Annotated in this window: 102 protein-coding genes and 6 pseudogenes (1 of these 108 cut by a window edge); 47 read left to right on the top strand and 61 right to left on the bottom strand. The window is 58.3% G+C overall.

Going from position 1 to position 114,223, the window contains the following annotated elements:
* The 4 genes from ACRYA2_RS14515 to ACRYA2_RS14500 all read left to right on the top strand — a co-directional run.
* Window positions 1–798, top strand: partial view of a pyridoxal phosphate-dependent aminotransferase gene (locus ACRYA2_RS14515; protein WP_433629439.1) — the 3' portion only. Its footprint begins 318 nt before the window's first position; 798 of the gene's 1,116 nt are visible here — the last part of the coding sequence; its start codon lies beyond the left edge, outside the window; the stop codon is at window positions 796–798.
* Window position 799: 1 nt separating this feature from the next.
* On the top strand, window positions 800–1,795 hold the full coding sequence (locus ACRYA2_RS14510; protein ID WP_433629436.1) for a Gfo/Idh/MocA family protein: 996 nt from the start codon (window positions 800–802) through the stop codon (window positions 1,793–1,795).
* A 235-nt stretch (window positions 1,796–2,030) separates the two neighbouring features.
* The gene (locus ACRYA2_RS14505) at window positions 2,031–2,807 is read left to right on the top strand and encodes an IclR family transcriptional regulator (protein ID WP_433629433.1); all 777 of its coding nucleotides are present in this window, start codon (window positions 2,031–2,033) and stop codon (window positions 2,805–2,807) included.
* Window positions 2,808–3,416: 609 nt separating this feature from the next.
* Window positions 3,417–4,829, top strand: coding sequence for a hypothetical protein (locus tag ACRYA2_RS14500; protein ID WP_433629430.1), 1,413 nt, complete (start codon window positions 3,417–3,419; stop codon window positions 4,827–4,829).
* Between the two features lie 315 nt (window positions 4,830–5,144).
* Here the strand turns inward: ACRYA2_RS14500 and ACRYA2_RS14495 are convergent, their stop codons facing one another.
* Both ACRYA2_RS14495 and ACRYA2_RS14490 read right to left on the bottom strand, forming a co-directional pair.
* Window positions 5,145–6,416: an RNA-guided endonuclease InsQ/TnpB family protein gene (locus tag ACRYA2_RS14495; protein ID WP_433629428.1), complete on the bottom strand. Its 1,272-nt coding sequence runs from the start codon at window positions 6,414–6,416 to the stop codon at window positions 5,145–5,147.
* Between the two features lie 232 nt (window positions 6,417–6,648).
* A complete protein-coding gene (locus ACRYA2_RS14490) occupies window positions 6,649–7,992 on the bottom strand; it encodes a TIGR00341 family protein (RefSeq protein WP_433629426.1) in 1,344 nt (447 codons plus the stop codon).
* 464 nt (window positions 7,993–8,456) lie between these two features.
* Here ACRYA2_RS14490 and ACRYA2_RS14485 point away from each other — a divergent pair, with 464 nt between their 5' ends.
* Both ACRYA2_RS14485 and ACRYA2_RS14480 read left to right on the top strand, forming a co-directional pair.
* On the top strand, window positions 8,457–9,314 hold the full coding sequence (locus tag ACRYA2_RS14485; RefSeq protein ID WP_433629424.1) for a universal stress protein: 858 nt from the start codon (window positions 8,457–8,459) through the stop codon (window positions 9,312–9,314).
* 242 nt (window positions 9,315–9,556) lie between these two features.
* Window positions 9,557–10,069, top strand: a complete 513-nt coding sequence (locus ACRYA2_RS14480) for a DUF2267 domain-containing protein (protein ID WP_433629422.1) — start codon at window positions 9,557–9,559, stop codon at window positions 10,067–10,069.
* Window positions 10,070–10,178: 109 nt separating this feature from the next.
* Here ACRYA2_RS14480 and ACRYA2_RS14475 read toward each other — a convergent pair whose 3' ends face one another.
* Entirely contained in the window at window positions 10,179–11,234 is a 1,056-nt protein-coding gene (locus tag ACRYA2_RS14475) for a sodium:phosphate symporter (protein WP_433629419.1), read from the bottom strand.
* A gap of 57 nt (window positions 11,235–11,291) precedes the next feature.
* Entirely contained in the window at window positions 11,292–11,477 is a 186-nt protein-coding gene (locus tag ACRYA2_RS14470; RefSeq protein WP_433629416.1) for a BRCT domain-containing protein, read from the bottom strand.
* Between the two features lie 338 nt (window positions 11,478–11,815).
* Here ACRYA2_RS14470 and ACRYA2_RS14465 point away from each other — a divergent pair, with 338 nt between their 5' ends.
* Complete coding sequence (locus ACRYA2_RS14465) at window positions 11,816–12,454, top strand: class I SAM-dependent methyltransferase (RefSeq protein ID WP_433629414.1); 639 nt, start codon at window positions 11,816–11,818, stop codon at window positions 12,452–12,454.
* Between the two features lie 130 nt (window positions 12,455–12,584).
* Here ACRYA2_RS14465 and ACRYA2_RS14460 read toward each other — a convergent pair whose 3' ends face one another.
* The 3 genes from ACRYA2_RS14460 to ACRYA2_RS14450 form a co-directional block, all read right to left on the bottom strand.
* Window positions 12,585–12,884: a hypothetical protein gene (locus tag ACRYA2_RS14460; protein ID WP_433629412.1), complete on the bottom strand. Its 300-nt coding sequence runs from the start codon at window positions 12,882–12,884 to the stop codon at window positions 12,585–12,587.
* Window positions 12,885–13,034: 150 nt separating this feature from the next.
* Window positions 13,035–13,799: a proteasome assembly chaperone family protein gene (locus ACRYA2_RS14455; protein WP_433629410.1), complete on the bottom strand. Its 765-nt coding sequence runs from the start codon at window positions 13,797–13,799 to the stop codon at window positions 13,035–13,037.
* Window positions 13,800–13,886: 87 nt separating this feature from the next.
* Window positions 13,887–14,555 (bottom strand): class I SAM-dependent methyltransferase, encoded by a 669-nt coding sequence (locus ACRYA2_RS14450; RefSeq protein ID WP_433629407.1) that lies wholly within the window; start codon window positions 14,553–14,555, stop codon window positions 13,887–13,889.
* Window positions 14,556–14,786: 231 nt separating this feature from the next.
* On the opposite strand from ACRYA2_RS14450, the gene ACRYA2_RS14445 reads away from it, so the two are divergent.
* The 3 genes from ACRYA2_RS14445 (at window position 14,787) to ACRYA2_RS14435 (ending at window position 17,549) form a co-directional block, all read left to right on the top strand.
* Window positions 14,787–15,260: a DUF7992 family protein gene (locus ACRYA2_RS14445; protein WP_433629404.1), complete on the top strand. Its 474-nt coding sequence runs from the start codon at window positions 14,787–14,789 to the stop codon at window positions 15,258–15,260.
* A gap of 55 nt (window positions 15,261–15,315) precedes the next feature.
* Entirely contained in the window at window positions 15,316–16,188 is an 873-nt protein-coding gene (locus ACRYA2_RS14440) for a universal stress protein (RefSeq protein WP_433629401.1), read from the top strand.
* A gap of 128 nt (window positions 16,189–16,316) precedes the next feature.
* Window positions 16,317–17,549 (top strand): CBS domain-containing protein, encoded by a 1,233-nt coding sequence (locus ACRYA2_RS14435; RefSeq protein WP_433629398.1) that lies wholly within the window; start codon window positions 16,317–16,319, stop codon window positions 17,547–17,549.
* 272 nt (window positions 17,550–17,821) lie between these two features.
* On the opposite strand, the gene ACRYA2_RS14430 is transcribed toward ACRYA2_RS14435, so the two are convergent.
* Window positions 17,822–18,754, bottom strand: a complete 933-nt coding sequence (locus ACRYA2_RS14430; RefSeq protein WP_433629395.1) for a radical SAM protein — start codon at window positions 18,752–18,754, stop codon at window positions 17,822–17,824.
* Window positions 18,755–18,915: 161 nt separating this feature from the next.
* Here ACRYA2_RS14430 and ACRYA2_RS14425 point away from each other — a divergent pair, with 161 nt between their 5' ends.
* The 3 genes from ACRYA2_RS14425 to ACRYA2_RS14415 all read left to right on the top strand — a co-directional run bounded on the left by ACRYA2_RS14425 (window position 18,916) and on the right by ACRYA2_RS14415 (window position 21,867).
* Window positions 18,916–19,344 carry a hypothetical protein gene (locus ACRYA2_RS14425; protein ID WP_433629393.1) on the top strand — a complete coding sequence of 143 codons (429 nt, stop codon included), beginning with the start codon at window positions 18,916–18,918 and terminating at the stop codon, window positions 19,342–19,344.
* 260 nt (window positions 19,345–19,604) lie between these two features.
* The gene (locus ACRYA2_RS14420; RefSeq protein WP_433629390.1) at window positions 19,605–21,200 is read left to right on the top strand and encodes a multicopper oxidase family protein; all 1,596 of its coding nucleotides are present in this window, start codon (window positions 19,605–19,607) and stop codon (window positions 21,198–21,200) included.
* Between the two features lie 127 nt (window positions 21,201–21,327).
* Complete coding sequence (locus tag ACRYA2_RS14415) at window positions 21,328–21,867, top strand: VIT1/CCC1 transporter family protein (RefSeq protein ID WP_433629388.1); 540 nt, start codon at window positions 21,328–21,330, stop codon at window positions 21,865–21,867.
* 65 nt (window positions 21,868–21,932) lie between these two features.
* Here ACRYA2_RS14415 and ACRYA2_RS14410 read toward each other — a convergent pair whose 3' ends face one another.
* A complete protein-coding gene (locus ACRYA2_RS14410; protein WP_433629385.1) occupies window positions 21,933–22,475 on the bottom strand; it encodes a universal stress protein in 543 nt (180 codons plus the stop codon).
* A 189-nt stretch (window positions 22,476–22,664) separates the two neighbouring features.
* Between ACRYA2_RS14410 and ACRYA2_RS14405 the strand changes: the two genes are divergently transcribed.
* Window positions 22,665–22,877, top strand: a complete 213-nt coding sequence (locus tag ACRYA2_RS14405; RefSeq protein ID WP_433629382.1) for a universal stress protein — start codon at window positions 22,665–22,667, stop codon at window positions 22,875–22,877.
* Window positions 22,878–23,019: 142 nt separating this feature from the next.
* Here the strand turns inward: ACRYA2_RS14405 and ACRYA2_RS14400 are convergent.
* From ACRYA2_RS14400 to ACRYA2_RS14390, 3 genes and pseudogenes are all read right to left on the bottom strand, one after another.
* Window positions 23,020–24,761: pseudogene (locus ACRYA2_RS14400) on the bottom strand (adenosylcobalamin-dependent ribonucleoside-diphosphate reductase).
* A gap of 73 nt (window positions 24,762–24,834) precedes the next feature.
* On the bottom strand, window positions 24,835–24,984 hold the full coding sequence (locus tag ACRYA2_RS14395) for a DUF7557 family protein (protein WP_433629380.1): 150 nt from the start codon (window positions 24,982–24,984) through the stop codon (window positions 24,835–24,837).
* A 22-nt stretch (window positions 24,985–25,006) separates the two neighbouring features.
* Window positions 25,007–25,429 (bottom strand): CBS domain-containing protein, encoded by a 423-nt coding sequence (locus ACRYA2_RS14390; protein ID WP_433629377.1) that lies wholly within the window; start codon window positions 25,427–25,429, stop codon window positions 25,007–25,009.
* Between the two features lie 240 nt (window positions 25,430–25,669).
* Here ACRYA2_RS14390 and ACRYA2_RS14385 point away from each other — a divergent pair, with 240 nt between their 5' ends.
* A complete protein-coding gene (locus ACRYA2_RS14385; RefSeq protein ID WP_433629374.1) occupies window positions 25,670–26,326 on the top strand; it encodes a phosphoribosyltransferase in 657 nt (218 codons plus the stop codon).
* A 46-nt stretch (window positions 26,327–26,372) separates the two neighbouring features.
* Here ACRYA2_RS14385 and ACRYA2_RS14380 read toward each other — a convergent pair whose 3' ends face one another.
* Window positions 26,373–26,519: a hypothetical protein gene (locus ACRYA2_RS14380; protein WP_433629371.1), complete on the bottom strand. Its 147-nt coding sequence runs from the start codon at window positions 26,517–26,519 to the stop codon at window positions 26,373–26,375.
* Between the two features lie 205 nt (window positions 26,520–26,724).
* Between ACRYA2_RS14380 and ACRYA2_RS14375 the strand changes: the two genes are divergently transcribed.
* A complete protein-coding gene (locus ACRYA2_RS14375; RefSeq protein WP_433629368.1) occupies window positions 26,725–27,144 on the top strand; it encodes a CBS domain-containing protein in 420 nt (139 codons plus the stop codon).
* A gap of 336 nt (window positions 27,145–27,480) precedes the next feature.
* Here the strand turns inward: ACRYA2_RS14375 and ACRYA2_RS14370 are convergent, their stop codons facing one another.
* The 3 genes from ACRYA2_RS14370 to ACRYA2_RS14360 form a co-directional block, all read right to left on the bottom strand.
* Complete coding sequence (locus ACRYA2_RS14370; RefSeq protein WP_433629365.1) at window positions 27,481–27,807, bottom strand: MTH1187 family thiamine-binding protein; 327 nt, start codon at window positions 27,805–27,807, stop codon at window positions 27,481–27,483.
* A gap of 251 nt (window positions 27,808–28,058) precedes the next feature.
* Window positions 28,059–29,276 carry a CBS domain-containing protein gene (locus ACRYA2_RS14365; protein WP_433629363.1) on the bottom strand — a complete coding sequence of 406 codons (1,218 nt, stop codon included), beginning with the start codon at window positions 29,274–29,276 and terminating at the stop codon, window positions 28,059–28,061.
* 225 nt (window positions 29,277–29,501) lie between these two features.
* Window positions 29,502–29,921, bottom strand: coding sequence for a universal stress protein (locus tag ACRYA2_RS14360; protein WP_433629360.1), 420 nt, complete (start codon window positions 29,919–29,921; stop codon window positions 29,502–29,504).
* A 189-nt stretch (window positions 29,922–30,110) separates the two neighbouring features.
* Between ACRYA2_RS14360 and ACRYA2_RS14355 the strand changes: the two genes are divergently transcribed.
* Window positions 30,111–30,752 carry a dienelactone hydrolase family protein gene (locus tag ACRYA2_RS14355; RefSeq protein ID WP_433629357.1) on the top strand — a complete coding sequence of 214 codons (642 nt, stop codon included), beginning with the start codon at window positions 30,111–30,113 and terminating at the stop codon, window positions 30,750–30,752.
* A 106-nt stretch (window positions 30,753–30,858) separates the two neighbouring features.
* On the opposite strand, the gene ACRYA2_RS14350 is transcribed toward ACRYA2_RS14355, so the two are convergent.
* From ACRYA2_RS14350 to ACRYA2_RS14335, 4 genes are all read right to left on the bottom strand, one after another.
* Complete coding sequence (locus ACRYA2_RS14350; protein WP_433629354.1) at window positions 30,859–31,038, bottom strand: hypothetical protein; 180 nt, start codon at window positions 31,036–31,038, stop codon at window positions 30,859–30,861.
* Window positions 31,039–31,116: 78 nt separating this feature from the next.
* Window positions 31,117–32,055 carry a hypothetical protein gene (locus tag ACRYA2_RS14345; protein WP_433629352.1) on the bottom strand — a complete coding sequence of 313 codons (939 nt, stop codon included), beginning with the start codon at window positions 32,053–32,055 and terminating at the stop codon, window positions 31,117–31,119.
* 309 nt (window positions 32,056–32,364) lie between these two features.
* The gene (gene ppsA / locus ACRYA2_RS14340; protein ID WP_433629349.1) at window positions 32,365–34,632 is read right to left on the bottom strand and encodes a phosphoenolpyruvate synthase; all 2,268 of its coding nucleotides are present in this window, start codon (window positions 34,630–34,632) and stop codon (window positions 32,365–32,367) included.
* Between the two features lie 482 nt (window positions 34,633–35,114).
* Window positions 35,115–35,702, bottom strand: a complete 588-nt coding sequence (locus ACRYA2_RS14335; protein WP_433629347.1) for a zinc ribbon domain-containing protein — start codon at window positions 35,700–35,702, stop codon at window positions 35,115–35,117.
* A 3-nt stretch (window positions 35,703–35,705) separates the two neighbouring features.
* On the opposite strand from ACRYA2_RS14335, the gene ACRYA2_RS14330 reads away from it, so the two are divergent.
* The gene (locus tag ACRYA2_RS14330; protein WP_433629344.1) at window positions 35,706–37,271 is read left to right on the top strand and encodes an ABC1 kinase family protein; all 1,566 of its coding nucleotides are present in this window, start codon (window positions 35,706–35,708) and stop codon (window positions 37,269–37,271) included.
* 170 nt (window positions 37,272–37,441) lie between these two features.
* On the opposite strand, the gene ACRYA2_RS14325 is transcribed toward ACRYA2_RS14330, so the two are convergent.
* The 7 genes and pseudogenes from ACRYA2_RS14325 to ACRYA2_RS14300 form a co-directional block, all read right to left on the bottom strand.
* Entirely contained in the window at window positions 37,442–38,458 is a 1,017-nt protein-coding gene (locus ACRYA2_RS14325; protein ID WP_433629341.1) for an AI-2E family transporter, read from the bottom strand.
* Window positions 38,459–38,555: 97 nt separating this feature from the next.
* Window positions 38,556–38,657: pseudogene (locus tag ACRYA2_RS26645) on the bottom strand (helix-turn-helix domain-containing protein); the annotation flags it as partial.
* A 74-nt stretch (window positions 38,658–38,731) separates the two neighbouring features.
* Window positions 38,732–39,970 (bottom strand): RNA-guided endonuclease InsQ/TnpB family protein, encoded by a 1,239-nt coding sequence (locus tag ACRYA2_RS14320; protein ID WP_433629338.1) that lies wholly within the window; start codon window positions 39,968–39,970, stop codon window positions 38,732–38,734.
* Between the two features lie 4 nt (window positions 39,971–39,974).
* Window positions 39,975–40,379, bottom strand: coding sequence for an IS200/IS605 family transposase (tnpA, locus tag ACRYA2_RS14315; protein ID WP_433629336.1), 405 nt, complete (start codon window positions 40,377–40,379; stop codon window positions 39,975–39,977).
* Window positions 40,380–40,550: 171 nt separating this feature from the next.
* Window positions 40,551–43,271, bottom strand: a complete 2,721-nt coding sequence (locus ACRYA2_RS14310) for a cation-translocating P-type ATPase (protein WP_433629333.1) — start codon at window positions 43,269–43,271, stop codon at window positions 40,551–40,553.
* Between the two features lie 163 nt (window positions 43,272–43,434).
* Window positions 43,435–44,319: a universal stress protein gene (locus ACRYA2_RS14305; RefSeq protein WP_433629330.1), complete on the bottom strand. Its 885-nt coding sequence runs from the start codon at window positions 44,317–44,319 to the stop codon at window positions 43,435–43,437.
* 163 nt (window positions 44,320–44,482) lie between these two features.
* Window positions 44,483–45,316, bottom strand: coding sequence for a ZIP family metal transporter (locus ACRYA2_RS14300; RefSeq protein ID WP_433629327.1), 834 nt, complete (start codon window positions 45,314–45,316; stop codon window positions 44,483–44,485).
* Between the two features lie 164 nt (window positions 45,317–45,480).
* Here ACRYA2_RS14300 and ACRYA2_RS14295 point away from each other — a divergent pair, with 164 nt between their 5' ends.
* Entirely contained in the window at window positions 45,481–46,353 is an 873-nt protein-coding gene (locus ACRYA2_RS14295; protein WP_433629324.1) for a CPBP family intramembrane glutamic endopeptidase, read from the top strand.
* A gap of 307 nt (window positions 46,354–46,660) precedes the next feature.
* On the opposite strand, the gene ACRYA2_RS14290 is transcribed toward ACRYA2_RS14295, so the two are convergent.
* The 11 genes from ACRYA2_RS14290 to ACRYA2_RS14240 all read right to left on the bottom strand — a co-directional run bounded on the left by ACRYA2_RS14290 (window position 46,661) and on the right by ACRYA2_RS14240 (window position 59,079).
* Window positions 46,661–47,920 carry an RNA-guided endonuclease InsQ/TnpB family protein gene (locus ACRYA2_RS14290; RefSeq protein ID WP_433629321.1) on the bottom strand — a complete coding sequence of 420 codons (1,260 nt, stop codon included), beginning with the start codon at window positions 47,918–47,920 and terminating at the stop codon, window positions 46,661–46,663.
* Between the two features lie 340 nt (window positions 47,921–48,260).
* Window positions 48,261–48,962, bottom strand: a complete 702-nt coding sequence (locus ACRYA2_RS14285; protein WP_433629316.1) for an ABC transporter permease — start codon at window positions 48,960–48,962, stop codon at window positions 48,261–48,263.
* A gap of 1 nt (window position 48,963) precedes the next feature.
* On the bottom strand, window positions 48,964–49,920 hold the full coding sequence (locus tag ACRYA2_RS14280; protein WP_433629314.1) for an ABC transporter ATP-binding protein: 957 nt from the start codon (window positions 49,918–49,920) through the stop codon (window positions 48,964–48,966).
* Window positions 49,917–50,726, bottom strand: coding sequence for an ABC transporter permease (locus ACRYA2_RS14275; RefSeq protein WP_433629311.1), 810 nt, complete (start codon window positions 50,724–50,726; stop codon window positions 49,917–49,919). The genes ACRYA2_RS14280 and ACRYA2_RS14275 overlap by 4 nt, the downstream gene beginning before the upstream one ends.
* Before the next feature lie 4 nt (window positions 50,727–50,730).
* A complete protein-coding gene (locus ACRYA2_RS14270; RefSeq protein WP_433629309.1) occupies window positions 50,731–51,690 on the bottom strand; it encodes a glycine betaine ABC transporter substrate-binding protein in 960 nt (319 codons plus the stop codon).
* A 73-nt stretch (window positions 51,691–51,763) separates the two neighbouring features.
* Window positions 51,764–52,210, bottom strand: coding sequence for a universal stress protein (locus ACRYA2_RS14265; RefSeq protein WP_433629306.1), 447 nt, complete (start codon window positions 52,208–52,210; stop codon window positions 51,764–51,766).
* Between the two features lie 59 nt (window positions 52,211–52,269).
* Entirely contained in the window at window positions 52,270–52,968 is a 699-nt protein-coding gene (locus ACRYA2_RS14260; RefSeq protein WP_433629305.1) for a helix-turn-helix domain-containing protein, read from the bottom strand.
* A 25-nt stretch (window positions 52,969–52,993) separates the two neighbouring features.
* On the bottom strand, window positions 52,994–54,331 hold the full coding sequence (locus ACRYA2_RS14255; protein ID WP_433629302.1) for an MmgE/PrpD family protein: 1,338 nt from the start codon (window positions 54,329–54,331) through the stop codon (window positions 52,994–52,996).
* 56 nt (window positions 54,332–54,387) lie between these two features.
* The gene (locus ACRYA2_RS14250; RefSeq protein WP_433629300.1) at window positions 54,388–55,212 is read right to left on the bottom strand and encodes an amidohydrolase family protein; all 825 of its coding nucleotides are present in this window, start codon (window positions 55,210–55,212) and stop codon (window positions 54,388–54,390) included.
* 83 nt (window positions 55,213–55,295) lie between these two features.
* Window positions 55,296–56,159, bottom strand: coding sequence for a DUF6282 family protein (locus tag ACRYA2_RS14245; protein WP_433629297.1), 864 nt, complete (start codon window positions 56,157–56,159; stop codon window positions 55,296–55,298).
* Between the two features lie 55 nt (window positions 56,160–56,214).
* Window positions 56,215–59,079, bottom strand: coding sequence for an FAD-binding and (Fe-S)-binding domain-containing protein (locus ACRYA2_RS14240; protein WP_433629294.1), 2,865 nt, complete (start codon window positions 59,077–59,079; stop codon window positions 56,215–56,217).
* A 24-nt stretch (window positions 59,080–59,103) separates the two neighbouring features.
* Between ACRYA2_RS14240 and ACRYA2_RS14235 the strand changes: the two genes are divergently transcribed.
* The 3 genes and pseudogenes from ACRYA2_RS14235 (at window position 59,104) to ACRYA2_RS14225 (ending at window position 62,835) form a co-directional block, all read left to right on the top strand.
* Entirely contained in the window at window positions 59,104–59,967 is an 864-nt protein-coding gene (locus ACRYA2_RS14235) for a carbon-nitrogen hydrolase family protein (RefSeq protein WP_433629291.1), read from the top strand.
* 459 nt (window positions 59,968–60,426) lie between these two features.
* Complete coding sequence (locus tag ACRYA2_RS14230) at window positions 60,427–61,395, top strand: nucleoside hydrolase (RefSeq protein WP_433629288.1); 969 nt, start codon at window positions 60,427–60,429, stop codon at window positions 61,393–61,395.
* A 168-nt stretch (window positions 61,396–61,563) separates the two neighbouring features.
* Window positions 61,564–62,835 (top strand): annotated as a pseudogene (locus ACRYA2_RS14225) (RNA-guided endonuclease InsQ/TnpB family protein).
* A gap of 223 nt (window positions 62,836–63,058) precedes the next feature.
* Here the strand turns inward: ACRYA2_RS14225 and ACRYA2_RS14220 are convergent.
* Window positions 63,059–64,393: an RNA-guided endonuclease InsQ/TnpB family protein gene (locus ACRYA2_RS14220; protein WP_433629286.1), complete on the bottom strand. Its 1,335-nt coding sequence runs from the start codon at window positions 64,391–64,393 to the stop codon at window positions 63,059–63,061.
* 154 nt (window positions 64,394–64,547) lie between these two features.
* Between ACRYA2_RS14220 and ACRYA2_RS14215 the strand changes: the two genes are divergently transcribed.
* Window positions 64,548–64,751, top strand: a complete 204-nt coding sequence (locus ACRYA2_RS14215) for a hypothetical protein (RefSeq protein ID WP_433629283.1) — start codon at window positions 64,548–64,550, stop codon at window positions 64,749–64,751.
* 479 nt (window positions 64,752–65,230) lie between these two features.
* Here the strand turns inward: ACRYA2_RS14215 and ACRYA2_RS14210 are convergent, their stop codons facing one another.
* Window positions 65,231–66,079, bottom strand: a complete 849-nt coding sequence (locus tag ACRYA2_RS14210) for a succinylglutamate desuccinylase/aspartoacylase family protein (protein WP_433629280.1) — start codon at window positions 66,077–66,079, stop codon at window positions 65,231–65,233.
* 640 nt (window positions 66,080–66,719) lie between these two features.
* Here ACRYA2_RS14210 and ACRYA2_RS14205 point away from each other — a divergent pair.
* On the top strand, window positions 66,720–67,385 hold the full coding sequence (locus ACRYA2_RS14205) for a helix-turn-helix domain-containing protein (protein ID WP_433629277.1): 666 nt from the start codon (window positions 66,720–66,722) through the stop codon (window positions 67,383–67,385).
* Between the two features lie 85 nt (window positions 67,386–67,470).
* Here the strand turns inward: ACRYA2_RS14205 and ACRYA2_RS14200 are convergent, their stop codons facing one another.
* A complete protein-coding gene (locus ACRYA2_RS14200; protein WP_433629275.1) occupies window positions 67,471–67,671 on the bottom strand; it encodes a DUF7835 family putative zinc beta-ribbon protein in 201 nt (66 codons plus the stop codon).
* 206 nt (window positions 67,672–67,877) lie between these two features.
* Here ACRYA2_RS14200 and ACRYA2_RS14195 point away from each other — a divergent pair.
* Window positions 67,878–68,147, top strand: a pseudogene (locus ACRYA2_RS14195) (SprT-like domain-containing protein); the annotation flags it as partial.
* Window positions 68,148–68,593: 446 nt separating this feature from the next.
* Here the strand turns inward: ACRYA2_RS14195 and ACRYA2_RS14190 are convergent.
* Window positions 68,594–68,914 (bottom strand): 2Fe-2S iron-sulfur cluster-binding protein, encoded by a 321-nt coding sequence (locus tag ACRYA2_RS14190; protein WP_433629273.1) that lies wholly within the window; start codon window positions 68,912–68,914, stop codon window positions 68,594–68,596.
* Window positions 68,915–70,318: a selenium-binding protein SBP56-related protein gene (locus ACRYA2_RS14185; protein WP_433629270.1), complete on the bottom strand. Its 1,404-nt coding sequence runs from the start codon at window positions 70,316–70,318 to the stop codon at window positions 68,915–68,917.
* Window positions 70,319–70,383: 65 nt separating this feature from the next.
* Between ACRYA2_RS14185 and ACRYA2_RS14180 the strand changes: the two genes are divergently transcribed.
* Both ACRYA2_RS14180 and ACRYA2_RS14175 read left to right on the top strand, forming a co-directional pair.
* On the top strand, window positions 70,384–70,521 hold the full coding sequence (locus tag ACRYA2_RS14180; protein WP_433629268.1) for a hypothetical protein: 138 nt from the start codon (window positions 70,384–70,386) through the stop codon (window positions 70,519–70,521).
* Window positions 70,522–70,860: 339 nt separating this feature from the next.
* A complete protein-coding gene (locus ACRYA2_RS14175) occupies window positions 70,861–71,379 on the top strand; it encodes an Lrp/AsnC family transcriptional regulator (RefSeq protein ID WP_433629266.1) in 519 nt (172 codons plus the stop codon).
* Between the two features lie 434 nt (window positions 71,380–71,813).
* On the opposite strand, the gene ACRYA2_RS14170 is transcribed toward ACRYA2_RS14175, so the two are convergent.
* The 3 genes from ACRYA2_RS14170 to ACRYA2_RS14160 all read right to left on the bottom strand — a co-directional run bounded on the left by ACRYA2_RS14170 (window position 71,814) and on the right by ACRYA2_RS14160 (window position 75,307).
* A complete protein-coding gene (locus tag ACRYA2_RS14170) occupies window positions 71,814–73,055 on the bottom strand; it encodes an MFS transporter (protein WP_433629264.1) in 1,242 nt (413 codons plus the stop codon).
* A gap of 174 nt (window positions 73,056–73,229) precedes the next feature.
* A complete protein-coding gene (locus tag ACRYA2_RS14165) occupies window positions 73,230–73,394 on the bottom strand; it encodes a hypothetical protein (protein ID WP_433629695.1) in 165 nt (54 codons plus the stop codon).
* Between the two features lie 128 nt (window positions 73,395–73,522).
* A complete protein-coding gene (locus tag ACRYA2_RS14160; RefSeq protein WP_433629261.1) occupies window positions 73,523–75,307 on the bottom strand; it encodes a bifunctional metallophosphatase/5'-nucleotidase in 1,785 nt (594 codons plus the stop codon).
* A 285-nt stretch (window positions 75,308–75,592) separates the two neighbouring features.
* Here ACRYA2_RS14160 and ACRYA2_RS14155 point away from each other — a divergent pair, with 285 nt between their 5' ends.
* The 4 genes from ACRYA2_RS14155 to ACRYA2_RS14140 all read left to right on the top strand — a co-directional run bounded on the left by ACRYA2_RS14155 (window position 75,593) and on the right by ACRYA2_RS14140 (window position 80,788).
* Window positions 75,593–76,378 carry a sulfite exporter TauE/SafE family protein gene (locus ACRYA2_RS14155; protein ID WP_433629258.1) on the top strand — a complete coding sequence of 262 codons (786 nt, stop codon included), beginning with the start codon at window positions 75,593–75,595 and terminating at the stop codon, window positions 76,376–76,378.
* A gap of 18 nt (window positions 76,379–76,396) precedes the next feature.
* Window positions 76,397–77,446, top strand: a complete 1,050-nt coding sequence (locus ACRYA2_RS14150; RefSeq protein ID WP_433629255.1) for an NAD(P)/FAD-dependent oxidoreductase — start codon at window positions 76,397–76,399, stop codon at window positions 77,444–77,446.
* 265 nt (window positions 77,447–77,711) lie between these two features.
* Window positions 77,712–78,170: an SHOCT domain-containing protein gene (locus ACRYA2_RS14145; RefSeq protein WP_433629252.1), complete on the top strand. Its 459-nt coding sequence runs from the start codon at window positions 77,712–77,714 to the stop codon at window positions 78,168–78,170.
* A 338-nt stretch (window positions 78,171–78,508) separates the two neighbouring features.
* Window positions 78,509–80,788, top strand: a complete 2,280-nt coding sequence (locus tag ACRYA2_RS14140; protein WP_433629249.1) for a copper-translocating P-type ATPase — start codon at window positions 78,509–78,511, stop codon at window positions 80,786–80,788.
* 420 nt (window positions 80,789–81,208) lie between these two features.
* On the opposite strand, the gene ACRYA2_RS14135 is transcribed toward ACRYA2_RS14140, so the two are convergent.
* Window positions 81,209–81,589, bottom strand: coding sequence for an SHOCT domain-containing protein (locus ACRYA2_RS14135; protein ID WP_433629247.1), 381 nt, complete (start codon window positions 81,587–81,589; stop codon window positions 81,209–81,211).
* Between the two features lie 186 nt (window positions 81,590–81,775).
* Between ACRYA2_RS14135 and ACRYA2_RS14130 the strand changes: the two genes are divergently transcribed.
* Complete coding sequence (locus ACRYA2_RS14130; RefSeq protein WP_433629692.1) at window positions 81,776–82,177, top strand: DUF302 domain-containing protein; 402 nt, start codon at window positions 81,776–81,778, stop codon at window positions 82,175–82,177.
* Window positions 82,178–82,526: 349 nt separating this feature from the next.
* On the opposite strand, the gene ACRYA2_RS14125 is transcribed toward ACRYA2_RS14130, so the two are convergent.
* Window positions 82,527–83,084, bottom strand: coding sequence for an FAD-dependent oxidoreductase (locus tag ACRYA2_RS14125; RefSeq protein ID WP_433629244.1), 558 nt, complete (start codon window positions 83,082–83,084; stop codon window positions 82,527–82,529).
* Between the two features lie 249 nt (window positions 83,085–83,333).
* On the opposite strand from ACRYA2_RS14125, the gene ACRYA2_RS14120 reads away from it, so the two are divergent.
* Both ACRYA2_RS14120 and ACRYA2_RS14115 read left to right on the top strand, forming a co-directional pair.
* The gene (locus ACRYA2_RS14120; protein ID WP_433629242.1) at window positions 83,334–84,395 is read left to right on the top strand and encodes a succinylglutamate desuccinylase/aspartoacylase family protein; all 1,062 of its coding nucleotides are present in this window, start codon (window positions 83,334–83,336) and stop codon (window positions 84,393–84,395) included.
* Window positions 84,396–84,867: 472 nt separating this feature from the next.
* The gene (locus ACRYA2_RS14115; protein WP_433629239.1) at window positions 84,868–85,665 is read left to right on the top strand and encodes a DUF4396 domain-containing protein; all 798 of its coding nucleotides are present in this window, start codon (window positions 84,868–84,870) and stop codon (window positions 85,663–85,665) included.
* 370 nt (window positions 85,666–86,035) lie between these two features.
* Here ACRYA2_RS14115 and ACRYA2_RS14110 read toward each other — a convergent pair whose 3' ends face one another.
* From ACRYA2_RS14110 to ACRYA2_RS14100, 3 genes and pseudogenes are all read right to left on the bottom strand, one after another.
* Complete coding sequence (locus ACRYA2_RS14110; RefSeq protein ID WP_433629236.1) at window positions 86,036–86,497, bottom strand: NuoI/complex I 23 kDa subunit family protein; 462 nt, start codon at window positions 86,495–86,497, stop codon at window positions 86,036–86,038.
* A gap of 668 nt (window positions 86,498–87,165) precedes the next feature.
* Window positions 87,166–88,470 (bottom strand): RNA-guided endonuclease InsQ/TnpB family protein, encoded by a 1,305-nt coding sequence (locus ACRYA2_RS14105; protein WP_433629234.1) that lies wholly within the window; start codon window positions 88,468–88,470, stop codon window positions 87,166–87,168.
* Between the two features lie 142 nt (window positions 88,471–88,612).
* Window positions 88,613–89,053 (bottom strand): annotated as a pseudogene (locus tag ACRYA2_RS14100) (transposase); the annotation flags it as partial.
* Window positions 89,054–90,071: 1,018 nt separating this feature from the next.
* On the opposite strand from ACRYA2_RS14100, the gene ACRYA2_RS14095 reads away from it, so the two are divergent.
* On the top strand, window positions 90,072–91,400 hold the full coding sequence (locus tag ACRYA2_RS14095; protein WP_433629231.1) for a permease: 1,329 nt from the start codon (window positions 90,072–90,074) through the stop codon (window positions 91,398–91,400).
* Between the two features lie 381 nt (window positions 91,401–91,781).
* Here ACRYA2_RS14095 and ACRYA2_RS14090 read toward each other — a convergent pair whose 3' ends face one another.
* A complete protein-coding gene (locus ACRYA2_RS14090) occupies window positions 91,782–92,822 on the bottom strand; it encodes an NAD-dependent epimerase/dehydratase family protein (protein ID WP_433629228.1) in 1,041 nt (346 codons plus the stop codon).
* 181 nt (window positions 92,823–93,003) lie between these two features.
* Window positions 93,004–93,693, bottom strand: coding sequence for an SOS response-associated peptidase (locus ACRYA2_RS14085; RefSeq protein WP_433629225.1), 690 nt, complete (start codon window positions 93,691–93,693; stop codon window positions 93,004–93,006).
* Window positions 93,694–93,763: 70 nt separating this feature from the next.
* On the opposite strand from ACRYA2_RS14085, the gene ACRYA2_RS14080 reads away from it, so the two are divergent.
* The gene (locus ACRYA2_RS14080) at window positions 93,764–94,009 is read left to right on the top strand and encodes a helix-turn-helix domain-containing protein (RefSeq protein ID WP_433629222.1); all 246 of its coding nucleotides are present in this window, start codon (window positions 93,764–93,766) and stop codon (window positions 94,007–94,009) included.
* Between the two features lie 93 nt (window positions 94,010–94,102).
* On the opposite strand, the gene ACRYA2_RS14075 is transcribed toward ACRYA2_RS14080, so the two are convergent.
* Window positions 94,103–94,435: a DUF7344 domain-containing protein gene (locus tag ACRYA2_RS14075; protein ID WP_433629220.1), complete on the bottom strand. Its 333-nt coding sequence runs from the start codon at window positions 94,433–94,435 to the stop codon at window positions 94,103–94,105.
* Window positions 94,436–94,800: 365 nt separating this feature from the next.
* Here ACRYA2_RS14075 and ACRYA2_RS14070 point away from each other — a divergent pair.
* The 3 genes and pseudogenes from ACRYA2_RS14070 (at window position 94,801) to ACRYA2_RS14060 (ending at window position 98,139) form a co-directional block, all read left to right on the top strand.
* Window positions 94,801–95,969 (top strand): annotated as a pseudogene (locus ACRYA2_RS14070) (RNA-guided endonuclease InsQ/TnpB family protein).
* A 34-nt stretch (window positions 95,970–96,003) separates the two neighbouring features.
* Complete coding sequence (locus ACRYA2_RS14065) at window positions 96,004–97,317, top strand: NAD(P)/FAD-dependent oxidoreductase (RefSeq protein WP_433629218.1); 1,314 nt, start codon at window positions 96,004–96,006, stop codon at window positions 97,315–97,317.
* A 432-nt stretch (window positions 97,318–97,749) separates the two neighbouring features.
* Window positions 97,750–98,139 carry a hypothetical protein gene (locus tag ACRYA2_RS14060; RefSeq protein WP_433629215.1) on the top strand — a complete coding sequence of 130 codons (390 nt, stop codon included), beginning with the start codon at window positions 97,750–97,752 and terminating at the stop codon, window positions 98,137–98,139.
* Between the two features lie 610 nt (window positions 98,140–98,749).
* On the opposite strand, the gene ACRYA2_RS14055 is transcribed toward ACRYA2_RS14060, so the two are convergent.
* Window positions 98,750–99,589 (bottom strand): helix-turn-helix transcriptional regulator, encoded by an 840-nt coding sequence (locus ACRYA2_RS14055; protein ID WP_433629213.1) that lies wholly within the window; start codon window positions 99,587–99,589, stop codon window positions 98,750–98,752.
* Window positions 99,590–99,696: 107 nt separating this feature from the next.
* Here ACRYA2_RS14055 and ACRYA2_RS14050 point away from each other — a divergent pair, with 107 nt between their 5' ends.
* A complete protein-coding gene (locus ACRYA2_RS14050; RefSeq protein WP_433629210.1) occupies window positions 99,697–101,505 on the top strand; it encodes an FAD-binding protein in 1,809 nt (602 codons plus the stop codon).
* Window positions 101,506–101,723: 218 nt separating this feature from the next.
* Here ACRYA2_RS14050 and ACRYA2_RS14045 read toward each other — a convergent pair whose 3' ends face one another.
* Window positions 101,724–102,779: a class I SAM-dependent methyltransferase gene (locus tag ACRYA2_RS14045; protein ID WP_433629208.1), complete on the bottom strand. Its 1,056-nt coding sequence runs from the start codon at window positions 102,777–102,779 to the stop codon at window positions 101,724–101,726.
* A gap of 300 nt (window positions 102,780–103,079) precedes the next feature.
* Window positions 103,080–103,901, bottom strand: a complete 822-nt coding sequence (locus tag ACRYA2_RS14040; protein ID WP_433629205.1) for a helix-turn-helix transcriptional regulator — start codon at window positions 103,899–103,901, stop codon at window positions 103,080–103,082.
* 213 nt (window positions 103,902–104,114) lie between these two features.
* On the opposite strand from ACRYA2_RS14040, the gene ACRYA2_RS14035 reads away from it, so the two are divergent.
* Window positions 104,115–104,912, top strand: a complete 798-nt coding sequence (locus ACRYA2_RS14035; protein ID WP_433629203.1) for an alpha/beta fold hydrolase — start codon at window positions 104,115–104,117, stop codon at window positions 104,910–104,912.
* A 157-nt stretch (window positions 104,913–105,069) separates the two neighbouring features.
* Here the strand turns inward: ACRYA2_RS14035 and ACRYA2_RS14030 are convergent, their stop codons facing one another.
* Both ACRYA2_RS14030 and ACRYA2_RS14025 read right to left on the bottom strand, forming a co-directional pair.
* Complete coding sequence (locus tag ACRYA2_RS14030) at window positions 105,070–105,723, bottom strand: ribonuclease HI family protein (RefSeq protein WP_433629689.1); 654 nt, start codon at window positions 105,721–105,723, stop codon at window positions 105,070–105,072.
* A gap of 480 nt (window positions 105,724–106,203) precedes the next feature.
* Window positions 106,204–106,926 carry a hypothetical protein gene (locus ACRYA2_RS14025; protein WP_433629201.1) on the bottom strand — a complete coding sequence of 241 codons (723 nt, stop codon included), beginning with the start codon at window positions 106,924–106,926 and terminating at the stop codon, window positions 106,204–106,206.
* A gap of 170 nt (window positions 106,927–107,096) precedes the next feature.
* Between ACRYA2_RS14025 and ACRYA2_RS14020 the strand changes: the two genes are divergently transcribed.
* Window positions 107,097–107,411: a thiamine-binding protein gene (locus ACRYA2_RS14020; protein WP_433629199.1), complete on the top strand. Its 315-nt coding sequence runs from the start codon at window positions 107,097–107,099 to the stop codon at window positions 107,409–107,411.
* Here the strand turns inward: ACRYA2_RS14020 and ACRYA2_RS14015 are convergent, their stop codons facing one another.
* Window positions 107,412–108,509 carry a thiamine ABC transporter substrate-binding protein gene (locus ACRYA2_RS14015; RefSeq protein WP_433629197.1) on the bottom strand — a complete coding sequence of 366 codons (1,098 nt, stop codon included), beginning with the start codon at window positions 108,507–108,509 and terminating at the stop codon, window positions 107,412–107,414. It lies immediately after the preceding gene.
* A gap of 73 nt (window positions 108,510–108,582) precedes the next feature.
* Here ACRYA2_RS14015 and ACRYA2_RS14010 point away from each other — a divergent pair, with 73 nt between their 5' ends.
* On the top strand, window positions 108,583–108,726 hold the full coding sequence (locus ACRYA2_RS14010) for a hypothetical protein (protein ID WP_433629195.1): 144 nt from the start codon (window positions 108,583–108,585) through the stop codon (window positions 108,724–108,726).
* Window positions 108,727–108,853: 127 nt separating this feature from the next.
* Here the strand turns inward: ACRYA2_RS14010 and ACRYA2_RS14005 are convergent, their stop codons facing one another.
* Entirely contained in the window at window positions 108,854–109,834 is a 981-nt protein-coding gene (locus tag ACRYA2_RS14005; protein WP_433629192.1) for a winged helix-turn-helix domain-containing protein, read from the bottom strand.
* Window positions 109,835–110,180: 346 nt separating this feature from the next.
* Between ACRYA2_RS14005 and ACRYA2_RS14000 the strand changes: the two genes are divergently transcribed.
* The 4 genes from ACRYA2_RS14000 to ACRYA2_RS13985 all read left to right on the top strand — a co-directional run.
* On the top strand, window positions 110,181–110,861 hold the full coding sequence (locus tag ACRYA2_RS14000) for a hypothetical protein (RefSeq protein ID WP_433629189.1): 681 nt from the start codon (window positions 110,181–110,183) through the stop codon (window positions 110,859–110,861).
* The gene (locus ACRYA2_RS13995; RefSeq protein ID WP_433629186.1) at window positions 110,848–111,120 is read left to right on the top strand and encodes a DUF8156 family protein; all 273 of its coding nucleotides are present in this window, start codon (window positions 110,848–110,850) and stop codon (window positions 111,118–111,120) included. The genes ACRYA2_RS14000 and ACRYA2_RS13995 overlap by 14 nt, the downstream gene beginning before the upstream one ends.
* Window positions 111,121–111,124: 4 nt before the next feature.
* Window positions 111,125–113,221 carry a type B DNA-directed DNA polymerase gene (locus tag ACRYA2_RS13990; RefSeq protein WP_433629183.1) on the top strand — a complete coding sequence of 699 codons (2,097 nt, stop codon included), beginning with the start codon at window positions 111,125–111,127 and terminating at the stop codon, window positions 113,219–113,221.
* A gap of 379 nt (window positions 113,222–113,600) precedes the next feature.
* Window positions 113,601–114,223 (top strand): HU family DNA-binding protein (locus ACRYA2_RS13985; protein ID WP_472850128.1); only part of this gene is annotated, 623 nt, incomplete at its 3' end.

The raw sequence follows: 114,223 nt of genomic DNA, 5'->3' as shown, positions 1-114,223 counted from the left end.
AACTACCGAACACAGGTGAAACTCGCTGACGCAATTCCGATTGAGGTCCCGCTCCCCCACGAAGAGGGGTTCGCACTCGACTCCGACCGCATCATCGACGCCATGAGTGACGAGACCGCCGCCGTCGTTCTGACCTCGCCGTCGAACCCGACTGGAAGCGTGTACGAACAGGATGCAGTAGCGAGAGTCGTTGAGGCCGCGGTCGAACACGACGCTTACGTCATCGCTGACGAGGTCTACAAGGGACTCGTGTACGGTGACCAACCGACTGGGATTGCCGGATACGTCGATGCTGCAGACCATGTCCTGACGGTGTCATCGTGTTCGAAGACGTACGCGATGACGGGCTGGCGACTTGGCTGGCTTGCCGGGCCTGAGGCCGTCGTCGATGCGGCGACCAAGCTACACGAGAGCACGACAGCGTGCGCACCAAGCGTCTCCCAACATGCGGCCATTGCGGCCCTGGAAGGGCCGCAGGACGACGTGGAGTCGATGCACGAAGCGTTCCGCGAACGCCGTGATTACGTGGTCGACCGACTCGACGATATCCCCGACGTCTCTTGTGCTGAACCTGAGGGTGCGTTCTACGCTTTCGTCGACGTTTCGTCGCTGGACGCCTCCTCGCTCAGCGTCGCGAAGAATCTGTTGTACGATCATGGTGTCGTTACTACGCCGGGGTCGGGATTCGGCGACGCCGGAGAAGGATTCCTCCGCATGAGCTTTGCGAACGGACTCGAACGTCTCGAAGTCGGCCTCGACCGGTTCGAGGCATTCGTCCGCGAGGAAGGTGGGGACTGACATGGTGAGTGTGTCCGTCCTCGGTTGTGGTTTCATGGGCGAGAACCATATCCACGCCGTGAGCGACCACCCGACACTCGACCTTGCAAGCGTCGTCGACGTCGACGAAGACCGTGCAGCGGCCATTGCCGAAGAGTATGGAGCTACCCGCGCTCTGACTGATTACGAGACCGCACTTGACGATGCTGATGCAGCGATTGTTGCCACGCCCGAGCAGTTACATGCCGAGCAAGCTCACGCTACACTTGATCGTGATTGTCACCTGTTACTCGAGAAACCTGTTACGGACGATCTCTCGTCGGCGTGGAATCTTGCGGATAGGGCAGCCAAAAGTGACGTGTCGACGGGCGTGAGTTTCATCCTTCGATACGATCCTGGCTACAGTGGAGCACGCGATGCTGTCGCTGACGGTAGGTTAGGTGATCCTGTGAGTGTACGTGCAAAACGGGGGATTACGACTGCGGAGTCCCAGCGCATCGGCGGTCGAGGTCATCCCGTCTATTATATGAACGTCCACGATATCGACGCAATGCGTTGGTGTATTGGAAGTGAAGTCGAATGCGTCCGTGCCGTCGAGCACCGTGGGACGCTCGACGAAGTCGGCGTCCCCGATGCGATGCAGGCACTCTTCGAATTCGAGAACGGTGTGACCGGCGTCCTCGAAGGGTACGGTATCCTTCCCGACGATACACCGGGCCAGATTGACGCCGCGTTCGAAGTGGTTGGAACAGCCGGTCGCGCCGAGGTTGATACTCCCGGATCGACGTTAACGGTCCACGCTGATCAATTTGATCACCCTGATACACGCCATTGGCCAGTGGTGAATGGGCGGATGGATGGGGCTGTTCGCCGTCAGATCGATCGGTTTGCCGCTGCGATCGAATCGGACGAGGAGATGCTTGCTACTGTCGAAGATGGTGCACACGCGCAAGCGATCGCCGCCGCGATGAAAACAGCAGCCGAGACGGGCACCGACCAATCTGTCGACCGGCCCTGACGCGGTTCGATTCTTGCTTCTCTTTTGCTCATAGCCACTCTTACGACCACGATATATGCAATGAAAGATAGTTACATATTCAACCATGTTGGATATCGTCGTCTTTCCCCATAATCTATTATATGCCCCTCAACGATGATGGACGATTAGTCCAGCGATGATAGCTTATTGTACAACAATGGTGGACCGAAATCATCGGGTAATTATTTTAATGGCCGAAACGACAGGGTATATCATGGCTCAAGACTCAGAAAAATCATCTGAAAACCGAATTCAGGCGGTTGTAAATGCGTTCAACATCGTCGAATCACTTGAGGAGATGGACGGAGCGACGGTATCGGAACTCGCAGATTATGAGGAAATTCCAAAGAGCACGGCCCACGTGTATCTAAAAACACTTCGTGATAGCGGCTATGTAATTCAAGACGAGGACACGTACCGGCTGAGTCTGCGATTCCTCAAACATGGGGGATACACTCGGCATCAGCTAAACCTCTACCAGGCTGCCAAGTCACAGATAGACAAACTCTCGAACGAGACTGGAGAGGTAGTCGACATGGGTATCGAGGAAAATGGGAAGCGAGTTCTCCTCTACAAGTCCGAGGGACCCGAAGGTGTGACGCAGAAACCGGTGACGGGTGAGTACACGCATATGCATATGACTGCTCTCGGAAAGGTATTACTGGCCTGCCAGCCCGACGAACGGGTCGAGGAAATCGTCGACACGCACGGACTCCCTCCTGCTACCGAGCATACAATCACTGATCGTGAGACTCTTTTCCAGGAACTGGAAACAGTGCGTGAACAGGATTTCTCGATCGAAGATCAAGAACGTCGAGACGGCATCCGGGCGGTTGCGGTCCCGATTCGCAACGATAACGATCGTGCAACGGGAGCAATTTCTATCTCCGGGCCGATGAGCAAACTCACCGACGAGCGTATCTCCGAGAATCTCCTCGATCAGATGCGTAATGCAGTGAATATCATCGAAATCCAGACCAAGAACTACTGACTCTCTCCGTTTCGGAAAGAGCTTTTCGTCCACCGCGACGAAGTACGACAAACCTACCCTTTACAGTTATAGGGGTGTAATAGATGTCGCCCTTAGAAAGACAGATAACAGTATCTATAGTTATGGTAGGTTATAATATATTACCTCGGTATAGTCTGGTGAAGTGATTGCAATACTACTGAATATGTATCTCAAATTTTTGCGGTCCTTAACGAAAATACCCAAATAACGAACAAACTTATCACTAGATGGATTATTATGTATAAAGTTCTGCTTGAGTCTCCGTAATATATACGGGTTCATCTACTTCAAGCTGACCTACCGTATCGTTTCAGCGGCTATACTTCCATTTGATAGCATTTATCTACGCAAATAAACTTACAACGGTATTATATTCTGGGGTAATAGTGTGGATAAGGTAGAATCATGCGGCCAACGATAGGATCGAAGCGGTTCTGTTTGTGGAAAGGGCGTGGCTGCCATGAGAGAGTGATTCCGTGAAAGCTCCAGATGATGAATCTATATCAAACTTAATTATTGTAAATTAGAATATTGAATACTTATTTATATGAACAAAACTATTATTATTTATCGTGACGATATTTGGTTATGGTTGACAAGGAACAACCACAAAAGAACCTACTGAACAAGCGAGAATTCCTAGCCAGTGCTGCCGGAGCAGGCACCGGGCTATTCGGACTGAGTGAAGGAACAATAGTCAAAGCAAAGAGGGAAAACCCCGCCAACGAAGGCAAAAAAGCCAGAAATTGGCAACTGAAGTACCACGAAAACTTCGGGAAACCACTCCCGGTTGACTCAGCGCCATGGGTACGCGACCCGTTAGGCAAAGAGAGCCCCTGGTACGTCGATGATCCAGCCAAACTGAATGACGACGGAAAATGGTTCGAGATCCATGGCGGCGAAGATTTCGACCGACACATCGAGAGTTTCGATATACTGCGAAAACGAGTACCGTTTGGAGAAGACGGGTGGCTGACAGCAGAGCTCGCTGCTCGTGACTACGATGAAAACGGCACTCCTGAGAACACGCCGTCACTTCAGAACACTACTCTGCCACACGGGGGACGTGCCGGAAATCTCCAGGTTCCTCACGATGGAGGCCTGATTATTCGCTCCACTGAGGCCCTTCCTCGCCACTATCGAGTGGAGTGTACACTGCGTTCGATTTCCTTTGGAGGAATGCGGAATGGTAGTTTTGAGTATGACGGCAGATTCAACGGGTATGAGAAAGGCGGCTGCAAGACTAACTGGCCATGGAAACAACGTGGAAGCTTTTCCGGCCCCGCCAGTATGTGTAACTCTAACTTCAGGGACGTACGCTTTGCGAACGGCTATTATTTCCTAACGATCGTGGACCATCCAAATCCGGCACCGCACAATAATCTCTTCATCCATAGTCACCGGAAGGTGAACATGGATGCATATAATGTGACGCGTGGAGGGTATATGTCTATCTGTAATCCGGCTACGAAGGAGCTCTATAACTACAACGGACCGAAGAGCACTCACAACGCCATCAACGAAATATTCATGGACGGCTCCCGGTTCAACAACAGACCTATTGCCTACAATGAGTTCCTCATGGAGACCGAGTGTGGCACGTACTTCGGTGAGAATCCCCCCATCGTCTCTGCAGCCGAGATTAAACCGGAGCTCATGCCCGAACAAAGCTACCGATTCGCCATCGAGCGCGGTCCAACGGGGTACACGATGGAGATGTCTGGGAACTTCCGATTCATTGGACAGGCAACCTTGCGCTATCACCGAGATTTCATCCAGAATGGCTATCCAATCTGGCACTACAACAACACCCCGGAGGAGTATGACGGTCAATTCGACCAATCGATTACGATTGAAGGCGAGCATGGAAGCTTCACCATCGACCACACATGGCCGAGTGACTCAGCCTATCCCGACCACTTTATCATCGGAGAACCTCATATGAATTATTACGAGGGAGAGGCTACAGTAGACGACATTCGGTTATATGTCCCCAAGTAGGGAGACAGAAGTATCGTCACCGCCAGCTATTGAATGACAAAGTCCCTTTCTCCGGATTCCCTCTCGGTGTACTGCTCAGTGCTGAAGCGGACACAGCAGGCCGTCGCTTGTTTATCAATGGTTGAGAGGCCTATAGCAAGAAGAGGTCATCAGTACTCGAGGTGGATTCGATAGTCAGACGGAGTATGTTCAGCGCCTGAACGAACTCGTCCGGTACACCGACACCCCTTGAGGGCCACTACGCGCAATGTTGAATGGGTCACCCTGTCAACCGCCTCGGGGTCACGCCCCGAGGCTTGTCAGTGGACTCCCGTTCTACCCGAGTAACTCGGCAGGCGTGTAGTCGCCGTTCACGTTCAGCGTCCCTGACTTGAGGGCCAGTTGACTGGTGGCCCATCCACCGCGAGACGTCTGCCCGCGATGGATGTACTGAGAGTATCGGTTCGCAACGTTCTTCGCCGCGTTGTAATCCGTGTTCACCTCGTACCCACAGTCCTGACACGCGAACTGCTTGTCGTCGCGGTTGTTCTCGTGGGTAAACCCGCAGTGCGAGCACCGCTGACTCGTATACGCAGGATTCACGAAGTCCACGAACAACTCGGTAGATTCCACTTTGTACTCGCCGAGTTCCACGAACTTCGCGTAGGCCCACTGCTGGAACTTCGACCCGTTGGCGATGTTCTCGCGGAGGTGGTCGAGGTTCTCGAAAACGATACCGTCAGCGTCAGCAGACTGGGCTTCTTCGATGAGGTCGTTGGCGCGGTTGTGGAGCCAGTCCAACGACCAATCGCTGAACTTGCTTCCGATGGACTGAATCGTGAGGCGGGCCGACCGTGTACCCGTTTGTTGGAGGTGTGCGCGGCGCTTTTCGTACTGGTCGCGCTTGTAGGTGAGGTAGTCCGCGCTTCCGATAAATGCGCCTGTAGAGGTAACGGCGAACGCGCCAGTCACGTTCAGGTCAACACCGAGAACCACTCCGTTCTCGGCACCATCATCATCGTGGCTGGCTGCTTGGCGTTCCGTTCCGTCACCCTCGTAGTCAGGATTCTTCAGCGTGACGTGCAGGTAGAATGTGTCGTCCTGCTCGTCGTACTGGAGCGTGGCATTTGACGCATCCCAGTCGTCGCTCTCGTAGTACTGTCCGAACGGCGTGTCCCCGCGCTCACCGTCAGGCGGGAGGACGTATTCAGCGGTGACTCTGCCGTTTGGCGTGGAGAGCGTGGCGTGGCCGTCGTTGAACGACGCAGAGCGTTTGTCGTACACCACGCTCCACGAGTCAAAGTAGGGCTGACTGGTCTTCTCTCCTTGCTTCAACTTCTCGACGCCGCCTGTGACGGCTTCGATGGCGCGTCGGATGCCTTTCTGGACGAGGTTGGCGGTGAGGTCGGTTTCCTCGCGCAACTCGTCGTAGAGGGCGTCTTCGGCCTTGCTCTTGCTGGTGATGCAGTAGTTGTCGTAGCGCCACGCCCACTCGCTCGTGCGGTTAGCGCAGTACAGGAATTGTTCTTTGGTTTGATGGAGGTCGCCATGACGCTCCTCGGGTACGTCGAGTTTGATGGGCACGGTGCGTCGTGGCGCGTCGTCCATCCGTGATTCACATTTACGGTTGATGACTAAAAAAAATTTACGTGTGATGTGGGAGTCGATCTTGTCATCGACCGTGGTTAGCGTCATCGAGTATCGGCTTCCTCCACGGGGGCAACCCCCGTGGCATCCGCCTCGTACCGCCGGTGAACCTCGGGCCATGACGACCGTCTGGGAAGGAGACTGCATCACGGAGTGGTGACAGACTCGTTGTGTATGACCTCCGATCTTTTGATCACCCTGCTTCGTCGATCTCGACGTACCGAACCTGTATAGACACATCGTGTCCTGTTGTGCTCCGAATTCGTGTGCGAAGCTGCTCAGCTAAGGCCGGATACGACCGATCGGACGGTGTCCCGACAGTGACGACGACGCGGCGTGGCTGATGGGCCGGGAAATCCAGCGGCCGAACCTCCTGTGGAAGCAAGAGTGAGGTGCCCACGTAGAAAAAATCCATCTCGATGCGTTCGATTCCTTCATATTGTGGTTGGTCGAGCGTCTCGTCGGTAATCGTTCGAACGTTCCGCTCGAACTGGGCGTCCTGCACTGACGAGAGGGTGATGCCACCGAGAAAAACCGACAATAGAGCGATTAGAACGAGGAGAACGACGACACGCTTAGTCGTTGTACTTCGTGAGTGTTCGAGTTTAAACCAATTTTTCGGACGATAGCCGATGTACCGCAGGGTCACGAGTGCCGAAAGGTTGATTGCGAGTACGTTGACGAGGACGAGCACGCTCGCACTGATAGCGGCGAACGGCTCACCCCACGCGATGCTGATACCAGCAGCAGCGGCAGGTGGGATGAGCGCAGCAGCAATCATGACACCGACGAGCGCGGCCGAGACACCAGACGAAAGGCTGAGAATGCCTGCTGCTCCGGCCCCAAGAGCGATGATCAGGGAGAGTATGTCGGGCGAGATACGACCGCTAACCTCCGCAATTCGCGTGATATCCCGCCCAGGTGGAAACAGTGGGACCAAACGGATGAGAAGGGTGAACGCGGCGGCGCTTGCTATCGAAAGGACGACACCCACGAACTGCAGCCAGACGCCACGACGGAACATCGCAGGATCATCGAGAATTGTTCCAACGCTGGCCGAAAGTGCTGGCCCGACGAGTGGGGCGATGACCATCGCCCCGACGACGACCGCGGCGGAATCGAGGAGCAACCCCGCCGTCGCGACGACAGCACTGATGACCGTCAGCACAAGAAACGTCTGTAGACCCGGCGAGAGTTCACGCGCCCGGATGAGGATTTCCTCACGGGAGATCCGGATCTGCCAGCTTGATTCTTTGGCATACCGTTTCATCAGTCGCTCAAACCGCCGAGAAAGGTCGACCTCGACATCGCTGATGATAACGTGTGCATCCTGACTTAGTCCAGCATCACGAAGGTCGTCGATGATCGGCTCGACGGCGTTTCGGGGGAGTGGAAACGTGACGATCGCTGCATAATCTTCTGTTCCCCTTCGAGCACTCGTTTCGTCGGTTAGATAGTAATCGATCTCCTCGTCTTCAAGCGTGTTGATTACTGCTTCCTGTTCACCAATCGGGACGCTGATCTCGACTAATCGCATATCGCGAAATCGACACCAACGATAATAGAAGTCGTGGCGGCAAGCTGACCGGGTCGTGGCCAACGAGGATTCGAGCGGTGTAATGCTCAAAGCATCGGCTTCTTCTACAGATACCCCTCGTTTTCAGTGATCGACGGTGAACAATCTGCGGCCAGGAATCCACGATTCCGAGCGCGCTCGGCTAAGAGCCCGGAACACTTGATGTCGTTGACAACCCCGAACACGAGGACGACTGTCAGTAACGCCGTTTTTCACAAAGGCGGTGTGCAAGGTACGCGCCTTCTATGTAGCACTGTCTAACCAAGCCCCTCAACTACTAGTAGTCACAGTGTACGAGAGACAGAGGATGTATTCAGCAATCTGAGTATATTTAACCATCATATATTTAATATAAGGCCAATCGCTTGTGGCAATCTCCTCCCATCCTTCATGTGGCCTCCGGACAAACCCACTACTATCTGCCTATGTTCGACAACATCCTCGTCCCGACCGACGGAAGTGACTGTGCGCAGGCGGCTGTCGGTTATGCAGAAGATCTAGCGACACGCTACGAAGCACGCGTACACACACTAAGTGTGGCCGATTCCAGGACACTCGAAAATGTCCCACAGCACGACCAAATCAAGAACGAGCGTGTGGATCTCGTAGCGAGAGCCCACAACGAACTTTCTGAGAGCGGCATCCCAGTCGAACAAGCAGTCCGTACTGACATTCCACACAAGGCAATCCTCACGTACACTTCTGAGCAGGACATCGATCTCATCGTCATGGGGACTCACGGCCGAACCGGTGTCGAACGGTATCTTCTCGGGAGCGTCACCGAGAAGGTTGTCCGGCTATCGAATGTGCCAGTGTTGACAGTCAAAGCGAAAGACGACGGTGAAATCACGTACCCCTACACCGACATCTTGGTCCCGACCGACGGAAGCGAGGGGGCTGAGGCCGCTATTGGCCCCGCTGTCGATATTGCCAGCACCTACGATGCTCGCATACATGCTCTCTCTGTCATCGATACGATGGCGATGGGAACTGATGTCGGTTCGGGTGCAATCCTTGATGCGCTCGAAGAATCGGCACAGTCAGCGGTAGAAACTATCGAGGAGCAAGCTACTCAGGCATCCGTGTCTGCGGTCGAAACCGCGATAGAACACGGGAACCCCTATCGCGGGATTCGTTCCTACGTCGAAGAGCTCGACATCGATCTCGTCGTAATGGGAACCCACGGACGCAGTGGCATCGAGCGATACCTCCTTGGGAGCGTTGCCGAAAAAACAGTGCGCACCTCACCAGTTCCCGTGATGACGGTTCGGCAACCTGAGTGAATCAGTAGCTACGGAAATCTCTCTTTCTTCAAGCAGAGAATTCCGCATTTAGATGGGGTACTCCCGTGAAGTGGCGACATCCGTGGTTGCAGCCCTGAAACTCCCACCGCTCGAGATTCCTCCGCGTTCACGCGGAGGAGGATGTGAAGATGAGGTAATTTGCTGCATACACTCGTCGTCCGTCCGGTTGATCGAACGTCGTGGATTTATACTCTAGCAGGCCGTTAAGAGAAGGGGGAATCATGAATTACGATGAGTTCACGGGCCAAGTGCAGCACCGCCTCGAACTACCAGCTACCGGTGAGACGGTACGTGCGATTCGAGCGACGTTGATGACCCTGGGCCAGCGCATTCCGGAGGGAGCAGCCGAGGATCTCGCCGCCTCACTCCCGATGGAGATCAAGTGGTATATGACCGGTGCCGTCCACGAACACGGCGAGCGATTCGACTGGCGCGAGTTCGTCTCGCGCGTCAGCGAAATCGAGCACGCTGACCGACCGGAAGCAGCCTACCACGCCCAGGTCATCACGGATCTCGTACGCACCCAGGTCCCGCTGTCCGACTTCCAGCAGTTACGCGACCAGCTTCCGGAGAGCGAGGATGACGAGAGCTGGGGTAAGCTGTTCAAGGTCGTTGATGCCGGGGGGTGGGGTGAGGCCGAAGAGGTACAAACCGGTGGCGGCCCGCAATCCGAGGCTGAAAGTGAGACCGAACCCGAAACCACTTCGGGTGAGTCCTCCGACCGAGACGCGTAATTCGAACCTGTTCGATTAGCCGTGGAAGATGTCAGGGCAGTAATCGGACTGGTGAGCTATCGCATGAATCGTAAAATGCTGTATTAGAATGGTGGCAAGACGGGGCCGCCTACTGGACGAAAATGAGGAGACCAGGGACGGCTACCACTAGCACGAAGAAGGCGAAGAAGACGACGCGGTTCTCGACGGTATGTGTCAACAAGGTCTCGACGAACGTGAAGTACGGTCGATAGAACGCGAGAGCGAGGCCGGTGACGAGCGCGAGAACTACTATGAACCACGTGACTACGATCAGGGCGTCGGCTGCCCCGAGCGCGACGCCGACGATGACTGTATCGACGAACGTACTGATATTCGCACCCATAATGTACGGGACGATGTCGTCGAGATCCACCGTGTCGCGATTGTACAGGGGGACGACGATACCCACTGAAAAGACGATGCTCGCCGTCACCACGGTAACGACGAGACCCAGGACGAACGGGAACCACCTGCTTTCGAACTTGTCGCGAAAATGGTGCCGGAGTTGTTCAGTGTCGACCTTGTCGAGGACGGCGTCGAAAAGCCGGAGGCTGAGGAACAGTAGGACCACGGCCAGTAGAAACGTCGGAGCGGCACCGAGGTAGTCGACGAGCGCGTCGGTTGCGGTTCCGTTCATGCTTTTCGCTCCCCCGCTGTCGTCGGCCAACTCGACCGCCGGGAACGTCGAGAGAAGCCAATCGAGCGTAATGTACCCCACTGCGGTCGCAGGAAGGTAGATCGTCTGGGTCACGAGAAACGAGAGAATGCCCATACTCACCGACTCCATGACCGACCCCTGACGCTCCTGGAGGAACTCCAGTCCCCCGATGAGCACGATTACACCAGACGCGCCGAGCCGGCCTACCACGACTAACAGGAAGAACTGCGTTGGCGAGACGAGTTCCGCGTGGAAAAACGCCACTGATACTGCTGCCACGACCGAGCCGTTCATCAATCCGTAGGCCGCCAACCAACTGACACCGAGGGCCGAGGAATCGCTGGTCACGATTCGATCTAGATACAGTTCGACGACTGGAGAGAACGCCTCGGTAGCAGCCCCGAGCAGGCGCGCTGCGAATAGGAACAGCGCCAGTGCTACGAGGACACCGAGCCAGATGGCTGCTTTCGGCGCGAGATCCTTCACCGACGCGGGGGGATAAGAGTCCGGCATGTGGTCGTGTTACTCGCGTTCGCTCGGGAATTATTCGCGGAACTCGTCGGTGCTCATCCGCTTGACGTTCAGGTCCTCGGCTGCTTCGCTCTTCGACCCGCTGGAGCTCTTGCCCACGACCGGATAGTCCGTCTCGCTACTTACCGACGACGTGACGTTCGCGTCCTGTCGCTCCATCAGATATGCAATCTCCTCCCGCGTGTAGCCTTCGAGCACCGTGGACCTCAGCCTCCGCCTTCGTTTCTAGTCACCGTTCGTTTCATCGTCCGCTCCTCCGTCACGGGACGAGGGACCCGGGGCTTCTCTCGGGCGTCAGCATATTCCGATTCCCATGCACAAATGAGTACGTGTTCTCCGACGCCAGGCCGAACTCAGACGTGAGGTCACTTGATGTCGAAAACCCTTATGTCGAAGCTGAACGTCTGTCCGGAGTGGTCTGAATCGAAGTCGACGGCCATGCGACTACGGAGCCACCGATGAAGCATCTGCAGGACCGCCGTTTCGTCGCTGAAACGCCCGACAGGACGAAGAGTGAGGCAGGCAAACGATGAAGTATGCCGAAGGTGGAACCGTTCGAGAAGCACACCGAACGGTACGAGCAGTGGTTCGATGAGTACGAGCACGCCTACGAGTCGGAACTGGCGGCGCTTCGTCGCTTACTATCGTCGTCCGACTACGGCGTCGAAATCGGGGTCGGGAGTGGTCGTTTCGCCGCGCCCCTCGGGATGGCTGTCGGCGTCGACCCCTCGGAACGGATGCTAGCCCGCGCGCGGGACCGGGGCATCGACGTGGTCGAGGGCGTCGCCGAGGCGCTTCCGCTCAAAGACGACGCGTTCGACGTCGCGCTCATCGTGACGACCATCTGTTTCGTGGACGATATCCCGGCAACGCTATCCGAAGTTGATCGGATTCTGGGGCCGGACGGGACGCTCGTCATCGGGTACATCGACAAGAATAGTCCGCTCGGACAGTTGTATCAGGAGCTACAGGACGAGAATCCCTTCTACAGGGACGCGGTGTTCGTCTCGACCGACGAACTGGTCGCCGACTTGGAAGCCGCCGGATTCACCGACTTCGAGTTCGTCCAGACTATCTATCACGAACTGGACGAGATAGACGAGCGTGAACCGATACACTCCGGATACGGTAACGGCTCGTTCGTCGGAATTCGGGCTACTCGGAACTCACCGTGACGCCTTCACGTTCGGTATTTTCCCCTCTTAACCGTGACTGGCAGTTGTCGTGGCGCGGACGAAGACTCGTGATGGCGAAAGACCGTCGTCCCTGGAATACTCGGAGAACGAGGACGCGTTAGCCCCTGCGCTAAGGATGCAACCACGAGTCCGGTTCGACTTCGTAGTCCAGGTCGCGACAGACGCGCCGCCCTTCTTCGCGAACCTCCTCGCCGGCCGGGAGTTCCCCGCGTTCTCGAATCACGTTTTTGATCCACGCAGACAGATCCCGCATCGCGCGCGGTTCAGCGGTTCGCTCGACCGTTCGCAGCGTCTTCTCGTACACGTTCCAGCGCGACTTTCCCGTCCGTTCGGCTTCGCGTTCCGCTTTCGGGTCGAGTTCGTCTTCCATAGTCTGGCGAATCTCGGTAAGCTCGTGACTGATGGCCATGGTCTTTCGCCACCTACACCGACGACCCTCAAAAGTCTCATCGGCTGTTGGGCGCTCCGTGGGAATCGTACCGTTTGCGAAGTACCGGTCGTCCGCTTCCCGACTACCCGTGGAATACGAGGGTCGAGCCTGCTCTGACCACAGCGTCGACTACTGATACATGCTCGGCTGCGACGGCGTTCGCTGGTCCTGCGGTTGTTGCTGCTGGTACATTTGCTGTAGCTGTTCGGCGATCTGTTGCTTTCGCTGTTGGATTTTCTCGCCCTGCTTCGCGAGTTTTGTCGTGTCGATGTCGAAGTCCACGAGCGGTTCGAGCGCGTTCTCGATGACCGACCGGGCGGCGTTCGGGTCGGGAAGGTAGGGGTTAGCCTGCACGACGAGTAGTGCGGTCGGGATATCCGCCTGATAGCAGTCGTGAACGAGCGAGCCGGTCACGCCGGCGACCATGCCGGAACCGTGTGCGAGTTCGATGTCGGCGGCGTCGAGCGCGACCTCGACGTCGTCCGTCGTCGCTACGCCGACCACGTCGCCGTGTTCCTCCTCGCTCTGTGCCGGTGCTCCAGCGAGGAAAATCGCCCGGTCGAACTCGTCGGTGAGGGTCTCGATGACGCACCGGCCGAGCGCGTCGAAGGCGTTCGGTTGGATGGCGACGTCGCTCTGGAGCGTCATCATGGGTGGCTCGGAACCGGCGTACACCCGAACGGGTTCCCTGACGCGACCGTCCTCGAAGGTCGTGACCGGCGGGAACTCCGTCGACTGGATGTTGCCGTGGTACTGGAGGCCTAGTTGTTCGGTTATCTGGTCGACTGCAATGGAGGCGACGAGGCCGTGGCCGGGGAGTCCCTCGATGAGCGTCGGTGAGTCGGCTTCGATGTCGGTCAGTTGCTGGAACGTCACGGACGTGTCTTCTGTCATCGTTACTCGGACGGGGTACGACGGAGTCGGTGTTATATTCTCGGATGGACGGAGGTCCGAGCGGTGTGCAGGTCGCGACGGCCGTTCTTACGACGCCCGTGCTAGCACGAGTTCGATGGAGAGACCCCACATCTCCTCGTCTTCGGCGCTCTGGACGCGAAAGCCCGCGTCCCGTACCGCCTCGCGGACGAATATCGGCCGACAGTCGAGATGTCGCGGGAACAGCGTGTGCAGGCGCTCGTAGATCTGCGTCGCGAGTCCCGCACGTCGCTTCGAAAGGGAGACGACGCACAGGCGGCCCCCTGGTCGGAGAATGCGCCGACACTCCCGGAGCACGACCGGGATGTCGGGCGTGTCGAACAGTTCGAGCGTGAAGCTCGAAAATATCGCGTCCATCGATCCGTCTCGAAGCGGAAGACGGGTCGCGTCCGCGCAGACTACCTCGGCGCGGTCACCGACGCCCGCGGCCCGGATACTCGTCCGCGCTGTGCGGCACATACCCTCAGCGATGTCCACGCCGACGGCGTGTCCGGCGTGGCCGACGGAGTCCGAAAGCGACACGAGTGCCTCGCCGGTCCCGGAGCCCACGTCGAGAACGCGTTCGCCCTCGCTCGGGTCGAGTAGGTTCAGACCTGCTTCGCGCTGTTCGGCTTCGAAGGGAGCGACGACTGTCCCGTACCAGTCGCTGAGCGTACTGTACCAGTCACGGGCTTCCTGCTTCGACCGGCGGACGCGAGTTATCTCTCTCTGACCCATCGACTGACGGTCACGTCGACGACGGGGGGCTACGTATATCTTCGCACGGCTGTCGTCGCCGAGGGTGGAAGTCTCCGACGGCCTTCGAAACCCGCCGCCGATGGAGACGTGAGCACCGAGCCGAAACGCCGCGTCGTCGGAAGCCAGACGGGACATCCGCCACCAGGTCACCGCTTTCGACCGACTGGCGCCGTCACCTGGCTTTAACTCCCTACCCGTCGTAGCGCTCGTATGTCCCTCGACGTGGACCTTCCAGAACCACCGGACCTCTCGAACCGAGGCATGCCGCGCGAGTTCGAGTGGCTGGAAGAGACGAGCGGGTCGGAGGAGTTCCACCGCGAGGCACTCGAAGACTGGCTCCAAGACGGTGCGTGGAAAGAGGGGTTTAATGAGTGGGCCGAGTACACGGACCTCGACGAAAAGCAGGTTCGGGCCGTCGACGACCTCGGGCTGTTTCAGGCGTTCGACTTCTACTGGGACCCCACCGACGACCGTCTTCGGTACGACGCCCCGAGCGTTCCGGACGACTGGCGCGAGCGGGACGCGACTGAATCGTTCGATTCCAGCACGGTTTCGATGATAGACGCCGAGTTACAGAATCTCGGTCGAACCGTCCAAGAGATGCTGGAGGACTACCTCGAACGGAGCGAGGAAGCGTCCGATTACGTCTGGAGCGAAGAGACGTTCGGCCAGAGCAGAGAGTGATCCCGTCGCGTGCTTACTTGACGCCGCGGAACGTAGATGCCGACAGGGGGAGTACATGTACGACCAGATTCTCATTCCGACGGACGGGAGTACGGAGACGGAACAGGCCGCCAATCACGGGCTCGGACTGGCACGAACCTACGACGCGACGGTTCACGCGCTGTACGTGACCGACACGAGCGAGTACGCGGCCGTCCCCGAGGCGGATGCGCGCGAGCAACTGCGGACCGCGGCGGAGAAGGCCGGTCGGCGAGCGACCGCCGAGGTCGTCGAGACGGCCGCCGAATTCGACCTGACGACCGAGCGCGGAATCCGACAGGGAACACCCTACGAGGAGATATTCGACTACGTCGATGAGCGCGACATCGACCTCGTGGCGATGGGCACACATGGTCGGGGCGGGAGAGGGCCGGACCTGGGTAGTACGACGCTCAGGGTTGTCCGAAACGTCGACGTACCGGTGCTGACGGTTCGATTCAGCGAAGACATCCACCTCGATTTGGAAAGTCACTACGGAATCTTCGACGACGTACTCGTCGCTACCGACGGTAGTGACGGTTCGATGGCCGCCGCCAAGCAGGGAATCGGCATCGCGGAGATGTACGGTGCGACAGTTCACGCACTCTACGTAGTGGACACGAATACGTACGTCTTCGAGGACGTTCCGCGGAGTATCGTCGGCATCCTCAAAGAGAGCGGGAACGCTGGACTGGACGAGATCGTCGAGATGGGTCGGGAAGTTAACGTCGAGGTTGAGACGTCGTTCCGGCGTGGCAGACCGTCACAGGAACTCCTCGACTACGTCGACGAGAACGACGTGGACCTCCTCACGCTGGGCGCGCACGGCCGGACAAGCGAGGTTCACCTCGGAAGCACCACCGAACGCGTGATTCGGACTGCCGAGCAACCGACACTGACGGTCCGTTAGTGAATTCTATCGCTTTCTTCACCCGCCACGAGCGACGACTCGTCCGATTTCGTGAGGGGAGAAGTTCTCAAGTAGGTTGGAATACTAATTAGATACTCCAGAGCGTAGGTACTCGTACGGGGAAATAGATGGACATCACCGACATAGTCACCAGCGAGTACACCGAGTTTGACGTGGGAGCGCCGATTTCGAAGGTCTCCGGGGCTTTCGAGGACCCGTCCCTGAAGGCGGTCGTAATCACAGACGGCGACGAGTCCGAGGGCGTCATCACGCGACGCCAACTGGCGTCGTCGCATCACCAGTCCAACGAGAAGGCGAAGTCCCGGGTGTGGCACGCACCCACCGTCGAACGGACCGAAGACGTGCGCGAGGTCGCCCGCCTGATGGTCGGGGGCGACGCCAAGCTGCTCCCGGTCGAGGACCATGCAGGGAGGCTGATCGGCGTCGTGACGGCCGACGACCTACTTGAGAAGGTCACGCCCTATCTCAACGTCATCTCCGTCGACGACGTTAGCAGCAACGAGCTCGTCACGATGGAGCCGGACGGGACTATCGGCGAGGCGCTTCACGTCTTCCGTGAACACAGAATCACCCACCTTCCTGTGACGGAAGACGGCGACGAACTCGTGGGAATCGTCAGTCTCTACGACGTCATCGGCTTCACGACCCGAGAGGTGCAGCAGAGTCAAGGCGGCGATCCGGGTGGGACGGACTCGTTCGGGGGCGGGATTTCCGACAGTTCCGCTAGCTCGCGCCGAGGCGGCTTCGGTTCCCGAGAAGGTGACCGAACCCGCCTCCTCGATCTGCCCGTCAACGACGTGATGATCGAGACCGTCGGAACGATCCGCCCAGACCAGCCGCTCGACGAGGGCGTCGAGAAGATGTTCGAAATCGGGGCCTCGTCGCTCGTCGTCGTCGGAGAGGACGACGAACCGGACGGAATCGTCACCAAGACCGACGTACTGGAATCGCTGACGTGGACGGGCGAAGAGCGCCGCCCCGTCCAAGTGTTCGGCATCGAGCACGTCAACGACATCACCTACGAGGAAATCGCGGACATGATCGAGAACGTGGCTCGGAAGTACGGGGACATGACCGTCCTCGAAGCCAAGATTCACCTCCACGAGCACGACGAGAAGTTCCGCGGAACCTCGCTCATTCTCGCGCGCATCCGTCTCTACACCGACAAGGGCCACTTCATCGCGTCGGACGAAGGGTTCGGCGCGAGCCACGCACTCCACCTCGCAATGAACGCGATCGAACGCCAGATACTCGAAGGAAAGACCTACGGTCAGAGTAAGAAACACCCCGACGCGGAGTACTGGGAGCGGATGTACGGGTGGTGGCTAACCGGAGAGTGACGGTCACGCGAGCGACTCGAACGTCCGTCGTTTCGGGCCAGCGTCCGGGGAGTCTTCGGAGACATGCCGACAATCACAGGCGGTGGAGTCGCTACCTTGAAGCCCCGTCGATTGCTGTTGTAGTGGCCTTGTTGAAATCATTAAGAGTGATAGGTTCCAGCGGATGTGCTGAAGAGAGGGCAGTCTGCATCCGTCTTCTGGTAGCTGCGATTTTCCGCCTGCTCACGTTCGTTTCGCTCTCGGCTTCGAAAGGAAGGTAACACGACAGGTCTCTAGAAGAGATCGGTGATTCCGGGTCGCCCCGAGAGCATCGACTGGTCGAGATAGAGTCGTTCCAGCCCCGTGTCCCGAGCGTGAGTCACCACTTCCTCGTACTCCTCCGGGGTGATTGGACGGCTGATTTCTCCGTAGAAGTCTTCGGTTTTGGCTTTGTAATACGGCTGATATTGGGCCATGATATCGACGAACGTTTGCTCGGAAAGTTCCTCGGCGATGAATTCAACGACTCGTTTTGCATTGTCGAGGTGATTCGGCATGACGAGGTGGCGCACTAGGAGGCCGCCAGTCGCCAACCCGATATCGTTTATTCGTAGGTCCCCCACCTGCCTGTGCATCTCTTCAAGCGATTCCGTGACGTTCGACCAGTAGTTCGGAGCCTTCGAATACTTCGCCGCCGCCTGATCGTCGGACCACTTCACGTCGGGCATGTAGATGTCGACGATTCCGTCGAGTTTCTCGAGGATTTCCGCGCGCTCGTACCCGCCGCAGTTCCACACGATTGGGAGGTTGAGTCCGCGATCCTTCGCGATTTTGACCGCCTCCACTAGATGCGGTGAGTGATGGGTCGGCGATACAAAATTGACGTTGTGACAGCCCTTCGCCTCGAGTTCGAGCGCCATCTCGGCGATGTCCTCGGCCGTGGCGGGATCGCCTTCGGCCTCGTGGCTGGTTTCGAAGTTTTGGCAGAATACACACTTCATGTTACAGTTTGCCAGGAAAATTGTGCCACTTCCGTTGTGGCCCTTTAGACAGTTCTCTTCGCCGAAATGAGGGAAGTACGACGAGACGTAGGCGGTGTCGTCGACTTGGCAGGTGCCTTCCCGGCCGGCTGTCCGATCTACGTAACACTCGTATGCGCACAAGTCGCAGTTCGCGTATCGTCCCCAGAGGTCGGCAATCCGTCTGTCGAACACGTCGTCGGACAACTGCCGGTAATTCGGTTCTGGGTCGGTAGACTCTACACTCATACGACCACTATTGGTCCGCGTTAGCATACATCTATTGCCGGAAGGGGTTCGTTCGAGGACCTCACGACAAGTCGAGGTGCAGCATCTCACGCCTCGCCTTCGAACTCGGGGTCGAACGGGTGACGCTCCAGATAGAGAAACTCCAGGAAGAAAAGCAAAACGAAGATACCGACAATCCAGAGCAGTATCTCGATGTCAGTGCGATAGAGGTGATAGAGAACTATCGGAATCGCGATGACCGTGCCAATCAGGCCAAGGGCGGGAAAGAGACGATTCGATCCCGTCTCATCGGCGAGTCGAAAGTTCACGAAGTTGGCGACGGCGTCGGCATTCGGAAAGGCAACCGAGCCGAACTCCGTAATCTGCTTGGGGGTGCCGAGTGCGTCGTCGTCGCCGTTCCCATAGGACCGCCGAGTACGATAGACGACCTCCAAGCGGAGGCTGACGAGGTGGTCTGTCCAAGGGTGACGCCCGCGTTCCGCGGGGTGGGACAGTTCTACGAGGGCTTCGAGCAGGTGACCGACGAGGAGTCGATGGCATATCTCTGACAAGCCGTAGCCAAGACGACCGCGCTGACGGCTGACCCGAACGTCGAACTTCTATGAAGCCATGGCTAACGACAACACGTGGATTTCGAATACATCTAACCCTGTCAAATATCAAAAGCGTACGAGGGAGCACACGACGCGAACGAGGCGATTATCAATCACCCGAAACGTCCCGACACGCTGGCCGAGGTGGACAACGAAAGTCTCAGGTGCTGGGCATTGCCCCCTCGTTTTTTGTTGTTGGTGTGGTAGGGCACGTGATGGTCAGCAACGAACGAAGCGTATCGCGGCGACGCGTGTTGCGCGTCGGAGGGGGCGCGGCACTACTGGGAATTGCAGGAAGTAGGGGAGTAAACGGAATCGAATCGGAGCCCGTCAACGGGTCGCAGGAGGAAGGAAGCGGGAACGAACAAGACGCGACTCTCGTGGCCACGGAAGGACAGGCCGAGGTAGCGCCGGGCGAAACCGGCAATACGTGGCTGTACGACGACCGGTATCCCGGACCGGAACTCCGCGTGAGCGAGGGAGACACGCTGCGCGTCTCCGTCGAGAACCGGTTGCCGGAGGGAACGACCGTTCACTGGCACGGCGTCCCCGTTCCGAATCCGATGGACGGCGTTCCGAACGTCACGCAGGACCCGGTTTCGCCCGGCGAGACGTTCATGTACGAGTACGAAGCGTCGCCAGCGGGCACCTACGTCTATCACAGCCACGTCGGTCTCCAACTCGACAGGGCACTCAACGGACCGCTTATCGTCGAAGAAGAGTCGCCCCACGTCAAGTACGATCGGGAGCACACGCTAGTGGTCGATGATTTTTTCGCTGGCGATCCGAAACTCGACTCCATCGAGGCGCCACCTGGGGGAGGTCGTGGCGGTGGCGGCGATGGGGGCGGACCTGGTGGAGGAGGTGGCCCCGGTGGCGGCGGTGGGGGCGGACCTGGTGGCGGCGGTGGTGGTCCCGGTGGCGGTGGCGGACCTGGTGGCGGTGGACCTGGTGGCGGCGGACCCGGTGGAGGCGGTGGCCCCGGCGGTGGAGGCCGGAACGGCGGAATGGGAGGTGGCGGTCCGATGCAGGACCGCCGTCCCCCGTACGAGGGGATGGTCGTCAACGGACGGCTCCCCTCCGACCCGCCCGTATTCGATGTCCAAGAAGGCGAGCGCGTCCGACTGCGATTCATCAACCCCGGCGGCGCTACGACGTACCGCGTCGGTATCGGCGGCCACTCGATGACTGTCACGCACACCGACGGACGACCGGTCGAACCGGTGGATGTCGACTCCTTCTACATCAGCATGGGCGAACGCTACGACGCGATCGTCGAGGCCGACTCCCCCGGGGACTGGGCCATCGTCGCGTCACCCGTCGTCGGAAGTGAGCGACCTGCGGAAGCGATACTGCGGTACGATAGCACGCCTGAAGGGAATTCTGCCGGACGACCACAGTTCGACGGTCGGACGCTACAGTACGGCGACCTCCGGGCACTCGAACCGCTCGACGTTGGCGGTACACCCGACCGGACGTTCGACTTCACCCTCTCGGGAGGGATGATGCAGGAACCCGGAGCGTGGACCATCGACGGGCAGGCGTACCCGGACGCCGACCCTCTAGAGATCAGCAAGGGCGAGCACGTCCGGGTTCGGATGGTAAACCGCAGTCCGGCGATCCACCCCATGCACCTTCACGGCCACTTCTTCCAGGTCGGCGACGCAGTCATGGACACCGTCCTCGTCCCGCCCCATCGGGGACAGGTTACGTTCGACTTTCTGGCGGACAACCCCGGTGACTGGCTCTTCCACTGCCACAACAACTATCACCTGGAACGAGGGATGGCTCGGGTCTTCGAGTACGTCTGAGGAGCACTCTTAGTCCCCGGTCATCTTCCGTGAAACGAACGGCGGGGAGCGACGAGTAGCGTTACTCGTTGACGAAGGGGGTTTCGAGGAAAGGCTTGTAGGGGTTTCGACTGTATAGGGGACAGAAATGTTAGAGCAACTACTCGGCGATGAGGTGGAGTCGTCCGGAGAGTATCTGGCGGAGATCATCTACGGCGCGAACGACGGAATCGTTACCACGTTCGCCGTCGTCTCGGGAGTCGCCGGGGCCACACTGAATCCCTCGATCGTGCTGATTCTGGGCATCGCGAACCTGTTTGCGGACGGATTTTCGATGGGGATGAGTAATTATCTGAGTCGTCGTTCGGAGATTGCGTACCAGGCGACTGTCGAGGAGGTTCGTTCCGAGGCTAGCGACCCGAAATCTCCCCAGAGTACGGCGTTTGTCACGTTCTTGGCGTTCGTCATCGCGGGGTGGGCGCCACTCCTTCCGTACGTATTCGTTCTCGAACCGCTGTTTCCGCTGTCCGTCACGGTCACCGGTTTCGCATTTTTAGCCGTCGGCGCGAGTCGTAGCCTCGTGACTCGACGACGATGGTACGTGAACGGTGGCGAGATGTTCCTCGTCGGAATGCTCGCGGCGACCGTCGCCTACGTCGTCGGAAATCTTCTGAAAGGTATCGCTTAATTATCAAGACTCGGATTCCGGTACCAAACAGAATCGTATCCACAATACCAGCGAACGTCGACCGGTCACCGCACGACAGTCACCGGTATCTGCGCTCGACGCATCACGCTCTCCGCGACGCTTCCCAGGACGACGCGTTCGACGCCCGTCCGGCCATGGCTTCCCATGACGATTTGATTTATTTCGTGTTCGTCAGCGTATTCGAGTATCGTCCGGGCAGGTTTTCCAACCTCTGTGACGGTGTCTAGTTCCACCCCGTACTCGTCCGCAAGCTCCTCGGCGTCTCCGTGGATTTCGCTTGCGCGCTCCTGAGCGTTGTCGTACAACTCCTCGGCAACGGGTAACCCTCCGGCTTCTACCGCGTAGACGGACTCGATAGGACTGATAACGTGAATCGTCGTGACCACCGCGTCAGGAAACTTTTCGAGCGTATACTCCAGAGCTTGGTTGGCACATTCTGATCCGTCCAGTGGGACGAGAACCTGGTAAGCCATGACTTCGCCAACAAGAGCTAGCAGGAAATAGTCTTTGGAGAACCAAATTAGAGACTGAAGGAGTGGCCCTGTTTGCTGTGTATCCTCGTGGGTATAGACGGTTACCACCGGCACTGGGACCGTCTGTAGGCCCCGTTTTATCACACTTCCAACTAATGGGGCGATCGTACGCTTGCACGACCCCACGTTCGACGTCGATGGCGTCGTTTCTCGAATATCCCTTCCCTTCGATCGCCACTAGTGGGGGTCGTCACCCAGTCGGTCGACGGCGAGTAGGTCTTCAGTCAACGTCCGAACGCCGACGTGGTCGCCGAGACGGCCGCCGAATTCGACCTGACGACCGAGCGCGGAATCCGACAGGGAACACCCTACGAGGCGATACTCGACTACGTCGAGGAGCGCGACATCGACCTCGTGGCGATGGGCACGCACGGTCGGACGAGCGAGGTCCACCTCGGAAGTACCACCGAACGTGTGATTCGGACTGCCGAGCAACCGACGCTCACCGTCCGATAGACGCGGTTCCGGCGCGTCCCGGCACGCGACGCTCTGTGACGTGCACGAACGGGTGATTTACGGAGTGAAAAATCGATAATCGACGTACGGAAGCCGTCCGTTCGAAAGCCAGCGGAGAGACGAATCCGGATCGACCCTGGTCCTACGACTCTCTGTCACGGTCAGTCTCGCCAATGTACTCGCACTCGCCGATGCACTCTTCTTTGAGCGGATCCTCTCCGAGTATCTGCTCTGGTTTGGCCCCGCTCCTGAATACGGTGACACCTTTGAGATCGAGTTCTCGCGCTCGCAGGAAGACGTTTCGCACGTCCTCGACGGTAGCCGTGGCAGGCAAGTTCACCGTCTTGCTCACGGCGTTGTCGACGTGTCGCTGGAAGGCGGCCTGAACTTCGAGATGACGGTCGGCGGGGACGTCGTGGGCCGTCTGGAACAGGCGTTTCACGTCGTCGGGAATCGTGTCGACGTCCTGAATCGTGGTTCTACCGTGAAGTTCGTCGAGGAGTCCGTCGGAGTAAAAGCCCCGTTCGGTCGCCATCTCGACGAATCGGTCGTTGACGATTTCGAGTCCGTCCATCACTCGCTTCGTGTACGCCACGTTGTAGATGGGTCCGATGCTCGCGGAACAGTCCGCGATGAGCGAGATAGTGCCCGTCGGAGCGATGGTCGTCGTCGTCGCGTTTCGAAGCGGTTCCTCGCGAGTGGAGCGTTCCCACTCTGGAAACGGTCCGCGCTCCTCCGCAAGTTGCTTCGACACTTCCCACGACTCGTCGTGGATAAATTCCATGAGTTCGTCGGCGAATGCGACCGCTTCGTCGGAATCATAGGCGATTTCGAGATCGACGAGCATATCGTGAAATCCCATTACACCGAGCCCAAGTTTGCGGTTCCTCGTCACCATCTCCTCGATTTCGGGAATCGGGAACTCCGACATCTCAATGGCGTTGTCCAGAAAGCGCACTCCGAGGTGAACTGTCTCACGGAGCCTCTCCCAATCGACGTCGTCGCCGTCGGTGTGGTTTCCGAGGTTGATCGAGCCGAGGATGCAGGCCTCGTACGGCAGGAGTGGGACTTCGCCGCAGGGGTTCGTCGCTTCGATTCTGCCCAGCTCTGGCGTTGGATTGTGCTCGTTTATTGTGTCTAGAAACAGGATACCTGGATCGCCGGAGTCCCACGCCGCCCTGGCGATAGCTGAAAGAATTCGATCGGAATCTTCGCGCTCGACGACTTCATCCGTCCGCGGATTCGCGAGGTTGTATGACTCGCCGGCGTCACGAGCGTTCCAGAACTCCTCGGTCGTCGCTACCGAGAGATTGAAATTCCGTAACGTGTCCGCCTCGCGCTTGACTTCGACGAACGCCTCGATGTCGGGGTGGTCCACGCGAAGGACCCCCATGTTTGCGCCTCGCCGTCGCCCACCTTGCTTGATCTGTTCTGTGGCGGTGTCGAAGATCTTCATGAAGCTCACTGGGCCGCTCGCTACGCCACCGGTCTTCTGAACTACGTCGCCCTTGGGCCGGAGGTTCGAGAATGAGAACCAGTTCCACCACCGCTCTGGTGGATGAGTGCGGTTTGCTTGACCGCGGTGAAGATTGGTTCCAGGGAGTCCTCGATCGGCAAGACGAAGCAGGCAGCTAGCTGTTGCAACTCCGTTCCCGCGTTCATCAGCGTCGGTGAGTTCGGGAGGAAGTCGAGGGCACTCATCGCGTCATAGAACTCTTCTTCGACCGTTTCAGCGGCGTCATCGAACTCCCTCTCGGCCTCTGCGAGATTGGACGCGACCCGCCGAAACATTTCGTCCGGCGTCTCGACGACTTCGCCGTTCTCGTCCTGTCGGAGATACCGCTTTTCGAGAACCGTTCTGGAGACTTCGTCGAGCGACGCCATACCCTAGCTGTTTGCCGTCTTCTTACAAAGGGCTATCGTACGGGAAGCCTCGCCGTTTACGGCGAGGAGGATGTCACTCGGAGTAGCCTTCCGTGAGGAACGCCCCCTCAGTCTCGTACATCGACACCAGTTCCTCGATAAGTTCCTCGTACGATTCGTCCTCCTCCAAGTGTTGGTCGAGTCGCTCTGCGAGATCGTCGTTGAGTTTTATCGTGACGGTCATCGTTGGTGGTTCGCTTTTCGTTTCAGTATGGCGGTGATTCGGCTTCGATGACGCTGGCGAGGTTGTCCATCTCGTCGGTGAGCAGGACAAGGAGGTCGTCCAGCGTCACGATTCCGGCGATAGCTCCCTCTGAATCGACGACCGGGAGACGCCGCACCGACTGCTCGTACATCGTCTCGGTCGCTTCGAAGACACCATCGTCGGCCTGTACCGTGGTCAGCGTCTCGGTCATGATATCTTCGGCGGTCACCGCCGTCGGGTCCTCGCGCGGTTCGAGCACCTGCATCACGAGGTCGCGGTCGGTGACGATACCGACCGGCTTGCCATCGTCTTCGATAATCGTACTTCCGACGTTCTCCTCTTTCATCACGGTGGCCAGATTTCCGGCGGATTTGTCTCTGGGAGCCGTTACTACGCCAGCTCGGGCTACGTCTTGTACTGTCACTGTGTCTCCCGCGAACCGATACGACGGAGGAATCCATAAGTGTACGCCCCCGACAGTTGGTCGGGGACTGGCGGCTGGCACGCTCGGTACCGGAGATGAGTATCCTCCCACCGGAAGGAGCGACGGCACTCACTTTTTCAGGTTGCATCGCTGGCCGTTCGCATATGGTCGCAGAGTTTCACCGAACCCTCGCGGAAAGGAGACGGTGTTATTTTCTGTCCGAGGGTCCTATCGAAGCGTATGTCTGGGGGACCCGGGGGAACCGACCGGTTCCAGGATAGAATCGATGCTGGCCAGCAACTGGCTGACGCAATTGCGGAACGCGACGTAGATGCTGACATCGTACTCGCCATCCCACGTGGTGGCCTTCCGTTAGGACGCGAGGTGGCGGATGCACTCGAGTTGCCACTGGATATCATCGTCGCTTCGAAGATCGGTGCGCCAGACAATCCAGAGTATGCCATCGGTGCGGTAGCCAGCGACGGGAGCGCATGGTTCAACGAGGAGGCCATCGAACGAGTTGGCGCCTCGGACGATTACCTCGAACGCGAGCGCGAACGGGAGGCTCGGAACGCACGCGAGAAGGCCGAACGATACCGCGGCGAACGAAACGAACCTACTCTCGCGGGGAAGACAGTCCTCGTCGTGGACGACGGTGTCGCGACCGGGTCGACTGCCATCTCCGCAGTACGGTTAGCCCGCGAGAAGGGAGCCGAGCGAATCGTCGTCGCCGTCCCAGTCGGACCGCCGAGCACGATAGACGACCTCCGAGCGGAGGCCGACGAAGTGGTCTGCCCAACGACGACGTCAGCGTTCAGTGCGGTCGGGCAGTTCTACGAGAACTTCGAGCAGGTGACCGACGAGGAAGCGATGGCGTACCTCTACGAGGAGTCGTGAACCGCCTCGGGGTCACGTGGTTCGAGACGCCGACGGCGTCTCGTCATCACGGGAGAGCTTCGCTCTCCCGAACGACCCCGAGGTACTCGCCCTGTCCCGCCTGTCGACGGTCTCCCGCCACGCCGACGTCGATCGAACCTCCGGCTTCGACGATTCGGGGTGGGTACTTGGCGAGCCAGAACGCGTCGGCCATCGCGACGTAGACTCACGGTTACCGCGGAGCAGTCCTCGCCGTTCAAAAGCGAGAGAAACAGCTATCGACTCCCCCGGTGAGATTTCGGCTGTATCGATGCGAGAGTGCTGTTTTCGGTGGACATTGATGATGATTCTCACTATCCTATAATTCCCCCAAGGGACTACGTGGTCTTGCTTCGTAGAGTCTACTTGGAGGGATACAAATGCCAATCGAAGACCTCGCACGCAGTGACGTGGTCACTGCATCGGCTGAAACGTCCGTCACGGAGCTCGCGACGACGATGGAGCAACAGAACGTCGGTAGCATCGTGATCACTGAAGAGCGGTCCCCAGTCGGTATCGTGACCGATCGGGACTTGACCGTGCGCGTTCTCGCTGGACAGGCCGACCAGGCCGAGACCGCTGGAGACGTGATGACCGACGATCTCTGTACAATCGATTCTGGAAGTGGCTTCTACCAGGCAGCCGAATTGATGTGCGAACACGGTGTTCGGCGGCTTCCCGTCTGTGATGCCGACGACGAACTGGTTGGAATCATCACGGCTGATGATCTGACCGAGCTTCTTGCTGATGAACAGCAACAGCTTGCCGATGTTATCCGGGCGCAACGACCCCCGTACTAACTATCCATTTTTCGGATTTCGGGGGAAGAGACGCCTAGCGAGTAGCTGTGATACAGCCGTACTGTTCGCTGAACTTGGAGAAGGTGCCCGCAGCTTGCCTGCCGCTAACGGTAGTCGGTCACTCCCTCAGGAGGACAAAGACAAACCTGACCATCTCCTTGGCCAGCGGAATCGGTCGCTTCCCTACGTCATAGGTGTCGACCGCCTCCCGCGGCTTCAGTCGAGGAATTTCGACTCGCAACCGCTATAACCGGCCGGTGTCTGTCAATACCTCGGTCCGTCTCCACTCGCTCGTCGTCACACCGAGCGCGAGACAGGCGAACGCCAGCCCGTCACCTAGCCAGACCCCGATTCTCGGTCACGTTTCGGGTCGCGTCCGAGCACGCCTGCGACGGACTCGACGCGGTCCTCGACGTGTTGTTCGCGTTCTTTCTGTTCATCGACCTCCAGTGAGGATATGATACGGTCGCTTTCGACTGCGTTGTGTGCTGTCTGGACGGCATCGAACACTTCATCTACGTCCTCGGCTTCGATGACCGTGTCGGTCGCAGTCAGTTCGTACGAAATGTCGAAATCGTCGAGCGCTTCGATTGCTTGTGCGATGTCTCGTGATAGACTTCCGTCGTGGACTGGGATGACTTCAAACCTGGCGATTACTGTCATGTTCATTCACTCCGGCTGTAGTACAGCTAGCGGACACTCCAACCCGCCGTACTACGGGGTATGTGAACATTCATCATAGTCGTTCGGGCCGGTCCATCGGTAGTTCTCGAGACGGACAATAGCTCACCTTGCCGACTTAACAGCGAGAGCTCTTCGGTCGACTGATGGTCAGACCCGTAGGACAGTGGGACGGAATGGTCGGAGTTCGAACCCTGGGAGTGTCGTCCTCACGGAGCGGTGTTGGATATCGGTTACTCCTCGAGCATCCAGCCGAAGCGCTTCTTCCAGTACTCCTCACTCGGGTGCTTTTTGCTTCGTCCGTAGGTCTTCTTGTCGCGGATTTGTCTCTCCAGGATGTCTCGCGCCTCGTTAATCGCTTGACTTGCGCCGTATCCCGTGCCCGAAGCGATATACAGTCCTCGGTCGGTGTGCAGACGAATGCGGGCGAGCAGAAGTGGCGTCCCACGCAGCTTCTCGTCGTGTTCGTGCAGGTGGATTTTCGCGTCCAGAACGTTCATGCCGTGATCTCTGTCGTCGAACTTCTCGACCATCTCCACGACCTCCTCGTAGCGCACGTCGTCTAACAAGTCGGTGCCGTAAATCTGGACGGCCCGATTGCCTTCGACCTCCCACGTGAGTGACTCGAGGACGTCCGTTTTTGTGACGATACCGTCGGGGCGTTCGTCTTCAGTGACGACGAGCGACGAGCCATCGATCTCGAACATCTCGTCGACGGCTGTGTCGAGCGTTTGTTCAGGTTGAATCGTTCGCACCGGCGATACCATTACGTCCCGAACCGGCAGGTCGAGGATACGCGCAAGTTCCCCTTCCCGGGCACCGAAGCCACCGCGACGCGCGCGACCGGCGCTGTCGGAGAGGTCTCCCCCGAACGAGTCCGTCCCGGCCGGGTCACCACCCTGACTTTGCTGGGTGGATCTGACCGTCAGGTCGGTCACGTCGTAGAGGCTCAAGATGCCGACCGCCGTGCTATCCTCGACGACCGGAAGATGCGTAATCCGGTGCTCACGAAAGATGTGGAGCACTTTACCAACCGTCGACTCCGAATTCACCGAGACGAGGTCGTCGGTGTAGGCGTCGGCGACGGTCGCCGCGTCGAGAAACGGCTTGACCTTCTGGAGAATCCCGTCGACGGTGACGACTCCGACCATGTCCCGACCGTCGAAAACGGGGAGGAGTTGGGAGTCGCCATCGATCATCAGTTGTGCGACCTTACGTATGTCTTCGTCGGGAGCAAGTCGGGGGACGTGCCAGACCAGCGAGCCGAGCTTTTCTCCTGGCTGGTGATGCGAGTTGGCGAGTTGTCTTCTGGTGATGACCCCCTCGAACTTATCGCCGTTCACGACAACGCCCTTGACGTCTGGATCGTCGAACGTGCCGACGAGTTTCGAAACCTGCGTCTCGGGAGTGTATTCTATGTACTCTTCCGAAACGATATCATTAATGTCCATGCTTTTTCACCGTCGGTTAGTCGTTTTTCAATACCCCCGAACTGTCCGGTTGCCAAGTGAACTCACGGTATTGGATTCCAAATACCCACCGGTCACTTCCATAACCCGGGAAGTCGCTTGATTTCTCGAAACGATGACTGCTAGAGCGTGGAAGGCTCGTGGCGCGTTATACACCGCATTGCCGACTCATTCGACTGACCGAAGTCGTCGTAGGTGACGGCGTGTCTACCTGATGATGGTAACCGGGACGTCTGCGTGGAGTACGACACCGAAGGATACGCTGCCCAAGAGCAATTGTGGAACGTTCGAGAGTCCTCTCCCGCCCATGATGACCTGGTCTATCTGGTTCTCGTCGACGTAGTCGAGAATACCACGAACAGGGTGTCCGATTACCACGTCCGTGTCGATGTCGACTTCTGCTTCTTCGGCGGCCGTTTCCGCTTCGGTGAGGAGTCCGTCCGCCTCTTCCATGGCCTGCTCTCGCAATTCCTCGCGTCCGACGAGGAGCTGGCCGTAGGGATTGTCGATGTATTTCTCGTCGATGACGTGTAACGCCGTGATCCCGGCGTCAGCGAACTGTTCGACGGCGTACTCGAGCGCAGCGAGTGACGGATCGGATCCGTCGTAAGGGACGAGAACCTGCATCAACGTTCACCTACCCCATCCGTTCGTATAAGTAGTTGGGAGAACAGCACTTCTGAACCCATATCGTTCCACACCGGGTGCCTCGAGTAGTTCACTAATCTGCGCCCTGCGCCACCCGTAACGTTCGGACGTTCTCCGGAGATGGAAACGGCCATGGTAGTAAAGCCGATTGGCAACGCAAATCTCGATATGGCTCAGAACTCCGAGAGCTTAGTATCCATTCCGGTCGACGACGTCGAACTCGAGGGTACGTTAGCGATTCCGGAGGACGCAGCGGGACTGGTCGTGTTCGCCCACGGGAGCGGCTCCAGTCGGAAGAGCCCGCGCAATAACTTCGTCGCGGAAGTCATTCGCGAGCAGGGGCTTGGTACGCTGTTGTTCGACCTGCTCACCGAACGGGAGGATCAGTTCCGCGAGAATCGCTTCGACATCTCGTTGCTGACGGACCGTCTCGTCGCGGTCACCGAGTGGGTGTGGAGCCGTGAGGACACTCGCGACCTGAACGTGGGATACTTCGGATCCAGTACGGGGGCCGCGTCAGCGCTCCGGGCCGCGGCCCGCCTCGAAGACGACATCGATGCAGTCGTCTCTCGAGGAGGACGCGTCGACATGGCTTCCGAGGTACTCGACGAGGTTCAAGCACCGACCCTGTTCGTCGTCGGCGGTGCCGACACCCAGGTACTCGAACTCAACCGCGATGCCTACGACCAGCTCTCCTGCGAGAAAGACCTGTACGTCGTCGAGGGAGCCGGTCACCTCTTCGAGGGCGAGGGCGAACTCGACGAGGTCGCCCACGTGGCGGCTGACTGGTTCGCTGACGCGCTACAGTGACCTCCCTGCCCTCCTTCGGCCTCGCGGCCTAGCCGAGTCTGAGGAGTTCATCCCGTCTCGACGATGTCGTACTGTTCGAAGCACAGTCGGAGTTTGCGTGTCGACGTCACGACGACGTCGCAGTACTTCTCGACGACGGGAACTCCGAACGCGGTTTTACGTTACCGCAGAGCCCCTGTTCGGCAAGTCCTCGAATCTCGCTCGCCACGTCGTACTCCTTTCCGAGGAGAATTGTCTGGCCGGACTGGGGAAGCGTCTCGTCGAAATCGAAGGCCACGAGCGACATGGTCGACGCTTCGACCGCCGTTCCAAAACTCCTCGCCAACTGGCGAACACGTTCTCAGACGTTGGTTGGTGACACGGGCTACTCCGGGCTTTCGTCGTTATAACGCGGTATCGAAAGCGCATTCTTCAATGGCAGGTAGTGGTAGATGTGCTCCGTCCCGAGTGCACCAACCGCTGGAAGTTCTCCGTTTCCTCGACCGAGCGACGCGGTGACCGTGTAACAGAGGGCGTAGTTCAAGCGGAAGTGATCTCGAGCTACTACTTCTGAAAGTTCATTACTAAGCTCCTCGTATATTTCCTCTCCGCGGCTCTGTGCAGCGTGGCACTGCGGTTCGGGATAGAACTGGCGAGAAAAGAACGAATACGCAGCTGGTGTAGCGAAGAAATCCGGGAGAATATCCTCTATTGAAACATTGGCATCGGTTCCGATTGAATCAGCACGGACCTGTGTCTCCAGCGATGCGACCGAGCGACGTTCCGGTGACTCGGAGTTTCGTTCCGCGAACGACGCGATACAACACTCGGGATAGCCGTGTATCCTCCCTTTATACCGGTCGAATGCGTGCTCGTCATCGTTGACGATGGCGGTCACGTTCCTCCGGACGATCTCTCTCGGCTTCGGTGCGTGATCTTCGGGATGGAAATATATCCGAGCCCCGAACTCGATCTTGTTGCGATTGCGAACGAGTTCGGGGACGACGATACACGTCCCAGGGTAGTTCTCTTGGAGAAACGTCACCTCCGGAATCCGGCGGTACGTTTCCCGTAACTCGTTCATCGCCTCCAGAAACGCGTCGGCGTCGAACGATTCGATACTCACCTCCGTGTCCAAAAGACGCCGTGAACGACGCAGTGCATCTATCCGTTCCGAAGTTGGGTCGATATCGAGTGCTGATAGTACAGCGATTCGATTCTCTAGATATTTCTCACTGAGTTGAATGCTCGCGCTTCGTCGGGTACCGGTCAAGACGGGCAGTGCCTCGAGAGCGACCACTGCTGGAAGGTTTTCGAAAGGCATCACGCTCTCCTATCGACATCGTGGCTTCGAGCTCTGTGGTATAAGACGTTTGGGACGACGAGCGCGATCGGACAGGTCATCGACCCCATCTCGACGGCAGGCTGTTGGTCTTCGTCAGCCCATACGCCGTGCGGGTCTTCCGTGCTCCGTAGTGTTCTACGTCTTGTCGAAGCATTATTATACATTATTAATGTTTTAACAACAGCCGGTTTTCCATTACAATACTATCTCTGTAATGGAGTTTACGAGCCCTGTCAGCGAAGGAATCGACCGCACGGATTCCCGGGGAAGAAGCGCCACGTGAGCGCGTCAGTTGTCTCGCCCGTCTTCGATCTCCGCAATCCGTGTAATCGTTTCGAGGACCACATCTGGCGTAACCGAAATCGAGTCGATATCGGCATCTAGCAGGAACTGTACGTATCCCGGTACTGTCGAAGGGGCGTCTCCACAGATACCGACGTTACACCCAGCATCGTGCCCTGTCTCGATGAGCGAGCGGATGAACCGTTCGACGGCCTCGTTATCCTCCTGAAAAAGCGGAGCGAGCTTTGCCGAGTTTCGGTCGATTCCCAGAACGAGCTGGGTGAGGTCGTTCGTACCGATAGAAAAACCATCGAAGAGCTCGCCGAACTCGTCCGCGAGGATGATATTCGACGGAAGTTCGGCCATCACGTACACGCCGCTTTCGTCCGGATCGAGTCCGAATTCGTCCATGAGGGCCTTCACCTGCTGACCCTCGTCGGGCGTTCGACAGAACGGGACCATCGCAATCACGTTGTCGAGGCCCATGTCCTCTCGAACGCGCCGAAGCGCCTCACACTCCAGTTCGAACGCCTTCTGGAACTGTTCGTCGTAGTAGCGAGATGCCCCACGCCACCCGAGCATCGGGTTCGCCTCGTGGGGTTCGTACTGCTGCCCCCCGTGGAGATTCCGGTATTCGTCGCTTTTGAAATCACTGAATCGCACGACGACCTCGCGAGGGTAGAACGCGGCGGCGATTTTCGCGATTCCGGTACGCAGTCCCTCGATAAAACGCTCCGACTCGCCCTGTTCGATGGCATACAGCGGATGGTCGCCGATAGAGGACGTGATGATAAATTCCTCCCGGGCGAGTCCCACGCCATCGACCGGCAGGTGAGCAAATGAAAACGCACGCGAGGGGTCGCCGAGAATAAGCATCACGTCCGTTTCGGTCTCGGGGATTTCGTCGAGTTCCTCCTCGTGTACCTCGTAGGCAAGCTCACCCTCGTACACCCGGCCAGTTGCTTCGGTACAATCGACGGTCACAGCGTCGCCGTCGCGTAGCACCTTCATCGCGTGATCTGCTCCGACAATGGCGGGCAAGCCGTGTTCTCGGGAGACGATGGCCGCATGCGACGTCTTCCCGCCGTGTTCAGTCACGATTCCTGCCGCCTTTCGCATGACAGGTTCCCAGTCGGGGTCCGTCGTATCCGTGACGAGTACGTCTCCCTCTTCGAATCGATCCATGTCACTGAGCTCCGAGAGGATTCGCACCGAACCGGTTCCGATGGCAGACCCGATCGAAACGCCCTCAACCAATACGGGGCCGTCCTCGGTTCGATGATACGTCCGAATAGTTCGCCCGGTCATGGCCGAGTGAACAGTTTCTGGTCGCGCTTGGACAATATAAAGTTCGCCACGTTCACCATCGAGCAGCCACTCTATGTCCATGGGTCGATCGAAATGGTTCTCAATCTGCTTTGCGTACGACGAAAGCGACGTCATCTGATCGTCGGTGAGAGCGAACTGGTTTCGATCTGATTCGGGAACGGGCTCGACCACGTTCTCGCCTTCCTGCCAGACCATTCGCTGTTCCTTCGACCCGAGCTCCCGCTCGATGATGCCGTTCGTCGGCTTGAACACGATGTATCGATCGGGATCGACTCGGCCCTGGACTAGAAGTTCACCGAGTCCGTATGTGGCTTCGATCACGACGGCGTTCTCGAATCCCGTGTCGGGATCGAGCGTGAACACCACCCCGGAACTCCCGAGGTCGGCCCGTCCCATCGTTTGAACGATGCACGCGAGTTTGACCTCAAGATGATCGAATCCCCTGTCCTCTCGATAGGCGATTGCGCGATCGGTGAACAGCGACGCGTAGCACCCTTTGACCGCCTCGACGAGATCCTGCTCGCCGGAGACGTTGAGAAACGTCTCCTGTTGTCCCGCGAACGACGCGGTCGGCAGGTCCTCTGCCGTCGCGGAACTCCGAACCGCGACCGCCGGATTCGCGGTGTCCAGTCGCTCTCCCAGCTGTCGGTACGCCTCGTGAATCGTTCGTTCGAGGTCGTTCGGCATCTCCGCCGACTCGATGCGGCGTCGGATGCGGTCGCCTCGCTCTCGCAAGTCTTCGACGTCGTCCGCGTCGAGCTCGTTCAACTGGTTGGCAATCCAGTCGTTGAGATTCGTCGCCGACAGATACCGATCGTACGCGGTCGCCGTCGTCGTGAACCCCGGTAGCACCGGAACGTCGAGCGTTGCGAGTTCGCCGAGGTTGGCGCTTTTCCCACCGACGATGTCCACGTCTTCCCCTTCTATTTCGTCAAGCGTTCGCACGAATCGATTGTCCCCCACAGTAATCACCTGTTCGGAGTCTCACGCTCTACTAGTCAATAAACTTCGCCGACGGGGGTGTCAATTTCCCCACGCGGGTGACGGAGCCTCATGCTTTCCTCGACGAGGTGGATGTGCGCAGCGGCGACGCCTGTTAGTTCACTGTAGGCCGCTGGCCAACACGCATCTCGCCGGTACTAGCGGATAACGGGAGTGAGGACGTACCTTCGCCCGAGACCGCGGTCGTTCCCTGCCGGACAGGAGTGGAGAGCGTCAGTGCGCGAGAAATGGACGAGCGTCGTATTGGGACTACCCGACGTCGTTCGTTCCTGGGAGGGCAACGGCAGTCATGTGCTCACTGAAGTCAACTCCCCCGCCCTACTCGCTCGGGGCTTGCGCCCGCTCGCTTCGGTGAGGGTGAGGCTTGTCGGTGGACTCGACCTCTACCCCCTGCTCGGAGTACGAGACGAATCTTCGATTCGGTGTCACTGTCCCTGACTTCCGGACGAGCTGACCGTCGCCCGTCCGCCATGAGTCGTGAGCCCACGGTGGACAAACCGCCATCTAACGTTCTTCGCCGCGTTATAATCCGCGTTCGCCGTCGCACCACACGACTCGCACTCGAAGAAATTGCGTTCCGTGCGGTTGCCATCGCTGGTATGCCCGTACTCGCAACACCGCTTCGATGTGTTCTCTGGGTCAACGTACGACTTCGATACCGAGTTCCTCGGATTTGTACGCGACGTTCTTGACGAGTTTGTGGTGCGCCCACTGGTGGAATTTCCGCTTGTTCGGCCTCGAATCTCGAATGTGCGTCGGGTTCTCGAACGCGATGTGTGTGCAGTCGTAGGCGACGGCTTCCGCGAGCAACTGATTGGATACTCTGTCTGCCGAGGGCCTGAACCGATCGCGACGGAGTGTATCAACGGAGCTACTGGTCCACGACGCACGGACGAAAGAAAAGAATGACGAGTAGTGATACGTGATATCTCACCCACATATATATTGCCGTGTGGTCGAAAAGGAGAATATGACTCGCCAGCGGATGAGCAACTCTCCTCGACTGGAGGCATGAGATGAGCGGGTTCGTTCGCCGATATCTGCTGGTCGTTTTCCGATTTCTTCCCTTCGCAGTGGCTTTCCTTCGCGACCGACACCGGTTCCTCCTGTTTGGCCCCCGAAGGCAGGTCGACGAGGAGGTCCACCGACGGCGGGCCGAACAAGTTCGGGATACGATGCTGGAGCTCGGCCCGGCGTTCATCAAGGTCGGGCAGGTGCTTTCGACACGCCCAGACATCGTACCGGCGACGTATGCCGACGTGTTTGGGACGCTCCAGGACGAGATTCCCGAGGACGCGGGTGGGAATCCTCAGACGGTCGTCCGGGAGGAACTCGCCGACGAACTCGACTTGTCGACGCTCGACCCGATTGCTGGCGGGTCACTCGCCTTCGTGTACGTAGTTACGCACAGCGAAGGACAGCTCGCTCTGAAGGTGCGCCGCCCGGGAGTGAAATCCGTAATCGAACGCGACCTTCGAGTCATTCGTGGATTGATTCCCCTTGTCAGCGTCTTCGTCGAAGAACGCCAACAGTACTCGATTCAGAACGTAGCCGACGACTTCGAGGAGATAATCCTCGACGAATTGAATTTCGACCGAGAACGGGTAATCATGGCCGAAATCAGAGAGAATTTCGCTGACGACAATCGGGTCGTCATACCCGAGGTCTACGAGGACCTCTCCTCAGAGCGCGTGTTGGCCATGGAATACCTGACCGGTCGAAAGATAACCGACGACGACGCGTTCGACGACATCGACATCAACCCACACGAGATGGCGACTCGGGTCACGAAGACGTACCTGGAGATGGGGCTCGTCGACGGGGTGTTTCATGCGGACCCGCATCCAGGGAATCTCGCCGTCACAGACACTGGCCAGCTACTGATATTCGATTTTGGGATGAGCGAGCGTCTCCCGGCGACGATTCAGGAGGATATCGTCGGGCTCTATCGTGCACTCGTTCGGCGCGACGTCGATGCGCTCGTGGATGCACTGATTGCACTCGATGTCCTCGAAGCACGCGTCAATCGCATTGAGGTCAGACGTGTCCTCGCACTTGTTATCGAGAATCTAGAAGGGCGTTCAGATATCACCTGGCGAATGATCATCACCGAGTTGACGACGATGCTACGGGACTTTCCATTTCGTATCCCACCGGACGTGATGTTGCTCATTCGCGTCGGAACCGTTGGCGAAGGCGTCTGTCGCCAACTCGACCCAGAATTCGACTTTCTCGTCGTCGTTCGGTCGTTCCTGCTCGAACAGGGACTCATTGAAAGCGAACTCGAGGCACTCATCCAAAAGTCGTGGGAGGACGTCCAACGGTCGATACCCGCGCTGGCGCGTGTTCCTGCTCGCTTCGATCGAACGTTGGATCAGTTCGAGCGCGGCGAACTAGTCGTCCGAACTGAGCCCGTTGGCGAACAGGGACCCGGAGACCAGAACCTCGGATACGCAGTGCTCGCCGGAGCCCTGATCGTGGCCGCGGCTATTTTCTCGCTCCACGAACGACCATACGAGGTGCCGGCCAGTATCCTCGCTGCCGTCTTTCTTCTCGTGTATCTTGCTCGCCGGTACCGGTAGTACGAGGCCACCTCTACCGTGGACTCGACGCCAGATGTCGCGAAGACATATATTGAACGCGTCTGATCGTAGCTGTCAGGTATGGTAGAACTGGCGACAGCTGTGTTTATACTCGGAGCTTGGGAATCTGGCTTGAAAATGCGTTGTTCGACTGACACACAATCAAGCGGTCAGCCGGTGTCTACCTCGTCGAGCTGGACCCAGTTTTCCAAGGTGACGCGAAGAGTGGCTTTGAGCGCACCGAGAACGACGGGACCGAAGAACAGTCCCATAATTCCGAATGCGTACGCGCCTCCGAGGATTCCGAGGAGGATGACGGCGGGATTGAGTTCGGCGTATCTATCGACGGCGAATGGACGGAGATAGTCGTCGGTGAGTCCAACCACAATGACGCTGTAGACGAATAACCCGACGGCGAGCACCGGCTCGCCTGTGAGGTACAGGTAGACGACAGCCCCACCCCAGACGGGTATAGCACCGACGAGCGGAACCATCGCGAGTACAATCATGACGGTCGTCCAGAACACCGCGTTGGGAACGCCGGTGGCGACGAACCCGACTCCGGCGACAATCCCTTGGACGATGGCGACGAAAACATGGCCGAAGAGAACGCCCCACATCACGTCGTCAATTTCGGCGTAGAGGTCACGCTGAACGTCTGCCGGGAGGGGAACCGTTCGGTAGAGCCAGTCGAGCAAATCGTCGCCGTCTTTGAGGAGGTAGTAGACGAAAAAGAGCGCCAGCGCAATTCCGATGAGGTGGAAGGTGACCGTACCGAACGCTTCAATCGACCGTCCGAACACGACCGTCCCAATTTCTCGTCCTGAGCCGACAAGTTCTCCGGCGATGTCGACCTCTTGTCCGGTGAGATTCTCGATTTGGGATTCGATCACCTCGATCTGCACCGAGTCTGTGTCGAAATCCTGGAGGATTCGGTCGGCACTATCCGCGACGGTCGCGAGGACCACCACGAATGGTGCCACGAATCCGGCAACTGCCAGAATCACGAGAGAGAGTGCAGCGACCATCGTCGACGTGTACTCTTCGAGGCGGACTTGCAGTGGATAGAGCGCGTAGGCGAGGAGTACGGCACCGAGGACGTACTGGAGAAACGGCTGGATCAGTATAACCGATAGCACGAGGAGGGCGACGACGAGGGCGAGGAGAAACCCCTTGCTGAGGTTCACGACCGTGAATTCGTCCCCCGATGACAAAAAGGCTCGATACCCCATCTAGACATCCTCCTCCGTCTGAAGGCGGAGGAATCCCGAGCGTAGGGACAACAAACAAAAGAACAACCCGGCCAGAGTCCGCCCGACGATCACGAATCGGACAGCCGTGGCTGGGAACACACATATACGGGCACACATCAGCATCGTGTGTCATCTACCCACGACTTCAGCCGTGGGCAGATGACCAAGCGAGCCGATCTGACGATTCAGCAAGTGAACTACCCTACCCTACTCGCTCACGGCTGACGCCGTTCGCTCCGTGAGGGGAGGGCTTCCTGCTTCCACGACGCGCTTTGCAGACACCGAGGTATCCACAGGGAGCGCAGTCTCCACAGGCGTTGATTCGGAGTATCCCACTCCTACGTCTTCGAGGCCGCGAGAAAGAATGTTCCACGCCGCGTTCGCGTCCCTGTCCGCCTCAAACCCACAGGCAGGACAAGAGTGTTCACGGACCCACAACGGCTTTTTCGTCGAGACGCCGCACGCCGCGCACTCCTTGGTCGTCCCTCTCGGGTTGACCGCCACGAAATGCGTCCCCTCGCGCTCGCACTTGTATTCGAGCAACGAGAGGAACGTTCGCCACACGGCAGACGCGGTGGTGCGGCTGTTCGACGGCGACTCCATCATCCCCTTCACGTTCAGGTCTTCGACCGCCACGAGGTCGTACTCCTGAGCGTAGTAGTTTGAGAGTTTGTGCAGGAAGTCGCGGCGCTTCCGTCGGAGGTCCGCGTGACACTCTGCAACGCGCCGCCGTTGGGTCTCCCAGTTGTTCGACCCGTGTTCCTTCCGCGAGAGTTTCCGTTGCTCGCGTTCCAACCGCTCTCGTTCGTCCGAGAGGTCAACCGATTCGACAGCGTGACCGTCCGTGTCGTGGGCGTACGTGAGAATCCCCACGTCGATACCGACGTACTGCTCGGGATTCTCGGGCGGTTCGGGCGGTTCACGGTCCATTTCGACGCCGAAGGTGGCGAACCACTCGCCCGTCGGTTCCTTCTTGACCGTGACCTGCTTGAGCGTGGCGTCGTCGGGGATGGAGCGGTGAAGCCGGATCGGCATGTCCCCGAGTTTCGAGAGGGACAGTACAGCCTGACCGCCCTTCTTGTCGAGCTCGAAGCCAGACTGACTGTACGTGAAACGGAACTCCCGTGGCGGCTTCCACTTGAGGTGACCGACGCCGTAGCCGTTCTCCTTGAGCTTGGAGAGGCCTTTCAGGTTGTCGAACAGCCGTTCCACAACGGTTTGGAGAACCTTCGAGTACACATCCGAGAGGTCGTCCCACCACTGCTTGAGGTCGGGGAGTTCCGACCGTAGGGTGGTCATGGACGGGAGTTCGCCGTGTTCGTCTTGATACTCGTTGAGGCGGTAGCGCGTGTGGTTGTACAGTTGCCGACAGATATCGCGGTGGCGGTCCAATTCCTCGCGGTGGGCGTCGGACGGCTTGAGACGGTACTTGTAGGCGTAGTACATGGCGCTACTCGCGTTGGTTCTCGACGTACTGCTTCAGCACATCCAGCGAGACCTGCCCCGTCGAGATGAGGCAGTACGAGTCGTTCCAGAACGAGTCGCCCCACAGTTCGGTCTTCAGTTCGTCCGCGTACTCGTTGCGGATACGGCGGGCGGTCGCGCCCTTGACCGTGTTGATGAACTTCACGAGGTCTGTGGTTGGCTTCGCTCGGAACAGGATGTGAACATGGTCGTCCTCGCCGTAAAGGTTCGTCAGTTCGACACCGTAGTTGTCCGTGAACCCGCTGATGACCTCGTGAATGAATTGGGTTCGCTCCTCGGTTAGCACTCCGCGCCGATACTTGGTGGTGAGTATCAGGTGGTAGTGCAAGGAATACGTCGAGTGCGCTCCCGAGTTGAGGTCGTACTCCATTGGGTTCGATTAATATTATACATTTCTATCGTAAAATATTGCGGTAGCGTGGGCCTGTGGGCCTGCCACCGAATCGTGTAAGAGAACTGTGCGGCGCTGTATCCCCTCCCTGCTCGCGCCTCCCCGTCGGCCGGCGCTCGCTGAGGAAGGGGGCTTAGCGCCTCAATTCAGCTAAAAGTCAAGTTGGGGTATCTCGAACCGTCGCCGAAACTCACGCTCTACCTGTCCGACACCGAGAGGAATCAGGCTCATCCCGAACACCACCAGCCATCCCTCGAGGCTGAGCGGAGTAGTGCTCAGCGCCAACGAGATACCGGGCAAGTAGACTGCACCGAACAGAATCAGCGTTGACAGGCCAAGCGCACCCCAGACGTACAGGTTCTCCGTGACTTCATTCCGAAGAATGCCAGACGTGACTTCCCGCACGTTGAAGACGTGCCAGAGTTGGGCGAACGCCAGCGTAAGGAACGAGATAGTGACGGCTTCCTCGGTCTCCATACCGCCGGCGTGCATACTCCCGCCGATCACGAACGCGCCGATTGTTGCCACCGAAATCAGTATCCCGTAGAACCCGAGTTCGGTCCAGTGGGTTCGCGTCATGATTGGTTCGTCAGGATTTCTCGGCGACCTATCCATGATGTCCCTGCTGCCCCCGCAAGCACCGAGTGCGAACGCCGGAAAGATGTCGGTCACGACATTGAGGAAGAGAATCTGTAGGGGGAGTAAGGGCAGCGGGAAGCCAAGAAGGGTGGCGATCAGGATAGCTAGTAGCTCACTGAGATTGCAGGACATGAGATACAGCACGAACTTCCGGATATTGCTGAAGATGATTCGACCTTCTCTAACGGCGTGGTAGATGCTCTCGAAGTTGTCGTCTCTGAGAATCATGTCCGACGCTTCTTGGGCGACTTGGGTCCCACGCTGGCCCATGGCAACGCCGATGTCAGCCTTCTTCAGCGCTGGAGCGTCGTTGACTCCGTCGCCGGTCATAGCCACAATAGAGCCGACGACCTGGTGAAGGTCGATCAAATCGAGCTTGTTCGCGGGGTTAACCCGCGCGAACACGGACGCATTCACGAACCGATCTTTCTCCTCCTGGGAGAGGTTCTCGGGGTCATCGAGTTGGCGTCCCTCGACGACCTCGACGTTGTCGGTGTCCACCAGTCCGACGCTGTGAGCAATGTTTCTGGCTGTTCCCGCGTGATCGCCGGTCACCATGATAACACGCATCCCGGCGTCCTGGCACCCCTGAATAGTCGACCTGACCTCCTCGCGCGGCGGGTCGATAAAGCCGACCAGCCCGAGCAACGACAGGTCCTCGTAGGGGGGATTTTCCGTACTGTCGACCTCTTTCCGAGCGAGCGCCAGGACGCGCAACCCGTCCTCGGCCATTCGGTCGCTCTTCTGGAGCCACTCCTTCCGGTCACTTCCTGACAACTCCTCAGTGTCGTCGCCCGTCACAATGCGGGTGGATGATTCGATGACTGCCTCCGGCGCACCTTTCACGGCGACTTTGTAGTCCCCGTTCACATCGTGATAGGTTGCCATCATCTTGACGGACGGGTCGAAGGACACCTCACGGGCTTCCGGCATCGAGTCGAGAAGCTCGTCCCGGTCGAGCCCTCCCTTCAGTCCTGCTATCAGGAGAGCGACCTCCATGGGGTCACCCGTCGCATCCGTCTCACCCTCTTGCTCTGTCACGGACGCGTTGTTACAGAGCACGCCCACTTCGAGCGCTTCCTGCATGACAGGGTCCCGTGGCTCGTCCAGTTCCTGGTCGCCGTGCTGGAACGTTCCGTCTGTGTCGAGCCCGGTTCCGGAAACCTCGACCGTCCCGTTCGCCAGCTCGTACTCAGCCACGGTCATCTCGTTCTCGGTCAGCGTCCCCGTCTTGTCGGTGCAGATGATAGTGGTTGAACCGAGCGTCTCGACGGACGCGAGGTTGGTGATGAGTGCGTTGCGGTCCGCCATCCGCCACATCCCTCTCGCCAGTACCAGCGTGGCGACGACGGGGAGCCCCTCCGGCACGGTTGCGATGGCCAGTGCGATAGCGGTCTCGACCATCAAGAACAGGTCCTGCCCTCTGAGCCATCCTGACACGAGAACGATCGTCGCTACCACCAGCAGGAATGGAACGAGTTTCTGCCCCAAATCGTCGAGCTTCTGTTGTAGCGGCGTCTGTTCCTCGGCAGCCTCCTGGAGTGACGCTGATATATGACCCAGTTCCGTGTCCGGCCCCGTGGCCGCGACGACCGCTTCTGCGGACCCCCGCGTTACGTACGTCCCCTTGTAGAGCATATTCTCTCGCTCGGCCAGCGGTACGTCTTCGTCGAGAGGTTCGCTCGTCTTCCCGACGGGGACGGATTCACCAGTAAGGGCCGACTCGTCGATCTGGAGCTTGGACGGTTCGACTATTCGCAGGTCGGCCGGGACGAGGTCACCAGCTTCGAGGACGACGATGTCGCCTGGAACCAGATCTTCCGCCGGGATTCCGTTCTCCTCGCCGGCTCGACGGACCCGGGCTTCGATTTCCGTTATCTCTTGGAGACTCTCCATCGAGCTGACGGCTCGCATCTCGGTGACAAAGCCGATGGCACCGTTGATGACGAGGACAGCGAAGATCGCGACGCCCTCGATAACGTCTCCCAATACGAACGCCGCTATTCCCGCAGCTGCAAGCAACAGGACGATGAAGCTTTTGAATTGGTCTGCCAGAATCTCCACCCAGCGTCTTCGTTCGGCCTCGCGTAACTCGTTGGGACCGAACCGCGCTCGTCTGCGTTCGACTTCTTTTTCGGTCAACCCCTCGGATTGCGATACGTCAGTTCGCTCTAGGACATCGCTAACCGATTGTGACCACGGTGTCTGGCTCTCGCGTCTGTCTCGTGACATCGCTCAGTGAAGACCTCGATTTACCCCGTCGGACTAACGGAAATTCGATACTGTCTGGCTCTGTATTGTTCGGCGTTCAATCCGCTTCGCAGCGGGTTCGAACGTGATCGGTTCGGTCGGAGCGAACGTCACTTATCGTCCTCCCAGATTAGCACACATAGTATCATACATGACTACTGTCCGGTTCTCGAACCGTCAACACCGGTATCGGAGACGTTCGAATGAGGTATTCGGTGACACTGCCCAGTACATATCGATCAAAGCCTGTCCGGCCATGTGTTCCGACGACGACGAGGTCGACGTCGTGCTCGTCGATATACGACAGAATCGCTCGATGGATTGACGGTCCGTGTTCGACTGACCTGGAAATTGATTCGACGCCAGCGGTCTCCGCAAATGCTCGTGCGTCCTCGATCAGTTCGTCTGCCTGCTCCTCCAAGGCTGACATCTGAAGGTCGCTCCGTACGTCGACACCGAGACTTGCAATAGCGATCACAGACAAGAGGTGAAATGCTGCCCCATCCGCCTTCGCTACGTCCACCCCCATCGCGAGCGCTTGATTCGCACAGTCGCTACCGTCGGTCGGGACCAGGACGTTCTGGTACGGATACTCGATCGTGCTGTCGTCGTCTGGCCGAATCGTGAGCACCGGAACGTTTGCTCTCCTGACTACGCGCTCGGTGGTGCTGCCGAGGAGGAACCGTTCGAGCCCCTGGCGTCCGTGAGTCGGCATGACGATAAGATCGACATTGTGTAAGTCAGCGTAATCGATGATTGTTCTATACGGTTCGCCCTGAACGACCTCGGTGACAGTTGTGACCCCTCGTTGTTTTGCACGGTCAGCAGTCTCGTGAACAATCTGCTCGCCTTCTTGTTCGAGGGTATCGACAACCTTACCCTGTATCCGAGTGGTACTCATCTGAGTCGTATCAGCAACATTAACAATGTGGGCCGTCGCATCATGAGCGGTTGCGATATCGAGAACGTGGTCGAACGCAACTGTCGCGCCGTCACCTCCATCGGTCGGGAAGAGAATCTGATCGAACATACTACTACTACAGACTGGATACACAAGTAGACAGGTGCAGCTGGTGTGTCCGTGGAGACCCAGTGGATTTGAAGAATGAATCCTCACTCATACACACCGCTGACTCAATTGAAGAACTATATCAATTCACGGATGGCAGTCAAGTATCTGATAAGCGTGCACTCTATCCCAGGCTGATATCGAGATAAAGCATCACGACCACGCCAGCCATTACTCCGAGTGTAGCAACTCGCTCGTACCCACGGATATGGGTTTCAGGGATGATCTCGTCGGAGATGACAAAGAGCATTGCCCCCGCGGCGAAGCCCATCGAGTACGGAAGTAATGGCTTGACGGCGCTCACTGCCAGTGCACCCAGCACCGCAAGTGGGATTTCAATGATACCTGAACGCACCCCGGCAAAGACTGCGTAAAAGCGGCGATCCAACCCGGCATTGATTGCGGCCACCGAGACCGCAAGTCCTTCAGGAATATTTTGGATGCCGATAGCGAGCATGAGCGGAACCGCGTTCTCGATGTCGCCGGAGCCGAAGCCGACACCCACAGCTAGCCCCTCGGGCATGTTGTGGAGCGTGATCGCCAAGATGAACAGGATTACGGGCTTCAGTCGCTCGTTATCGAGAGGGAGAGACGTGCTTGGGTCAGCCTCATCCGCTCGCGTGCTTCCGGTCAGCAGATAATGTGCGTGTGGAACGAGCCTGTCGGCTTGATCAAGAAAGACAACGCCGAGCACGATACCCACAAGCGTGGGAATCGGATTTCCACCAGAGTACTGCTCGATTCCTGGGATGATGAGACTTGTGAAGGCTGCAGCGAGCATCACACCGGCCGCGAATCCGAGCGCGCCATCGAGCGCACGCTCCGAAGGATTCCTCCAGACGAGCACCAGTGACGCTCCAAACAGGTTCAATACCGCGATAACGATTCCGCCGACGAACCCCTGAATTAGGGGGTTTTCGCCGACAACCTGAACGAACGGTTCGACTACTGAAACCATGATTTCATACTTTGAGTCGTCGGCCGGACAGCGTCGCGTCGTATCCTCCCGGACCCATTTCTATAAGGTACATCGACACAAGTCAAAAATCCCCTGATTAGGTGAGACAACGAATAATCTTCATTCGTTTAATGTTTTTCTGCTATGAGCGCGTATCGCCGGCTATGGTTGACAGCCGTTTACCGCTCGTTGACGACTATCCGGTCACAGCGTTCTTCGTTGGTGCGTACGTATATACGTGGCTCATCTCGGCCCCTGCGGCGTTCATGGAACCAAGTTGGCCCGCCGCTATCCTGATCTTCCTCGGGAGTTTCGGCCCGCCGGTAAGCGCCGCCACAGTCACTTGGTTGCAGGGCGACGATGTCCGGGCCTGGGCAGCTCAAATCACAGACTGGCGGGTTGGCTGGCAGTGGTGGGCCGTCGCACTTGGTCTCCCCATCATCGCGGCAGTGATAATCACTCTCGGCATCGTCGCCGCCGGAGGACCGGTCGACCTCGGCCAGGAGCTCCCGTCCCCACTCCTGTTCGTGGGCCTGTTCCTGTTCTCGATGGTTTTCAGCGGCGGCCTGAACGAGGAGCCCGGTTGGCGTGGATTCGCACAGCCCCGGCTCAACGACCAGTACGGTGCACTATGCGGGAGTCTGGTCATCGGCGTCGTCTGGGCGGTCTGGCACCTCCCGTACTTTGTCATTCCCGTCACCCCCCACTCCAGCTTCCCGCTCGTCAACCAGATCGGCTGGTTCGGCGGCATCCTGACGCTCTCGGTCATCCTCGCGTGGATCTACAACAGCACGGGTAGCGTGCTGCTTCCGATGGTCCTCCATGCCATGGCCAACACGGCAGACGTGATCATCCCACTAGCACCCGACCAAATCTTCGTGGAGGGAGTCATCGACGAAGGTGCGGTCGGCGTCGTTACCGCGGTCCACTTGGCGGTGTACGTGATCATCGCTTCCGCAATAATTGCGGTCTACGGTCGAGAGAAGCTCGCTCGGCGCGACGTGCCGGACGCGACAACCGTCGGCGGCCGTCCGTAGTCTGGAGTCCGTCACGCTGTACGACGAATCCTGTTCCTAGAGATGTCCGTTTCCGGTAATCGAGGTCGAAAATCAACAGGGCGACGTCCTGCACTTCGAAACCCCACCGGCGACGAAGTCCCAGCACACAGATTGCCTCTTCTCAATCTTTCTTCCCCCCATTCGAGATGAGAGCGACGTTGGATATTTACTAGAAGATGAAACACAATCGGTGTCCAGGGTGTCCACAGTAAACTACCCCACCCTACTCCCTCGGCGCTACGCGCCTCAGTCCTTGAGGGTGGGCTTTGATGTGGACTCCCGGCAATCAGTCGCCAGCAATCTGCTGGTAACTCTCGCCGTTCAATGTCCCACCATTTATACGCAGGTCTACTTCTGCGTCTCCGCCCCCCGACTTGGGCGAGGAACGGAGTCTGTGTGTTCGCTTCCGGGCGTACCGTAGCCCGATGTTCTTCGCAGCGTTGTAGTCCGCGTTCACATCGTAGCCGCACTTCTGGCACTCGAAGTGTTCCCCGTAGCGGTTGTCGTCGTGCGTGAACCCACAGTCCGTTCGAGAACAGCGTTGGGACGTGTGGTTCGGCTCGACTAGTTCCACGGAGACACCGCGTTCTGGGGCCTTGTAGGAGACATACTCATACAGGCGTCGGAACGCCCAGATGTGGTGCCACTTCGCCTGCGGAAGCCGCTCTCGGATGTCGGTCAGGTCCTCGAACACGATAACGTCGCAATCGCGTTCAACAGCTTCCGAGACGAGTTCGTTGGCGACGGTGTGGATGGACTGTTTTCGCCATGCTTCTTCGCGCTTGCCGAGTCGAAGCAAGGCGTTATGCGCGGCTTGCGTCCCGCGCTGTTGCATCTCCCCACGTCGCTTCTCGAACTCCTGTATCCAGTGGTCGTAGTCGTCTCCTTGCCAGAAGTGCCCGGTGGAGGAGATGGCGAGACTGTTGACGCCGAGGTCGATACCGAGGACTGTTTGGTGCTCGGTATCTTCCGAAATATCTGCGTCGTCTGCGTCGTCTCCTTCGGAGTCGTACTTCCGCGTGGTGATGTGGAAGTAGAACTCGTCATCCACTTCGTCGTACTGGAGCGTACTTGCTCGGAACTCGAACTCCTCGGACAGCACGTACCGCTCGTACGGCGTCGGGCTGTCCGAGGGAAGGTCAAAGTCGCACTCGACACGACCGTTGACAGTCGAGAGTGAGACTTTGTTCCGGTAGAACGTTGCGCTCCGTTTGTCGTAGAGTATGCTCCACGACGTGAACTCCGGTTGGCTCACCCGTTCCCCGTTTTTCCACCGTTCGACGCATCCTTTGACGGCTTGTACGGCGCGTCGGATGGCTTCTTGAACGAGGTTCGCGGTGAGGTCGGTTTCGTCGCGGAGTTCGTCGTAGAGCGCGTCGCGTGCGGTCGTGTTGGCCGTGACGCACTCGGTGTAGGAGTCGTCGGCCCAACAGAACTCGGCGGCGCGGTTGGCGCAGTGAAGGAATTGTCGGGCGGATTCGTGGAGGTCGTCGCGTCGCTCGTCGGGGACGGCGAGTTTGACGGGCGCGGTACGCCGGACCTCCATATTTCAGATGTAGGATCGGCGGTTCTTAAAGATCCGGGAGTCGGTTGGTCGGAGTGTGCTGGTTGTGTCGAACCGTGTCGGTTTCCGCCCCGACCTACTCGCTCACTTCGTTCGCTCCTTGAGGTCGGAGGCTCCCCCTCGAAAATGCTGAACGAGATTACTCGAGCGGAGGTGTTGTAGCTCTCATGTTAATCTGGTTGAGAGCGTCGAAGCTAAGCTGTACCACCGCACGGGCTCGGAATACGCTGACCGAGAGTACGATTTACAGCCAGAGGAGAGGATACTGCAAACCTGTTATCTGAGCCTTCGGGAGTTTTTCAGCTTTGAGTGAAAGAGACTGTTATGCACCGACGTTCGTGAGGTCATCTGACTGCGCGACTTCTCCTCCAAGATATCGTTCTAAGAGAGCAAACCCGGAGTCGAGTGTGATAGCGAGTAAGGCGCCGGGAATTGCGCCAGCGAGCGCCATCTCCATGTTATAGAGTTTGATACCTTGCATGACCCAGGTACCGAGACCGCCCCCTCCGACGAAGAAGGCGAGATAGGCGGTCCCCACGCCGATGACCGAACTCGTCCGGATGCCGGCGAAGATGACCGGGACAGCCAGTGGAAGCTGGATTTTCCGCAGGATATCGATTTCAGTCATTCCCATTCCGCGCGCCGCCTCGACGATAGCATCGTCGACGTCCTCGATTCCCGCGATAGTGTTTGTCAGAATCGGCAGTAGCGCGTACGTGAAGAGGCCGATGACGGCCGTCGTGAAGCCGATGCCGGTGATAGGCATGATGATGAAGATGATTGCGATGGTCGGTACAGTCTGGGCAGTGTTTCCGAACCCCTCGATGGTCGACTTCGCGCGAGGGAACCGCGTTGCTGCGATGCCGAGCGGCACGGCGACGAGTATCGCCAGTAGCTCTGAGACCAACACGAGCTTGATGTGAGTCCAGAGCACAGTAAGGAACTTATCCCAGTTGTTTACGAGGAACTCGTAGGCTCCGGGGAGTTCGCCGAGAATCCCGAGGGGAAGGAGTGGTGTCGTCATGTTAGACTGACCTCCGCGTCGGATCGCTGGTTCCCTGGAGGTCCGATTCTTCGACGACGCCAACTACTCGTCCATTCTTGGCGACTGGGAGTCGGTCGTCGTTGGTCTCCAGCAGCCGTGAGAGCGCGATATGGGCGGTGTCAGAGGGGGAGACTGGCTCGACGTCGGGCACTGACGTATCGTCGGTCTCGCGCATCACGTTCTCGACCAGCGTAACCTGCAGTTTCATGAGTTCGCGATCCTGGCCGATGAAGTCGCGAACGAAGTCGTTCTTCGGGGTCTCTAAGATGTTCTGTGGTGTGTCGTACTGGACGAGTTCGCCGACGTCGAAGATAGCGATGCGGTCGCCCATCTTGAGCGCTTCCTCCATGTCGTGGGTGACGAACAGGATGGTCACGTCGAGTTCTGACTGGATGTCGAGGAACTCGTCCTGCAGTTCTTCACGCGTAATGGGGTCGAGCGCGCCGAACGGCTCGTCCATTAGCATGACATCGGGGTCAGCCGCAAGTGCCCGGGCGACGCCGACGCGCTGGCGTTGTCCTCCCGATAGCTCCGTCGGGTGCTGGTTGGCGTACTCTTCTGCCGGGAGGTCCATGAGGTCGAGAAGTTCGTGGACGCGTTCTCGAATGCGGTCGTCGTCCCAGCCCTTGAGGTTCGGCACTGTGCCGACGTTTTCGGCGACGGTCATATGATCGAACAGGCCGATCTCTTGGATGACATAGCCGATGTCTCGCCGTAGTTCGATCTCGTCCATCTCCGTGATATCGGTACCGTCGAAGTAGACGGTTCCTTCAGTGGGGTCGATGAGGCGATTGACGAGTTTCATCGTCGTCGTCTTCCCGCATCCGGAGGGCCCTACTAGCACTGTCGTCGTCCCTTCTTCGACCTCGAAATTGATGTCTTCGATGGCGACGGTACCGTCGGAGTACACTTTGGTGACGTTGTCAAACTCTATCATGATCGTGAACGTGTGGAGGCTGGGGTACTCTCGGTGTCCTCGTCCGATGGGACTCGCGAGGGTGCGAGCCGAGCAAGTCCGTGGACGCCGCGGGTCCCGAGGTTCGGTTCTATTTCCTCACCGTTGCGCAGGCGCAACAGCTGCTCAACGACTCCCAGAACGTAGTCGACGGCGAGCGTGAGCAGGGCGAGCGCTATCGTCGCTCCGACGATTTGGACCGTATTCCCGCTCCGGTAGCCGTCGAATATCGGGGCGCCGAGTCCACCGGCGTTGACGACCTCGCCGATAGCTGCGATGCCGACGAGCAGCACGATCGCGTTGCGCAGCCCGGACATGACGACTGGGAGCGCCATCGGAAGCTGAATCTTGCGGAGGCGCTGGAACTTCGACATTCCCAGTCCCTCGCCCGCTTCGATGGCTGACTGGTCGACTCCGGTCAGTCCGACGTACGTGTTCCGGACGAGGGGGAGTTGTGTGTACAGAATAAGTCCCATGACGACCGGTGGTGAGCCAGTTCCGAGCGACGGGATGAGGAGCGCGAACAGGGCGAGTGACGGAATCGTCATCATGATGCCGGCCAGCCAGAGGACCACCGTTGCGAGGCGGTCGTTGTAAGTGATGAGGGTGCCAAGGGTGATTCCGAGCGGGACAGCGACGATGAGCGCTCGGGCGACGAGGATTGCGTGGTCGACTGTATGGCTCAACAGCGATTGCTGGTTGTCCGCGAAGTACTGCACCAGCTCGCCCAAGAACCCGAGCAGGACCACGGCGGAGTCGCCGCTCAGTACGAGGGCGTTAACAGCCATGACGCTAGATGATTCCTTCGTCCTTCAGGTGGTTCTTGGCGACGGTTCGAGCGTTCTTCTGTTCGATAGAGACTTTCTTGTTCAGGTTCCGGATTGTATCGGTGCTGAGGGAGTTCGCGACCTGATTCAGCGGTTTCTTGATCGCTGAGTTCTCATCGATGACGGCTTGTCTGGTCATCGGGGCGGGATTGTACACCGGGAAGAATCCCTTGTCGTCTTTCAGGGAGGTGAGATCGTGCTTTACGATTTTTGGGTTCGTATTGAATCCGCTTCCGAGGATGGCCTGTCCGTTGCCGACGACTTGGTACGTCAACGATGAGCTAACGTTCTTGATGTTCAGTTTCTTTGCTGCGTTCGCGAAATCGTAGTGCTTGGTCACGCCGGGCCAGCCGTCGTCTCGCTTCTCGAATTCGGCGTTCATAACGACGGTCTTGTTCGTGTGACCGTTCTTCACCCATTTCGCGAAGTCAGAGACGGATGTGATTCCTTTCTGTTCGGACCACTTGCTGCGGGTGAGTAAGACGTAGGTGTTGTTGAACGGTGCGCGTTTGAGGAAGGTGATGTCGTACTCGTTCTCGAATTCCGACTTGACCTTGTTGTAGATTTTTTGTGGGTCGGTGATGACCTTGTCGTGCTGGGGTTTGAGGGTTGCCCAGGCCGTTCCCGTGTACTCCCAGTAGACGTCGGTCTCTTCGTTCTTGAGCGCCTCGAAGTTCGTGACGGTGCCGCCGAGGCCGATTTTGTCATTCACGTCGATGTCGGTGTTCTGTTTGATTGCCTCCAGCGTGAGATAGCCGAGCACCTTCTGTTCTGTGAACGACTTCGAAGAGACGGTGACGGAGCCGGAGCTACTTCCACCGCCGCCAAGAATGGTTGCACACCCTGCTGTTGATGCTATGCCGGCCAGGCCGGCTATCGCCCCTGATTTCTGAAGTGTTTTCCGCCGTGTGGTCTTCCTTGGCATACCTGGCTCAACGTAGTCGGCATATCCCGATTAACGATTGGCACAAACAAGTCTTGGTCTTTAAGTACATCGGTCACGCTGGTCCCGGCGGGACGATGGTCACTGGGATCCTGGCATTGAGGACGACTCGTTGGACAGTACTTCCGAAGACGGCTTTCCCAGCCGGGCTTCGCTTCCGGCCGTAAAGATAAACACGGTCAGCGTCGGCCGATTCGGCGACATCGAGGATAGCGTCGGCCGTCCGATCGTCCCGACGGATGCCACGCGATGTCGCATCAAGTCCACCATCAGTCAAGACATCGACGGCCGCACCAACACCGGACTTCCGCGAGGCAAGGTCGTCGACCGAAAGCCCATCAGAATCATCGAGATTGGCGCGTGTCGACGCCAACTCCGCCTCGTCGAAGACGTGCAAGACGACCGGCTCCGCATCCTCGTCTTCGACCTCGCGAACCGTCTCCGCCACTTTCCTCGCCCACGGGGCATGATTCTTCACCGGCAATAAGACGGTGCTGCTCATACCTGGAGATAAACCGACAGCAACATCATTTGACTGTCCCACATATGGACGGCTATAAGTCAGCTATCATCCGCCGCGAGATTGACGTACGTCACCAAAAATTTCATCAGGGACCGCTCGGCTTTCCGGAGATGGTTGGAGGCAGTCGTTTTCGTAATGTCCATCTTCGCAGCGAGCTCCTCCAAAGTAGTCTCACGAGGAATGTCGAAGTAGCCTTCCTGAAGCGCGAGCGTGAGTAGTTCGCGCTGGCGGGGTGGAATAGAGCCCAGGAGTTCCTGCCACTCCGCCGTACTCGGAGTTACCTGCCGATTGAACTCGTTGGAGATGCGTTCAACAGCGACTGGGCCGAATTCGGAAAGCACCTCCGTCGCCTTCGAGAGCTCTTCGCGGTCGTTCAACAACAAGTCGAAGCACTCACGTCCGTCTTCCAGCTTGGTCGGACCAATCGGGAGAAACCCCTCATAGAGCAGCGTCTGCAGTGGCGTGAATTCAGTGAGCGACCCACGGACGAACAACGTCGCTGACTCCCGGTCAGCATGCTTGAGTTCGTAGCGCTCGAGAACGTCGACCTCGTCCGTAGCTTGGTGGTCCTCGATAACTGCCAGCGACGCGTCCATGTCGTCCGTCTCCAGCGCCATAATACCGATATACCGCCGATTCCGGAACGTCGACGCGAGAAACTCCGCAAAGGCATTATATCGAGCAAGTTGAGCAGTCCAGTCTTCCTCGTACCGGACACAGACCTTGGCGGTGAGCATTGTCGATACGCTAACGGCCGGAGTATTAAACTTCTCCGTGACCTGTCGTCTCGCCTATCTGCCGCCACGGCTTGAGGAGGGTTGCGACAGTGGTCGCTGGTTTCCCGAGTGCGCTTTCAACATGGTCGACGGTCTCCCGCGGGAGCGTCAATCCAAACAGGTCGGCCGCTTTCGCTCGACGCTCGGCAGGCGGGAGCGGCCGTTCTCGTGCACCCCGCGCCCGGGTCACGCCTGAGGTGAGGATGCAACCGTCGTTCATGATGAGTTCGACCCGGGCGAGACACTCCGAGGGAAAACGATTCTCGAGGTCGTCATCGACGACCAGTTCGACACGATCGGCGAGCGCACGGATCGTGGGGTTCTCGCGCTGGTCGTCGTCGAGTTCAGCCGGTGTGAACTCGCCGTTGTGCAGTGCAGCGGCGAGGGGATACGGATACGAGTACTCAGCGGCTTCGACGGTATCAGGGTGCCGGGTGTGTAGGTGCGTTGCTGCCTCGAACGTATGCACTCGGACTGTCTCGACCGACGTGGGGTCGACGTCGTGTGCCTCGCGGAGGTCGAGGGCCGCCTCGACGCCGGGGTGGGCCCATCGACAGCACGGGTAGGGTTTGAGGTAGCCCGATGTCAAATAGAAGCGGTCGCCGAGGTCGTCGGTCATAGTGACGTTCGTCTCGTCGAAGACGGTTCCGGCGGCGGTGAACTCGGTCGCCGCGAGGTCGACCGCGGCTAGTCCGGCGTACGCGCCCCAGCCGATGCCGTCTTTGGTCATCCCAGGCTGCTCCACGCCGCGCATGATGGGGGTTCGTGGCGCGTGGTATTCTGCAGTTCCGAGGGCTGCGGCCGTCGTCTCCCGGTTGAGGTTCCGGAGCCGCGCCACTGCAGCGGCGGCACCGACTGCGCCCCACGACCCGGTACCGGTGTAGACACCGTCGGTTGCGTGGATACCGAGGCCGGCTCGGACCGCGAGTTCGTAGCCAACGCCGACGGCGGTGAGGAACTCGCCGATGGATGCGTCGGTCGCCTCTGCCGTAGCGAGCGCGGGTGGGACGACTACTGCGGCGGGATGCCCCTTCACGTCGCGGTGGCCGTCGTCGACATCCAGGGCGTTCGCCGCCGTCGCGTTGACGAATGTCGCGCCCTGTTCCGAGAGGGTTTCGTCTGCCTCGTCGAGCAGTGTCGCGGTGTCGCCGTCGTGGTACTCGGCCGCGTACGTTCTGGCGACGTCTGCTGTCGAGAGTTGGAAACCGGCGGTCGCGGCTGCGAGCGTGTCTAGCACTCGTGCTCGGAGATGGTCGAGCGGCTCACCGGCGAAGTCGTTGAGCGTCGCGTCGTGGATGTATGAAATGGCAGCGTCGGTGGACATCGGGAAATCGAGGAGTGGGAGCTGAACGGATGGTAGACCAGCGAGTGTGGCCGCGGTCAGTCGTCGTCAGTGGCTGCGGTCTCGACCTCCTCCCAATCTTGCTTGTCGACGTCGAGGTCGTAGAGGTCGATGGCGTTCTGGCCGAGTATTTTCGCCTTCTGCTCCTCGTCGGCCCCGATGCAGTTGATTTTCTCGAGCGCGACCGGGATGTTCGAGGAGTGTTCGGCGGCCATGATGAGTTTCTCTGCACCGACGCGCTCCATCGCGCGACGAATGTACATGTTCATCGCGAGCGTGGTGTCGAGGTAGATGTTGTCCCAGCGGTCGGCCATCTGGATGGCCTCCTGGGTGAGCGTGTACGCCCCACCCATGTGTGCGAAAATAATAGGCAGGTCGGGGTAGTCGTCGGCGACGTCCATGTACATACCAGGGACGGAGAACGGCATTCCGTGCGGCCCGGTGTGGACCATCACAGGAACGTCGTTTTCCACACAGGCATCGTAGACATCGTACGCGATGTCGGAGGTGGGGTCGACGCCCCAGGCGAGCGTGTGAAGTTTGACGAATTTGAAGTCGAGTTCCTGCACGCAGCGCGTTATTTCTTCGTGAACGAATTCGGAGCCGAGATGGGGGTTGGTAGCGGCGGTCCCGAAGATACGTCCGGGGTATTCTTGACTCGCCTCGTAGATTTGGTCGTGGACCTCCGAGACGGACTTGTCAGTCTCGCCGCCGAGTGGCTGAAGGATGGTTGCGTCGACTTTGTTCTCGTCCATCGCATCGATAATCTGGGCGACGCTCTCGGACCACTCGAACGTGCGGTCTTGCTCTGCGTTTTCGTTGCCGAGGTGGTGGTGTCCGTTGACGACGGGATAGTCTGGCATTGCGACTGAAGGTTGTGGGGATACTACTCATGAGGTTTGACGACAACGTGTAAACGATTGAAGTGCGGGTGGATATGGCGACGTCAATCGAGACCGAGGAGGTCGGCGGGCGTTTCAGCGAGACAACGCCGCACCATCTTGCGAGAAACGCCTGCGTCGACAACGTCTTCTGCGAACGCCCGTAGTCCCGGCACCGACGGATTCTCGGCCTGACCGTAATCGGTCGCAAGCACCGCATTCTCGGCGCCGACGCGTTCGATTGCCTCGGCGACGCGGTCGACCGTATGGCCTTCGGTGCCCTGGATTGAGTACGCGCAGTACTCCATAACTGCACCGAGGTCGGCGAGTCGTTCTTGCCGGTCGAGCGAGACATCGACGACCCGAAAGCAGGGATGATTCACGAGACACGCAGTATCCGCATCAGCGCAAGCCGCGGCGACAGTCTCTACCTCGGCCGGTGAGGCGTGGCCGGTCCCGACGACGGCGTCGTACTCTGCGACCAGCTCGATTATCGTCCGGGTTGCCGCTGTTACTTCGCCATCAACGGCCACTGGGATGTCCTCGTCTGCATCCGGAACACGCTGGCCGACGAACCGGTCGACGCCCGCTTCACGTGCCTGCGAGGCGTGGTTCGCGCTCCACGCCGTTGGAAGCCAGACGATTTCAGCACCAAGTTCGAGCGCCGTCTCCACGGCGTCACGGTTCAGGCCGCCGACAGTGCCATTGCACGCGATACCGCCGTAGAGCACGTCGTCGCCGACCGCCTCGTTCACCAGGTCGACGCGCCCCGCTGTCGGGACGACGTGACTTTTGACGACGACGCCACGCATCCCGGCCTCGCGGGCGTCACGTGCCAGATCGACGTCGCTCTCGAATCGGTCGACGAGGTCCGGGGCGGTATGGACGTGCAGGTCGACAGCCCCGGCGAGCAGGTCGGTGTCGGTCATGTCACCACCACCGCCGCACTGTTCTGACGGCATTCCATCCCCGCGCAGTGCTCGCTCACGCCACCACCTCCGCCAGCAGTTCCATGGGATGGCGCGTTTCGACGTCGCAGTCGCTGAGTTGCTGGCTACAGGAGGCACCGCTCGCAGCGACTACATCGGCGTCTACCTCGTCGAGTTTCGCCGCGAGGTTAGTGCCGAGATCCATCGAGAGCTCGTAGTGGTCCGTCTCATAGCCGAACGCACCAGCCATCCCACAGCAGGTTGCATCAACTGGCGTCACGTCGTAGCCAACTTGTCGGAGCAGTCCGACAGGCGCGTGGTCACGGCCGCGGGCTGTGGCGTGACAGTGGCTGTGATAGGCCACTGACCGGTCAGCCTCCTCGGATAGCGAGAGGTCGCCGGTTACGACCTCGTCGAAGAGGAATCCAGCCACTGTGTCGGCCGTGTCAGACACCGGGGCTGGGTCGGCGACGAGGTCGTCGTATTCCTCCAGTGCGCTGGCACAGGACGGTTCGAGGCTGAGTACTGGCACGTCCTCGGCTCTCTCCCGAAGTGTTTCAATGTTTTCGGCGGCGTCCGCTTGCGCCGTCTCAACCATGCCTTGCGAGAGGGCGGGACGACCACAGCAGTTCACATCCTGGATGTCGACGGCGTAGCCCAGTTCTTCGAGGACGCGGACCACTGCCATCCCGACCGCCGGGTGGTTGTACGTCGTGTAGCAATCGGGGTAGAGAACGACCGTCCCACGGTCACCGGCAGTCGGCTTGGCATCGCGAGCGGCCACCCTGTCGAGTAATGACTCGCTGGCGAATTCGGGGAGGCTCCGTCGCCGGTCGATACCAAGTGTCTTCTCCGCGACGACGCGTCCCAGTCCGAACTCGACGAGCTGATTCGCAACCGGTGCGAGAGCGCTTCCGACTCGGTTCAGCGTCCGAACGTTGCCGAACAGACGGGCGGAGAGCGGAACACCGTCCTCCTCGTGTTTCTGGTGTTTGGCCTCCGTCTTCAGTTTCGCCATGTCGACGCCGGTCGGACACTCCGTCTCGCAGGCTTTACACGAGAGACACAAATCAAGGACCTCTTCCTGGAACCAGTCGCTCGTCAACGCATCCTCACCGAGTTCACCGTCGATCGCGTCCCGGAGTGCGTTCGCCCGTCCCCGGGTGCTCGTGACTTCCTCACCCGTTGCCCGGTAGGACGGACACATCACGCCGCCCTCGGCCGTCCGGCATTTTGAGCAGCCGTTGCACTGCTCAACGAGCGAACCGAATCCATGTTCGTCGTCGAAATCGAGCATCGTCTCGACATCCTGCGGGTCGTAGTCGTCGTATCGGAGGGCCTCGGCGACGTGAGCGAGTTCACCCGTAGAATCCGGGACGACTTTCGTCGGATTACAGACGTCCTCAGGGTCGACAGTTCGCTTGATTGTCTTGAACGCCTCGTACAGCGTTTCACCGTACATCTCAGGAAGGTACTCGGAACGCAGACGGCCATCACCGTGTTCACCGGAGACCGCACCGCCTACGTCGAGCACCACGTCGTGGACCGCGTCGGAGACCGACTGGAGGCGCTCGCGGTCTGCCTCATTCTTGAGATCCAGGAACGGTTTGACGTGGAGGACGCCCTGGCCAGCGTGGCCGAACACGCTGGCGTCGAGACCGTGGTCGGCGAGGATGTCGGCCACGCGGTCGAGGTATGCCGGCAGTTTCTCGGGCGGAATCGCCGCGTCTTCTACGAACGAGAGCGCTTGCTCGTCGTCCGGACGCCGGTTGAGTAGTGGATTCGACGCTTTCCGAACCCTCCACAGTCGGTCCTGTTTCTCGTCGGCAACTGCGCGTTCAACGGCGACGGTGGTCTCGGTTCGACCGGCGACGACCACCTCGTCGAGGCGACGGTCTTGCTCGCTTGCGTCGCATTCGACCTCGACGAGTAATGCGGCCCCGGCCGCTGCAGGGACGAGGTCGATGCCCCATGCCTCGCGGGCGTGCTCCAATACGGCGTCGTCCACGAGTTCAACCGCGCTCGGGTCCGCAGTCAGCGCGTCGGTCACTGCGTCGGCGGCGCCTCGCACATCGTCGTAGAATATCAGCGCAGCCGCTCGTGTCTCCGGACGCTCAGTCAGTTCGAGGGTTACCTCGGTGACGATGCCGAGGGTTCCCTCGCTTCCAACAAGGAGGTTCGAGAGGTCGACCCACGAACCGTCGCTGGCGACGCACGATTCGAGGTCATAGCCGCTGGAGTTGCGGTCAACGTCGGGATAGCGATGATCGATCTCGTCGGCATGCTCGCCCGCGAGGTCGACAACAGTCCGGTAGAGGTCTCCGACACGGTCGTCACGGGCGAGCTCGGCGTCGAGTCGCTCGCCGTCCACCCGTTCGAACGTCCCGGCAGTGCCGTCTGGGAGAAGACACTCAACCTGGTTGACGTTGTCCCGAGTCGTTCCGTGCCGGACCGAGTGGGGGCCGGCCGCGTCGTTAGCGACCATGCCGCCGACGGTGCAGGTGGTCGACGTACTCGGGTCCGGCGGGAAGTACAGCCCGTGCTCGGCCAGGGTGTCGTTCAATTCGGCGAGAACGACGCCAGGCTGGACCGTAACCGTCTGTGCTTCGGGGTCGATCGACACTATCTCGTCGAAGTGGCGCGAGCAGTCGAGAACGATTCCTTCGCCGACTGCGTTTCCGGTGAGACTCGATCCAGCTCCGCGAGCAACCACGCTGGTCCCGGCGTCGCGAGCGAACCTGAGCGTCCGTTGGACGTCCGTAGCTGAGGCCGGCCAGACGACGCCGGCGGGTTCAACTCGGTAGATGCTCGCGTCTGTCGCGTACAGCGTTTGGGCCGTCTCGCCGAAGTCGGCTTCTCCGTCAAGGCCTGCGAGTTCAGTTGGAACCACTCCCCGTCCCTGATCTCCGTCTGCGCTCATGGTCGTCCGTGTCCCGCAAGCGGGATGTACGTTCACTCGAACATGGCGCGGGTTTTAGGGCAAAAAGCGGTGGACATGTGTTCGGACAAACTAAAGTGGTCGTGGCGTGCCATGATACCTATGACCGAGAACCAGCACGTTGCTGCCTGCCAGTTCGAACCGGCCGTTGGCGACGTCGCCGGCAATCTCGACACAATCGAGCAGACTCTCGTCAGTCTCCCATCTAGGGTCGCTGTCGCCGTCCTCCCCGAACTCTGTGTAACGGGGTACGATCTCGATGTTGCTCGAGACCAAGCGACCTCGATTCCGGGGGACCTGACGGATCGGCTCGTCCCTCTCGCTGCAGAACACGACGTAACCCTCATTGCCGGGCTTCCGGAGCGCGACGGCGAACAACTGTACAACAGTCTTGTCGTGGTGGACGGTGACGGCGTGCGTGACACCTACAGAAAGCAGCACCCATGGGGCGACGAGGCGGACGTGTTCGCCACTGGCGATGGTCTAACGACAGTGGAGACGCGTATCGGGACTGTCGGTCTTGCGCTCTGCTACGACCTCAACTTCCCGGAAGTGGGTCTCGATTATTCTCGCGAAGGCTGTGACGTTCTTGCGGTGTCGGCCGCCTGGCGCACCAGCTACGCGACAGATTGGCGTCTTCTACTCCGGGCCCGAGCGCTCGACGGCCCGTACTACGTCGTCGGGTCGAATCACGCTGGGGACCAGCGTGGACGCGATCATGCGGGGCTGAGCCTCGTTGCAGATCCATCGGGAACGGTGCTATCGGAGGTTTCGGACGGCGTTGGCCAGGCAGTAGTCGAAGCGGAGCAAGAACGAGTCGAAAAGGGGCGAGACCGGAATCCAGTCCGTGAACTCAGAGGCTGGTCCTGACATCCTCCTCGCACTTTAGCGCGAGGATTCCTCCGTTGGAATTCGGCTACCAAACTACGGAGGAAACTTGCGGGTTCGCTATCGGTACAGCCGGCGAACCCGCTCGGAACTGTAGCGTCCTAACAAAGTCTTGACTGTAGCCGGACGATTTCGTCAGTTGTCTCGTGAAACCGTCTGAACGACTCGGATCCGTCGTAGAGGTACTAATGGTCGTAGACCATGCGACGAGGGAATCCTTCGTGCAACTGCCGGATCCGGCCAGGGGAACCGGTTCGACAGAACGCTGGCCAGCGTTCGGTGCTGGTCCGACCGTTCCACCGGCGACGGTCACGTACGCAGTCATCTACCCGTCGACGTTGAACCGTCGGTCGAGAGTTCAAATCTTTCCCAAGGCTTGCTATAGCACGACCATCGACTTCGGTCAGTAGTTACTTGTCGAACCTCTTCTTATGCTCTTTTATGAGTAGAGAGACGCGACGGGTTATTATCGATACAGACACCGCTAGTGATGACACGCAGGCGCTCTTGCTCGCGGCAACCTCCGACCGCATTGCTATTGAGGGCGTGACTATCTGTACGGGCAACGTCGAATTCGAGTATATGGTAGAAAACGCCAAGTATACACTGGACCTGGCGGGCGTTGCTGACGATGTTACTGTCTACGAGGGTGCACGGACACCGTTAGTGAAAACGCACGAGCATGCTGATGACGTGCACGGTGAAGGCGGCCTTGGCGGCGATCTCTTTCCAGAGACCGGAGTTCCCTCCGGCGATCGGTATGCTGTCGACTACATTGTTGAACAGGCACGTGAGAATCCAGGCGAACTTACGCTCGTCTGTATTGCCCCGCTGACAAACGTTGCGCTCGCGCTGCAGAAAGAACCGAATCTTAACGAGTTGCTCGACGAAGTATGGGTGATGGGCGGGGCCGTCAACTACCCTGGTAACGTTACGCCCGCCGCCGAGTTCAACTTCTGGGTCGATCCGGATGCCGCAAAAAGAGTCGTGCGCGAACTTGATATCGTTCTCTTCGACTGGGGGGTTACTGTTCGCGATACTGCGTTCGACGCTGAGACGCTCGCCGAAATCGAAGCTGGTCCCGATACGGACCTTGCGTCATTCTTCCTGGAGATCGCCAGTTCAGTTCGCGAATCCAACGAGGCGAATCTGGGCCGAGACCTGACAACCCAGCCGGACGCGGGGCTCATGGCTGGGATCATTGCACCAGAACTCATCGAAGAGACGGGGACGTACCACGTTGACGTCGATGAACGGGAAGGGCTCACCCGTGGCCACCTGTCAGTCGACAAAAACAACGATACCGGCGATGACGTTCAAACCACTATCATCCAGTCATTCGATACACGTCTGTTCCACCAGATGTTCAAGGATATGTTATTCAAACGATCGCCTGAAGCCTCGCTGTAGTGTATTCTTTCCCTTCCCTTCACAGGCGGTACGAGGTGGATGCCACGGGGGTTGACCCCGTGGAGGAAGCAGACACTCGATGACACTAACCACGATCGATGGAAAGACTGACTTCCCCACACCACACGTAAATTTTTATTAGTCACTAACTGTGAATATGAATCACGGATGGACGACGCGCCACGACGCACCGTGCCCATCAAACTCGACGTACCCGAGGAGTGTCGTGGCGACCTCCATCAAACCAAGACTCAGTTCCTCCACTGCGCCAACAGAACGAGCGAGTGGGCGTGGCGCTACGACGACGACTGCATCACCAACAAGAGCAAGGCCGAAGACGCCCTCTACGACGAGTTGCGCGAGGAAACCGACCTCACCGCCAACCTCGTCCAGAAAGCCATCCGACGAGCCATCGAAGCCGTCACGAGTGGCGTCGAGAAGTTGGAGCAGGGCGAGAAGACGAGTTAACCGTACTTTGACTCGTGGAGCGTCGTCTACGACAAGCGGAGTGCGACGTTCAACGACGACCACGCCACGCTCTCCACGCCGAACGGCAGAGTCACCACCGAATACGTTCTCCCGCCTGAAGGTGAACGCGAGGACACGCTGTTCGGACGCTACTATGAGAGCGAGGCGTGGGATGCGTCGAACGGCACGCTCCAGTACGACGACCAGGCCGACACGTTCTACCTGCACGTCACGCTGAAAAATCCCGACTACGAGAGTGACGGGACAGAACGCCAAGAAAGCGAGTCACGTAGTGAGGGTGGCGAGAACGGAGTGGTTCTCGGTGTTGACCTGAACGTGACTGGCGCGTTCGCCGTCACTTCCACAGGCGATTTCATCGGTTCAGCGGACTACCTCACCCACAGACGCGACCAGTACGAACAACGCCGCGCACACCTCCAACAGACTGGTACACGGTCGGCTCACCTCACCATCCAAAGTATCGGTAGCAGGTTCAGCGATTGGTCGTTGGACTGGCTCCACAACCGCGCCAACGACCTCATCGCAGAAGCCCAAGAAGCAGATGTGGACGGCATCATTTTCGAGAAACTTGACCACATCCGCGAGACCATTGCGAACGGCAGTAAGTTCCAGCAGTGGGCCTACGCGACGTTCGTGGAACTCGTGGAGTACAAGGTCGAATCCACGGCGTTGTTCGTGGACGTCGTGAATCCTGCCTATACGAGTCAGCGGTGCTCGCACTGTAGGTTCACTCACGAGGACAACCGCGACGACAAGCAGTTCGCGTGTCAGGACGGTGGGTACGAGGTGAACGCGGATTACAACGCGGCGAAGAACATAGCCAACCGATATTATGGGTGTATCCATCGTGGGCAGACGTCTCGCGGTGGATGGGCCACCAGTCAACTGGCCCTCAAGTCAGGGACGCTGAACGTGAACGGTCAATTCAGGCCTACCGAGTTACTCGGGTAGAACGGGAATCCACTGACAAGCCTCAGGGCTTGACCCCGAGGCAGTTGACTACTACGCTGGTCTTTGGCCCCTGGACGGCCAATCTCATCACTACCCACCTGACAACACGGGCAACAGTCGTCTGGCATTGTCCGTCGTCTTCTTCGACGCACAAATCCCCACAGTCACCACCATTTTGACATCCTCCCCGCCCTGAAGGGCGAGGATTCCTCACGTGGGAGTCTCAGTCGTCCGAGTCCCCGTGAGCGATATTCCCGCTCGATGCGGTACTCTGGTCTGTGTAGTCCTCGTTGGCCGTTGTCTCCACCGCGATGGAGGGCGGGCTATGATCTTCCCGCCATTCGTGATTGTTCCACTTGAGGTACACGGGCCGTGCCATCGACCCAACCGCATTCGTCTGCCGTCTCAGGAACGATTCCGAGGCTACGAGGTCAGCGTGTCCCTCGAATCCACACGGACACGTCAGCGAATCCTCGTGTCGAATCGTCTCCTCTCGCTCGCCACACTCCGGGCACTCCTGACTCGTCCACGCCTCGGACTCATCCGCAACCGCGATACCGTACTCCTCGCAGACGCTTTCGAGGCGGTTGATGAATCGGCGGTACGCCCAGAAGTTGTGCGTCTTCTCGTTCACAACCGGCGACCAGTGTGTCGAGAGAACGCCCCCGATGTCGCCAACATACAGCGTCGAGACGCCCTCGGCGTGTAGGCGTTCCACGAGGTCGCGCACGAGAGCGTCTTGAGCGTGGTTGCGGCGGTTCGTGCGCTTGCGGTGCAAGCGGTCGATGCGCTTGCTGGTTTTGCGCTGGTCTTCAAGGAGTGACTGGTAGTGTGCGATTCGTTCCGCGGTTTCGCGGAACTGCTCGAAGAGGTCGCGTCCTTCGTACAGGAGTTGCTGGCCGGTCGTCGTCGTGCAGGCGACGAGGTTGTTCGCGCCCACGTCCAGAGCGGCTTCGTGCGAAGCCAGTGGTGAGTCCAGTCGAGAATCGTCGATGGTGACTGGTTGGAAAGCCCTGAACGATTCGGCGGTTTCGTCGTACACGAGTTCGAGTCGGCCTTGCTCGCCACTCCATTTCGGGTCGCCAGCGACTTCGAGACGGAGACGTTCCCTGTATCCGAATCCGTACTCGTCTTTCAGGTCGGAACCGATCGGGACTTCGAGTCGGGAACGTTCGCCGTACTCGAGGGTGTACTGGTCGTTGCGAACGTAGGTGCGTAGTACCCGTCCGTCTTCCTCGTTGCCCCAGTACCCCGGTGGTGACGGCCTCTCATCGAGTTTTCCGGCGTGGTACTTCTCGTTGAGCGAGAGGAACGACCGCCACGCTTCGCTGTTCTTTCGGATGATTTGCTGGGCGACAGAGCTGCTGAGGACGCCCTTGTACTTGCCTTCGAGACTGCCAGTGTCGGCGTCCCAGACGCTTTCACCGTTGTGGAAGGCTTGGCGGCGAGCGTAGTTTGTCTCGTTCCAGAGACTCGCAGAAGCGTCCAACCAGCGAACGAACACCTCGCGCTCTTTCTCGGAGCGAGGGCGAACGTTGAACTGGTTGCTTCGCTTCATCACTGCATTATTCGAAGTGATGATTTGTAAAAGTATGCGTTGGCGTGGGAGACTAGACCCTGCTATCGTCGGTTGATTGTGGACGGTTTGTCGGATTCATCCCCGCCCTGAAGGGCGGGGCTTTCTCCTTGATTTTCCGTAAGGCACTACGTTTATGACCACCGTGGTAAGCCGTGACGATTGGAAACTCTTCGTCGCGTGCCTCGCCCTTGCACTGGGATTCGTAGTCTTCGGCCCGCTCGCCATCCCGTTCATCGGACTACTCTTCATGGTCTACTTCTTCGAGGACGAGATACGTGATGGCTACGAGAGTGCAATGGAATCTGACTCTGACGCCGACCTCGAATCCACCGATTAATGCGTTTCGGCCTGCTTCCTGCTCTGGAATCGGCTCCCAGCGAAATAGAGGCTTACGAGTACGACTCCGATTACGAGTCCGGTCGTGAGACTAACTGTAAGCCACTCACGGGGATGAGCCGCTATTGGCCGAGGCTTCAGCACCTGAAAGTACAAGTATTGCAGCTCCTGCGAAAACACATATGGGACGAGAAAACTACCGAAACCGCCCCCACCACAGGCGAGTGCCCGTACGAGGCGACTGGTGAATGGCAGTCCTCGCTGCACACAGTCCAGATACACGAGACCGGCTATAACTACCCCGGCAACAAGTCCAGTTCCGAGCAGGATTTCGAGGAGGGTCATAATGTCGGCGTACGCGGACAGACTGTCTGCATACATATAAGAATACGCTCTAACCGAACGATTGGTGGTTCATCTGCACTTACCACAAGTTTCACAGACGGGTCTGAATAAAGAAATCGTACTACTATCTACTATTTAAGGGTTGGTGCCTGACTCGAGAAGACCATACCGCTCGAGGAAACGCTGGACGGCTGCAGTCGTGAATGTGACCTGTATCTCCAAGTCAAGACCATCTCTCGTCGTCTCGAAGATAGCTGCAGGTGTTGCCAAATCGGCTCCCATTTTATCAATGAGCATATCCCGCATCCCGTCTGTCTTCTGATTGTACCCGGTGAACTGATACCGGTTGGGGTAGTCGTCAACGACAGTTCGATTGAGATACGCTTTGAGTGCGTTCGCTTGCGTCGCCGCGTCACCTGCTGCAGTCGGGAATATGGCTTGTCCGACTCCGGTTCCTTCACTGTAAATTCCCTTAGAACTATGCAGATCCCAAAGGAAATCCGGTTGATGTTCAAGCACGACATTCCAAATAGATCGAGCCAAGTCGGACTCGGGGCGTTCTCCAGCCGGAAAGTGACGGTTTAGGTTGCCTTCGAGGCCACCGTAGCTGTCCTGCCGGATAGCAGGCTGGTTCGCTCGAGGGATAAGTACGAGCTTCCCAGCGTCGATGTTCCAGTCGGTGATAGCCTCACCGGCGGTGTATCCGGCCTCCTCGTTACCGTGTTGTCCACCGACGATCATCACTGTCGGCCCTGGTTTTGGAGCTTCTGTCACGTAGACAGTAGTTTCTTCCTTCGTACCTGGTCGGATAGGGTAGGTCAATGTTGCTTGCCGCGATACTCCTTGGGCCGCCGAGACGCTGGTAAAACCCAGTACGCTCGAAAGTGCCGTTGTAGTAAGGCGAAAACACGTTCGACGACTGACCGGAGAACTCGATACATCCTCTTCGTTGTCTTCCTTCGTGCGTGACGTTTGTCCCAGCATCGTGAATTCAATAAACCGAACAAATATATCTATTAAAGAGCGGTACTTAACCGTATTTTAAGACAGAGGAATATACAGTCTCTATTAGATTTATGACTGATACCGGTGTGGCGACCGCTGTGTTAATGACTGTCCTCACCGAATGAGGACGGATACTGGATTGTCTGACTGTCCGCTCATGTGGGGGTCAACACTTGCCGAGCGCTCGACTGCTAGCGAGACAATCCGGCGGGGGATAGCTCGCATCGTCGAACAGTTCCTCGTCAATCGAGACTGACTGTTAGTTCGATGCTCTGACCGGTATCGGCATAGCTGCGACTGTAATCGGTCTCTGAGACGAGCTCTATCGCAAGGGCTCGTTCGGTGATTCCGAGGGTCGAACAATGGAACGATGTCTCGATGTCCATCCAGATGCAACTGCCTCACTCGCGATGTTGCGCTGTGGGCCGACGATGAATCTTGAATTGTTCGAATGGGATGCACCCGACCAAGACGTAATACCACCACAAAACTCCGATCCAACGACAAGCCGATATCACCAAGTCTGCTCCAAAACTCGAGACGGCCACTTGCCCGTTGATATTGGAATCATGGATTGGGCCCATCAGTTTCATGTTGTTCACGCCCCTTTACAGATAAGATGGCGGTTATTGTCGAGTTAGTCCTTGACCCAGAAGGATTCCCGCTTGGCCAACTCCTCACTGCTGACCCAGGGCTGTACATCCACTTCGAGAAAGTTGTCCCAATTGGCGAGCAAGTTGTGCCGCTGTGTTGGGTCTGGGGTGGTGACATAGATGCGTTCGAACAGCGTATCCGCGTCAGCGACCATGTGCTTTCGTTCGAAAATCTTGGCCAGACAGGCTGCCGGACACTGTACACCATCAAATGGGACGTCCCAGCAAGCTCCTTTTTTGACGCACTGACCGACAGCCGTGGCAGTATTCTCGACTCGTTCGGACATAGTGACCACGATTGGGAGTTCCAGTTGCTCTTTCCGACAAACAACCATCTCTCGACGTTCCATGATGCCTGTCGCAACTATGATATTGTCCTCAACGTGACTCGGCTCTATGAGTTAGGCGACTATGGCATTCAACAGAATGTCCATGGACTCACAGACAAGCAGCAAGAGGCACTCGCACGGGCACTTAACCGCGGGTATTTTGCATCACCACAGCAAGTAACGCTCACCGAGCTTGCCACGGAGTTCGATATCAGCCAGCAAGCGCTCTCACAGCGCCTCCGCCGAGGCAACGAAGCCGTGCTTCGCTCCGTCCTTGGGACGAAACACGAAGAGAACAAATGACTTCCCGGCAGACGAATCAACTCTTCTCTATTGTCCGACCGCGACTCCACAAGATAGACTCCGACAGAGAGTAAGCCAGAGTCGTTTAGACGTTATTCATCCGCTGGCTCGTCGTTTCGCCGCACATCTGGCACCGAGTGATGCGATATGGTTCGCGCGAGAATTTTGCATTTTTGTCTTTCTCACTTTCTGCGCGGAGTTCGATCGAGACATCGTGGGACGTCTGGACGGCGCAGCTCTCACACCATTCACCGTCGTTTTCGGCTCCACGGTCTGTCTGTATCATCGTGACTGATGAAATGCACCTTAGCGAGGGATTCGTAGTGGTTGTACCTACAAAGGCTTTATAATGGGTGGCAGGTCGACCAAAGGCGTAGACCGACCAGGTACTGGTGTCCGATGAAATAGTCCTATTTAGCTCTTCCTCTCATAGACCGATCGGCTCTATTCGATTAGACGGAAACGCACGCGGCCGATGTCGCTGCCGAGCACTTCTACGAGTTCCCCGTCGACTCAATCAACTCGGAGGTCTCCGATCGGGCTCAGCGACAGGCCGGCGTCACCGAATATGACCCAGGTACCCAGGTGGTCACTATTCGGCTCACCTGGGACGCCTATCAGGAGTTCGGTTGGAAGCAGTATAGCAAAACTGTCTGGCACGAACTCGTCCACGCTTGGAAATACTGGCGGTTTGACGAAGCCGACCACGGTGAGACGTTCGCCCGCTGGACCGACCTGCTCGATATCGCCCAGCACTGCTAGCAGTTTACGGAAGTGCGAGGAGAAAGCCCCGCCGTTTACGGCGGGGATGAATCCGACAACCCCACCACAGACCACGTTCGATGTGCAGGACGGCTGTTTTAACTCACCCAATCCCGTACTATTAGTCGACCGAGGCGGCCTGCCCGCCCACTTACTCGGACAGTATCGGGATTCCCTGATTCCACACAGAAAGCACCCTCTTTCTGTGGTGGGACTTCGGGGTGCAGTCAGCAAAAGTACCTCCGAATCCCCTACCGGGATAGGAGTAACGGCTGGTTGGCACAGCCAGTAGCCGTCCAACGCGGTGGCTACAAACCTGAAACATCCCACCCCAGCGGCGCGGTGCCGTGGGAATCCTCGCCCTTCAGGCCGGGGAGGATGTCAAGTAACCGCAGTAACGAACAGCACGACCCCCGTAGCGACGACGGTGAGGCGGCGGAGCGTCGTCATTTCCACGGATTGGGCACGAGGTCGGCCTGAACTCTCGCACCGACCTCGATTCGGCAGTCGGAGCGGGGTTCGGCTACACAGAGCAGGATGTAGCCGTCCCGTCGGTGGTGCGGTTTCAGCGCACGTGGGCACTCGTCGTGGACGAGGTCACCGTCCAGCAGGCGCCCGGTACAGGTCCCACAGGCCCCGTACAGACAGCCGTAGGGGACGCCGAGGTCCGCGCGCTCGGTAGCGTCGATGATGGTTTCGTCCTCGGCGACCGAGATGACCGCCTCGCGGCCGTCGCGCCATTCCAGTTGTACCTCGTGAGTCACCATCTACTGCCAGACATCGCTGGTGCAATCGCCGCCCGGCCAGCGGATTTCGTGGGCGCGGGCCGGGCCACCCGGCGCGTTGCCGAAGTCGACGAGGAAGTCTTCGTCGAGTTCCATCCGTCCCTCGTCAGGGTAGACGTCCGCCTTCAGCATCACCGACCCGTTCTCGCCGATCTCAGGGTAGAACTGGTTGTCCCACGAGGAGAACAGGGACGTCGTCCAGTAGACGCGTTTACCGTCACGCGAAAGTTGGAGCATCTGGGGCGCCCCCCGGACCTCGGTTCCTTGTACTTCCTGTCGGTCGCCGAAGTTGCCGCCGGCCCAGATTTGGTCGACCAGCCGAGGGTTCCCGAAGTCGCTCACATCGTACATCCGCACGTCGCCGTGCAGCCAGTTCGAGAAAAAGAGGTACTGGTCGTCGAGCGAGAGGACGATGTCTGTTACGAGACCAGGGACGGGCATATCCCAGTCGGGGTGTTCGCGCGGTTCGATGTCGATAACCTTCTCCCAGTCCCAGACGCCGTCGCTCTCCTCCCAAAAGCGAAGTATGTTCGAGGAGAGCGCCGCGCCGACGTATCCCTGGGTCTCCTCCGGGTTGTGAGGCATGCGAATCTCCAGGGGGATTTGTCCTTCCTCGCCGAAGGTCAGCGTTTGCTTGTGTTCTTTGGTCTGCCAGTCCCAGATGTGAATGCTGTCACCGTATTTGCCCTCCTCGACTTCGTCGAGGTCGAAGCCGGGGTAGTAGGTCTTCGGCGCCGCCCACTCCGTCGAAATCATCACGTCGTGGCGGGGCTGGTACCAGTAGTCGTACTGCATTTCCACGTCCCCGCGGTCAACCTCCCAGTGACCGTCGATGGAGAAGTCGTCCTGGTCGAGCTGGAGGAAGCCGCCGGGGAGTTCGCCGTCGGCGTTTCCGAGCATGCTGATGACGATTTTGCCCTCAGGCACGCAGTGGACCGTGTGCGGCGCCGAGAGGTCGTATTCGAATACTTCCTCGGGTTCGATAATCGTCTCGATTTCCGGATTGCGCGGGTCGGACGCGTCGACGATGTGGATACGCGAGGATCGCTGTCCGGGGACGATTAGGTGGTCGCGCGTCAACCCTTCGGCGTGACACGAGGAGGAGCAGGTATTCCAGCCGAAGTGGTGGAGCTCGTCGCCCTTGTTCGGCATCTCGACGGTGTCGATCAGTTCGCCGTAGGTTGTGGAGTCCGGGTCCACGTCGACGACGCCGACGAAGTCGGGTTCGTCCACGTCCATCCCGACTCGGAGCGCCATGACGAAGGCCGTCTTCTCGCGCTCCGACTCGGTGCGCATCGCTGCGGGCGTCGGATAGCCCGGCCCTTCTACTTCGTGGTGTTCGTGTCCGTGCTCCTCAGCCGTGGCGCTGGATTCGTCACTGCTCATAGCAGACTGAGTCATCTAAGACTTCATCACAAATAATAATTATGTATTTCAACCCAACGGCTCTGATGATTGACCTCCTCCACGTGGTGAACGACGTGGAATCCGGACACCGGATTTCGGCTGTCGAGACCTTCGAGGTTCCAACCCGCACTCGAAGGGGAACCGGCGACACACCCGGGGAACTCTCGTTTCCTCCCTCATAGAGGGCTGTGGCCCGGCCACTGCGGTCGTTCGAAAATCGGCGATTTTCATGATGACGAGGGAGCGGAGCTCCCTCGAACCACCCCGTCGGAATCCATGTCATCGCCATGCGAACAACACTGTGTTGTCCGCCACCCCATGTTGTTCGGGGAGGGCATCTCACCGATTCCGTAGCACCCTGTGCTACAGTGAGTCACACCAAAACGATTCCGGTATGAAACGAAGAAACGTGTCTGCTCAACCCCGCCGAAAGACGGGGGTATGCGCTCGTAGCTCTATCCACAGTTGCATACCAGCAAAGTGAGCAAATACGTTAGTATCTCTCGTGGTATAGCTTGCATATGGGACGTGAGCTGGACGATGTAGACAGGAGCATCCTCTATTTGCTGCAGCGGGATGCCCGTGATACGACCGCACAGGAGATTGCCGATACAGCCGGTGTCTCAGCGAGTACAGTTCGTAATCGCATCGACCGCCTCGAAGCAGACGGCATCATCAAAGGCTATCATCCAGAGATCGACTACGAAGCCGCGAATCTTCCATTACAGGTTACGTTCATTATCAGTGCACCCCCTACCGAACTTCCCGACATCTCAGAGGATATTCGGGGCATCCAGGGCGTCATCGACGTGCGGGAAATGCTGACCGGCCGCCGCAACGTCCACGTCGACGTCGTTGGAACGAGTACAAGTGAGATCACGCGGATCACCGATGCCATCCACGACCTCGGTGTGGAAATCGAAAGTTCGGAGATGATGCGGCGGCGCCACGTCCAACCATTCAACCATTTCTTCCTGCAAGGAACAGACGACACGAGCGCGCACGACGAAGACGAAGCTGACGACGGGCCATCTGACTAATTGCCAATATAAATGAGGATTTCCACAGGATATTGGGTATTGATGGCCAAAACCCGCACTATTCCATCCGGAAACCACAGTTTTTGCTTCTTTTGCTGTGAAATACCGAATCAGTAAGTTCACGCTCACAACAGCGTTATACCCGCGTCGAACTAATCATCAGACGAGGGAGTGAGACCGGTACCAACGACGGTGCTCGGGCTCGTTGGGACTCCCTTATACGCTGAACAGGCGCAAGACCACGCCCTGAAGGGCGTGGATACGCGCCGTAAGCCCGATTGTATTTGCTATTCTACTATCGTGTGCGCGCGGAAACTGGCAGTCGACTCGGTGTTTGCCCCATCAAAACGTAAGCCGACCGCGCCGTGCGGGCGAGAGTCGTAACGAACAAACGTACGGTCAACCGCCTCGGGGATACTCACCGTATGTGGCGGCTATCGAGCCTCTGAAACTTGGTTAGATATCGGGACTTCCCAGAAGAGAATCGTCCCTGACCCAACGATGAGGACGATTCCTGCAACGGCTAATGCAAAAAGCGGCGATACGAGGTCCGAGATAACACCGCTCCCCAGCTGGAATGGAACCACAGTCACGCCGCTAACCATCGCCATCGCACTCAACACTGTCGCTCGACCGACCGTTCCGATGCGGTCATTGACGTACTGTCCGGCAAACGACCGCGTTACGTCAGCCAATCCTCGAGCAACCAGAAACGTCGGTAATGCAAGAATCGGTACAAAATACATCCCGATTAGCGCCGTCCCGACGACGAACGGCAGGACCAGAAACCACACCCGGATTCCAATGGTTTCCCTGATTGTACCGGTGTAGTAACTCAAAACAGCGCCGAAGAGACTGTACGCCGCATAGAACCACCCGAGGAGCGACTCAACCTGTCCAGGAGAGACGCCCAAATCAACGACGACCGTCTCGAATATCGGCTGGAGAAACACGAAGACGAGGTACGTCACGGCAGCGTACAAAACGTAGTAATAGAGGATGAGTGCTCGAATATTCCGTCGCGAGAGTGCTTCCTTGACGATGCCGAGTGTCCGTTCGAGACCGAGTTCCTCGGTGTCCGCCCTTTCGTAAGTGTCCGGTTCGTCGAGTGTGAGGAGAACGAGTGCCCCAACTCCTGTGACGACGGCAGCAACGAACCACGGCAGTGAGAGGTCGAGACTGCCGAGATACCCACCGACGACCGCTGCAATAGCGCCGACCGCCAGTGAGGCCGATTCCCCGCGTCCTCGAACGCGAGCAAATTCGCTCTCTGAGAGTTCGTCCGTGAGTGTATCGTACAGCCACGCATCCTCACTTCCCGACCGGAAATTGTAACCTGTCGACCAGAATACATAGAGAATGGCCAGCGTGTGAAACGAATTTGCAAAGCCAATTCCGACGAGCGTCGCTGCGATGAGTACCGTGCCGACGAGCAGACTGTCTCGCCGACCGATGCGGTCGCCGATGTAGCCCGTCGGAATTTCGCCGAACACCGTCGTCAGATTATAGATTGCTTCCAGAGTTGCAATCTGGGTGAAGTCGAGTCCCTGTGCAAGAAAGAAGAGGTACATAATCGGTCGGTAGAACTCGACTGCCTTCGTCGACTTGTACAGGTAGTATTTAAGAACGTTTCCGGAAGCCGACGTAGGCCAGTGTCGGAAAGAGAGACTGCCCATAGAGAGACGTGTTGATGGACACCGACAATTGAATTCCGTTATTATCGCACACTGGAATCGTAATATCGAAACGACGGACGAGGAGCAATTCTCTGCGATTGACTCCGTTGAGGGGAAGTATGCCGATAAGCCACAGTTCGACGACGGACACTGCTCACCTTACCGTGAAATGCGCTAGTCGGCGGCCTGCGCCTGTCCGCCGCTCTGTCCCATCTCAGCCGGATTCTTCATACCTTCCTTGACGCCGAAGTGGACCAGAACGGCGTTGACCGGGAACGCGAAAACGAACCTAACGGATAGCGAGAACGCGAGCGCGCCCCAGAAGAGCAGATCGGAGATGTGGGCCTGGCTGGCGATCCCGCTTTACCTCATCTTCACGCTCGGGAGGCGTCGAGAAGATGGAACCGGCGAACGCCTGCTGTCGTCCGTATCTGCTGTTCGCTGGCTCTGTCGGTATTCGTCGCCGCCTAGCGCGTTCGATTACGCCCTTTTTCGGGGAAAGCGTTCCCGCGCGGAATCATGGACGTCTCGCAGTACGCCTCGCCGGCCGTGTAGTCGACGCCGGGCTGGATGAACGGATACGGGCCGTCTGCGGGCGTGTTCTGGGCTCGGCCGCCATCGTCGGCGGTCTCGACCAGCCCCATCACTTCGTAGTCGACAGGTGAGTGTTCTTCGAGGTAGTCGACGATGACGTCGACCGGAACCGTCCCCTCATCGACCTTGACGTCCTGGAACGGGAACCCGCAGTTGCCGAGGTCACGTTCGGGGTCGCCGGGTCGGCGGAACGTCGCCACCGAGTACGTCTTCTCGGGGTCGACTGGCTCACCGTCGATTTGCATCTCGACGAGGCGACGGCCGCGCTTGGCCGTTGGGTCGACGGTCACTTCGACGTTCGAGGAGAAGTTGCGGACCCGACCGTCCTCCTGGTCGTAGGGGTACGGCGTGAAGTTGTCTTCGAGGAACTCCTCCATGTGACTCGTGAGTTGCTGGCCGTAGGCGACGCCACGAGCGACGGGTGTCGCCATCGGGAAGAACGTGTATAGCTCTCCAAGCGTGATGTCGCCGGGCGGGATGGCAGTCCCGTACCGGAATCCGTGCGAGACGGCGAGGTCAGTGTCAAAGTAGGCTCGGAGTGCGTCATTGAACAGCGTGTTCCACGCGCTCTCGAGGAATGACTGCCGGTAGAGTGGTTTGTCCGTCCGGCCGACGACCGTATCCAGCGGACGGTCGAGCGTTCCCGCTCCGCGCTTGAATCCCGGGTCGTCCTCAAAGAAGGGCGCACGCACGGCTTCGACTGTCTCCTGCGCATCGGCGTCCGGTTCCGGAGTGTGCTCTCCGTCCTCAGTCAGACAGTAGAGGTGGTGACGGAACTGTATCTCCCCGTCCCGAACGCGGAGGTCCACACGGCCGAGCGCCTCGCCCATCCCGGACTCGACGACGACCGTCTCGGTCTCCTCAACGACGATCGGGTCGTAGGTGTACTCGTGGGTGTGCGCGCTGAACATTACGTCCACGCTCGCACAGTCCTTGGCGGCTTGGACCATCCATGGGAGGCCGATTTCGGTGACCGCGACCACGACGTCCGCACCGTCCTCGCGGGCGGCCTGTGCAGACTCTTCAAGGAGTACGGGGTGCTTGCCAAAGCGGTACTTCCCCTCGTAGAACGCGGGTGCCATCCGATCGACGTAGACGTTCGTCATCCCGACGACGCCCACAGAAAGTCCGCCGACCTCGAGGATGCTGTACGCGTCGTACAACCGCTCGTCGGTCTCCCAATCGTAGAGGTTGTTCGCGAGGACAGGCGCGTCGAGTGAGTCCATCAGTTCCACGAAGTTGCCCTCCTCGGCGGCTTCGTTCGAGTAGTCCCAGTTGCCGGGAACGTAGACGTCCGGGTCGACGTACTCGTTGATGGGATCAAGCATCGCCCACCCGTCGGTATAGGTCGTGACGGCCGATCCGTGGAATGTGTCGCCGCTCATCAGCGTACAGACGCCGTGGTTCTCGCGGAGTTCGTCGAGTTTCGCTGCCAGAATCGGTACTCCACCCGCACGCTTGATGACTCGGTCGTCTTCGCCAAAGTCCAACGCCGGACCTGACGTGGGGTTATCGTAATAGACCTGGTGGCGCGGTGTCAATTGTCCGTGGAGGTCGCTGACGTGGGCGAAGACCACGTCGGCGTCATTGTCGCCGCGGCTGACGGGGGCACCGCCGAGGGAGCGCCACTCGCCTATGACTGTTTCATTCCCGTTCATCGTGACGCGACTGTAGCTACGGACGCCGAGTGTTCATGAGTTGTGGTTGAAATTCCAAAGGCTACACACGACTATCGAAGAGCGCTAGAACGGTGACGTTACACTCAACCGCGTCGTGTGAACTGCAGCCGGGTAATATAATGAATTTGAATCACTTTCTGCCTCAGATGTGAAACACGACCCGGGTTTTCGCTTAGGCTTCATAGTCAGAACTGCACTAAATGATGCAGGCATAGTATTGGCCAGACAGATGCGTACTCTACCGTGGCAATGGAGGCGGTATCGATGACGAGTAACTGGGTAACGACAGGGCTGTCTGCGGTCGTCATCCTCGTCGCGTCCGTCATTCACGGTATTGCTGGTTTCGGCTTCGCTCAGGTATCGATGGGCCTGATGCCACTGTTTCGGTCCCCCTCGAGTGCGTCGATCATCTTCACGGCGACGGCGGTGGTGAGCAACGCCCGCGTCTGGTGGAGCGTCCGGGACGCGTTCGACTGGCGCAAGTGGATCGTTCCTGTCGGCGGACTCGTCGTCGGGATGCCACTGGGAATCTACGTGTTCAGCCAGTTCAACAAGGCACAGATGCGCGTCGCCATCGGGGCCGTCCTCGTGTTAGCGGTCATCATTGTCGGTGCGACCCAGCAACTCGACGTCGTCACGGACTGGATCGAAGCGCGAGACTACCGACCGGGAAAGATTATCGGCGCGACGGCTGGTCTCCTTGCGGGGATTTTCGGCGGTGCTGTTGCCGTTCCCGGCCCGCCGATGATCGTTTACGGGGCGTTCATGTCGGCCAGCGGCTTCTGGAGCGACGAAGAAATGAAGGCAACGTTCACCGCCTTCTTCGGGACGCTCATGCTGTATCGGCTGGGGAGTCTCACATACACAGGGGCGGTGACGACGCCACTAATGATCGAGGCTGCAATCGCAATCCCGATGGTGTTTCTCGGTGCCTGGGGCGGCGTGTACATCTTCGACCACATTCCCGAGCGGATCTTCCAGTGGGTCGTGCTGGTACTGCTGACCGTGAATGCATTCGTCCTGCTCTTCACAGCGGTCCCGAAACTCTGAAACTGTTCAGCTGTCAACATGGAGCGAACAGTCATCATAGGCGGTGGCGAAGCAGGATTGATTGCTGCGGCGTACTTAGAGCGAGCAGACGAGACCGATGTACTCCTCGTCTCTGAACGCGAGTACCACGTGTTCTCATTTCTTCTCTACGACGTGATAGCAGGAACGCCGTTCAGCCGTGCGTGTCTTGATCTTCCAAGCACATTCCGAAAGAAGGACGTCACCTTCGTTCAGGGGCTGGTCGAGGGCCTAGCTGCGACCGAGAATCGAATCGACCTTCGGAGTGGGTCGTTGCACTTCGATACGCTCTTGATTACCGTTGGCGGCGTGACGAACTACGACATCGACGACCGCGGGCACGTCTTCGACATCCGGACCAACGTCCGAGAAATACGAAGCGCGGTGAACTCTCCCGACGTCTGTGACGTGGTTGTCGTCGGCGGAGGGCCGGTCGGCGTTGAGACGGCTGCGACGCTCTCATCCCTTGATGATACTGAAGTCACGATGGTTACGTCCAGTCACCGTCTGCTTCCCGATTTCCCGCCACGTGCGAGTAGAATCGCCGAACGAGAGTTACACCAGCAAGGAGTCGGTTTCAAGACCGAGACGCGAGTAACCGAGGTGACTGAAAACGGTGTCGTATTGGGCGGTGACGGCCTCGAAATGAGCGATCTGACTGTCTGGGCAGGAGGAGTGCGACCGAATCCGGTAATCGAGAGCTTCGGGCTTCAACGAAACGAACGTGGGCTATGCGTCGATTCGCATCTGCGTTGTCTCGATGTCGACGACGTGTACGCCGCGGGTGACGTCGTCGATTACCCCGGAAAGGTGAAGGACGGCTACTCTGCCGGGCTCGAGGCCAGAACAGCTGCAAATAACGTTCTTCGAGGACTTCGCGGCCAACGCTTAGTTGAACGCGACGTCCGGTGGCATCCGAGAGTCGTGTACCTCGGCGAGAGAAACGCTCTCCTCTCGGTAAATGGGATGGTTCATTTTGGTCGAGGACCTGCGCTCATGCGAGCCGTCGCCGTCAAGGGTTATCCGTTCTACTGGAAGCGTGTGTATTGACGATCCTCCGCTATCGAAACGATACCGAGGAGCCGGTACGTACTTTTGTGGTTTTGCAATAGCAGCTAAAAATTCGGACCGACAAAGCAGTGTACGAGATGAGGCTCGTGTACGAAATGGTCGCCGAGACTGAGATGCAACTCTCCGTTTTTGGGGTCGAACGGCACGAATACGTATCATTCTGTTCCGTGAGTCACAGGTATGATTCCAACATGCGTCTGAGAGTACCGTGGCCCTTTTGATAGTGGGGTTCCAACTGTATTGTATGAAGAGAACAATACCGGTTGCTGGAAGAGGTGCCTGGCTCGTTGGTCTGGTAGTGTTTGGTGGTGGCCTTCTCGTTGCATCCCCGACCATCGCCTGGTACTGGCTCCCCCTGATGCTTCTCCTCGTGGCCGGCGTGGCGTGGGTTCTCACAGACCGCGAATCAGAAAGTCAGACCGGAAATCACAGATCGAACCCGGATGCTTCGACTGATAAGGAAGCGGCCTTAGACACGCTCAAACAGCAGTATGCCGTCGGCGAAATCGGTGATGCAGAGTTTGAACGCCGATTAGAGACGTTACTGGAGAACGAGACAATCGCCGACGTCGAAACCCGAGCTGACGCTGAATCCGAAGCGGCGAACGAGACCGAACGCGCCGAGCAGGAGCCGAGGAAACAGACTCCCCATCACCGCCATAAGTGCCATCGTCGCGGGAAGCACCATCACGGACGACACTGACGAGTCAATTTCCAGACCCAACGATAGTTCCATCTACGTGCTTGTTCTCCGTACAATCACTACAAATTTCACCGCCGCCAGCGCTCAAGGTGATTCGCGACGCTAATATCCCGACGAACTCCGACGAGGAATTCACGACTGCTCTCGGAACTAGAGAAACGCCGACGAACGATGCTTGGACTGGTCAAATCTGATGCGTGTCACTGGCCCACCTGTAGAGACATATGAAGTCGACTTGGCTTGCTGTTGTAATCTCCGGTCTGGTACGTGACTGACCTAACGCTGGGCCACACACTCTTTCCCCCGAGGGATCATACTATTGATGACGAGGATGGCATATGGACGATCACAGCGACGAATCCGACGACAGAAACCGGTCTGGTCAGCATTCTAATCACGACGGACACGAAGACAGCAAGAACGACTACGGTTCATCTGTTGACGAACGTGAGGAACCACGTGTAGAACAATCAACGCTCGAGGACGAGGCTGAAGACGCTGACAAGGCTGAACGAGAGGTCGACGAGCACTACGAATCCAGTGGGACGCACGGAGACCACGAAGAGCATGCAAATGGCCATGACGGCCACGGCGAGAGCGGCATGCACGAGGGACACGAACAGATGTTCCGGCGGCGCTTCTTCGTCTCCACGCTCCTCTCCATTCCGGTCCTCCTCTATAGCGAGACGCTCCAAGAGTGGCTCGGGTTCTCGGTCCCGGCATTCCCCGGCAGCGAGTGGATCAATCCCATCTTCGCGATAATCGTCTTCGCATACGGTGGGGTGCCATTCCTTCGAATGGCGACTCCAGAACTCAAGGACCGCGCACCGGGCATGATGACACTCATTTCGATGGCCATCACCGTCGCGTTCGTCTACAGCCTCGCGAGCGTCGTCTTCCCGACGGCGTCAACGTTCTTCTGGGAGCTCGTAACGCTGATCGACATCATGCTGCTGGGCCACTGGATCGAGATGCGCTCGGTCCGCAGGGCCTCTAGCGCTCTCGACGAACTGGCCAAGCTCCTCCCCGACACCGCCGAGCGCATCACCGAAGACGGTGAGACTGAGGAGATCCCGGTGAACGAACTGGGGGAAGGCGACCTTGTACTCGTCCGCCCGGGGGCCAGCGTACCTGCCGACGGCGTCGTTGAGGAGGGCGACTCGGACGTGAATGAGTCGATGATTACTGGCGAGTCCCGGCCGGTGTCGAAGGACCCTGGCGACGAGGTCATCGGTGGGACCATCAACGGTGATGGGAGCCTCCGGGTGCGAATTGCTGCGACAGGCGACGAAACGACGCTGGCAGGTATCATGCGTCTCGTCGAGGAGGCCCAGGAGAGTGAGTCTCGGACACAACAACTTGCCGACCGCGCGGCAGGGTGGCTGTTCTACATCGCGCTGGCGGTAGCTATCGTGACCGGCATCGCGTGGACTATCGCCGTCTCGTTCAACGCCACGGTCATCGAGCGGGTTGTGACCGTACTCGTAATCGCCTGTCCGCACGCACTCGGACTTGCTATCCCGCTCGTCGTCGCGATCAACACGTCGCTGGCCGCACAGAACGGTATGCTGATTCGGGATCGAATCGCGATGGAACAGGCCCGGGAACTAGATACGATTATCTTCGACAAAACAGGGACGCTCACGAAGGGCGAACAGGGCATCGTCGACGTGGAGACTGTCGAAGACATCGACGAGGAGGAGGCGCTTGCGCTCGCCACCGCCGTCGAGGGTGATTCGGAACACATGATTGCACAGGCAGTACGTGAGGCCGCGAACGAGCGGAACATAGCTGCGCCCGCCTCTACTGATTTCGAGGCGCTCAAGGGCCGTGGAGTACGTGCGACCGTCGACGGTGACACGATTCACGTCGGCGGCCCGAACCTCCTGTCGTATCTTGACACGGATGTCCCGCCAGAGCTGACGGCGTTCGCGGAACAGGCGGGTGCGAATGCCCAAACAGCCATCTACCTCTTACGCGATGGAACTCCCGTCGCTGCGTTCGCACTCGCTGACGTCATCCGGGAGGAGAGCTACCAAGTCGTCGATGCGCTCCACGACCTCGACATCGAGGTGGCGATGCTAACTGGCGATAGTGAGGACGTTGCTCACGCCGTCGCTGACGATCTCGGCATCGACACTGTCTTCGCTGAGGTATTGCCCGAGGACAAAGACAAGAAAGTGACTGAACTCCAAGATCAGGGCAAGCTCGTGGCGATGGTTGGCGACGGTGTCAACGACGCCCCTGCGCTGACCCGGGCCGACGTTGGCATCGCCATCGGGAGCGGGACGGACGTCGCAGTCCAGTCGGCAGACATCATCCTCGTCCAGAACAACCCCATGGACGTCGTCCGCCTCGTGAAACTGAGCAAGGCGAGTTACCGGAAGATGCAGGAGAATCTTGCATGGGCCGCAGGATACAACATCTTCGCGCTGCCGCTCGCAGCGGGTATCCTTGCTCCGATCGGAATCCTTCTCTCGCCTGCAGTCGGAGCCTTGCTCATGTCGCTCAGTACGGTGATTGTCGCGATCAACGCACAGTTCCTCCGCCGCGTCGATCTCGACTTCCCGAGCCTTCCCGGTGTGTCTGCCTCTCGAGAAGCGCAACCAGCGGACTAAATATTATATCTCTGCTTCTGTCTTCTGTCATCTAAGCGTACTTCACAACACGATCAACATTGCTAGACTGAGCTCAACTGAAAAGCAACGCCTGAACGCAAGAGGTTCTCGATGAAGGAACACTACGTCGAATGTAATTCCCTCAGAGGTACTGGTTTGGAGAACAAGTGATGCCGCTGTTTACGTGGCGCATCAGGTTGATGCGCGCTGTGCATACAGTATGGGTGGCCAAACGAAGCGTCGTGACGGATACGAGTGGTTTGGCGTCAGTGAATCCCGAGTGGTGCTTCGCGTTGTCCCACGTGCACACCGATGATTGTGATTAGACCGTTACAGGTGAGCCGGGTCGCAGCGCTGTCGATAAGAGCCAAACCAACCTGAAATAACCAGAAGACGCTGCTTTCCGCATTGAGAGGTGCTCTAATTAACGCCGGTGTCGCTACGGCGGGAAAGTTTTGCCCGGAGCGTTTCGAACTCCTCGTCGTCGATCTCGCCACGGGCGTACCGTTCTCGAAGCGTCGCCACTGCGGGATCGGTCCGCTGTCTGGGCTCTCGACGGTTCACCATGAGATAGATGAGCGCCAGTGGGATCGCGATGAGGAGAACCATCCAGAGGACTCCCCAGAGTCCCATCCATCCGGATCCGGCCATCCAGCCGTCGCCCCACATGTGGCCGCCACCCCACATGTGGCCGCCGCCGGTCGGGTCGGCGAGGACCGTTCCGGTCGCGGTGGCGACGAGCGTCGTCGCGGTAGCGGCCAGCGTCACGATTCGCGTTTTCAGGTGTTGTACAGGAGTCATGGAGAGTTCACCCTTCTATCTACTACTACGACGGCTACTGGATTATATTGCTACGCTCATTCTCGTCCTTTGAGAACGCCGTCTCGACGTATTGCATCCGTATCACCACTTCAATAATGGCAGGACAACGAAGTCATGATTGTGCCTTAAACACTATACTGATTGCGGATGAACCTGGGAGTAGCGATGGACTACACCATGACTCGCCGCGTCGACGGACCGTTTCAAGATATCGTAGATTCAACTACCGAAGCGCTGGAGGAGGAAGGATTTGGCGTCCTGAGCGATATCAATCTACAGGCAAAGCTCAAGGAGAAACTCGGTCTCGAAGGGTATCCGGAGTATCGTATCCTCGGCGCATGCAACCCACCGCTGGCGGAGCAGGGGCTAGATGCCGAACGCGACCTCGGTACGCTTCTGCCGTGTAACGTCGTAATCTATGAGGACGACGACGGCGACGTGGTCGTCAGTGCCGTCGACCCCCAGACGCTGCTCGGCGTCGTCGACAACCCAGACCTGGACGGTATCGCCGGAGATGTTCGCGACCGATTCGACCGCGTGCTCGACGACGTCGCCGCCGAGTATTGACGTCGTTCGCTGCTCCACCTCGTTCCTTTTCGATACTATAACGATCGCCCGACGACCACACTAGCCGGTCGAGACGGTGGTCGCGACCCTCGTCTTGACGTACATCGTCATGTGGCTCTCCAAGGCGTTTGTCGGAGTCCGTCGATGAAACTGGCTATCGTTGGTACGACGGGTGGGACGGGCCAACGGGTGACCGGACAAGCACTTATCGCCGGTCAGGAGATTCGAGCGCTCACACGGTCTCCAGGTAAGCTATCACGAAGCGCAGATATTACCGCTTCTCATTCTGTTTGGCGGAAATGCCGTTACAGAAATGCGAGGAGAAAGCCCCGCCCCCTAGAACGGGGAATTACTTGATAGCGGCCGGCGTATCGAAATCGTGGAATGGCTTCCCCCGTTCGGTGCTCAGGATATCAAGCGCCGCCGCCGCGCCCATCCCGACCGAGATAGCGACCTGAATCATGTCTTTCCGCGCTATCCAGCCAACAGCGTACGCTCGGTCAACAGACGTCCGTCCGTCGTTATTCACTGCTACTGTGCCATCGTCGGCGAATTCACAGCCGATTTCCTCCGCTAAGTCGCGGGATTGCCCCGTCGCGAGGACGACATAGCGGACCTCGTACGTCTCCTGAGCAGTTTCCACGGCAAACTTGCCGTTGGCATGATCGATATCGGTGACTTCCTCTCCCTGATGACGGTCGGCTCCATGATCATTGACCTGCTCGCGGGCTACGTCTACAAACGCATCACCGCTCATTTGCTTGACGCCGGGATAGTTGAGGAGATAGGCACTATGCACCCACGTCTCGTCGGTGTCGAAGAGGATCGTCTCAAGCTCGTTCTTCGAGGTGAATAACGCTGCACTGAGTCCGGCCGGCCCCCCACCAATAACTGCCACATCTGCCATATGTAGACGTGACGCGCGGCGACACGATAAGCTCCGGCGTTAGTCAGTCCAGACGCAGACTCGAAATTCGCACCTCTCGTTGTGAATCATCCCTCCCAATCGAAATTCGAACGGAAACGTGCGCATCAATTAACTATTACCTGACATACTCGCTAGATGCAAGGAGTGAAATCTACGACTGAACCCAGAGTATTTCAGGACAATCTACACTACGCTGGACGGCGTCATCGTATGGAGAGGTGAATTAACGTGACCGGTGACGAGCAATGTGCTGAGCCGTTTTGCTACGCTGACGGGGACGAGGTACCGCCGGGCGAAAAACATCATCTGCAGCATTCGATTGGCAAGACGTATCTTGGTAACCCGATTGAATTCCCGATAACGATCATCAACGGATCCCACCCAGGCCCCCGAATCTTCCTTAGTGCCGCTGTCCATGGTGACGAATTGAATGGTGTAAAAGTTCTCCAGGAAGTCGCGGCGGAGTACGATCCGACGGAGATACATGGCACAATCGTCTGTCTCCATGTGCTGAACGTGCCAGGGTTCGTCGCCCAACAGCGATACATTCCCGTCTACGATCAGGATCTCAACCGTGCATTTCCCGGACGACGGCGAGGGACTACCGCGTCGCGAATGGCTGACGAAATCTATCAACAGTTCATCAGCCAGTGCGATGTCGGAATTGACTTTCACACGTCAACGCGGCACCGAACAACCCTGTTTCACGTTCGCGGTGCGATGAACAACCAGGAGATTGAACGACTCGCGTTTGCCTTTGGGACGAACGTCATCATCTCTTCGACGGGAAGTGACGGCATGCTTCGCACGGTTGCGACGAACGACGGCATTCCCACGATCACGGTTGAACTGGGCAAAGCCCATCGATTCCAGCCACTGCTCATTGCGAAGGCTCTCAACGGCGTCGAGAGTGTCCTCGCCGAATATGGTCTGCTCCCACACACGCCGGTCGACTGGCCAGGCTGGTATCGCGTCATCGACGCGAAAGACGAGAAGCGATGGATTCGAGCCGACGTCGGAGGGTTGGTCGACATGGAGTGGGGACCCTTTCCATTCGTCTACGAAGGCGATCCGATCTGCACGATTTCAGACCACTTCAAACGGGAGACGCGAACAGTGACTTCACCGGTGACGGGGCTGATCGTCGGGTTCCTTGAAAACCCCATCGCCTTTCCCGGTCACCCCCTCTGTCACGTAGTGCAAACAGATCGCAGTACCCGACGTGAGATTGAGGCCGAAATTCGGCGCGGAGAGTTCGACGGCTACGGCACCGCTCACTCGCTCGAGTAGGCTTCCGGGATGCCCGTCGGTTTTCAGAGGAGATATCTGAAGACAGGCATAGGTATTCTGGATCGTATTCGGTGACGCCAGCCTGTCGCTAGGTCCGCTCGGAAACTTCCCAGTCGATCGATTTGACGGGGTACTCAGGGAAGTGCTCGCGAGCGATGTCGGCCGTGTACGTTCGTGCGCCAGTTACGTCGAAGAGGACGTTGTTTAGACGCGGAGCAACAGCCCGTTCCTTTCGCTAACGACGCTACGAGTTAGCTGCGCAATTAAATTGCGCTGCTGTCAGCTCTCGGTCGGCGTGGGCGTTGAGTTGTTGGCGTTTTCCCACTCACCGAGGCCGGCCGGATCAAGATGAATATGAACGTCTGAAACTGACTACTCGTGAGTATCGGGCTTGGAAACCAAGACTGCGCTCCTCTCTCCCTCTGGTCTACAAGCCAGAACCTGGAAAGGTGCTTGGACCCTTTGTAGAGATATGCCTGAATCAGCGCTGATAGCGCTGGCCAGCTCGCCCGTTCCTGAGTGGGCAGTCCACTGGGCCAGACAGGTCGAGCATGCGCTCGCCCCTGCGCGGTCAGTCATCGAGCCGATTCTCGCTAGTTGGTGGACGCTGGGAATCTGGCTCACCGTCAACCTTCTCTCACTCGGTGTGCTCTGGTGGGACCTCGAGAAGCGCAACCAGAACATTCCGTCGCTAATGAAGTTCGTCTGGTCGCTCGTCGTCTCCTATTCAGGGCCGTTCGGACTCACTGTCTACTGGTACACGGGGCGAACGCAACTTCAGAGTGACTCGCTGTGGAAGCAGGGATTCCGCTCGACCTCGCACTGCTACTCTGGGTGTGGGATCGGCGAGGTCATCGGTATCACCGCCACGACTATCATCCTCAGCTTCTCGACGCTCTGGGTCGTCGCAACGACGTTCACACTAGCGTTCATTGGAGGGTTCGCCCTCACCGTCGGCCCGCTAATGCAGGAGGGCGTCGGCTTCAAAGAAGCGACGTGGGATGCTATCTGGAGCGAGACACCCAGCATCACCATCATGGAGATCGTCGCCATCGGCACCGACCTCCTGCTCGCCGGTGATGCTGGCTGGACAACGCCGCTGTTCTGGACGGCACTGCTGTTCTCGCTGACTATCGGATTCTTTGCCGCCTATCCGGTTAACGTCGTGCTCATCACCGCCGGGATCAAGGAGGGGATGGACAATCCCGCCGAGATGGATGGCAGCGCCAGCGGGAGTTCGAGTGGTGGACAAGGTTCGACCGCCGATTGAGTACCGGTCCCCCGATCGATTCGAGTCCCTGAACGCAAACATATTTGCGAGCTCACTGCTGGACATGTGCCCTTCACTCAGCACAACGTCTGAAACGATCGCCGCTTGAGGTTCAACATAGCTGCTTACTTCGTGCAGAGACGTGAAAGTTGCGTCAGGACTGCGTCGGTCCACTCGGTCAGTTCGCGGTCCAACCACGCTGCAGTTTCTGTTAGCGGTTGAGCTTCGGAGAGATATTCTCGCTTTCCCCAATATTAGCAGTCGAATAGCAACCTAATTCACCTTGTCACGCCAATAGAGGCAGCATCTCGGGGAACCACTCATAACCACCCAACAGTTGAATGTCAGTGGCGGTCTAAGGTCCAGGCTATTACTGATAGTCGACTTCTCCCTCACCCTCTCCGATCCACGCACCGCGGTCGGGTTCTCGCGATTCGAGCGGGTCGATGTCCTTGTACCACGGTACGTTCTTCAGCTGTTCTTTATTGTACACCAGTTCGTCGCGAGTGTCGCCCGTGAACTCGAAGTTCTGGGTGAGCAGAATGGCGTCGACGGGACAGACCTCCTCGCACAGTCGGCAGTAGATGCACTGTCCGATGTGGAGGTTGTACTGCTCGCCGTTGCGCTGGTCATCCATCACGATCTGAATCGTGTCATTCGGACAGACGTTCTCACACTGACGACACCAGATACAGCGCTCCTGGCTAAATTTATGCACTCCACGGAACCGCGGACTCACTTCAGGCGCCACATCAGGATATTCAACTGTGAATGTATTCCCATCTAATGCATGCTTCATCGTCGTTGCCATCGACTTGAGAACGCCAATCATGCCTCAACACTCCCGAGGACAATAGCAGGCCCCCCTGTTAAGTGGGCGAGATGGTTGCTCCGTTCCCCTGTCTGTCTGCGGATTTGTAGCAACAATTTGTTCAGTGCAGGCCTCTCAACCCGTGAGATTCCGGCCCTCGTTCTTCTGGTTTTGCTCCTTAACATGGTTGTTCCCCTCCTTGGGTTGAATCGGTAAGACGTACGTCCTTAGTGAGCAACCAGCATGAACGTTCGGACTCTCCCCGCAACCCGTTTCTGGAAATTAAGCCAACTACCACCGCGAAAGTCTCCAGATCCGAGGATTGACGAGTGAAGCTCAGCGCCCCCGACTGTTCGAATCGTTCGCTGAAAATCGGTGTCCGTGCCGAATATAGTCTTCTCAAAGTAATCCTAGAGTCGTTCCCGACACTCGATACGTAGTTCAAGACGGCTGAGGGTGCAGTAGTTTCACTCTTACTGTAGAGAAGGCTGTGAAGGCTGTGAGAAAGATATTTAGTTATAGTTCGGTATTGAACGCTGCACGTCTATCTGACCGTCTGCTTGCACGGTGACCGACAGCCATGATACCGAAACTGAACCTTGAGGGTATCCTGTTCCAGAGCTCGTTTTCGAGTTGGTGACATCCTCCCCGCCGTGAACGGCGGGGCTTCCCGTTCTGCGTTGGGATATTTACGGTTTGCAGATGCTCGCCTGTTCAGCGAACGTCCCCTGTCCACAATTCGGGTCGTGTTCTCCACGACGGAACAGGTTGACCACTGGACGTGCCACACGCCCGCTACTCCTATCCTCGGAAGACCGAGGATTCAGAGTTACCTTTTCTGCTTGGTCTAACCGACACTGAATGTTCTCCGCGCCATTCGAGTCGGCGTTCATCACGGCGTCACACCCTCGACAGACGTACAAGCCACGCTCCACTCGGTTGGCATCTCGCTTCTGCTCACAACACGAACACGTCTTCGACGTGTCTCGCTCGCTCACCGTGACCACGGCGATGCCTTCGGCTTTCGCTTTGTACGTGAGGATGTTGGTGAAGCGGTCGAACGCCCACCCGTGCAAGCCTTCGTTGCCACGGTCTCCCCAGTTCCGGGCCTCGCCAGTTTCGTCGTTTTCACGTATGCCTTCGAGGTTGCCGACAGCAATCGTTCTGACACCTCGTTCGACGCACTCTGTGACGATGTGTCTGGTGACGGCGTGCATGTAGTGCGATCGGCGCTCGGAACGCTTCCGTCGAAGCCTGAGTGCCTTGTTCGACCGAGAGGAGTTGCACTTCGCTAGCTCCTTGGCGAAGTACCGTTCGTCAGTCTTGAGAGCGTTCCCCGGATACAACTCGTGGTCGCCCGTGGAATACGAGACGGCGGCGAAGTTCTTGATGCCGAGGTCGATTCCGACGGTTTCGTCGCCGGGAGACTCGGCCTCGATTTCGTGTTTGCACACGATGTGAAGTTCCCATTCGTCACCGTTCCAGACGGCTCTGGCTTGGCGAACGTTCTCGACAACAACGTCTGGCCGGGTTTCGATTTCGCAGAGGATGAAGTCCGACCAGTGGTCTTTGAGGTTTCGGCCTTTGGAGAGGCGGATACGGTTGTTGTGGGCGTCGTGTTTGAACCCGTCTTCTTTGAACGTGACCGTAGAGCGTGGGTGGTCGCCGTTGTGTTTGCGGTACTTCGGTGGGTTTGCGCGGTCGTCCCCGTTTCGGCGCTTGGCGTACCAACCACGGAACGCTTCAGCGAGTTCTTCGATGACTCGCTGACTCGACTGAGAATTGAGGTCGGCGTAGCGTTCGTGGGTCTTCAAGTATGCCTTGAGCGGGCCATCCTCGGGGATTGTCCCTGTTTCGCTCCAGATACGGTCACACGTCCAGCGTGCGATGTTCCAGAGTTTCGAGGCGGCAAACCCGAGCGAGTCCAAGTCACTCTTGACCTGTTGCTGGTTCCGAATGGAAGCAACATAGGTGCGAGTGACCTGAATCGCCATACATAGTCTATGTATACAAACCGACTTAATGGTGTGGATTGGCGTTGAATATCCGGCCTGCCATCGGCGGTGTCTGTGTAGGGGTTGTCGGATTCACTCCCGCCGTAAACGGCGGGATTCTCTCCTCGAAGAAAGATAGAAGATCTACCAACGCTGTCGTCTTGACTAATTTGAAGGTGTAGTTTGTCCGATTTGCGTAGTGACGGCTGGCCGAATAGCGGTCAAAGACGATTGCATCGATAGCCTGCACGTCTCCGGTATCGTGGAGATCAGTGAAGAGTCGCAGGAGCGTTCGTCAGACCACCATCTTGAGCTGCTGCTTCCGTGAGCATACGGTCGTGAAGTCCGGCAGCTCGCTCGGTTCAAGATTCATTTTCTCGACGATCCCGTGCATCTCGTCAAGAACATCGAGGAGCCGTCGATACGGAAGGTCAAGGTATTCGCGGAGGCCGTGGATTACAACGATTACTCAATCAGCGTAGCCGCCGTCGCCCTTCTTGACCGCTGATGAAGGATCGCCAGAGACAGCGCGTTTCGCCAGTGTTACGAGGCGATCTGTGAAGCGCGAGAGACGAGAGGGCACACTATTCGGGTCTGACTTAGAGGTCAGTTAGTTCACCGGAGTGAGTCGTTCTCTACAGCGTCTAAACACGGCCCATAAGATATATTCAGTAGTTCAAGATGATCAGGGTAGGAGGTAACAGACCGTATCCACCAGATGTGTACTGTGAACGGTACACCTGAGAGTTATATCGATGGTGGTTGTAGTTCCTGCATCCGACAGGGCGATCAACTCGTGACGTGCAGCAACTGCGGGGAAGAGGAGCACCTAGTCGAACAGTACCATGTTCATCTTTCTACGGGCCAAGTCTTCGAAATACATCTCTGCGAAGGATGTCGCCGCAAATTCGTCACTGCCGACTGGGTTGAGTTCGTAATTTAGCCGCTTGGCACTGAGGGATACGGAAGCTCAGTGTGAATCAACCCGAAATTGACCTCCTCCACGGCGTGAACACCGTGGATTCCCCGATGGGGAGTGTACAGTTGCGTGTTTCCTCGGCCCTCAAGTGCGCTTTCGCGTGGGGCGTTCATCGGTCGCCGTCCGGTTACAATCCCGGATGTGCTTTCCAGCGCGTCCACCCCGGTCAAACGGGCCTTCCCACCCTGGCGTGCCGGGCGCTTCGACGGAACGGAATACCGTCCACCCCTCCACGGTCGGGTATGCAGCCGACTGGGTACCACCATTCGCGTCCGACCAGACGGACGGGACGTGGTGGCGTGGGTCTTCGGCTTTTTACCCGGCGGGCTGTGGACGCGAAGCGTCCGTTGGGGTCGAAGACCCCGTGCCATAACCGGGGAACGCCGGAACCTCCCAATACGGGAGGGCCGAGCTTACTGATTCGGGACGGAACTCTCGACGTCTACCGCACGGTGGATCGTACCTCATCGTGTCGGCTTCAGCCCCCGTCTTCAGACGGGGGCAGTCGCCTCGACTCTATATAACACAGCACAGGAGCGTTAGAAATGAAAAATATCGACGCCGGCTCACCCATGGTATGTTAGCCGAAACTCCGTAAGACCCAGAGCCCCCAAGTGTGGATATGGAGAAAAAGGAATACGCAATCCTCGCGGTCATCGCGCTCGCGACGATTGCACTCGGTGTTGTCACGACATCGAAGCCCTTATGGCCGTTCTTCGTCGAAAGTACGCGCCAGTTCGTGACGACGACCGCGTCAATGGCGTGGATAACGTGGTGGGCGCTGGTCCTCGGCTTCGCGATCGCCGGCGGTGTGGAAGCCTGGACCTCCAACGAGCAGGTCGCGGACCTGCTTGACGGTCACGGACTGCGCGAGATTGGCTACGGGTCGCTGTTCGGGTTCGTGTCGTCGTCGTGCTCGTACAGTGCCATCGCGACCGCGAAGAACCTCTTCAAAAAGGGCGGATCGGCAGCCGCGACCATCGGCGCGTTCATGTTCGCGTCGACGAATCTCGTCATCGAAATCGGAATCGTGATCTACATCCTGCTGGGCTGGCAGTTCCTCGTCGCGGACATCGTCGGTGGGTTCATGCTCATCGGGCTGATGGCGTTCGGGTTCGTCTACCTCACGCCCGATGACGTCATCGAACAGGCTCGAGAGAACGTCCGTGAAGAGGGCTCCCCGACCGTCCAGGATCCTGTCTGCGGAATGGAGGTCAACCCCGAGGAGGCCGACTACTCCACCGAACACGAGGGCCAGACCTACTACTTCTGCTCGCAATCCTGTAAGGACAGCTTCGACCCCGAGGAGGCCAACACGACGATACGCGAGCAGGCGACGTCGCTGTCGGGGTGGAAGGCGCTGGCCGACAAGCAGTGGAAGGAGTGGGGGATGCTCTGGGACGAGATCGCCATCGGCTTCATCTTCGCCGGTCTCATCGCTGGCTTCATCCCCGAACAGGTCTGGACGTCCGTGTTCTCGGGGCCGACGTTCGGCTTGCCGGTGTACGTCTTCTGGACGGCGGTGCTCGGCGCGGTCATCGGCGTCGCGACGTTCGTCTGCTCGGTCGGGAACGTCCCGTTCGGAGCGGTCCTCTACGCGAACGGCCTGCCGTTCGGGTCGGTGCTCTCGTACATCTACGCCGACCTCATCGTCCCGCCCATCATGGACGCCTACCACGAGTACTACGGCACCAAGTTCGCAGCCATCCTCTCGGGGATGATCTTCGCCTCGGCGGTTCTCACTGGCGTCGTCATTCATTTCCTCTTCCTCGGAGCGGGGGTCATCCCAGACCCGTCGAGCGTCCAGATTGCAGAGGTGAAGATCGAGATGAACTACAAGATGGTCCTGAACGTCCTCGCAACGGGATTCTTCCTGTTCCTCTACTGGCTTCACCGTTCGGACTCGATTGAAGATAAGGAACACGGCGAGCACGCTCACACCGCCGACTGACGCTCTCATTCTCTCTCGTTCAGTCGGTCAGCGTCTTTGGAACGTGGTGCTCCGTCTCATCGACCCACGTGGGTCAGACGTGCCGTCGATATGCATCGAGTAGGGCGGGCACACCGAGTGGGAACGCGAGGCCCCCGAACGTCGCCAGCGCGTGTGTCGCGTACGACGAGCGCGATAGGCGAGGTACGTCGCACCGACGTCGAAGACGGCGACAGCGTCGGCGAGAGTACTCCAGAGCGGATCGTACGTCGAGCAGTATCCCCAGCAGACCAGCGTGTACGAGGGAGCGTTCCACGTCGGCGGCTGGAGTTTGGGCCAGAAGAACCGGCAGTACGTGGTGAACGCAAACCTGAACTCCCCACTGCTTCAGCGGTGGGGAGCTCAAACTGCCTTGTCCGTAGTCGCTTCTTGCTCCGTTCGTTTGCTCATCTGTGCGTCCATGTCGAGTTGGTCTAACTCCCATGCAAGATACTCGCGGAGCCCCTCTTCTAAGGGCCGGTGTTCGATGCCAAGCTCGCGTGTGGCCTTCGTGTTATCGACCTTGTATTGTTTTCCGGCGAAAAATTCCAGCGCCTCGGCTTCCAAGCCCTCTGGCGGAGTAGCGAATCGTTCGGCGACCCGCATGATACGGGCTAATCCACTGAGCACCACGTCTGGGACAGCTCGGGGTGCCGGAATCCCCGTAATTTCTTCAGCCTGGTCGAGTACTTCGACCAGCGTTCGCGGCTCGCTCGCAATGATGTATTCTTCACCGGGTACGCCGTCTTCCATCGCTCGGATATGTGCTCGGGCCGCATCCTCAACGTAATCGAAAGGGAGTGTCCAGTTGCGGGGAACAAAGGGGAGGTCGCCCGTCAGGTAATCCCGAAATGCGCCTCGTGTCGACCCATAGAGTTTGTCGTGTGACCCATAGACTGCGCCGGGTTGGACGATAACCAGCGGAAGGCTCTCGTCCATCATGGGTTTCGCAACCTCGTAGTGTGCCTGCCACTTCGTGCGGAAGTAGACCGTGAACGTCGGACATTCAGGGGTGACAGACTCATCAAGTGTGGTCCCACTGGTGCCCGGATAGACGCCAACTGTGCTGGTATAGACGCCCTTGGGGATGTCGAGTTCATCGATTAGTTCAAGAACATTGCGCGTCCCCTCAACGTTGACGCGTTCGGCTGTTTCGACGTGGCGTGGGCCGGGGCCGACGTAGAACCACGCGGCGATATGGAACACCCCATCGACGTTGGTCATGGGTTCGCGCAGACTCGCCTTGTCCGTGATGTCTCCCTCGACCACCGAAACTTCATCTGGGAGGTGAGTTGCATTCGAGGATGAGCGCGTCAACGCGACGACATCATGGCCATCGTCTACGAGTTGTTTCACCACGTGGGTGCCAATGAGGCCGGTCGCGCCCGTGACGAAGTACTCCATACCTTGTACATTGGTAACTAGCAACAAGGAATTTTGGAAAACAGCGAAAGTAGTTTAGAGACCTTCTCCAGCGTGTCGCTGGTTCCCTCCGAGTGCGGGTTGGAACCTCGAAGGTCGCACGACCGAAATTCGGTGTCCGGATTCCACGCCGTTTACGGCGTGGAGGAAGTCAATCTGAGGGTTACCCTGAACTGAATTCGCCGAGCCCAGATTGTTCGTGGTCCAGTGGTTCAATCACCGACGGATCGTCGTTACTCGGGTTGTTAACTCGTGTTGAGATTTCGTACGCTGCTAAATCGTCGTCAGGGTACGGCTGACACAGAGCTTTACGCTCGTCTGGGCCAGCAGAGAGCCATTGCTCCTCAACGTCCGTTGGAAGCACGACCGGCATACGATCATGGATCGGCGTCATCATCTCGGTAGGCTCGGTCGTCAAGATGGTCACACACAAAATTTGTTCGTCGTCATTCTCCCAGATGTCCCAGAGCCCGGCCATCGCGAACGCTGAGTTGTCTTCGCGATACACACGATATGGCCGCTTCGGCCCGCCGTTCTGTTCCTGCCATTCGTAGAATCCCGACGAGAGGACGAGACACGGACGGGACTCCCAGGCGTCCGCAAAGACGCGCTTCTCGCTGGCGGTTTCTGAGCGGGCGTTGATGATGCCTTCTTCTGGTTCGTCAGTCCAGAACGGGATCAATCCCCAGTGGTACTGGTCGATCTCGTCGGTCGCCTCGTTCGTGATAACTTCTAATGGTTCACCAGGAGCGATGTTGTAACGCGGGGTATAGCCGCCATCAGCGACGAATTTCGCTTCAAAGCGATCCTCGAGATTTTGCTGCTCAATAAAGAGAGCGGTGCGTCCACACATACTCGATGTACACGCTACGACAGTATCAAGATATGGTGAACGGCAGTGACGAGTAGGGACGAGCACGCCAGTGAAAGGATACGAATCATGCTTTCACTCAAGCAGCTCAAGAAAATGGTTCGGCCTCACACCGGAACAGCGCGAAGCGCTCGTCCTCGCGCTCAATCGGGGGTACTTCGCTACGCCGAGCGAGGTCACACTCGATGAACTCGCGGATCAACTCGGTATCACGCGCCAGGCGGTCTCGAGCCGAGTCCGTCTTGGTACTGAGAAAGTCCTCCGCAGTGTGTTGGTTTCGTCGGCCTCCAATTTCTGAGTATACCTGCTGTGAGTGCTCCTGTCCGCTGGAGGCCAAGAGGTGGCTGTCGCAGTCCGGTCAGAGCAGTAAGACGAGGAGTGAATCGTTTCCCTATGCCTCTGACGCAAATGAGAGCAGTGCTTCCAATTTTTTGTGTCCGCGGTATCGGGTTCTGTTGGATTGAGGATCGTATTCAATGATTCCTGTATCGGCCAGTTTGGGTAGGTGAGCATGGTGGAGAGCCACCTTCGCCTGCTCGGACTCCTCGAATCCACCGTCTGGGGCGGCCAAGTAATTCGCGAGTTCATCCGCTGTCGCCATACGCTTGTCTCGCTCTAGGAAGAAGTGTAGCACTCGCCGCCGATCTTCGCTTATCAGGACATCATGGAGTTCGGTGGTCGAAAGCGTATCTTCGCCGGGTTCGTGATGACCTTCCCCCGCCATTCACACCGATATGAATTGACCATCAAGGGTAAGCCCTATTCTTGTCTCGTAAAACTCTTTATAGGGCAATGCCGGTCTGTGGTCGACATCCGTCTGGGGACGATTCACCTTCAATTAAATTCCAGTAAGCAACCATCCAAATAATCCTCATTGGTTTCCTGGACGGCGACGGCTCACCACCAGACAGACAGGTGAGCGCCGTTTGTTTACAGGCGGTCAAGGCGAATGCCCCGGGGCTTGACCCCGGGGTTGAAGCCGACAACTCGTGACACAAACCATTAAGTGAATACATCACTAATCAAGAGACGGCGATGGATTACAGTCACCGCTACCCCGCATATCCGACACAATAGGTAGCTGGTGAACTGGAATACCATATCGACGTTCATCGCCAAGCGTACAACTACATGCTGTACGAGTACGAGAACGTGGATGCCGATGACATCGGTTCCGCGTACAAACACCACTACCGACTCCCCGACTGGAAAGACGACTATCCCGTCTTCTCAGAGGTCAACTCGAAGGCTCTGCAACGAACCGTCTCACGGTTCTATCAGAATCTTTCGAACCTGAAAGACCAGAAAGAGAACGGGAACAAGGTTGGGAAACTCACGTGGAAGTCACCGAGGGAGTTCCAGAGTATGACGTACTCGCAGTCTGGCTTCGAGCTCAAAAACACGAGTGGCCGACACGCGACCCTCTGGCTCTCAAAAATCGGCGACATCAAAATCCGCTACCACCACGACATCCCAGACGAAGCCGACATCAAAGAAGTCACCATCAAGAAAGAGACAACCGGCGACTGGTTCGTCTCCTTCGGACTGGAAACAGACGACGCTGACCTCCCCGAGAAGCCCGATGTGGACTCGCTTGATGCGAGCAACAGCGTTGGGATTGACCTCGGCATCCTGAACTACATCCACACGTCGGACGGTACGACCGTGGATTGGCTCGACCTCGAAGACGAGTACAACCGGCTTCGCCGCGAGCAACGCAAACTCTCACGGAAGGAGAAAGGGTCGAGCAACTACGAGAAGCAACGCCGGGAAGTGGCGAAGGTGAAGCGTCACATCCGGCGGAAGGTGCTGGACTACCAGCACAAAATATCGACGTGGCTCGTCCGTGAGTACGACGCCGTATTCGTCGAGGACTTGGACGTGAAGGGGATGCTCGAACAGTCGCACAACGCTCGGAACAAGCAGGATGCGGCGTGGCGACAGTTCATCCAACTCCTCGAATACAAGGCCGACCTGTACGGTTGTCACGTCAAGCAGGTCGAACCCGAGGGGACGACGAAGGAGTGTGCGAAGTGTGGTGTGGAGACGACGAAGCCTATCTGGGTTCGGGAACACTCTTGCCCAGCGTGTGGGTTCGAAACGGATAGAGATGCGAATGCGGCGATGAATGTCCTGCAGGCTTTTCTGAACTAGGGCTGGGATGGCCCGAAGAGACGCCTGTGGAGACTGCGCTCCCGACGGACACCACTACGGTGTCTGCAAAGCGCGTCATCGAAGCAGGAAGCCTCGGGGCGTGACCCCGAGGCGATTCACGAGGTGGAAGATTGCGCGATGAGTATAGCCTCTCTATTCAGCACGCCACTCCTATCACACTCTGAGGGATTCAACAGGGCCGATAGCGGTAGTCGTGCTTACGACCTGATCGATGCATCGACTATCGAGCTTCTCTCGGCGACGTTTGGAGTCACCCACAGTGTTTTGACCTCTCTACGCAAGACGCTAGTAATGTCAACAAGCACCGACCGGGTTGTGGTAGTTGGCGCAGGTGTTTCGGGGCTTGCGATTGCGCGCGAACTCGCTGCAGACCACGAGGTAATCGTGCTCGATAAAGGTGGTGTCGCTGCAGACACGACGTCACGTGCGTCGGGGATGATTTCGCTCGCGCTCGAACCGTTTCCAGATGAGTGGGCGGCGTTCGCTCTCGAGCAGTTCCGCGAGCTTGACGGCCAGGGCGTCTTCTCGTTCACGGAGCGCGAAACGGTTCGGCTCGTCCCCGAGGCGGATGCCGACCAGTACACGAGGCAAGCGCCCGACGGTGGAACCTTTCTCACACAATCAGAACTCGAACAGCAATACCCAGAGTCGTTCGGCGACCTTGCAGCCTATGGCGGTGGCCTTGTCTACGAGAGGACGGGCTATCTCGACGCACTTGACTACGCGATGACGCTGAAGTGGGCTGCAGAACAGGCGGGAGCAGCTGTTTTCCGCGACCACGAAGTGCAAGACCTTAGGGTCGCTGACGGTGAGGTGACGGGCGTCGAAACGGAGTACGGGCCGATCGACGCCGATTACGTCGTGTACGCAACTGGCTGGAAGACACGCGATCTTCTCGCCGACTACGTTGAATTGCCGGTGCGTCCGCTCCGCTGGAACGCCGTGGTCATCGAACCCGACACACCGCTCCCGAATGGCTGTCCATTGGGGTCGGAGCCGACGATGCGCGTGTACTGGCGGCCAACCAATCGGGGGGATGTTCTCATCGGTGGGAACGAACACCTGCTCGCGGACCCCGAAGCCACGCCGATGGGCGTCCAGGAGTCGTTCCGTGACCGCGTGAAAACGGACGTCGCACCCCTGCTCGCTGGGGTCGCTGATGGTCGGATTCGTCGCGAGGACTGTTGTCCGACTGCTGACTGTGCCTCACCGGACGGCCTACCGATCATCGATACCCCTGACACAGCGCCGGACGGACTCGTCGCCGTTACCGGTCTTCACGGGCGTGGCGTGATGCTTTCGCCTGTGACCGGGCGCGCTGTCCGGACGCTGGTCACTGGCGAAGAACCCACGTTCCCGATGGAGAGATTCCGTCTCGATCGCTTCGATAGCCACTCAGCAGACTTCGAGTACCAAAGCCACTGGGAGTAGCAACCCCTGTGAAGAGTGGGACGAGGAGGGAGAGCCGGAACGAATCTTTCGTGAGACGGCCCTGACACGGCTGGGTGCCAGCACGTGTCGTACCCGCCCAGTGCCGCCGGCCCTCACCCCGTGATCGACGGAATGGGGCTGTGTTCGGCAGATGGTGGTGTTGGTGGCAATGACTGCTTTCGCGGCACTGACGTCTAGATACCACTCCGTGACTTCTCCCACGACTGAAGTCGTGGGCTTTCTCCTCGATTCTATAAAGTCTATCAGATTATATAACAAAATTTATGATATAGAGTGGTTCAATCCGCTGCCTGATTGTCACGGAGATGTGCCATGATTCGATTGGTGTAAGTATGAGTGGACGAGCAGTGCTTCAGTTGACTGCTGCCCGAAAACACGGCCGTCTCGCCCGCACTGCAGGGGTGTAAATCTATGCGAGCCAGCGGTCTGACTGGTGTGGAGCTTCAGGTTCACAGTCGAGTAGCGCCCCTTGGACGACCGCTGGCCATCGCCTGTTTGTTCGGAGGCTACGGTGCAGTCGCGATGAGCGTTGTCGCACCGAACGTGTTCAATTCAATATTTGGCATGGTCTTAGACGCGATTGTTCTCCCAGTCGCCTACCTCGTGACATTCGTCTATCCAGCAGCCTACGCGGTACTGGCACTCACGGCTGCATTCGGCGTAGTCAACGACCAGTCTAGCGGGATGAGTTGGAACAATCGCGACCGTATCCACGTCTACTTGGCCGTTGCATTCGCCGAGTGGGCAATTCATCACCTCCTCTATCTTCTATTCTCGCTGCTCTCGGAGTGGTGCAAGTGATCTGGGGCCTTCTTCGGAGCGATCTCATATACGCCTCGTTCGGCGTCATCTATGCTTTTGTTGGGGGAGCATCCCTCTCTATGCAGCACGGCGACTGACGAGTTCACGGAGAGGAAGCCGCGATACATTCACACTACGTACTGAGCACGTTCCCTGCTCACCTGCTCTATCTTTACGGAGACTAGTAGTTCGAGCTCGATCAGTAGGCCGAAGTATTGACTGCGAGCATGCTTGACTCCCCAGACTGACTCTACACTATCTCTTAGAATATCTCGTTGGTACTTGATCATTCTTCAGCTTCGTCTCGGAGATTCCGACACTCGTAGAGCCCAGTATCGGCTTTCTCGACCACGTCCTCGTTCCTATCGGCTTCATCAGTCATGAACCGCCGCGGTCAATTCAGTAGCAGCCGAACCTGTGCTGTGGCAGTGACCGATATGCGCCCTGTATTCAGCAGACCCTGACTGAACTACAGAGCATCTGTCAAGAAGAGCGTGCTGCATACAGAGGCTGTATGCAGAAACCTGGATCAATCTCTAAAGAATCTCTTGACAAGCCGAAAGCGTGAGAGGGATTACGTCGTTCGACAAAGCCGAGCACGTGCCTCAGTTCACATCGTAAGCTCCAGCCCTCCTCGCTCCATGGCCTCATAGAACCCCTGCTGCGTAAACTCCTCCATCAGGAATGCTTCGGATTCATACACCTCATAGACGGCCTCGGCCCATTCTCGCACTTCCCGTGAACCTGTATCTACGAAGACGCGAAGCTGCCTGGCGTTCGGCTCACAAACTCCTATCCCGATGCGATCGTCGAACACAGCGAGGCTAAACGGGAGATCGTCGTGCAGCTGGATCGTGAGATAACCGCTCATGCACGCTTCCATGCACTTTTCCGGGTACTCGTCGAGGGTGTTCTTGGCGGCTTCGGGTAGGACGAGATCCTCCGTTTCCATTCCACTGACGATGCGGTCCTTGATCTCCTCCATGTAGAGCGGGGCGATTCCGTCTACGTCGAACCCATGGAGCGTCTCCGTCTCTTGCACAAGGGTGACGAACCGTGCCACCGGGCTGTAGGGATCGCCACGTTCGGCGCTCGTCACGGTGGCGTCAGCGAACGCCTCAGCGTCGATATCGACTGGTGCATCCTTCACTGCGTCCAAGACGGGTGCAAGCCGGAGTGCCGACCCAGCATCTCGTTTGAACGTGGTGAGCGCGTCCGTGAGGAGTCGCCCTGCATCGGTAAGCTGGAAGCGACCATCAACTCGCTCGATAACGCCGAATTCGTCGAGTGTGCGTGTATGCCGGTGGCAGGTAGCCCTCGATACGCCCAGCCGGTCTTGAAGCTCGCCTCGGTCGAGTGCCTCCTGCTGGAGTTCCTCAAGCAGCGCCGAGCGCCGGAGCAGGTCGATCAGCCGGTCGGTTTTCTCGGACTCGGCCGTCTTCATGCTCATGAATTCACCGTCCACTACAATAGGTCTGTCTCAGGGGGTGAGACGGTCTCAGTCGGCCGAAAATATCACTAGTTGATTACATATTTCCCCTAGCCGTAGCCTCAATCATGTCTCACCGAGACACGGCCACACCGACCGACCACGAAACACTCGGTCGTACCCTAATTGATGCGGGCTGGAACGAGAGCGACCATGACCGAATTGACGACCTGTATGCCGACGACAGCGTCATCAACGACCCATCGGAACCCACCGCTGGAACCGGCCCTGACGCGTACGAACGGTACGTCACGCGCCACACGGATGCCGCAGCTGAACTGGAGCTGACAATAGACGACATCACCGTCGCAAACGGAACGATAGCGATTCAGGTGTCCGGGAACGCCACCCCAGAGAGTCACTTCCTGGGCCGTGATCCAGACCGCGAGGACGGAGCGGTCACGTTCTCGGGCCTCGAAGTCCTCAGCGTCGAGAACGGGTCTATCGTGGAGTGGTCAGGAACGCTACTCTCCGACGCCGCCGTGGACGCTTTCGTCGAAGGGTTTCAAGGCGATGTGATTCGCCCGGGCGACGGCGAGTACGACGAGGCACGCGCCGTCTGGAACCGAGTGATCGACAAATATCCGGCCCTCATCGCCCGGTGTACCGGCGTGGCGGACGTCATCGATGCCGTTGACTTCGCACGGGAGAACGATCTGCTGGTTGCCGTCCGCGGCGGTGGCCACAACGTTGCCGGGACAGCTGTCTGTGACGGCGGGTTGGTGATCGACCTTTCCCGGATGAAAGGTGTTCACGTTGACCTCGACGCCGGGACCGTTCGAGCCGAAGGGGGCGTAACATGGGGCGAGCTCGACAGGGAGACGCAGGTCTTCGGGCTGGCGACGCCCGGTGGGGTCGTGTCGATAACCGGCATTGCGGGGTTGACCCTCAACGGCGGGATGGGGTGGCTCCGGCGGAAGTACGGGCTATCCATCGACAACCTCGTCTCAGCGGACATCGTGACCGCCGACGGCGAGTTCCTCACCGCGAGCGAGACCCAGAACTCCGAGCTGTTCTGGGGAATTCGTGGTGGGGGTGGCAACTTCGGGGTCGTCACCAGTTTCGAGTATCGACTCCATCCGGTCGGCCCCGAAGTGATGTTCGCTGCGACGATGTACCCGCTCAAGACGGCCCATGAGGTACTGGTTTCGTGGCGTGACTTCATGGCCGACACCCCGGAGGAGGTTTCCTCAGAGGTGATTTTCTGGTCTGTTCCTGCTGTTCCCGATTTCCCCGACGAGACGCACGGTGAGCCCATCGTCACCGTCGCCGCCATGCACTGTGGCCCCGTCAAAGAAGGACGGCGCGTGCTCCAGCCGCTGCGCGAACTCGCCGAGCCACTTCTGGATCTGAGCGTCGCCGCGCCGTACACGCAGGTTCAGAGGATGTTCGATCTGTTCTTTCCCGAGGGCGAACTGTGTCACTACTGGAAGTCGATTAATCTTGACCGCCTCGATGACGAGATCATCGATGCTGTCGTCACGATTGCCAAGGATCGTCCCGACCCACGAATCCTCATTCCGATCTGGCATCAGGGCGGCGAAATGGATCGAATGGACGCAACTGAGACTGCCTACGGGGACCGGAGTATGAAGTATATGCTGAGTCTGGATTCGACGTGGGAAGACCCTGCGGACACCGAGGAAATCGTTGCGTGGACGCGCGAGCACTGGGCAGACATGCATCGCTTCTCCGACGGCAGTCTGTACTTGAACTTTCCCGGTTTCGGCGAGGAAGGCGAAGAATTAGTGCGGTCGGCGGCCGGCCGAGAGAACTTCGACCGACTGGTCACGCTGAAAGAAGAGTACGACGCCGGGAATCTGTTCCGACTTAATCAGAACATCACGCCGACGGCATCACCGTCTGGGGATAAGTAAATGAAATCTCATGGGTTGAGTGGGGTTGATCCGGTCATAAATCTGTGCTGAATACGCGCTCTGTATTCAGCACACAACTTCTGACAGCGACTGAGTAGATCGACACAGTTCGTGTGAGATACAGAGAGTGTACCCCGTAACCAATGTTACGACAAATCCCGAGAAGGCCGGGACCACTCTACGCTGGCTGGCACTAAATTAAAATCGTTCGGCGCAGGCTACGCTCTCGCCTCGAAGACGAGATTCAGCGGCGTCTCGGCTGCCCGACGGAACCGGGAGAACCCTCCCTCAGTGACGGCGTCCCGGATACCTGCCTCCCCGGCCTGCGCGCCCAGCACACGCTCGGCCTCTTGATCGAGTGCGCACGGCGTACAGATCAGGGTCGAGATTGAGTACGCTGCCCGGCCCATCGGATTAAGGTTGTCTTCAACGCGGTCCTTGGCGAACAACTCGACGATCATCCACGTACCTTCCTCAGCGAGGGTGTCGCAGACGTGCGATGCTGCTCCCACGGGATCCCCGAGGTCGTGGAAGGCATCGAACGTCGTCACGAAGTCGTAGGCAGTGCCATTATAGGACTTGGCGGTCGCCACTTCGAAGGTTACGCGGTCGGCGACGCCAGCCGCCTCGGCCCGCTCTCTTGCCGTCTCGATCGACCGTTCGTGGGCGTCGATACCGACAAATGTCGACGCGGGATACTCCTCCGCCATCAGAATGGTTGACGCACCGTGACCACAGCCCACATCGGCAACGCGCCCGCCGGCTCGAAGCGTCGCATCTACGCCGTCGAGGGCGGGAATCCACTGGTCGACAAGATTCGCCATGTACTGTGGCCGCCATGAGTACTCGATGGCGCCGAAGAGTTCTGCGTCGTGTTCGTGCCAGCCTACGCCCTCGCCGGTGCGGAACGCTTCGGCAAGTTGGGGTCGGATTTTGGACGCCGCCAGTGCGACCTGGAAATTCCCGACCATGAACCCCGGGCTGTTCTCGTCGGCCAACACTGCGGCCTGTTCGGGGGTGAGACTGTATTGGTCGGTCTCGGGGTCATACGTCACGTACCCGCCAGCAGCCTGTGCCTTGAGCCACTCGCGGACGTACCGTTCGGCGGTGTCGGTTTTCTCGGCCAACTCGGCCGACGTGAGCGGTGCGTCAGCGAGCGCCCCGTACAGGCCGAGCTCGTCACCGATGACGACCAGGGGGGCGTGTGCCGTCGCGCCGACATCGTTTAAGGCTATCTGTATCTGTTGATTCAATTGGTCTTCGTCGAGTGCCATGCTTGATCTTACTTGCTGAAGCGGGGTGGTGGTGTGATGTCGTGCTGGTTGAATTCCGTTGCTCTAACGTCGATTTTTTGTCTAATGTTCGGGTTCAGGACCCGGTTGTTACATCGACCGTGAGAACATTATACTCATTTTATGGAACCGTTTCACACCGTGCAACACCGACAAACAACTCCTTGGACCCGGTACCCTGTCGGTCATTCATCTCGTCACTACTCGCCAAGGATACCTCATCTGGGAATGAAATCCGCCTCGTCTAGGGTCGCTCGAGTACGCAGTTCTACGCCCGCCTCGCTACGTCTCGGCTTGGATGGACTCTGCATCGGCCTCCAACGACGAGACGGTGAGTTGGGTCGACGCTTCTCGGTACTGATTGAACGTCGTCTCGAGCCGTTCGATGAGCGCCGGATCGTCGGATTCGATTAGGCCAACGTTGACGTCCTCTTCGTTCGCCACAATGAGGTAGGCCGTCCCGTCGTAGATGCCCCCAGGCCCGATATCCCCGTCGTAGAGGTAGACCGATGACTGGTCGGCAGCGACAATCTCCTCGAACTTATTGGCGTTAGGGGACGTCATCGCCGATTCCAGTGCACTAGGCGTGAGCACCAGTTCACACGTCTGGTTTCCCTCGACCATCGCCTCGTATCTGGCCTCGATACACGCCTTAGGGAACCGGTTTGCCAAGGTATACGTCCAGGTCGACTCGCGCTCGATCTCCAGCACGCGTGCCACCGGGGCCATCGGATTCTCGGGGGTCGCCGCGGTCACGCTGGCGTCGGCGAGAATCTCGAGGTCGAACTCTCGGTCCAGTTCCCCGAGCGGGAACCACGGAAGCAGGTCCCGCAGCTCGTGGGCCGTTTTCATGTGATCGTAGAGGTCGACGAAGATGGTAGCGACGTAGTCTCCGAGCGGCGTCAACGCATAACGGTTCCCCTCCTTAGCAACCCAGCCTTGGCGCTCGAAATCGCCGAGCAGACGGCTGATCGTCGCTTTGGAGGACTCGGTCGCGCTCCGTAATTCCGATCTCGTGCAGGGACCGGAGGCAAGCGATTCGAGTGCGACGAATCGGTTTTCCGAGTCCGCGAGGAACCGAATGTCTTCGAGCGGCGTGTCCATGATAAACACCATGGTCGATGTTCACATAACTGTATTGTCAGTCTGTAGCACACGGTCGGGATCTGAAGACCCCATACCTGTATTGCCCGATAAGCGCCCGCTATTCAGCACGGTTGCTGAGAACTGCTCCGAGTCTGTCTGATTCGGCGTGTTGGATATAGAGAATGCATTTATCACGAACAGTTATGCTAATTCGGCCCCATACAGAGGGCCATGCCAGTTATCCAATGCAATGGTGCTAATCTCTACTACGAGGACTACGGCGAGGGCCAGCCGATTGTCTTTCTCCACGGCGTCTTACATGGTCTTCGGTTCTTCGAGCCACAATTAACCGGGCTCTCGGACGACTATCGGCCGATTGCATTCGATTTCAGGGGGCACGGCCGCTCGGAGAAACCCGAACTCGGCCATACGGTCTCTCAATATGCTCGTGATCTCCACGCGTTCCTTGAGGAGCGAGATCTTGAGGACGTGATCATGGTAGGCTGGTCTATGGGTGCGTTCGTCTCGTGGGACTATGTCGATCAGTTCGGCACTGAACGTATCCGTGGACTCGTCGACGTCGATATTGAGGCCACCCGATACCAGTGGGACGATTACGAATACGGACTCGCTCGCCTGGAGGACATTCAAGCGTTGCTCGAACTGGCCCAGTCCGACCAGCCGGGTCTCATCGACCGCTTCACGGAGCAGGTCTTCGCCGACCCTACGCCTGAGACCAAGGCCTTGCAGTACGACGAGATTTCCCGGACTCCGCCGCCGATCCAGAGCGCAATCCTGTTCGATACGCATACTCGTGATTACCGATCCGTCCTCCCCGAAATCGACGTTCCGATGCTGGTCTGTGCCGGCACCGCCGAAACAAGAGGGCCCGTCGACGCCGTCCGACACGTTGCGAACCTCGTCCCTGACGCCCGGGTGGAACTCTTCGAGGGGAGTGGCCACGGTCCACCGTACGAGGAGCCGGAGCGGTTCAATCAGGTCCTCAGCAAGTTTGTCGACTCAATATGACCGATACGCGCCCTCTATTCGCAACAACTGAACGTATTGCCGAAGGCCTGTCAACAGCGTCGCGCTGAGTACAGAGGATGTAGTCAGTCCGTGGGTTCTAGTAGCTTCTGAGGATCTCAACAGAGCCGGGATTTCGAATTTGAAGCGGTGTACGCTACTATGTAGGTCCGAGGGCTGCGATATCGGCTCCTACTGTCGCCAGTGCGTCGGCGGGGTTCGGGTCGCTGTCGGCCAGATGCGTGTACTGGTGTTCCGGGATGCTCGACAGTGTTGCCGTGATGGCCTCGCTGTATGTCTCGACGCCCGGTTCCGTCGGGTCATTGCCACCCCAGACGTCTCGGATGACCGTCATCGAATCGATGCGCACGTCCAGCCTGCGTGGCTCGTAGCGAGCCACCAGTTCGGAGAGCCCGAGCTGGAGGGCGACATACTCGGCGGTGTTGTTCCCCGTCCGGGAACCGACGGGTCGGCCGAGACGGGCGAGTTCATTCTCCGCAGCGTCCATGATGACGGCGCCTGCACCTGCGGGGCCGGGGTTGCCGCGTGAACTGCCGTCGACGTAGAGGACGAATGTGTTGCTCGTCGGCTCAGGGACGGGTGGCCGGGCGAGTCCCGACGCCAGCAGGCTATCGAGCGCGCGACGCAACTCGGCCGAGGTGGTCGCGGGGTCGAATAAACCGCCGTAGCCGGGAACAGCGTCGTCGATGGCGTCGGTGGCGGCCGCCATCTCGTAGCCGACGCCCGCGAGTACCTCGTCGACGAGGGTGGCGAGCGGCGAGAGGTGTTCGGCCGGGAGGGGGTCGTCGGTCACGCCACGTCCCCCGTCGGGCTTCGGTTTCGGGGGCTCACACCCTCGCTCGCGGATGATCTCGTTGGCTGGTCGCACCACTGCATACAGGTCCTCGGTGGTCAAGCCGGATAATCTCTTCAGGTGGCACCGGTGGCGGGCCGGTTTGAATCAGTCGGCCCCGTGGGATCCTCAACGGCTGAAACAAACGGCCTGCTGAATAGAATGGATGTCTTCAGCACGGCTTCTGAAACCTATCACCGGCTGAGGGTTTCAACAAGGCCCCGCTATCCTATTCGAGAGCAAACGACGGTGACGCCGGGTGGCTTGTCTTCCGTTGTGTGGGATGACTTCCTCCCTCGGACGAAAGCTATGCACATCCAATAATACACTATCGTAGCCTTCTACAGTCTACGACTGAAGCAGGCTGAGTGTCTTGGGGGCGTGACCCCGTGGTGGGCGCCCTCGTCAAGCGAGGAGGCTGTCACCTCGGGAATGAGCTGTTCAGAGTGGGAATCCGCCGTAGCGGAGATAGACCATGTCGAGAATGAGGAGTAGCTGGAAGAATCCCTGCACTCCACCGAGCATGGCGTTTTGCCGTCCGATCGACGCGATGATGGACGGGTCCGGATGGTCCGACCGCATCTCCTTGTACATCCGGAGTTCGCCGGGCATCAAGAAGCCGAATCCCTGGATAGAGAGAATGGTTACGATGGCGAGTGCGATACCCAGGGAAGGGTCGATCATCTGGAGTTGACCGATAGTAGTTGCGACCCAGGTGAGTGACCCGATGGCTGCAGCGGCGAATGGGAGTTGCCAGCGCCAGTCGCTCCACGCCTCAAGTCGCCATCCCAGTAACAGCAATACCGGGATGAGATTCACTGCTGTGAACAGTGCGAGCCATGGCTCAGCGTTCTCGAAGAGTCCGAGGCGCTGTGCCAGCGTGAGTCCACCAGCGATGGTGACCGTTGCGAGTGACGGCAAGAGAAAGGCTGTCTTGGGCGTGAGGCGCTTGAAGAGGGCGGCGCTCTGCTCGTCATCGAGGCCACCGATTACTGGTCCGAGGACTGCTCCGATGAAGATGCCAATTCCGGTCCAGAGAACGCCAGCCATGACGTGGACGTAGGTGTGCTGTTGTATTGATGCAACTGTCACCGCGTAGCCGAGCGCAGTGAATGGGATGAGAATGACGGCTACTGCGAAGGCTGGGTTCGCGCGTTTCCCCATGCCTGCAATCGTCCCTCGAACTGTCGCTGCTGATATATATATGAAATATTACAGATATGGGTTAATGGCAGCTCTCCAGGCAAATATTGCCTGCTATGGGGGAGTCCCGATAAATTCCCTGGTTGTAAAACCGACAATTGCTTCACGGAGGGCGGTACGTAGTTGAGAGTATGACGGTATTTGGAATGTTCCGCGTCACCCCGATTACGGAAGAAGACATTACAGAAGAGGTCGTGACGGCCATCGAAACGCTCGAAGAGTACGACGTCGACTATAGAACGAATTCCATGTCGACAGTCGTCGAAGCCGACGATGTCGATGAGCTTCTTGCGGCGATTGGCGCGGCACATGAAGCTGTTCCTGGTGACCGAGTGAGTACACTCGTCCAGATTGATGACTTACGGACGAAAGAAATGAAGGCCTGTGAAAAGGTCGACGCCGTCGAAGATGAACTCAGTCGGGAGGCGAAAGGGTCCCGCAACTAACTATCGAGTAGCGACCATTTGCGCCCACTCCTCTTGCCAGGTATCGAGATTCTCGTGCAACTCATCATAGGTATAGCGCAACGGATTGGCTGGCTTCTTCGCATATTCGTCGAAGACGGCAGGGACTGAGGCGTGGTCAGTAATCGGGAACGACACGTTGAGTTCTGCAAGCTTGCCCTGTGCAGTCGGCGTCAACATGAAGTCCATGAACGCTGTTGCTAACGCAGATTGATCGCTCGTCGCGAACTTCCCCATGCCACTCACGAACGTATACCCGTGACCACCAGGCAGCGCAACTTGGTGTTTCTTGAGGTCTTGGTCAGCACGTTTCGCATACACTTGATCGGTTGCGAACGAAGTGATGATGTCCGTCTCACCCGACGTGAATGCGGTATACACCTCTTCCCAGGAACCGAGGATTCGGATGTCGTTGTCGAGGAGCTTCCGCCAATAGTCGAGATAACCGTCTTCTCCTTTCTCTTTCACGGTCCATAGAAGGAAATACAGGCCAGTATTGTCGGTTTGCGCGTTTTGAACGGTGAATTTCCCCTGATAGTGAGGCTCTGTAAGTGCATCCAGGGTTTTCGGCCTGTCTACTTCGTAGCCATTGTAGACAAAGCTCTGATACCCGGTGAACGCAGGGAGTACGTGGTCGTCGGGCGCAAACGAATATTCGGACTTGATGTGGTCAACGTTCGATAATCGGTCGGTAGCAACGGGGTCGAACAGGGGTTTCGACAACTTCCGGTCGATCCGAACGAGATCAGGGACTTTGAGGCCGATATACACGTCGGCGTCGATCTCGACGCCCTGTTGGCGCCGTTGGACGTAGTGATTGAACGCGTTCTTTGGTGCTTCCCATTTGAGCGTGACACCTGGATATCGTTTTTCGAATTCCTCTTTGATCCACGGGCCAGGACTACTCGACGGGGCGTCGACAAAGTTCCCATACGTCGCAACAGTCAACGTTCCTTCAAGTGACCCCCCATTCTTGGTTGTCGTCGTGGAAGTACGGTCAGTACCGCTGGAGCTGGTACAGCCAGATACCAGAACCCCGGTCACACTACTTGCTGTTGTAAGGAACTGACGCCGGCCCATATATGGGTGGTACCACCAAGTAGTGGAATAAACATCTTGTCTTCTTCCTCGAACACGAAATACAGAGCGTCAATTGACTCACCCTACCCCCGTCGCCCATCTCATCGACCAGGGCAACGAACGTGGCGACGCGCGAGCGCACATCGAGCAACTGCTGCTGCTGAATGGCTACCTCTACGAAGTCGATGACGAACTGCGGCTGCCATCGCGACCCTGACGAGAGCAGACGTCGTCCGTTTCCTGCGGGGGGCTCTGTTGAAACCCGTTGCAGTTGATAGAAATCGCGTGCTGAACGCAGAGGAACCCTCCATTCGTCCGATTCGGAATATCGCTCCGATGATGGCTCAGCCCGACTCGATTACCTCGATAATGTTCAACTCCTCGTCCATCGTCAACTGCAGTTCGTCGCCCTCGTAGTCGATCGTGACCCGAACCAGGGGTGGATCCACCGACACGAGTTCCTGGTCGTGGTGGGCCTGTAGGTTTAACTCTATACGTGGCTGGAAATGCACGCCATCCTCGTACTGGAGGGGCACACCATGGTCGTAGTAGAAGGCGACCACCACGGGGTGATTGATGACGAGCCACCATGGCACCATCTGATGGTGCCGTTTACAGACGCCACAGCGAAAGCGGGCTACAACGGCGTCCCGCCAGCCGCAGTTGGGACACACTCCCTCGGCGGTGTGGTCGTCACAGAGATGCAGCCACCCCTCCATCGGGCCGGAGCACGCGTCACACACACCGCCGAGCCCGGAATGCAACAGGCCCCCGGTCCAGACCGCATTGAGCGCCTCTGCAGAGCGCCGATCGGTGAAGCCAGCCGGATCGAATGCTCCTCCGGCGAGAGCTCCCCCTGGGACATCATCATGATCGAACTTCCCGTCGCACTCGGTGCAGACCCAAAAGAGCCACTGGTCATGGTAGGTGACCATCGTAGGAGCGCCACACAGGAAACAGTCCAAGTCTACCTCGGTCGGGTCAAGTGATGGCTCTTCGATGCCCGCGCCCGCGATGACCGTCCGGATGAGCTGGTGACCGGCGCGGCGGAGTTCGTACCCGTCGTCGGTGTGGCGGACGAAGTGCCCGACGAGTTGTTTGAGGTGGTAGTTGAACTGCGAACCGTCGCGCATGCCGACGCGTTTGCGCAACTCCGCGAACGCGACGGTGTTCTCCGCTTCAAACGGTTCGTACGCGTCCCAGAGCGCCAGCAAGATCGCCAGCCGGGTCTCGTTCCCCAAGACGGAGAAAGCTTCCGTCGCGCGTGGCCCAGCGGCGCCCGCCGCCGCTTCGAGTGGTGATTCGGTCGAGTTCGTTTCTTCCATGTGGGGCGGTACCACAGAACGTGCTATAAAACGGAGGGGAACAAGTATAGGCTGCACTGTGTGTTTTGGGCAGTTCGTATTTGGGGTGGCAAGTTGGCCGGAACTTGTGGAAGCACCATCGGAAACGAGGCACGCTCAGGAAAATCGAATCGACCGCCACTCACTCTTCCAAGCGCGAAAGGAGACGATAGGCCCACTTCCGCCCGTATGGGACGATTAGACGCTCCTCACTAGCACTGCGAGAAATACTATGGACACATCTGCAATCGGTGATATCGGTGTATCGGAAGCTCCGGAAACAACCCGGTTGAATCTATACCTGATAACGAGTGTACATTTTCCTGTGATGGTAGGCCAGACACAACAGCCGGACTTACCGACGCTCGACCCAGGGGTAACGCTGCTCGAAGTAGACGACCGCACGACCGGGGCACTGCACTCGCTCGTGCTCGACCACTTGGTTGGTGACGGCGGCGACGCGGTCTGGGTCGACGCACACGGCCACGGAACGACGCAGCCACTCGCACGCATTGCGCCGTCGATGCGGCTCCTCAACCGCGTCGCTATCGCACACGGGTTCACGCCATGGCAGCATTTCAGTCTCCTCCGAGACTTGCCCAGCGATCTCACGGACTCGACAGCGCTTGGCGTGCTGCCAGCGTTCGACTGGTTCTATCGGTCGGACGACTGTTCGGACCGTGAAGGCGATCGACTGTTCGCAGTCGCTCGCTTTCTTGTCGCTGATCTCGCCGCCAACACAGACATCCCGCTAGTGCTGACGCGAACAGCCGACGACGATTTCACCAGTCCGCTCGCCGACCTCGCCGATGATGTCGTTCACTGTAAGGGTACCAGGTTCGGCCCACGGTTCGCGGGTGAAGACTTCGAGACACTGGTCTATCCATCCGGGAACGAGACGTTCCAAACGACGCTGGCGTACTGGCAACGCGTGCTCGCCGCGCGCCACCCCGCCCTTGCGTCGCCAGCGGCCCAAGAGCAGGAGGTGACCGTCCATGGGGCGGACTAATCTGACGTATCGTGAGTTGCTGCGGGCGATGGAGGACCGCTGGGCTGACTATCGGCGTGCACTCCGTCAAGATGACCAAGTGGCGTTCGACCAGCTGTTCGAACACGCTCGTGGCTACGCTGATGCAGCGGGCATACAGAACCACCAGTCGGTCGAGGTCGCCGTCCTCTTCTCCGTCGTCCTCGCCCACCAGCAACGACTCGATACTCTCCAAGAGCGCCTCGACGCCCTCGAAGACGACCTCAACGCGACCGAGTGACGGTATGGTGTACACAATCGACTATCGCGATGGCGACGTCCTCCGCTGGTCGCTCACCGACGACGGTGCCACGTACACGGTTGACGACACCTACACGCCGTCGCTATACGTCTCCGCCCACGGAGACGGGTCACTCGCTAAGATTCAACCGGCACTGAGCGGTCATCCCGCCGTCGACCGGACGCGCGTCGTCGACGAGCGAATCTCGTTCCGTCACGACCCGGAACCCGTTCTCAAAATCGATGTCGTTGATCTCGATGCGGTCACGACAATCGCCCGCACCGTCCACGGATGGGCCGAGCCGGGCACGTATCGCTGCTACAACGTTGACCTCTCGCGCGAATTCCGCTACTGTCTCGAAACCGGTCTCAACCCGCTCCCCGAGCGCGAACTAGAGTGCGTAGAGCTGTCCGTGCCGGAGTCGGAACTCGCCAGCGACACCATCACCGAGTGTACGATCGACGACGACCACGTTTCGGGAAGCAACAGGGCAGTGCTCGAAACAATTGGCGCTCAGCTTGACCGTGCTAATCCGGACGTGCTCATGCTGAACACGAGCGACGTCGTGCCGGCACTCTATCGCCAGGCAGAACGCTGCGACATTGAGTTCGAACTCGGCCGACTTCCGGGATGGCAGCAACTGGCGGGTGAATCGACGTACGCGAGCTATGGCCAGGTCGGCCACTCACCGGCCCGCTACAACGTCCCGGGTCGCGTCATCGTCGACAAGTCGAACACGTTCATGTGGAATCAGACGAATCTTGACGGCTGTCTCGACCTCGTCGACCGCTCTTGGAAACCGCTGCAGGAGCTCTCGTGGTCGTCGATTGGAACTATCCTCACGGCAATCCAGATTCGTGAAGCCCGGAATCGCGATGTGCTCGTGCCCTGGCGGTCGTGGCGCCATGAGCAGTTCAAAACGATGCGCCAACTCCACGACGCCGACCGTGGTGGATTTACGTTCGCACCGGAGGTCGGCCTGCATGAGGACGTCCACGAACTCGATTTCTCGTCGCTATACCCGAATATCATCGTCACACGGAACGTGAGCCCGGAGAAAATCCGCTGTGACTGCCACGATAGCGCGGACGTGCCCGGTCTTGACTACAGTATCTGTGACGAACGAGGCTACCTCCCGGACGTGCTCGAACCCCTTATCGAGGATCGAGACGCTATCAAGGCAGAACTGCGAGAGACCGACGATGCAGATCGACGGGAAGCGCTTGAAGGACGGTCGAACGCCATCAAGTGGATTCTGGTGTCGTGTTTCGGGTATCAGGGCTTCTCGAACGCGAAGTTCGGCCGCATCGAGTGCCACGAAGCAATCAACGCCTACGCTCGCGAGATACTGCTGGAAGCGAAGGCGATACTCGAGGAGAACGGCTGGCAGGTTATACATGGTATCGTCGATAGCGTCTGGGTTACACCTCGAGACGGTGCAAACCAGACACCGCTTGACGTACTGGCCGACCGCATCTCTGACGCGGTCGACATCCGGCTTGAACACGAAGCACACTATGACTGGATTGCGTTCGTCCCATTACGCGATTCAGACGCCGGCGCATTGACGAAGTATTTCGGAAGCAGAGCCGACGGCGACGAGTACAAATATCGTGGCATCGAGTGTCGTCAACGAAGCACGCCACCGTTCATCGAGCGTGCACAGAAGGCACTCATCACTGCGCTTGACGCGCACCGAGACCCGGAAGCGGTCTGCACTGAACTGCAATCGTGGCTTGACCGACTCCGACGCGGGGCCGTCGATCCGGACGAGCTGGTCATTACGAAGCGAGTGTCGAAGCCCCGTGACGCCTACACGCAATCGACACAGAGCGTCGCCGCACTCGACCGTGCAGCAGACCTTGGACTGACGCGAGCACCTGGCCAAGACGTCGCATTCGTCGTCGTTGACGACGCCAAGCAGTCACGAGACCGTGTGACGCTCGCGGTCGAACAACCAACCACGTACGATAGTGAGTATTATCGAGAGTTACTGATACGCGCTGCAGCGAGCGTGCTCTCACCACTCGGCTGGCGAAAGAACCACATCGAACAGTTCCTCTCCGAGCACGAGGACGTCTGTCTGCAATCGTTCACCTGACAGCCGGCACCATCTCGTCCAGACTGCCAACCACGACGGCGACCCCGTGCAGTGCTTCAAGATGCTGCGCAAGCGTCCAGACGAGCCAGTCGATTGGCTGGAGACGGTGCCGTACTCACGGGCAGTCCACGGAGAGTAGGCCGACATGTTCTACAACGTTACCGACCTCGCTCGGGAGCCACACGGGAGCGTCCCGGGCTATCTCTCGAAGATGCTTCGAGCTTTGGACGAGTTCACAGGCGGTACGAGGCGGATGCCACGGGGCTTGACCCCGTGGAGGAAGCCGACACTCGATGAAACTCACCACGCTCGATGGCAAGCCGACTCCCCACCTTACATGTAAATTTTTTTAGGAAACATCCGTAAATGTGAACCACGGATGGACGACGCGCCACGACGCACCGTGCCCATCAAACTCAACGTGCCCGAAGAGCGTCGTGGCGACCTCCATCAAACCAAGACTCAGTTCCTCCACTGCGCCAACCGAACGAGCGAGTGGGCGTGGCGCTACGACGAACTCTGCATCACCAGCAAGAGCAACGCCGAAGACGCCCTCTACGACGAGTTGCGCGAAGAAACCGACCTCACCGCGAACCTCGTTCAAAAAGGCATTCGCCGCGCTATCGAAGCCGTCACAGGCGGCGTTGAGAAGCTCAAGAAGGGCGAGAAGACGAGTCAACCACATTTCGACTCGTGGAGCGTCGTGTACGACAAGCGTTCAGCGACGTTCAACGACGACCACGCCACGCTCTCCACGCCGAACGGCAGAGTCACCTGCGAATACGTCCTCCCACCCGAGGACGAACGAGAAGACACGCCGTTCGGCAGGTACTACGAGAACGACGACTGGGACGCCTCCAGTGCCACGCTCCAGTACGACGAGCAGGACGACACGTTCTACCTGTACGTCACGCTAAAGAACCCTGACTACGAGGGTGACGCAAGCGGACGCCAAGAAGCCAGTCACGATGATGATGGTGCCGAGAACGGAGTGGTTCTCGG

It is taken from the genome of Halomicrococcus pelagicus (genome assembly GCF_050954125.1).
This window is presented reverse-complemented; position numbering and strand designations above follow the sequence as displayed.

What these genes read in the sequence shown, in the direction of transcription:
- ACRYA2_RS14090 (WP_433629228.1), bottom strand. Translation starts at nt 92,822, where the DNA reads ATGGAGTACTTCGTCACGGGCGCGACCGGCCTCATTGGCACCCACGTG.
- ACRYA2_RS14250 (WP_433629300.1), bottom strand. Translation starts at nt 55,212, where the DNA reads ATGCCAGACTATCCCGTCGTCAACGGACACCACCACCTCGGCAACGAA.
- ACRYA2_RS14245 (WP_433629297.1), bottom strand. Translation starts at nt 56,159, where the DNA reads ATGACCGACACCGACCTGCTCGCCGGGGCTGTCGACCTGCACGTCCAT.
- ACRYA2_RS14300 (WP_433629327.1), bottom strand. Translation starts at nt 45,316, where the DNA reads ATGGTTTCAGTAGTCGAACCGTTCGTTCAGGTTGTCGGCGAAAACCCC.
- ACRYA2_RS14230 (WP_433629288.1), top strand. Translation starts at nt 60,427, where the DNA reads ATGAGTAGAGAGACGCGACGGGTTATTATCGATACAGACACCGCTAGT.
- ACRYA2_RS14295 (WP_433629324.1), top strand. Translation starts at nt 45,481, where the DNA reads ATGGTTGACAGCCGTTTACCGCTCGTTGACGACTATCCGGTCACAGCG.
- ACRYA2_RS14275 (WP_433629311.1), bottom strand. Translation starts at nt 50,726, where the DNA reads ATGGCTGTTAACGCCCTCGTACTGAGCGGCGACTCCGCCGTGGTCCTG.
- ACRYA2_RS14045 (WP_433629208.1), bottom strand. Translation starts at nt 102,779, where the DNA reads ATGGCACTCGACGAAGACCAATTGAATCAACAGATACAGATAGCCTTA.
- ACRYA2_RS14370 (WP_433629365.1), bottom strand. Translation starts at nt 27,807, where the DNA reads ATGACAGTAATCGCCAGGTTTGAAGTCATCCCAGTCCACGACGGAAGT.
- ACRYA2_RS14155 (WP_433629258.1), top strand. Translation starts at nt 75,593, where the DNA reads ATGACGAGTAACTGGGTAACGACAGGGCTGTCTGCGGTCGTCATCCTC.
- ACRYA2_RS14285 (WP_433629316.1), bottom strand. Translation starts at nt 48,962, where the DNA reads ATGACGACACCACTCCTTCCCCTCGGGATTCTCGGCGAACTCCCCGGA.
- ACRYA2_RS14040 (WP_433629205.1), bottom strand. Translation starts at nt 103,901, where the DNA reads ATGGACACGCCGCTCGAAGACATTCGGTTCCTCGCGGACTCGGAAAAC.
- ACRYA2_RS14440 (WP_433629401.1), top strand. Translation starts at nt 15,316, where the DNA reads ATGTACGACCAGATTCTCATTCCGACGGACGGGAGTACGGAGACGGAA.
- ACRYA2_RS14060 (WP_433629215.1), top strand. Translation starts at nt 97,750, where the DNA reads ATGCGAGCCAGCGGTCTGACTGGTGTGGAGCTTCAGGTTCACAGTCGA.
- ACRYA2_RS14380 (WP_433629371.1), bottom strand. Translation starts at nt 26,519, where the DNA reads ATGGCCGACGCGTTCTGGCTCGCCAAGTACCCACCCCGAATCGTCGAA.
- ACRYA2_RS14145 (WP_433629252.1), top strand. Translation starts at nt 77,712, where the DNA reads ATGAAGAGAACAATACCGGTTGCTGGAAGAGGTGCCTGGCTCGTTGGT.
- ACRYA2_RS14450 (WP_433629407.1), bottom strand. Translation starts at nt 14,555, where the DNA reads ATGGGTCAGAGAGAGATAACTCGCGTCCGCCGGTCGAAGCAGGAAGCC.
- ACRYA2_RS14025 (WP_433629201.1), bottom strand. Translation starts at nt 106,926, where the DNA reads ATGGGGAAACGCGCGAACCCAGCCTTCGCAGTAGCCGTCATTCTCATC.
- ACRYA2_RS14210 (WP_433629280.1), bottom strand. Translation starts at nt 66,079, where the DNA reads ATGCTGGGACAAACGTCACGCACGAAGGAAGACAACGAAGAGGATGTA.
- ACRYA2_RS14105 (WP_433629234.1), bottom strand. Translation starts at nt 88,470, where the DNA reads ATGGCGATTCAGGTCACTCGCACCTATGTTGCTTCCATTCGGAACCAG.
- ACRYA2_RS14115 (WP_433629239.1), top strand. Translation starts at nt 84,868, where the DNA reads ATGCCTGAATCAGCGCTGATAGCGCTGGCCAGCTCGCCCGTTCCTGAG.
- ACRYA2_RS14205 (WP_433629277.1), top strand. Translation starts at nt 66,720, where the DNA reads ATGGCGGTTATTGTCGAGTTAGTCCTTGACCCAGAAGGATTCCCGCTT.
- ACRYA2_RS14495 (WP_433629428.1), bottom strand. Translation starts at nt 6,416, where the DNA reads ATGGACGACGCGCCACGACGCACCGTGCCCATCAAACTCGACGTACCC.
- ACRYA2_RS14075 (WP_433629220.1), bottom strand. Translation starts at nt 94,435, where the DNA reads ATGGCGGGGGAAGGTCATCACGAACCCGGCGAAGATACGCTTTCGACC.
- ACRYA2_RS14305 (WP_433629330.1), bottom strand. Translation starts at nt 44,319, where the DNA reads ATGTTCGATCAGATTCTCTTCCCGACCGATGGAGGTGACGGCGCGACA.
- ACRYA2_RS14005 (WP_433629192.1), bottom strand. Translation starts at nt 109,834, where the DNA reads ATGGAAGAAACGAACTCGACCGAATCACCACTCGAAGCGGCGGCGGGC.
- ACRYA2_RS14465 (WP_433629414.1), top strand. Translation starts at nt 11,816, where the DNA reads ATGCCGAAGGTGGAACCGTTCGAGAAGCACACCGAACGGTACGAGCAG.
- ACRYA2_RS14150 (WP_433629255.1), top strand. Translation starts at nt 76,397, where the DNA reads ATGGAGCGAACAGTCATCATAGGCGGTGGCGAAGCAGGATTGATTGCT.
- ACRYA2_RS14240 (WP_433629294.1), bottom strand. Translation starts at nt 59,079, where the DNA reads ATGAGCGCAGACGGAGATCAGGGACGGGGAGTGGTTCCAACTGAACTC.
- ACRYA2_RS14445 (WP_433629404.1), top strand. Translation starts at nt 14,787, where the DNA reads ATGTCCCTCGACGTGGACCTTCCAGAACCACCGGACCTCTCGAACCGA.
- ACRYA2_RS13990 (WP_433629183.1), top strand. Translation starts at nt 111,125, where the DNA reads ATGGTGTACACAATCGACTATCGCGATGGCGACGTCCTCCGCTGGTCG.
- ACRYA2_RS14035 (WP_433629203.1), top strand. Translation starts at nt 104,115, where the DNA reads ATGCCAGTTATCCAATGCAATGGTGCTAATCTCTACTACGAGGACTAC.
- ACRYA2_RS14015 (WP_433629197.1), bottom strand. Translation starts at nt 108,509, where the DNA reads ATGGGCCGGCGTCAGTTCCTTACAACAGCAAGTAGTGTGACCGGGGTT.
- ACRYA2_RS14180 (WP_433629268.1), top strand. Translation starts at nt 70,384, where the DNA reads ATGATTGACCTCCTCCACGTGGTGAACGACGTGGAATCCGGACACCGG.
- ACRYA2_RS14125 (WP_433629244.1), bottom strand. Translation starts at nt 83,084, where the DNA reads ATGGCAGATGTGGCAGTTATTGGTGGGGGGCCGGCCGGACTCAGTGCA.
- ACRYA2_RS14355 (WP_433629357.1), top strand. Translation starts at nt 30,111, where the DNA reads ATGGCTCAGAACTCCGAGAGCTTAGTATCCATTCCGGTCGACGACGTC.
- tnpA (WP_433629336.1), bottom strand. Translation starts at nt 40,379, where the DNA reads ATGGAGTACGACCTCAACTCGGGAGCGCACTCGACGTATTCCTTGCAC.
- ACRYA2_RS14170 (WP_433629264.1), bottom strand. Translation starts at nt 73,055, where the DNA reads ATGGGCAGTCTCTCTTTCCGACACTGGCCTACGTCGGCTTCCGGAAAC.
- ACRYA2_RS14345 (WP_433629352.1), bottom strand. Translation starts at nt 32,055, where the DNA reads ATGCCTTTCGAAAACCTTCCAGCAGTGGTCGCTCTCGAGGCACTGCCC.
- ACRYA2_RS14000 (WP_433629189.1), top strand. Translation starts at nt 110,181, where the DNA reads ATGGTAGGCCAGACACAACAGCCGGACTTACCGACGCTCGACCCAGGG.
- ACRYA2_RS14220 (WP_433629286.1), bottom strand. Translation starts at nt 64,393, where the DNA reads ATGAAGCGAAGCAACCAGTTCAACGTTCGCCCTCGCTCCGAGAAAGAG.
- ACRYA2_RS14190 (WP_433629273.1), bottom strand. Translation starts at nt 68,914, where the DNA reads ATGGTGACTCACGAGGTACAACTGGAATGGCGCGACGGCCGCGAGGCG.
- ACRYA2_RS14385 (WP_433629374.1), top strand. Translation starts at nt 25,670, where the DNA reads ATGTCTGGGGGACCCGGGGGAACCGACCGGTTCCAGGATAGAATCGAT.
- ACRYA2_RS14140 (WP_433629249.1), top strand. Translation starts at nt 78,509, where the DNA reads ATGGACGATCACAGCGACGAATCCGACGACAGAAACCGGTCTGGTCAG.
- ACRYA2_RS14360 (WP_433629360.1), bottom strand. Translation starts at nt 29,921, where the DNA reads ATGCAGGTTCTCGTCCCTTACGACGGATCCGATCCGTCACTCGCTGCG.
- ACRYA2_RS14260 (WP_433629305.1), bottom strand. Translation starts at nt 52,968, where the DNA reads ATGCTCACCGCCAAGGTCTGTGTCCGGTACGAGGAAGACTGGACTGCT.
- ACRYA2_RS14020 (WP_433629199.1), top strand. Translation starts at nt 107,097, where the DNA reads ATGACGGTATTTGGAATGTTCCGCGTCACCCCGATTACGGAAGAAGAC.
- ACRYA2_RS14335 (WP_433629347.1), bottom strand. Translation starts at nt 35,702, where the DNA reads ATGCCTCCAGTCGAGGAGAGTTGCTCATCCGCTGGCGAGTCATATTCT.
- ACRYA2_RS14435 (WP_433629398.1), top strand. Translation starts at nt 16,317, where the DNA reads ATGGACATCACCGACATAGTCACCAGCGAGTACACCGAGTTTGACGTG.
- ACRYA2_RS14290 (WP_433629321.1), bottom strand. Translation starts at nt 47,920, where the DNA reads ATGGAGGTCCGGCGTACCGCGCCCGTCAAACTCGCCGTCCCCGACGAG.
- ACRYA2_RS14420 (WP_433629390.1), top strand. Translation starts at nt 19,605, where the DNA reads ATGGTCAGCAACGAACGAAGCGTATCGCGGCGACGCGTGTTGCGCGTC.
- ACRYA2_RS14215 (WP_433629283.1), top strand. Translation starts at nt 64,548, where the DNA reads ATGACCACCGTGGTAAGCCGTGACGATTGGAAACTCTTCGTCGCGTGC.
- ACRYA2_RS14395 (WP_433629380.1), bottom strand. Translation starts at nt 24,984, where the DNA reads ATGACCGTCACGATAAAACTCAACGACGATCTCGCAGAGCGACTCGAC.
- ACRYA2_RS14375 (WP_433629368.1), top strand. Translation starts at nt 26,725, where the DNA reads ATGCCAATCGAAGACCTCGCACGCAGTGACGTGGTCACTGCATCGGCT.
- ACRYA2_RS14110 (WP_433629236.1), bottom strand. Translation starts at nt 86,497, where the DNA reads ATGATTGGCGTTCTCAAGTCGATGGCAACGACGATGAAGCATGCATTA.
- ACRYA2_RS14280 (WP_433629314.1), bottom strand. Translation starts at nt 49,920, where the DNA reads ATGATAGAGTTTGACAACGTCACCAAAGTGTACTCCGACGGTACCGTC.
- ACRYA2_RS14200 (WP_433629275.1), bottom strand. Translation starts at nt 67,671, where the DNA reads ATGATACAGACAGACCGTGGAGCCGAAAACGACGGTGAATGGTGTGAG.
- ACRYA2_RS14085 (WP_433629225.1), bottom strand. Translation starts at nt 93,693, where the DNA reads ATGTGTGGACGCACCGCTCTCTTTATTGAGCAGCAAAATCTCGAGGAT.
- ACRYA2_RS14490 (WP_433629426.1), bottom strand. Translation starts at nt 7,992, where the DNA reads ATGCGATTAGTCGAGATCAGCGTCCCGATTGGTGAACAGGAAGCAGTA.
- ACRYA2_RS14485 (WP_433629424.1), top strand. Translation starts at nt 8,457, where the DNA reads ATGTTCGACAACATCCTCGTCCCGACCGACGGAAGTGACTGTGCGCAG.
- ACRYA2_RS14130 (WP_433629692.1), top strand. Translation starts at nt 81,776, where the DNA reads ATGGACTACACCATGACTCGCCGCGTCGACGGACCGTTTCAAGATATC.
- ACRYA2_RS14235 (WP_433629291.1), top strand. Translation starts at nt 59,104, where the DNA reads ATGTACGTTCACTCGAACATGGCGCGGGTTTTAGGGCAAAAAGCGGTG.
- ACRYA2_RS14160 (WP_433629261.1), bottom strand. Translation starts at nt 75,307, where the DNA reads ATGAACGGGAATGAAACAGTCATAGGCGAGTGGCGCTCCCTCGGCGGT.
- ACRYA2_RS14310 (WP_433629333.1), bottom strand. Translation starts at nt 43,271, where the DNA reads ATGTCACGAGACAGACGCGAGAGCCAGACACCGTGGTCACAATCGGTT.
- ACRYA2_RS14255 (WP_433629302.1), bottom strand. Translation starts at nt 54,331, where the DNA reads ATGTCCACCGACGCTGCCATTTCATACATCCACGACGCGACGCTCAAC.
- ACRYA2_RS14415 (WP_433629388.1), top strand. Translation starts at nt 21,328, where the DNA reads ATGTTAGAGCAACTACTCGGCGATGAGGTGGAGTCGTCCGGAGAGTAT.
- ACRYA2_RS14510 (WP_433629436.1), top strand. Translation starts at nt 800, where the DNA reads ATGGTGAGTGTGTCCGTCCTCGGTTGTGGTTTCATGGGCGAGAACCAT.
- ACRYA2_RS14330 (WP_433629344.1), top strand. Translation starts at nt 35,706, where the DNA reads ATGAGCGGGTTCGTTCGCCGATATCTGCTGGTCGTTTTCCGATTTCTT.
- ACRYA2_RS14500 (WP_433629430.1), top strand. Translation starts at nt 3,417, where the DNA reads ATGGTTGACAAGGAACAACCACAAAAGAACCTACTGAACAAGCGAGAA.
- ACRYA2_RS14065 (WP_433629218.1), top strand. Translation starts at nt 96,004, where the DNA reads ATGAGTATAGCCTCTCTATTCAGCACGCCACTCCTATCACACTCTGAG.
- ACRYA2_RS14175 (WP_433629266.1), top strand. Translation starts at nt 70,861, where the DNA reads ATGGGACGTGAGCTGGACGATGTAGACAGGAGCATCCTCTATTTGCTG.
- ACRYA2_RS14505 (WP_433629433.1), top strand. Translation starts at nt 2,031, where the DNA reads ATGGCTCAAGACTCAGAAAAATCATCTGAAAACCGAATTCAGGCGGTT.
- ACRYA2_RS14455 (WP_433629410.1), bottom strand. Translation starts at nt 13,799, where the DNA reads ATGACAGAAGACACGTCCGTGACGTTCCAGCAACTGACCGACATCGAA.
- ACRYA2_RS13995 (WP_433629186.1), top strand. Translation starts at nt 110,848, where the DNA reads ATGGGGCGGACTAATCTGACGTATCGTGAGTTGCTGCGGGCGATGGAG.
- ACRYA2_RS14135 (WP_433629247.1), bottom strand. Translation starts at nt 81,589, where the DNA reads ATGACTCCTGTACAACACCTGAAAACGCGAATCGTGACGCTGGCCGCT.
- ACRYA2_RS14055 (WP_433629213.1), bottom strand. Translation starts at nt 99,589, where the DNA reads ATGAGCATGAAGACGGCCGAGTCCGAGAAAACCGACCGGCTGATCGAC.
- ACRYA2_RS14185 (WP_433629270.1), bottom strand. Translation starts at nt 70,318, where the DNA reads ATGAGCAGTGACGAATCCAGCGCCACGGCTGAGGAGCACGGACACGAA.
- ACRYA2_RS14095 (WP_433629231.1), top strand. Translation starts at nt 90,072, where the DNA reads ATGGAGAAAAAGGAATACGCAATCCTCGCGGTCATCGCGCTCGCGACG.
- ACRYA2_RS14480 (WP_433629422.1), top strand. Translation starts at nt 9,557, where the DNA reads ATGAATTACGATGAGTTCACGGGCCAAGTGCAGCACCGCCTCGAACTA.
- ACRYA2_RS14050 (WP_433629210.1), top strand. Translation starts at nt 99,697, where the DNA reads ATGTCTCACCGAGACACGGCCACACCGACCGACCACGAAACACTCGGT.
- ACRYA2_RS14265 (WP_433629306.1), bottom strand. Translation starts at nt 52,210, where the DNA reads ATGAGCAGCACCGTCTTATTGCCGGTGAAGAATCATGCCCCGTGGGCG.
- ACRYA2_RS14320 (WP_433629338.1), bottom strand. Translation starts at nt 39,970, where the DNA reads ATGTACTACGCCTACAAGTACCGTCTCAAGCCGTCCGACGCCCACCGC.
- ACRYA2_RS14460 (WP_433629412.1), bottom strand. Translation starts at nt 12,884, where the DNA reads ATGGCCATCAGTCACGAGCTTACCGAGATTCGCCAGACTATGGAAGAC.
- ACRYA2_RS14365 (WP_433629363.1), bottom strand. Translation starts at nt 29,276, where the DNA reads ATGGACATTAATGATATCGTTTCGGAAGAGTACATAGAATACACTCCC.
- ACRYA2_RS14270 (WP_433629309.1), bottom strand. Translation starts at nt 51,690, where the DNA reads ATGCCAAGGAAGACCACACGGCGGAAAACACTTCAGAAATCAGGGGCG.
- ACRYA2_RS14350 (WP_433629354.1), bottom strand. Translation starts at nt 31,038, where the DNA reads ATGTCGCTCGTGGCCTTCGATTTCGACGAGACGCTTCCCCAGTCCGGC.